Below are 115,343 nucleotides of genomic sequence, written 5' to 3'. Positions count from 1 at the left end.
GCAGGTACAACAACAAATTTAATTTTTACTTTCAGATGCGATGCTGCCAACCCAAAAGGATACGGAGCCATAGATGATGTATCATTAACATACACTCCTCTAGTTTCAAGTCCACCAACCATAACAAGCTTAGGTACAACTAGCGGTTGTGTAGGAAACTCAATCGCAATTAATGGTACAAATCTAACAGGAGCTACGGCAGCCAGCGTAACGATAGGAGGTACAGCCGTGAGTTCAATCACCTCAAATTCAGGAACGGTTATAGTTGCTGTTGTTGGATCAGGAACAACTGGAACTGTTTCGGTAACTACCCCAGGAGGAACTGCAACAAGTGGAACTTCCTTTACAGTAAATCCTTTACCAACTGCCAATGCAGGAGGTGCTCTTACAGCTATATGTCAAGGTGGAACTACAGCAGCTTTAGGCGGGACTTACGCAGGTGCAGCTACAAGCGCAATCTGGTCAACAACTTCTGGAGGAACTTTTACAAATAATGGAGGAACTACCCCAAATACAACTACTTGGACTCCACCAGCGGGTTTCTCAGGAACAGCAACTTTAATCTTAACAACATCTGGAGGTTCTTGTACAGCGGCAACAGCTTCTAAAACTCAAGTCGTAAATGGCACTCCTGCAGTTAGTGTAGGAAGTGCTCTTACAGCAATTTGTCAAGGAGAAACAACTGTAGCCTTAGGTGGGTCTTATACTGGTTCACCAACAAGTGCAATTTGGTCAACAACTTCAGGAGGCTCATTTACAAACAACACAGGAACTACACCAAGTACAACTACTTGGATTCCTCCAGGAGGTTATACAGGAACAGCTTCGTTAGTTTTAACATCGGCTGGCGGGTCTTGTGGAACCGCTATTTCCTCTAAAAATCAAGTTGTAAATGCAAGACCAACAGTTGGAGCCGGCAATGCTCTAACCACGATTTGTATAGGAGGAACAACAGTTGCTTTAGGCGGTTCTTACGGAGGCAGTGCTACAAGTGCAATATGGTCAACAACTTCTGGAGGAACATTTACCAACAATGGGGGAACTACTCCAAATACTACTACTTGGACTCCTCCTGCAGCTTTTTCTGGAACAGCAACTCTAATTTTAACAGCAACTGGAGGTCCTTGTACAGCAGCAACATCAAAAACACAACTAGTTAGCGGACCAACAGCCAGTGCCGGAGCAGCTTTAACAACTATTTGCCAAGGAGCAACTTCAGTGGCCTTAGGAGGCTCATATGGCGGCTCAGCAACAAGTGCAATATGGACTGATGGTGGTGTTGGAGGAACATTTAATAATAATCTTGGAACTACCCCAAATACAACAACTTGGACTCCGCCTGCAATATACACAGGAACAGCTACTTTAACTCTTACTACTTCGGGAGGCTCGTGTGGCACAACAAATACTTCTAAAACTCAAGTAGTAAGTTCAGGATCGTTTGCAACAGTAGGAAGTGCAATGACTATAACTGGATCACTTATTTCAACTTCATTAGGAGGTAATACCCCTAGCACAGGTTCAGGCGCTTGGACTAAAATTTCTGGACCTTCAGGAACCGTAACTTTTAGCAATAGCACAAGTGGAACTTCTACAGCGACAGTAACTACGGTAGGAAATTATGTTTTTAGATGGACTATAACGAGCACTTGTGGCTCCAGCTTTGCAGACATAACTGTAACTTATGTCGAAGCAACAGCTTCGAGAAAATATACACTTTTTTATGAGGATTTTGATGAAACAAATGGTTCTTGGACAAACAGTACTACTACAAATGGTTCTTGGCTGTGGACATCTTCATTTCCGGCAACAGTAGCAGAGATAGGCGAAAATTCTTTTTGGAGACTTGATAATTACGATGATTACGGCAATAATTCAGTTATAGAAATTGATAGTCCGGTTTATAACTTTACAGGGTATCAAAATTTATTATTCAATATTGACATACGCTACGATACTGAAACAGACAGAGACGGTATGCGAATTTTATATTCTATCAATGGAGGTGCATTTATGCAATTAGGAGCCAGCGGAAGCGGGATCAATTGGTACAACTCTACTTCGGTAAACGCATTAGGAAGTAATGGGTGGAGTAATAATAGTGCTACTGCAACACTAGCTTTTACCCCAGTAGGCATTGGTCCAAATCGCTTTATTAGGGCTACCACGACATTAGATGATGTCACTTTCAAAAATCAATCTAACGTCAGATTTAGGGTGCAATTTAAGTCCGAAAGCAATAATACCGACAATGGTGTTGCTTTTGATAATGTTTCCTTAGAAGGAGATGCTATGACAGCATTAGCCCTATCTCCAATCGCTCCTGCAAAAATTAATCAAAATTTAAGTCTTTGGTTTAAAGGAAATGCAGGTATATCAGTTCCAGATGGAACTTCTCTAACAACTTGGGAAGATCAAGCTTATGATACCACTAGAGCCGATCTAGTAAATAAAGAAAATGTAAAAGCATTAGTAACTGATGCACCAACCTTTCGCGATAACGCTCTAAGAAATATAAATTTTAATCCAGTTATTGATTTTAATGCAAGCAATAAAGATTATATGAATGGAAAAGGCGGTTTGTACTCGCAAGACTATTTTGTAGTGGTTTATAGCGATGATGTTGTACAAAATACAACTGGAACTACTGGAAGGCAAATTCCTTTGGGAGCAAAAAGTGACGAAAGAACGTTTCATGAAGACCCTACTGGATTAGGATTAGGAAACACTACAGCACGATACTCGCCTGCCGAAGTTATTGCACACAATGTAGGAGCATATGCTCCAGGATCTGGTGCACCTGCGCCAGGAGTTGACTCCTATGGTAGAGCATTTACATCAACTACAGTTACATATAATGAACCCCTCATTATAAATGTAAAAACCAATGCAAGCGGTACTCAAACAGAAATATATAAAAATGGAATAAAAGTTGACAACACAACAGGTAGAACTGGGGATACAGGAACTGGTAACGAATTGAACTTTTATGAATACAACAATCTGCCTTTCTATTTAGGAACAGGTCGAAGCGGAATTAGCGGCAGAGCTTACTCAGCTTTAAACGGTAGGCTTTCGGAAATTGTTGCTTATACTGCTCCAAACAGTGCTTTAAACCAACAAAAGATACAAAGCTATTTAGGTCTTAAATACGGAATAACTCTGCACGATATAGCTAGCACCAATAACTCTGGTGTTAGTTTATCAACAAGACTTAATGATGTAAACTATATAGATTCAGCGGCAAACATCATTTGGAATACGACTATAAATACGGGTTATAATTATGATATTACTGGTATTGGTAGAGACGATGATTCGCAATTGAATCAAAAACAATCCAAAACTGTGAACACCCTAGATGACATTACTATTGGATTATCAGATATAGCCGCTACAAATAAATTAAATACCAACACCTTTGACACCGACAAAAAATTCCTCGTTTGGGGAAATAATCAAGGTACATTAGCAGCACAACCCGAAGTAAAAGTCAATATGAGTGCTGGAATAACTCCGGCATTAATAAGTGAAGTCACTTTTATTTCTGTGGGCAGAACTTGGAAAGTGGTAGAAACTGGCGGAAACGTGCCAACAGCAAAAGTATCCATTCCTACATCTATGCTTTCAGCGACGCTAACTCCTCCTGGAGATTATTTAATGTTTATTTCAAGCACGCCTAATTTTGACCCAACAGCGGAATATAGAATTATGAGAGCAAACGGAGCTAATTTAGAAACTGATTATGATTTTGATGGTATCAAATACATCACTTTTGGTTTTGCACCAGAAAAAACTTTTGTACGGTCCATTTCTTTTGATGGTATAAATGATTATCTAGATTCGGGCAAAGTATTAGACCTTAACAATTCATTTACTGTTTCAGCTTGGATAAAAAGAAACAGCACTAACCAAACTATCCTTTCCAAAAGAGACAATGCTTTTACTACAGGATATGACTTAAGCATCAATAGTGCTGGAAAAACAGAGATGAGTTGGATGAATGGAACCAAACAAACTATTACCTCATCAGTTGTAATTCCTTCAGGAATATGGCATAATGTTGCAGTAACCTTTAATGGAACCCAAGCTAAATTGTATATTGACGGTGTTCTTGATGTTACTAAAGCGATGAGCACTGTTCCAGCAAACACAAAATCTTTCCTTATTGCCGCCGCCGACAGTGTAACTCCAACTTCATTCTTCAACGGAGGAATTGACGAAGTTCGCGTTTGGAAAGTTGCCCTTACAGAAAAACAACTGCGTTATGTAATGAATCAAGAAATTAGTAGAGACGCCACATTAACTGGTGGAAATATTATACCAAATACAATAACGTTAAATGATATTAAAATTATTCCGTGGGCTAATTTAAGTGCCTATTACCCAATGTCAACCTACACTTTTACCAATGCTAAAGATATTTCTAATAACAATTATACTGCAGCACTGAAAAATTTAACCACCGTTGACAGTCAAACAGCACCGCTTCCTTATGAATCAAATTCAAATGGAGCATGGCAAACTGCAGCAACATGGTTGAACCATACGGTACAAGATTTACCCAATAGTGTATCGCTTATTGAAGGGACAATCGATTGGAATATCGTAAAAACATCACACAATGTATCCTCAACTGGTAATAAAACAGTTTTAGGTTTAATGGTTAATAGCAATACAATAACAGCTTCTAATGATACTAAAATCGAGGTTACCAATTACTTAAAATTAGATGGCAAAATAGATCTAGTTGGAATGTCCCAATTGGTTCAAACACTCGATTGCGATTTAGATGTAACCAGTAGTGGTTCGATTGAAAGAGACCAACAAGGCCAAGCCAATAAATACAATTACAACTATTGGATTTCGCCAGTGAGTCCTATTAACAATACTGCGAACAACACCCCTTATACTGTTGCTGGAATGATGAAGGATGGCTTCAATGCTACTCCAAGAAATATCAGCTGGATTGGTGGCTATGATGGTATTGCAGGTAACACATCAACAGCTATGAGTATCGCTCGCTATTGGCTATACACTTTTGACAATAAAGCCAATGCGTATGCCAATTGGAACAAAATATTAGAAACAACTCCCATTAGAGTTGGACTAGGCTTCACAATGAAAGGAAGCGGAACTGTGGGAACAAACTACACTTTTGTAGGGAAACCTAACAACGGTTTAATTAACTCGAATAGTGTATTACCTGACCAATTATTATTAACCGGTAATCCATATCCATCTGCTTTAGATGCTGACGCTTTCATAAACGACAATGTAGGTTCATTAGACGCAACCGACGGAACTTTGTATTTCTGGGAACACTATTCAACCAATACTACTCACGTATTAAAAGAATATCAAGGAGGCTACGGTGTGAAAAACCTAGTAGGTGGTGTGGCTCCAGTATCAGCCGCAGTAGAATTTATTAGCCAATCTGGAACCAGCATAAAAGGGATTCCAAAACGATATATTCCTGTGGGACAAGGATTTTTTGTAAATGGCAAACTTGGTTCTGGAGGCACAATAATCTTCAACAATAACCAAAGAGCTTTCTTCAAAGAAGACGATGTTGTCAACTCAAACAGCATTTACAAAACTCGTCCTAAAACATCCAAAACAACCGAAATTGATCATTGGAACAACAATTCAAATGATACTATTCAAAAAGACATTTATAAAAAAGTGCGATTAGGTTTCAATTCAAACAATAATTACCACCGTCAAGTATTATTAGGTTTTATGAACGAAAAAGCTACTAGCGGAATGGATTATGGTTATGATGGAATAAGCTTAGACGAATTTTCAAACGATATGTATTTCCTCAATGGCGATAAACAATTGGTAATTCAAGGAGAAGGTTATTTCAAAGAAGACTCCTCCTACCCTCTTGGTGTGAAAACAGATGTGGAAGGAAAAGTTACATTCACTATCGATGCACTCGAAAACTTTGATGGGCAACAAAAGGTTTACATTTATGATGATGAAACTAAAACATACAACGAGATTCAAAAAAATGCTTTTGAAATCACTTTGCTTGCTGGAGTATATGACACCCGTTTTTCACTACGTTTTAAAGACAAATCATCAAATACAGATAAAACTTTGAGTGTTGAGGAAAATAAAAGTAATACTAACGAAATAAAGATTGCTCATATACAAGACAGCAACACAATCGTAATTAAAAATTCTATTGCGGATGTCTCAGTTTTAAAAGTTACATTATTCAATATAAACGGGCAATCAATCGCCAATTGGAAAATTGAAAATCAAGACCAACAAAATATTCAAATTCCAATTAATACGATTAGCAGAGGAGTTTATATAGTAAAACTAAAAACCTCAACGGGTGAATTAAGTAAAAAATTAATCGTTAAATAAAACTATTATTTTGGAAAAACCTGCAAGATTAAAAGCTAGATTTATTAAGGAAACATTAACTTGTTTAGTGCTTTTGTATGCCCTTTTCTTAATATATTTGTTATCGATTTTTGATGTCATTTCGATCTTATAACAATAAACCAATAAAAATGAAAAAATTATTTACCTTTTTAGCAATTGCTCTTTTCACAATTAGTGTTAGTGCACAAGAAACAAAACCAGCCGCAAAAGCTCCTGTAAAAAAAGAGGCTAATGCAAAAAAATGTACTGCAGAAGAAAAAGCAACTTGTACTGCAGAAGAAAAAGCAAAAAGTGCAAAGACTAGTAAAAGTTGTTGTGCTAAAAAAGCATAACTTACTTTATAAATCAAAATGCCTCGAAAAATTTTCGAGGCATTTTTTTATTTAAAAAACTAGCCCTTTTATACCAAAGCCGCTTTCAAACCTTCAAAATCAAGCAAAACTTGTTCGCCAGAAACTAAATTCTTTAAAGCAAATTTCTCCTCATTCATTTCTGATTCACCAACGATTACCGCAAACGGAATGCCGCGTTTATCGGCGTGCTGAAACTGCTTCCCTACCTTCGCATTATCCGGGTAAAGCTCTACTTTTATTCCGAAACTACGTAATTTCGTGATGGCTTTCATCGAATAAAACGCTTCATTTTGACCATAATTAATGAACAAAGCTTTTGATGTGGAAGTCACCGTTTCTGGAAATAAATTCAATTCCTCGAGAACCAAATAAATTCGGTCTAAACCAAAAGAAATCCCTACTCCACTCATATCCTTCAATCCAAAAATTCCGGTCAAATCATCGTATCTTCCGCCACCACCAATAGAACCCATCGAAACCGTTTTTGGTGCAGCAACTTCAAAAATAGCTCCTGTGTAATAATTCAATCCGCGAGCTAAGGTTACGTCTAAATCTAAAATGGCTTTATTCAAACTAAGATTTGTTACGTTGTCACAAATAAAACGCAACTCTTCAACACCTTTCATTCCTTCTTCCGAATCAGCTAGTAAAGCAGAAAGTTTTTCTAATTTCTCTGAAATGGTTCCTGTGAAATTGAATAAAGGTTGTACTTTTTCTATCGCCGCTTCTGCAATTCCTTTTTCAATCATTTCCTTTTTTACACCGTCCTCGCCTATTTTGTCGAGTTTGTCCAAAGCCACCGTAAAATCGATTAATTTGTCTTTAGCACCAATAACCTCAGCAATTCCCGAAAGGATTTTTCGGTTATTGATTTTTATCGTCACACCCTCTAAACCTAATTGCGTAAAAACCGAATCGTACAATTGTACCAATTCTACTTCTTGCCACAACGATTTTGAACCTACAACATCAGCATCACATTGAAAAAACTCTCTGAAACGCCCTTTCTGCGGACGATCAGCACGCCAAACAGGTTGGATTTGATAACGTTTAAAAGGAAACTCAATTTCGCTCTGGTGTTGAACTACGTAACGTGCAAAAGGAACTGTTAGGTCATAACGCAAAGCTTTCTCGGAAATACTTGAAGTCAACTTATTACTTTCTTTATTTTGCAATAAAGTTGAATCGGCTTTCGCCAAATAATCCCCAGAATTCAAAATTTTAAAAATCAATCGATCACCTTCTTCTCCGTATTTTCCCATCAGGGTTTCAGAGTTTTCGAACGAAGGGGTTTCTATGGGTTGGAAACCAAATTTCTCGAAATTACTTTTTATGGTTGCTATTATATATTGACGTTTTGCCACCTCAGCAGGTGAAAAATCTCTTGTTCCTTTTGGAATGCTTGGTTTCTGAGCCATTTTTTAAAGTTAGAAGTTTAGGAGTTGGAAGCTGGGAGCAGGGAGATGGAAGCGGGAAGCAATATTACTTCTAACTTCTGACTTCTAACTTCCTTTTCGCTCTGCAAATATCTTGTTTTTAAAATAAATATCACATCTTCTAAAGCAAACTTGTAACAAAAATTGTAATTTCGTGTCAAATAAGCACTATGTTTAAATTATTTAGAGAAAACGTCCGAATTGCATTTGGTTCCATCAGAACCCAATTGTTGCGCACCATACTAACCGTGTTGATTATTGCCATTGGAATTATGGCCTTAGTTGTTATTTTGACGGTAATTGCTGCTTTAGAAAATAAATTGACATCCAATTTTGCTTCAATGGGAGCCAATACTTTCAACATCACTCAATACGAAAACACATCAAGAAGACGGGGTGGCGACGAAAGAGAAATAATAAATCCTATTATATCCTATCCCGAAGCAGTAGCTTTCAAAAACAAATACAGCTATCCTCTAACCGAAACATCCATTTCATTTACAGCAACTTCTATTGCCGAAATAAAATACGAATCTACCAAAACTGACCCAGAAAATAAAATTGTTGGAGTGGATGAATTTTTTATGGTCAACTCAGGTCTAGAAACCAGTTCGGGAAGAAATTTTACGGGTTTCGACATCCAAAACAATACTTATACCTGCATCGTAGGTTCCGATTTTGAAAAAGGATTGCTAAAAAATGTAAACCCAATAGACAAAATCATTTCAATTCGAGGAGCCAAATTTAAAGTGATTGGAGTGTTAAAAGAGAAAGGTTCTACCTTTGGTAACAGCCAAGATTTAAGAGTTTTAATTCCTATTCAAGTGGCTCGTTCCTTGTTTACTGCACCAAATATTAATTACACCGTGAGTGCGATGGTAAGTAAAAACCAATTATTAGAGCAAGCAGTTGATAATGCAATAATTACAATGCGAAGAGTTCGAAAATTAAGTCCAGTAAAAGACAATAATTTTGCTATTTCAAGAAGTGACGATTTGATTCATAGAATTGAAGATATGACAGGTTATTTAAAAATTGCCGCCTTTGTAATTGGACTAATTACAATTTTAGGCTCATCTATTGCCTTGATGAATATCATGATTGTTTCGGTTACCGAACGCACACGAGAAATTGGTGTTCGTAAAGCATTGGGAGCCAAAAAAAGCACAATTGCCTTCCAGTTTTTCATAGAGACTTTACTTATTGGGCAATTAGGTGGGCTTGTTGGAGTTTTATTAGGTATTTCAATAGGAAACCTTATAGCATTAGCAATGGAATTTGATTTTGTAATTCCTTGGGACGCCATAATTGTAGCCTTTGGCATTAGTTTTATTGTCGCTGTCGTTTCAGGTTCATATCCTGCCATTAAAGCGTCTAAACTAGATCCTATTGAGGCGTTGCGATACGAATAATGGAAAAGTACGAGATACGAATGTAGCGGTAAGAGGTGAAAAATATTCGGTAAAATCGTAATTCTCACTTTTTACCTCTAACTTCTTATTTCGTACCTCAAACCTTTCACCTCGTGCCTCGAATCATTCTATCATTACCATAAATATCTTTTCGCAATTCAACGTTTTTGAAACCCATTTCTTCGAGCAAATCAATCATTTCTTTTCCTAAATATTGATTGATTTCGAAAAATAATTGTCCTTTTGGAGATAAGTTTTTCTGGGCTAATTCGGCTATTTTTCTATAAAAAATCAACGCATCATCATCTTCTACAAAAAGTGCCAAATGCGGTTCATTGTCCAAAACATTTTTCTTAATTTCCTCTTTTTCCAATTCTCGAACATAAGGCGGATTCGAAACAATAATGTCAAAATAAATGGGAAGGGGGAAGTGGGAAGGGGGAAGTTTTTCTAAATTGTTAATTTTCAAAATGTCGGTTATTATAAAACTTACTTCAACTTGAATCATTGTAGCATTTTTCTGAGCTGTTGCCAATGCTTTTTCCGAAATATCTATGGCAAAAACCTCTGCATTCGGAATGTTTTTGGCTAGTGAAATCGCGATACAACCACTTCCTGTTCCAATATCGAGAATTTTAATATCTTGACTTCCAATACCAAACTTCCCACTTCCCACTTCCCACTTCCTACTTTCAATAATCCAATCGACCAATTCTTCGGTTTCAGGTCTTGGAATTAAAACAGATGAATTGACTTCAAATTCTAAACCGTAAAAACTCGATTTCCCTAAAAGATATTGAATCGGAATTTCCTTTTTGAGTTGTACTAAAATCGAATTCCAAAGCGCAATTTCTTCATCAGAAAAAGTCAAATCAGGATTTAAGGCCAAATCAATTCTTTTGAGTTTTTGCTTTTCTTCCAAAATCAAATAGAAAAAACTTTCAGCTTCGCCAATGTCATAAATTGCCGAAAGTTGTTGAATGAAATGCGTTCTATAATTTTTAATATTCATAATTCAATTACCGTTGGTTTTAACCAACTGGATATAAGATGTTACACAATTATTGGCTTTAGCCAAAATTTAGTAAAATTTTGGCTAAAGCCAACAAAATTCTATTTCAAAATCCGTTGGTTAAAACCAACGGCAATTCATTAGTATCAAAATTGATTATTCAACATTCAAAACAATCAATATTTAAATTTTCATAATTCCTTTAACATCCACACCGGACAAGAAACATGTCCCGTACTTCCCATAGGAGAACAAATATATTCAAACCCCACTTTTTTATACAGTTTTTGGGCATCCTGCATAAATGGCATTGTTTCCAGGTAACATTTTTCGAAACCAAAATCTTTGGCTGTTTGCAAACAAATTGCCATCATTTGGCTTCCAATTCCTAGACCACGTGCTTCTGGCAAGAAATACATTTTTTGCAATTCACAAATAGTTTCTGCTTCGTTTTCCAATGGCGCAACTCCGGCAGAACCAATGATTTTGCCATCGTGCTCCACCACAAAATAAACTGATTTTGGTTTACTGTATTCCTCAAACATTAAATCCAAATAGGGATCAGCATAAGCGGTTCCCACTTTGGGAATGTTTAGTTCGTCAAAAACCATCCGTATTAAATGAGCAACCGCTACATTGTCTCTCTTTTCAATTTTTCTGATGATCCAATTATTCATAATATTACAATACTGATTTTAATTGCACAAAAATAAGTATTGTTTATTGGATTAATCCAAAGATTCAAAACTAAATCTAAGGAAGTATATGAGTTTTCAAAATAGCCACAGATACAAAGATTTTTATCTTATAAATTTCAATTTTATGATTTTAAAAGAAAATTCAGCAAAACAACTAAAATCATTCATTTTTAGATTAAATACATTTAAAATCAGTGAATCAGTGGCGAAATAATACACACGTTTATCTTGAAACTAAATCCTAAACACAAAAACACTACTTTTGCATTTGTGAAAACCAATGAAAAATACATTCGTCGTTGTCTCGAATTAGCCAACAATGGTTTGGGAACAACACACCCAAACCCGATGGTGGGAAGCGTTATTGTCTGTGATGGCAAAATCATTGGCGAAGGCTGGCACAAAAAATCAGGAGAACCGCACGCCGAAGTCAATGCCGTGAATTCTGTAAAAGACAAATCGTTGTTGAAAAAATCGACTATTTATGTGAGTTTGGAACCTTGTAGTCATTTCGGAAAAACACCACCTTGTTGTGATTTTATTATCGAAAATGAGATTCCAAATGTGGTTATCGGAACGGTTGATCCGAATGTGAAAGTAGCTGGAAACGGCATCAAAAAATTAATCGAAGCCGGAAAAAATGTAATTGTTGGCGTTCTCGAAGCGGAATGTAACGAACTAAACAAACGTTTTTTTACATTTCACCAAAAAAAAAGACCTTATGTGATTTTGAAATGGGCGGAAACTAAGGATGGCTTTGTTGCACCCTTGGAGATTTGTCGCAAAATCCTGAATGACAACAAACAAAAACCCGTCTGGATTACCAATGAATTTTCGCGTCAACTAGTTCACAAATGGAGGAGTGAAGAACAGGCGATTCTTGTGGGAACCAACACAGTTATTGATGACAATCCAAAATTGGATGTAAGAGATTGGACAGGAAAAAATCCTACTAGAATTGTTTTGGACCAGAACAATCGAATCCCAAAAGAAAATTATATATTTGACAATCAAGTGAAAACCATCGTTTTTTCGAATTCATCAACCAGAATTAATGAAGAAAACACTACCTTTGAAATAATCGATTTTAAACAAAATCTGGCGGAACAAATACTAAATGTATTGTATAAAAACCAAATTCAATCCGTAATTATTGAAGGCGGAGCTCAAACTTTGCAAACTTTTATTAACGAAAATCTTTGGGATGAAGCCAGAGTGTTTATTGGGAATCAAAGCTTTTCAACTGGAATTAAAGCTCCGATTTTAGCTTTGAAAAACTCCGAGAAACATTCCATAGAAAACGACATACTTATAATTTCTAGAAATTATGATTGACACAATTATTTTTGATTTTGGAGATGTTTTTATCAATTTAGATAAAGAAGGGTCTATCAATGCACTTAAAAAATTGGGATTATCTCAATGGAATGAAGATTTGAACCAATTAAATTTACAATTTGAAAAAGGACAAATCTCAGAAGAAGACTTCCTTCAAGGTATTCAAAAGCATGTTCCAAATGCTTCTATCGACGAAATTTCAGCGGCTTGGAACGCTGTCCTTCTCGATTTTCCGTTGCGCCGATTGGAATTTCTTCAAAAACTTACTAAAAAATACCGCTTATTTTTATTGAGTAATACCGATGCCATTCATATTGAAACTTTCGAAAGAGAAAGCGGAGTTTCATTTTACAGTGATTTTTATCAATGTTTTGAAAAAGTATATTATTCATTTGAAATGGGAATGCGAAAACCCGATGCCGAAATTTTTAATTATTTATTAAACAAATACGATTTAGCTCCCAATCACACTTTATTCGTTGACGACAAAAAAGAAAATACTGATGCGGCACTTTCGCTAGGTATTCAAGTTTGGAATTTGCAAGTAGGACAGGAAGATGTAGTCGATTTATTTAAGAAAAAAGAATTTGAGCTGTGAAAAGTAAAATTTCAATAACTCTTTCAAAGATAACTTTAATTCCAAATTTTATTGAATTTGGAAGACGTTTATAAAACCATAGCTTTTCCATCGGATGAAATTCTATTTAAAGAAAAAAACAGCAAATTTTTTGGTTACGCCTTTCCAATCCAAATTGAAGCAGAAGTAAAACCCATAATTGACGGTTTACGAAAACATCATCCCCACGCAGTACATTATTGTTATGCATATCAAATTGGCACCGACACCTTATTATACAGAGCAAATGATGATGGAGAACCCAGCAATACAGCGGGAATACCTATTTACGGTCAAATTCAATCTTTTGGCGTTACAAATGTTTTAATAGTAATCGTTCGGATTTTCGGAGGTGTCAAATTGGGTGTTGGCGGGTTGATTTCAGCTTATAGAACTGCGGCACAAATGACATTGGAATCTGCCGAAATAATCGAAAAAACAATTAACATCCATTTTCAAATTGCATTCGATTATAAAAACATCAACAAAGTGATGCGAGTAATCAAAGAAAAAAACACAGAAATAGTCTCGCAAAAAATGGAAATGAGTTGTGAAATCGAAATTATTACCCGAAAAAAAAATGCCGAAATAATTTTCGACATTTTTAATACTATGTTTGAAGTGAAAATAAAACGGCTCTGAAAAATCTAAAAATAAAGTTGTTTTTGCCAAATTAACAAAAAATTTATCCAATCGTTAAACTCTTTTCAAAATGTCTATAATATATTGAGGTGGACTTATCGGTTTGCCTGTTTTCATGTCGACAAAAACTAAAATTGAGTTGCCCGTTGTTAATAACTCCTCATTTTCATTATACAGTTCATAGTCAAATTCAATCTTAACAGTTGTTCTATTTTTAAGAATAGTTTTTAATGTTAAAAGTTCATCATACCGTGCCGGTTTCTTGTAATTCATCGTCAAGGAAACCACCGGAAGCATAATTCCGTTTTCCTCCATCCATTTATACGAAATCCCTTTGTTTCTGAGCCATTCGACCCTCCCTATTTCAAAATATTGAGCATAATTCCCGTGATAAACTACTCGCATTTGATCAGTTTCTGAATAGCGAACACGGATTTGAGTTTGGTGATATTCCATTGAATTAAATATTAAAAAATTAAAATTAAAAAAGCCCCATACGATAATATTTTGTAAAAATTACATCTAAAATATTTTTTTTTAGCTAAATTTATTCACATATTTGTTATCCCGAAAAAAAAGATAAGTTCAAACTTATTTTTCATTAAAAATCATTACCAAAACGAAATAATTTAACCAAATTTATGAACAAGACTGCACAATCAGTATGGGAAAACTGCCTATCTTTTATAAAAGACAATATCGCAGACCAAGCTTATAAAACATGGTTTGAACCTATTAAGTCAGTTGAGCTTACCGATAATGCATTATACATTCAAGTCCCTAGTAAATTTTTCTATGAATGGCTAGAAGAACATTATGTTAAATTATTAAAAGTCGCACTAACCAAAGAACTCGGTAAAAATGCAAAGTTACTCTATAAAATCAAAATGGAAAATACTTATGGCAATAAACAACCGTTTACTGAACAATTGCCTAGTGCAAATCGTGTGCCTATGAAACCGCAAGATGTTGATGCTCCATATAAAAACCTTAACCCAGAATTAAAAAATCCATTTGTAATTCCAGGGATTCGAAATTTAAAAATCGAATCACAACTGAATGCAAATTATAGTTTTGATAATTTTCTTGAAGGAGATTCTAACAGATTGGCACGTTCAGCAGGTATGGCTGTAGCCAATAAACCAGGTGGAACTTCATTCAATCCGTTATTAATTTTTGGCGGTGTTGGTTTAGGCAAAACGCATTTAGCGCACGCAATTGGCGTTGAAATTAAAGATAAATATCCAGAAAAAACGGTTTTATACATCTCAGCCGAAATTTTCACACAACAATATATTGACTCGGTAAAGAAAAATAATAGAAATGATTTTATTCATTTCTATCAATTGATTGATGTTTTAATCATTGATGATGTTCAATTCCTTTCAGGAAAATCAGGAACTCAAGATGTGTTTTTCCATATTTTCAATTATTTGCATCAAAACGGCAAACAGGTAATTTTGACTTCGGACAAAGCTCCTGTTGACATGCAAGATATAGAACAACGATTGTTATCCCGTTTCAAATGGGGATTATCAGCTGAATTGCACCAACCAGATTATGAAACTAGAATTTCTATCCTCAAGAATATTTTATACCGTGATGGTGTTGAAATTCCTGATGAAATCATAGAATATGTTGCCCGAAACATTAAATCGAATGTAAGAGAATTAGAAGGTGCCATCATTTCCTTAATTGCACAATCGTCTTTCAACAAAAAAGAGGTGACCTTAGAACTCGCCAAAAGTGTTGTTGAGAAATTTGTAAAAAATGTAAAACGGGAAATTTCTATCGATTATATTCAAAAAATAGTTTCCGATTATTTTCAATTAGATTTAGAAACACTTCAGTCTAAAACCAGAAAAAGACATATCGTTCAAGCCCGCCAATTGGCCATGTTTTTTGCTAAAAAATTCACCAAAGCTTCTTTGGCAAACATTGGCTCACAAATAGGTGATCGCGATCACGCAACCGTTTTGCACGCTTGTAAAACCGTTGACAATTTAGTTGCCACCGATAAACAATTCAAAAAATTTGTCGAAGACATCAATAAAAAACTAACGCTATAAACGTTTTATGCCCATCAAAATTTTAATGGTTTGTTTGGGCAATATTTGTCGGTCTCCATTAGCCGAAGGAATATTAGCCTCAAAACTCCCGAAAGAAAAGTTTATAGTAGATTCTGCTGGAACAGGACCATGGCATATTGGCCGCCAACCTGACGAACGCTCTATTGCTATTGCAAAAAAAAACAAACTTGATATTTCAGGACAAAAAGGAAGACAATTTTCAACAACTGATTTTGAAGTATTTGACTATATTTATGTAATGGACTCTTCCAATTATAAAGATGTTGTTCGTCTTACCAATAATAAGGAACATAAGACGAAAGTGCAACTCATTTTGAATGAATTATTTCCCAATGAAAATGTAGATGTTCCTGATCCTTATTATGGAGTGGAAAACGGATTTGAAACAGTATATCAAATGCTAGACGAAACTTGTGATATAATTGCAAAAAAACTCATTGAGAAACATCCCTGATTATTTTTAATAGAATTAAAAGCCTACCCGATACCTAAATTAGTATACAATGAAACCAAACCTTTCTTTAGGAAAACTCTATTTAATTCCAACTACATTAGGAGAAGAAGGTGACCCCAATGATGTTTTGCCTCAAACTATAAAAAGAAGCATTGATTTCATTGACGATTACATTGTAGAAAACGAAAAAACCGCTCGGAAATTCATAAAAAGTATTCAACCACAAAAAGTTCAAGCCTCCTTGCGATTAAGTTCGCTCAACAAACACACCGAAATTTCTGAACACGCTAAAATGTTACAGCCTTGTTTAGAAGGCAAAAACGTAGGTTTAATGAGTGAAGCCGGATGCCCTGGCGTTGCCGATCCTGGTGCTGTGATTGTAAAATTAGCTCACGAAAAAGGAATTCAAGTTATTCCGCTAGTAGGTCCATCTTCCATTTTATTGGCGATTATGGCTTCTGGAATGAACGGTCAAAGTTTTGCTTTTAATGGATATATTCCTATTGACAAAGCCGAGAAAAAAACAGCTCTGAAAAATTTAGAGAAATTATCTCAGGATAAAAATCAATCTCAAATATTTATTGAAACACCTTATAGAAATAATAAAATGTTGGAGGATATTATTCAAGCCTTGAATCCATCGACCTATATTTGTGTGGCCACAGACATTACTATGCCAACAGAATTTATCAAAACAATGCGAGCTTCAGAATGGAAAAAAACACAAGTAGATTTGCACAATCGACCTACTATTTTTATTATTCATAAAATGTAAATATTAAAATTTTGGTTAAAAGCCAAAGGAGATTGAAAGGATTTCAAAAGATTAAACGACATAAAAAAAACCACCTCAATTGAAGTGGTTATAAATTTTATAGAACCAAAAACTTTATATCTTCACTTTTGCATTACAATCAGCTACAATTCCAGAAGTTTCATACCCTCCAAAATCTCGCATATAACTTCGTATCGAGGTTCCATAAGCATCTTTGAAATACCGTTTCCCCTTGTGCCTAAAAAACCTTTTTACCGAACCTACACCACCAAGATGCGCCGCAGCCAATATTCCAGACTCCGTAACAAGGACACCTGTAATTATTTGACCTTCGTGTTTTTGGATAATATCTTTTAATTCCGATTTATTTTTTGAAATTAGAGCCACAAATGCTTTTTCTTGCATTTTTGGACTATTCAAAAACCGACTACTATCGTGAATACCAACTGTTTTTAGAGTTTCCTTTCCAAACTGGTATTTCCCCATATATCCTAGAGAATTAATTTTTCTGTACTTTCCTTGTGATTCTTTGAAGGCGATTGCTTCTTTGTAACCTATGAAGAATTTTCCTGTATAAGGAACATTCAAATTAGAACATTCTTCTTGTTTTAGAGAGGGAAATAAGTAATGCGCCCCCTCTGTTTCATCAGTAAGAAACCATTGATTGGAATCTTGTTTGAAAGGTTTAAAACCTGAGCTTAAAAAAGCAATAATTATAGTCAAACTTGTATAAAAAGACCATTTGTTTATCATAAATTGTTTTTCTTCAAAACGCTGTCCCGTTGTGATATTTCTACGGTGCAAATATACAATAAAAAATAAAAGTCTGATTATAAGCTATTTAAAAAATACTAAAAATAGATGGTATGAAATTTAAATCCCCGCTGAGGCGAGTATTCAAGGGTAGGGGCAGGGATTTTGACCGAATTTAAAACCGAAAAAACGGTCTTCAAAAAGTGTGATTTTGTGTTGATTTTTGTCAAATCTAAATCCAAACTTAGGTAAAATTGTCTGTCTTTTTCCGGTTTTATAGGAAAAATAAGCTGATTTTTATTGTCGTTTTCACCAATTAATCCTTCTCCTCCATAACCCAATGCAAGATTCAACCACTTTGGAATTTTTGATTTTTTGGAAAAAGAATGCAAATTCGCCGAAAACCAATAGGTTTGTCCGTTATAATCTTTTAGTATATTTTCTTGTATTGTTTTTCCCAATAAATCCGGTCTGAAATTGGCATATTCAGTCGTGTGAAAAGAGAATTTTGGTGTGATGCGTTGTTCGTTCCAAATTAATTCTTGAGAAACATACAAAGCAGTCCCCGAAGCATTAGCAATTACGTCGCCCATCGAAGCTCCCCATTCAGCAGAAAAGCCATCCATAACCTCAACGGCTGTCAGGAATACAAATCCTAAACTAGCTCCATAAATCAATTGATTTTTCTGGCTCGCTCCGCTCCAATTCAATGCTTCAGCACTAAATCGCCCAATGTGATACGAAGAATAAAGATGTCCCAATTTATCTATTTGCACCCACTCTGAATTGTCATTAATAAAATGAAAATCAGATTTGGGATAATCGGCATACCAAAGTTGGCTCAATCCCAACAAAGCTCCAGAAGCCAAAACTGCTTCGGTAATGAATACCGAATTTTGCCTTTTCAGGTTTAAAGAATCGGAAGGTTTTAGAAAAGTATCGAATGAATTTTGTGCCAAAACACTTTGGAACACCAACAAAAACAAAAAATAAAATTGTTTTTTGCCGTTCAAAATTATCTTTTTACCCCTTGACCGTTAATCCAATCGGAATATTTTTTGGCATTCAAATTGTGTTCTGGCAAAGTCGCGGCAAATTCGTGGTAACCAAATCGCTCTACGCTGGCACAGAAATAAATAAAGTCATTCTTTTCTGGATTCAAAACCGCATCCAAAGCCGTAATATCAGGCATAGCAATTGGCCCAGGAGGAAGTCCAATAACTTTATAAGTGTTGTATGGGGAATTTAGAAATAAATCGTTGTAAAAAACCCTTTTGATTACTTGGTCAAAATCATTGTCTTTCTTCTTTTTGGCAAAAATCACTGTAGGATCAGCTTGAAGAGGCATTTCTAGCTTCATTCTATTCAGATATACGCCTGCAATCCTTGGTCTTTCATCTTTTTTAACCGATTCTTTATGTACAATTGATGCCAAAATTGTCGCTTCAACAGGAGTTAAACCTTGCTTTTCGGCCTTTTCAATGCGTTCCTTGTTCCAGAAATTACGGTATTCCTTAATCATTTTATCGCGAAATTTCTCGGCTGTAATGTTCCAATATACTTCATATGTATTAGGAATAAAAACCACTAAAACATTTTCATCGGTAAAACCATTTTCTTTTAAGAAAATAGAATCTTTGAAGGTGTTCAATAAAGTCAAACTATCCGGTTCGATTTGTGACCCCACTCTTCCTGCAAAATTCTCTAGTCTTTCTTGATTATTGAATGCCAGTTTTACAGGAACATTACTCCTCATCGCTTTGACCAAATCATAGCTATTCATTCCTTTGGTCAATAAAAATCGTCCTGGTTTAATATTTTCAGGATAGCTTCTTTTATTGGCTACCATTTCAAAACGATTCATATTTTCGACAAAAGGGGCAATTATTTTCTTTACATCTTCATAAGTTGAACCTGTTGGCACATAAACATAAAGTTCGCTTTCTGAAAACTTGGTGTTTTTAGAAAAGACTTGATTTGCCAAGATAAATCCGTAAATCAGTAATCCTGACATTAAAACAACAGATGCGATGGTTAAGATTTTTTTTAAATTCAAAATTGAAATTTTTAAAATTTAGTATTAATTAATTGAAAAATAGCTTCGTCTTTATACATACCATTGACTAAAGTCCAATCTTTTTTTGTTCCTATTTTTTCGAATCCAAATTTAGTAAAAAGAGCTATACTAGCTTCATTTTCGGCACTAATATTTGCATACAATTGATGCAGATTCAAATGATAAAAAGAATAACGAATTAACAACTCCAAAGCTTCAGAACCAATATTCTGTTTTCTGTTTTCAGTTCCTTGAATCACGATGCCAATTCCTGCCCTATTATTCTTTGGATCAAACTCAAACAAATCGATTAATCCAATTGCTGGAAAATCTTCATCCTGACAAATCGCCAATCGCAATTGTTTGGCTTCATAAATATCTTGTTGTGCATTTTCGAGGTATTGCTTGACCAAAAACCGACTATAAGGTGTTTGTGTATTGCTTACTTCCCAAATACTTTGGTCGTTTTCCATCGCATACACAAACTCCAAATCATTGGGTTCGAGTGCTCGGAGATAGATGTTTTCGCCTTTTAGTGTGATCATTGGAAAGTTAGAGGTTAGAAATTAGAGGTTAGAAGAAAATTTATATCTCAATCACTCCTTTAAACACAAATTCTGCCGGACCAATCAAGAAAACATTGGTAAACAAATCACCCATTTTATCAAAAGAAACGGCTAATTTTCCGCCTTCCACATTTAGTTTAATCGAAGAAGCGTTGGTTTGTCCTGTAGCATTCATTGCAATGGCAACTGCTGTAGCTCCAGTTCCACAAGCTAAAGTTTCATCCTCAACACCTCTTTCGTATGTTCGAAGCGAAAAAGTATCCTCATTGATTTTTTTTACGAAATTGATATTGCTTCCTGCTGCACCGTATAACGAACCGTAGCGAAGAGCCGCCCCGTTTTCTTTTACATTATAATGTTCCAAATCTTCCACCAATTGCACGTGATGTGGCGAACCGGTATTCATAAAGGTATAATCGGTTTCTATTTTGATATTGGTCACATCAATCATTTGCAAAGAAACAATTCCGTCATTGGCAACGCTGGCGTGATGCAAACCATCGGTAGCGATAAAAGTACAACTATCTCTGATCACGTTCAAATCTTTGGCGAAAGCCACCAAACAGCGACCGCCATTGCCACACATCGAACTTGTATTTCCATCGGAATTGTAATAAACCATTTTGAAATCGGTGACTTCATCATTTTCTAATAAAATAAGTCCATCGGCTCCAATACCAAAACGCCTGTCACAAAAACGTGCCACGAGTTGTACATTTTCTTTAGGAAAAAATCCTGAACGATTGTCAATCATTACAAAATCGTTTCCTGTTCCTTGGTATTTATAAAATTCTAATTGCATTGTATTATTGTATTAAGAGTTACAAAAGTACAAATATTAATGATACGTTAAAGAGTGTTAAACGAGCGTTAAACTGTTTTTTTGAAATATCAAAATGTATAACTTTACGTTGTAAATAAATATATTTAAAACTATGAAACGATTTTCAAGCCTTTTTTTAGTATCACTGTTAAGTGGAGCCGTGACTTTAGGTTCTTATAAATTGTTATTTGACGAGAACGGTTATTTTTCAAAAAATTCAATCGTAACCCAAGCCTCAAATTCGTATGAACGAAATGTTGGCTTATCCGCTGAAGCTGTAGATTTTATTGAAGCTGCCGATAAAACCATTCACACCGTAGTTCACGTAAAAAATGTATCTCGAAAAAGTATTTCCAATCCTATTTTGGAATATTTCTACGGTTACAGAGGCGATCAATTGCAGGAACAAGTTGGTACAGGTTCTGGTGTAATTATTTCGGAAGATGGCTATATCGTGACTAACAATCATGTAATAAAAGACGCATCGGAAATTGAAATCACCCTAAACAACAAGAAATCTTATCCTGCAAAACTGATTGGAACCGATTCGAAAATGGATATAGCTTTATTAAAAATTACTACCGACGAAAAATTACCTTACACGACTTTCGCCAATTCGGATGAGGTAAAGGTTGGCGAATGGGTTTTGGCTGTTGGAAACCCTTATAATTTAACTTCTACCGTAACTGCAGGAATTATTTCGGCTAAAGCCAGAAATCTAGACACCAGTGGAATCCAATCATTTATCCAAACCGATGCGGCTGTAAACCCCGGAAATAGCGGTGGTGCATTGGTAAATACTCGTGGCGAATTAATTGGAATCAACACAATGATTTCCTCTCCAACGGGGAGTTATACAGGTTATTCTTTCGCAATCCCATCCAATAATGCCCGAAAAATAATTGAGGATTTAATGGAATTTGGAAACGTACAAAGAGGCGTTCTTGGTGTTGAAGGTGGCGAATTGAATGCTATGGCTTCAAAAGAATTGGGTGTTCCTGAAACCCAAGGTTTTTACATCAATAAAGTACAAAAAAAATCAGGTGCCGAAAAAGCAGGTTTGCAAAAAGGCGATATTATTATCAAATTAGACAACCAAAAAGTAGCCTCTTTTGCCGATCTTTCGGGTTATATTAATACCAAAAGGCCTAATGACAAAGTGGATGTTACCTTTATTAGAGAAGGAAAAAATAAAGTGCTGCCTGTCATTTTAAGTAAAAACGAGTTTTTCAACACGGAATTCAAAGGGATAGAATTAGAAAACATTACTGCTGCAGAAAAAACAAGGTTTCATTTGGATGGTGGCGTAAAAATTAAATCGATTACCAACGAAAATCTGAAACAATACGAAGAAGAACTCAGAGGAAATATTATCCTGAGTATTGATAATGTTAAAATTAAAGACATAGAATCGGCTTCTAAAATTTTGAATAATAAAGCCGAAAACCAAAGCGTTCAAATGGAAATGATTAATAAAAGAGGAGAAATAATCCGAATAATCTTTTAAATCAACTCCTAAAATTGGATAAAAAAAGACCGCATATTCGCAGATTATTTAAAAAATCTACGAATATGCTGTTAACTTTTTTAAATCGGCAAAACCGTTGTGGACTTCACTTCCGAAATAATAAAAAAACTATTAATCAACGAAACTTCGGGTAAAACTGATAGTTTTTTTTGATGAAAGTTGTGGTAACTTTCCATATCAGACAAGATGATTTTGAGCATATAATCAAAACTTCCTGAAATAAAATTACATTCGACCACTTCAGGCATATTCATAATCGACTGATTGAATCCTTCCGAAACATCGTAGGTTTGTTTGACCAACGTGACTTGGCAATACACCATTAGATTATTGCCCAATTTCTTTTTATTCAAAATCGAAACGTATTTTTCGATAATCCCTTCCTTTTCCAAACGCTTTACTCGATCGTGTACAGGCGTAAGCGAAAGATTTATTTTATTGGCAATATCCTTTAAAGTCAAATGCGCATCTACTTGGAGGAGACGCAGGATTTTTTTGTCGGTTTCGTCTAAAATCATAGTGCAAAATGATTAAATGAGTAGTATTTCAAATTTATAAATCAGATATTTTTTCGTTTTATAAACGCAAAACCCATTCGATTCAGAAATATTTTATTCAAAAATACCAAATAAAAATAATATTTTCTTAATTTAATACCAATAAACACAATAATTTCTTTCTACAGTATCTTTGTTAAGTATTAATGTTCTAACTATATACACAAAATATTATGATTATTGGAGTGCCTAAGGAAATCAAAAACAACGAAAATCGTGTTGCACTAACCCCAGCAGGTGTAGCCGAATTCAAAAAACACGGACATCTTGTCTATGTGCAAAAAAGCGCAGGAGAGAACAGTGGTTTTAGTGACAAAGCTTACGAAGAAGCCGGAGCCAAACTTTTACCAACCATTGAAGCTATTTATGAAATTGCCGAAATGATTATCAAGGTAAAAGAGCCTATTGCTTCTGAATATCCGCTTATCAAAAAAGACCAATTGCTATTTACTTATTTCCACTTTGCTTCCTCTGAACCTTTAACTTATGCTATGATGGAACGTAAAGCGGTTTGCTTGGCTTATGAAACAGTTGAAAAATCAGATCGTAGTTTGCCATTATTAGTACCTATGTCAGAAGTGGCGGGTCGTATGGCAATTCAAGAAGGGGCTAAATATTTAGAGAAACCGATGAAAGGAAAAGGAATCCTTCTTGGAGGTGTTCCCGGAGTTCCTCCTGCAAAAGTTGTTGTTTTAGGTGGTGGAATTGTAGGAACCCAAGCTGCAAAAATGGCTGCTGGGTTTGGTGCTCAAGTCACCATTCTGGATGTAAGTTTACCACGTTTACGGTATTTGTCTGACGTGATGCCTGCCAATGTAACTACAGTTATGTCGAATCATTATAATGTTCGCGACGCGATTTCTCAAGCGGATTTGGTTATCGGAGCGGTTTTAATTCCAGGTGCAAAAGCGCCACATTTGATTACCCGTGATATGCTAAAATTAATGGCTCCCGGAACCGTAGTAGTTGACGTTGCCGTTGACCAAGGAGGTTGTATCGAAACTTGTACCCCAACAACACACGAAAATCCAACTTTCATTATCGACGACATTGTTCATTATTGCGTGGCGAATATGCCTGGTGCTGTTCCTTATACTTCTACTTTAGCGTTGACCAATGCTACTTTGCCTTACGCATTACAATTAGCCAACAAAGGATGGAAAAAAGCTTGTGCCGAAAACGAAGAATTGAAAAAAGGACTCAACGTTGCCAATGGTAAAATTCTTTACAAAGGTGTTGCCGATGCTTGGAATTTGCCTTTTGAAGATGTAGAAACTGCCTTGAAAGATCTGGTTTACTCCTAATTTCATTAGTATTAAGACTTAATTCTCCCTAAAAATTAAAATCCGTCTCGTTATTAAATAACGAGACGGATTTTTTATTACCGATAACTGAACACTAAGAACTGAATACTGAACACTACTCTTTCTGTTTTGTCAAATAATAAATCGGTATTCCTATCAACATTATTAAAACGCCCCAACCACAAGTATCTGGTTTTGTGTATAACAAAGCAATTCCAATCGCGCTGGCAATAGCAATATAAAGTCCCGGCAAAAAAGGATAACCAAAAGCTTTATAAGGTCTTTCGGCATCGGGCATTTTTCTGCGAAGGATAAAAATTCCGTAAATGGTCAGGATGTAAAACACCAAAACAATGATAACAACAAAGTCCAATAAATCGCCATATTTCCCGGTCAAACACAAAGCCGAAGCCCAAAAACATTGTACCCACAATGCCCAAGCCGGAACACTCGCTTTATTCAAAAGAGACGCTTTTTTGAAAAACAAACCGTCTTGCGCCATCGTATAATACACTCTTGCACCCGCCATAATCAATCCATTATTACAAGCAAAAGTCGAAATCATAATCATCAAAGCGATAATTAAGGTTCCAATATTCCCGAAAATATTTTGTGAAGCCACAACCGCTACTCTATCCGATTCAGCTGTAGCAATGTCTTGCAACGGAACCACTGCCAAATACATCACATTGGTCAAAATATAAATACAACTTACAATCAAAGTTCCTAGAAACAAACTCAATCCTACATTTCGTTTAGGATTTTTGATTTCACCAGCGATAAAAGTCACACCTTCCCAAGCCACACTCGAAAACAACGAACCCACCAATGCCGCCGACATAGCCGAAATCAAAGCCACGCCACTAATAGGAAGCCAAGAACCCGTATCGACATTCATAGATTGAGAAGTCCAAGCATTGGCCCAATTGGCATCCCAAACTTCGGCTTTGGCTGACACAAATCCGAAAATTATCAATCCAAAAATAGAGGCAACTTTAATAACCGTCAAGACTGTTTGCAAAATCTTGCTGTTTTTCACTCCACGACTGTTAATATAACTCAATAAAATAATGGTGATTATCGAAACTATTTGAGCCGCGTGCAATTGGAAATCGTCCAATTCAAAAATTATATTTTTTTCGCTCACTGGTGGATATATATAAGCTGCAAATTTAGAAAAAGCCACACCCACAGCGGCAATGGTACCGGTTTGAATCACCGCAAAAAAGCTCCAACCGTACAAAAACCCAATCAGTTTTCCGTACGCTTCCTTGATATAAACATATTGTCCGCCCGCTTTAGGAAACATCGAACTCAACTCGCCATAACTAACAGCAGCAATCACGGTAATAAATCCTGTGAGCACCCACATCGCAATGAGCCAGCCCGCAGAACCCAATTGGCGCACCATATCCGAGCTTACAATGAATATTCCCGAACCAATCATCGAGCCCACAACGAGCATTGTTCCGTCTAGTAATCCGAGTTCTCTTTTAAAATGTTCTTCGTTGTTGTCTTGCATATTGATTTGGTTTTTTTGGTTGGCTAAAGATATACTTTTTTTGGAAATTTCAGAAAATAGATGAAAAAGTAGTTTCATTTGGGCGTGCCCCTACGGGTCGGGCTTTTCGTTCCCGCTTTTTTTCTTTTCAATTGCCACGGGTTTAAACCCGTGGCAATTGAAAAGAAAAAAGAGCTCCACTACAATCCCTCACGCGAATCTGGATTTCAATGATAATCGCAATAAAAGATGACAATTTCAAAAACAACACTTTACCTATATCTTAATTTTTATGACGATAAAAAATATAAACCGAGCCAATGGCTCTCCATTTCTGCTTAATTTATTTTTATAATTGGAAAAAATCCCAACTCTACAATATGACACGAACCTACGGTTCTCTGCCGCAAAGTTCCGTAGGAACGACTTCTTTTGTAGCAACGGATTTCAATCCGTTGAAAAAATAAAATCCGTTATGAATGAGTTCCATAGGAACGGTGCATTCCATTTTAAACGACAATTATATATTTAAAATATAAGAAAAAATTTATACATTTGAGAGAAATATAAAACGAAACAGACATACGTCAATTTACCCAAATCTAGTTTTATATTCACTATAAAGTAGCGATTAAAGACAAATTGGCAAAAAGTATAAAAAATAGTAGATAATGAAAATCAAAATTTTAACAGTATTTACACTTATCTCTTTCCAAAATTACGGACAAGGAAATTTGTGTAGAAAAGATATAATTGAAGAAAATTATATTTTCAAAAAAAACGAAATTGAAAAATACCCCGACGTCCTATATATACAATAAATCTTCTTTTTGACGTTAGCGCAGTTTTGCAAACTGTGCCCACGAGCGAGAGCAAACAATAAACATCGAAGAAGCAACAAGATTATAAATATGTGAATTGTCAATTGGAATAGGCACAGTTTGCAAAACTGCGCTAACTATTGCGGATTCTGGCAACAACAAATGTGATTGCTTCGTTCCTCGCAATGACACAAAAAAACTCCCAAGTCGCCTTGAGAGTTTTTTGGTTATAATAGAACAAAGAATCACACCAAATCGAAACGATCTAAATTCATTACTTTGTTCCAAGCTTTCACAAAGTCTTTTACGAATTGCTCTTGAGAATCGGCACATCCATAAACTTCTGCCAAAGCTCTAAGTTCTGAGTTCGAACCAAAGATAAGATCGACACGAGTCCCTTTCCATTTCAATTCTCCAGTTTTGCGATTGCGACCTTCAAAAACATCTTGAGATTCTGAAGAAGCTTTCCAAGTTGTACCAAAATCCAGCAAATTAAAGAAGAAATCATTCGTCAAAGTTTCAGGACGATTGGTAAATACGCCATTTACAGCATAATCAAAATTGGTATTCAGTACACGCAAACCACCAACCAAAACCGTCATTTCAGGAGCAGTCAAAGTTAGTAATTGTGCTTTGTCGATCAACATTTCCTCAGCTGAAACAGTGTATTTTGTTTTCATATAATTGCGGAAACCATCTGCTTCTGGTTCAAGCACTGCAAAAGATTTTACATCGGTTTGCTCTTGTGAAGCATCGCCTCTTCCGGGTGTAAAAGGAACTGTAACCGCTTGACCAGCATTTTTGGCAGCTTTCTCAATTCCTGCACATCCAGCCAAAACAATTAAATCGGCAATTGACACTTGCTTTCCGTTAGATTGAGCAGCATTAAATGTTGACTGAATTCCTTCAAGTATTCCTAAAACTTTCGACAATTGAGATGGATTATTCACTTCCCAATCTTTTTGCGGAGCCAAACGAATGCGAGCTCCATTTGCTCCACCACGTTTATCCGAACCTCGAAAAGTCGATGCCGATGCCCAAGCAGTAGAAACTAATTCAGAAACTGACAATCCTGAACCTACTATTTTCTCCTTTAAGGCAATAATATCATTAATATCTATTAGTGAATGCGTTACAGCAGGAACTGGATCTTGCCAAATTAGTTCTTCTTTCGGAACATCTGAACCTAAATAACGTACAATAGGTCCCATATCACGATGCGTTAACTTAAACCACGCACGAGCAAACACATCTTCAAACTCAGCAGGATTTTCGAGAAAGTGTCTTGAAATTTTCTCGTAAACAGGATCAACTCTCAAGGCAAGATCAGAAGTAAGCATTGTTGGCGCGTGACTTTTCGATGGATTATGCGCATCTGGAACTGTCCCTGCTCCTGCTCCACCTTTTGGTTTCCATTGATGTGCTCCAGCTGGACTTTTCGACAATTCCCATTCGAAACCGAAAAGGTTCTCTAAATAATTGTGACTCCATTTAGCAGGTGTCGTAGTCCAAGCACCTTCGAGACCGCTACTAATGGTGTGTTCTCCAAATCCACTTTCAAAGGAGTTTTTCCAACCACAGCCTTGCTCTTCAATACCAGCAGCGGCAGGTTCTGGCCCAACATATTGATTTGGATCTGCAGCACCGTGTGTTTTCCCAAAAGCATGTCCGCCAGCAATAAGAGCAACCGTTTCTTCATCGTTCATTGCCATACGAGCAAAAGTCTCCCGAATATCGCGGGCAGATGCTAGTGGGTCAGGATTTCCGTTAGGTCCTTCTGGATTTACATAAATCAACCCCATTTGAACAGCGGCCAAAGGATTTTCTAATTCACGGTCACCTGTATAACGTTTATCATCCAACCACTTTCCTTCGGAACCCCAATAAATATCTTCGGCAGGTTCCCAAACATCTTCGCGTCCGCCAGCGAAACCAAAAGTTTTGAAACCCATCGATTCCAGCGCACAATTTCCTGTAAGAATCATCAAGTCAGCCCAAGAAATTTTCTTGCCGTATTTTTGTTTAATAGGCCATAGTAATAAACGAGCTTTATCTAAATTCACGTTGTCAGGCCAACTGTTCAGTGGCGCAAATCGTTGCGTACCAAAACCTGCTCCACCTCGACCATCAGCTATTCGATACGTTCCCGCACTATGCCACGCCATTCGAATAAAAAACGGGCCATAGTGACCATAATCGGCCGGCCACCAATCTTGGGAATCGGTCATCAGCTTAAAAATATCTTGCTTAATAGCATTCAAATCTAAACTTTTGAAAGCGGTTGCATAATCAAAATCTTCGCCCATCGGATTGGACAAAGAAGAGTGTTGCCTAAGAATGCTCAAGTTCAATTGATTTGGCCACCAATCATTGTTTCGTGTGCCTGTACTTTGTTTTACAGCACCACCTGAAAAAGGACATTTCCCTCCTCCTTCCACATTAGTATTACTTTCCATAATTATATGATTTTAAAAATATTAAACAAATTTATAAAAAATAAACTATCGAAAATGTTTTTACGATAGATAAAAACTATATCAATAATTAAAAATTATTCTAATTTCAACCAAATGTTTAAAATAAAAAACTCCCAAGCCGCCTTGAGAGTTTAAAAAAATATAATTAAAAAGTGCTTATAAGACTCGATTCACCTGAACCAAATTCTTCTCGTAATAGGATTCTTTGGTAGAAGAAATAATCACGCCACCGTGAGTTGCAGAATGGATGAATTTAATTTCGCCATCTAGCACTTCGACCACCATTCCTACGTGATTTATCCGGCTTCTTCCATTGGTTTTAAAGAAAATTAAATCGCCTTTCTGAGCATTTTCAGCATCAATTTTAGAACCATAAGAAGCCATTTCTATAGACGACCTAGGTAACTTAATATCGTAACTACTAAAAGTATAACAGATCAATCCGGAACAATCAAAACCGTCTGTCGTTGTTCCGCCAGATCGATACCGAGTCCCAATATTTTCGGAAGCCTTTGAAATTAGTTGATCTACAAAAGTGGCATCGCGCACTATATTTGACTCTTTATTTTCAAATTTTTCTGTGACATTCTCAGCTTCAAGAGCTATTGCATTTTCGATTGCAATCTCTTTCTGTATTAATTTTGAGGTACGAATTTTAAGCAGATAACCCACCAATAATTTTTTTGAAATATTCGGATTTTGTTTTTCTAATTCGGCAACCTTAAGACCATATTGTTTGGCAATTCCGTATTTAGTTTCTTTCGGCAAAACTTCGTGAGAAATTTCGGTTTCTGATTTCTTGTCTTCTATATTTTGTGGAACAACTGCAATTTCTTTTGGAGATTTCACTTCTTTATTCTCGGCAACAAGACTTGAATTAGTATCCGATTTTACTAGAACACTAATTTTTTGACCCACTTTCAAGGATTTTTTCCCTAATTCAGGATTGGCTTTTTTCAAGTCAGAAAGTGAAATTCCGTATTGTTTAGAAATGGAATATAACGATTCTTTAGGTAAGACTTCGTGAGTGATAACGGTTGATGATTTTTTAGTATCGTCTGTAGTTTGTGCTAGAACTGGAATTGTTTTTGCAACTTCTGATTCCTTTTTCACAACTATGGTCTGTGGTGCAACAGCAGCTTCTTTTTTAGAAATCATTTCTTTGTTCTCGGCGACAAGTCTTAAATTAGTATCTACTTTTACTGGAACATTAAGTTTTTGACCAACTTGTATGGATTTATTGGCTAATTCTGGGTTGGCTTTTTGTAGATCGGCAAGCTTGATTCCGTATTTTTTGGCAATAGAATACAAAGATTCTTTCGGCAAAATTTCATATTCAATTCCTTGAGTTGGAAATTCTGTTTTTTCTTCTGCTTTTGGGGCAATTACTATTTCTTCTTTTGGATTATTTTTTTTGGAAACGGTTTGCTTTTTATCTTCACTTGTTTTTTTAGTTTCTTTTGCTACTGCAAAATCTTCTAAAGCCGTTTGAAGAATCTTGATGGTTTGTCCAATTTTCAACCCTTCTTTTTCCAGATTAGGATTGATTTTATACAAATCTTCAATAATTATATGGTGTTGTTTTGCAATTCCGTAAAGCGTTTCTTTGGGAAGCACTTCGTGTGTTTTTTCAGGAAGGTTGCTTGCAGTTGCAGGTGATGAAACCGATCTATTCTTTTTAGTATTGGTTGGAATCAACAAAACCGTTTTCCAATTAATTCCGTTTACAGCGTCAGGATTGAGTTCATAAATAGCCGATGGTTTTACATTATATTTCTGTGCAATTTCACTGATGGTTTCACCCTTAGAAACAGTATGCTTCTTGTACTTTTCCTGCGAAAAAAGACTCATACTACTAAAGAAAACTATCAAAAAAAGGCAACTATAATACTTCATAAACATCATTTAAATTTCAAATCTTTATTGTACTGTTTCTGGAATTCTGAATGTGAAACAACAACCACAATTATTCTGTAAAAAAATGAATAATTATTTTACTTTAACGGCAAAACTTAATAATTAAGTACAACCTAAAAACAAATTTAATCTTAAAATATGAATTTCGCAATTTTTAAAAGACTCTTTATAGTCAATTTAACAAATTATCGAATAAAGAATGCCCAAGTTTCCTTGGGCATTTTTGATATAATTATTGTTTTTTAAATTATGATTTTCCCGCAGCAGCAATTAAATTTAATGCTGAACCAGCAACAAACCAGCCAATTTGGCTATCGTTATAAGTATGGTTTGCCAAAATCAAATCTTTAGAACCATCAGCATGAACGAATTCTAATGTCAATGGTTTTTCTGGAGCAAAATCAACTAAGTCAACAAAGTTAATGGTGTCGTCTTCTTGAATTTTATCGTAATCAGCTTCGTTAGCAAAAGTAAGCCCCAACATTCCTTGTTTTTTCAAATTGGTTTCGTGAATACGGGCGAATGATTTTACCAAAACTGCTTTCACACCCAAGAAACGAGGTTCCATTGCAGCGTGTTCGCGAGAAGAGCCTTCGCCATAATTATGATCTCCCACAACAATTGAAGGGATTCCAGCTACTTTATAAGCGCGCGCTACAGCAGGAACTGCATCGAAATTACCAGTTAATTGGTTTTTAACTTTATTAGTTGCTTGACCAAAAGCATTCACTGCACCTATCAACATATTGTTTGAAATATTATCCAAATGCCCACGAAAACGCAACCAAGGCCCAGCCATAGAAATATGGTCGGTGGTACATTTTCCGAAAGCTTTAATTAATAATTTGGCTCCCAAAATATTTTTTCCATCCCAAGCTTCGAATGGCGCTAAAAGTTGCAATCTGTCTGATGTTTCGCTTACCAAAATTTGAACACTAGAACCATCAGCAGCTGGTGCTTGGAATCCGTTATCTTCCACTGCGAAACCTCTTTTTGGTAATTCATCACCAAAAGGCGCAGTCAATTTCACTTCTTCACCATTGTCGTTAATCAAAGTATCCGTCAACGGATTGAAATCTAATCTTCCTGAAATAGCCAATGCAGCAACCATTTCTGGAGACGTTACAAAAGCGTGCGTGTTTGGATTACCATCGGCACGCTTGGAGAAATTACGGTTGAAAGAGTGAACGATTGTGTTTTTCTCTTGCTTGTCAGCTCCTGCTCTATCCCATTGCCCGATACAAGGTCCGCAAGCATTGGTAAAAACTTTGGTTCCCATTTTTTCGAAAGTGGCTATGATTCCATCTCTTTCGATCGTATATCTAATTTGTTCCGATCCTGGATTGATTCCGAATTCCGCTTTTGGAGTAATTCCGTGTTCTACAGCTTGGTTTACGATTGATGCGGCACGAGCCATATCTTCGTAAGAAGAGTTGGTACAAGAACCTATTAATCCCCATTCTACTTTTATTGGCCATCCGTTTGAAGCAGCTTCTTCTTTCATTTTAGAAACTGGCGTTCCTCTGTCTGGAGTAAAAGGACCATTAATATGTGGCTCTAATTCCGAAAGGTTGATTTCGATTAGTTGGTCGAAATAAGTTTCTGGATCGGCATACACTTCTGGATCGGCAGTCAAGTATGAAGCCACTTTATCGGCAGCATCAACCACATCTTGACGACCTGTTGCAGAAAGGTATCTTCTCATTGACTCATCATAACCAAATGTAGAAGTAGTCGCTCCTATTTCGGCTCCCATATTACAAATAGTTCCTTTTCCGGTACAAGACATTGAAGTTGCTCCTTCTCCAAAATATTCAACAATAGCACCCGTTCCGCCTTTCACGGTAAGAATATCGGCTACTTTTAGGATTACATCTTTTGGCGCAGTCCAACCCGATAATTTTCCAGTCAATTTTACACCAATTAATTTTGGAAATTTCAATTCCCAAGACATTCCTGACATAACATCAACAGCATCAGCTCCACCAACACCGATAGCCAACATTCCCAATCCACCTGCATTTACAGTATGTGAATCGGTTCCAATCATCAAACCTCCAGGGAACGCATAGTTCTCCAAAACGATTTGGTGAATAATTCCTGAACCAGGTTTCCAAAAACCAATTCCGTATTTATTAGAAACTGAAGAAAGGAAGTCGAAAACTTCTTTGGATTGCGAATTGGCTGCAGCTAAATCAAATTCGGCTCCATTTTTAGCCAAAATTAAATGATCACAGTGCACGGTTGTAGGAACAGCAACTGTTTTCTTACCAGCGTGCATAAATTGCAATAATGCCATTTGAGCCGTTGCATCTTGGCAAGCTACTCTGTCTGGAGCAAAATCTACATAATCAACCCCTCTTTTAAAAGTTGCAGCAGGTTGTCCTTCCCAAAGGTGGCTGTATAAAATTTTCTCTGTCAATGTTAGTGGGCGTCCAACTAGCTCCCGTGCTTTGTCTACACGAGAAGTCATATTTGCGTACACTTTTTCGATCATTCCTATATCAAATGCCATAATTTATATATTTATTTTGTTATCTATTTTTAATTATCACAAGTTACAAAAAAATAGAGTACAAAAAAAAACCTGAATCATTGGACTCAGGCTTTTAAACTATAATTAACAAATTATGTGAATTATTTAACTAATAACTTATGAGAAGGCGCAAACTTTGTCAGATCGATACCCACTACTGCCGTTTTATATTCCTCAATTGTAGGAGTTCTACCAAGAACTGTAGAAAGAACCACAACCGGAGTAGAGGAAAGCAAAGACTCTCCTTTTTTACCTTCTGTATCCTCAACAACTCGTCCTTGGAAAAGACGCGTAGATGTTGCCATAACCGTATCTCCTTTGGCCGCTTTTTCCTGATTACCCATACAAAGGTTACAACCTGGACGCTCTAGATATAACATATTTTTGTATTCTGTACGTGCTGCAGCTTTAGGAATAGTATCGTCGAATTCGAAACCAGAATATTTTTGTAAAACTGCCCAATCTCCTTCAGCTTTAAGTTCATCTACAATATTATAGGTAGGCGGTGCAACTACAAGCGGCGCTAAAAATTCCACTTTCCCTTTTTGAATTTCAATATTTTTAAGCATTTGAGCTAGGATTTTCATATCTCCCTTGTGAACCATACAAGAACCGATAAATCCAAGATCTACTTTTTTCACTCCTCCGTAGAAAGATAATGGTCTGATGGTGTCGTGCGTATATCGTTTAGAAACATCGGGATTATTCACATCAGGATCAGCAATCATTGGTTCAGCAATCAGATCCAAATCGACCACAACTTCAGCATAATACTTAGCATTTGCATCTGGAGTTAAAGCTGGTTTCACTCCTGATTTAATTTCAGCAATTCTATTCTCAGCGATAGTAATCAACCCTTTAAGCACTTGTATATGATTGTCCATACCTTTATCGATCATAATCTGGATTCTACTCTTCGCAATCGCCAGTGATTCAATCAAAGTAGCATCTTCGGAAATACAGATAGAAGCTTTAGCCTTCATTTCTGCAGTCCAGTCAGTAAACGTAAAAGCCTGGTCAGCAGTAAGAGTTCCAAGGTGAACCTCAATAATTTTACCTTGAAATACATTTTCTCCACCAAATTGCTTAAGCATTTGAGATTGTGTCGCGTGAACCACATCACGGAAATCCATATAACTTTTCATCTCTCCTTTGAAAGTCACTTTTACTGATTCAGGAATTGGCATTGAAGCTTCACCGGTAGCCAGTGCAAGCGCAACTGTTCCTGAGTCAGCACCAAAAGCAACACCTTTAGACATTCTTGTATGAGAGTCACCACCGATGATGATAGCCCATTCATTTACAGTAATATCATTCAATACTTTGTGAATTACGTCGGTCATTGCGTGATAAACCCCTTTCGGATCACGAGCTGTAATTAATCCGAAGTCGTTCATGAATTTCATCAATCTAGGAATATTTGCTTTAGATTTATTATCCCAAACTGAAGCCGTGTGACAACCTGATTGGTAAGCACCGTCAACAATTGGCGAAATCACTGTAGCAGCCATAGACTCCAATTCTTGAGAAGTCATAAGCCCTGTTGTATCTTGTGAACCAACAATATTTACGGTAACACGAACATCCGAACCAGCATGTAAAACTTTACCCGGAGTTGTTCCAACAGCGTTTTTATTAAATATTTTTTCTACTGCCGTAAGACCTTGTCCTTCAATAGAAACTTCTTTTGACGGAGCATATACAGGCACAATATCAATACCTAGAGTCTTTGATGCAAATGTTTGTAATTTTTTTCCAAACACGATAGCATAAGAACCTCCCGCTTTTATAAATTCAATTTTCTGAGGCGTAAATGCCTTAGAAATATCTATTAATTCTTTATCGCCGTTATACAATTTCTTTGATTTTGTGTTGATTGTAAGAACCGTACCAGTGGCAACAGAGTAAACTTCCTCTATAATAGGATCACCACTTTCATTACGAACAGGGTTTCCATTTTCATCAAGTTTTTTAACCCAGTTTTTAAGATCCAAACCAATACCACCTGTAACATCTACAGTAGTTAAAAAAATTGGAGAAATACCGTTTGTCCCTGCAACAATTGGAGCAAAATTAACAAATGGGACATAAGGACTTGCTTGTTTACCTGTCCAAAGTGCCACGTTGTTTACACCAGACATTCTTGATGAACCCACGCCCATAGTACCTTTTTCGGCGATTAACATCACGCTCTTATCAGGATTCGCTTCTGATAAAGCTTTGATTTGAACTTGAGCTTCTGGAGAAATTAAGCATTTACCGTGCAATTCACGATCTGAACGAGAGTGTGCTTGGTTTCCTGGAGAAAGTAAGTCAGTTGAAATATCTCCTTCACCAGCAATAAAGGTAATCACCCTAATTTCTTCTGCTATTTCGGGTAATTTAGTAAAGAACTCCGCCTTAGCATAGCTCTCTAAAATAGCTGAAGCTATTCCGTTTCCGCTTTTGAAAGCAGCCTCTAAACGATCTGTATCTGCTTCATAAAGAAATACTTGTGTTTTTAAAACTTCCGCGGCGTCTTTTGCAATGGCAACACCATCACCTAGAGCTAAATCAAGTAAAACGGATATAGAAGTTCCTCCTTTCATATGCGACAATAACTCTAAAGCAAAAACAGGCGTAATTTCAGCAACTACGGATTGACCAAGAACGATTTCCTTTAAAAAATTAGCTTTCAAATTGGCAGCAGGAGTAGTTCCTGGAACAATATTATAAATGAAGAATTTAAGAGAATCTTCTCTATGTTCATTATCTAAATCTTTAATTTGCGCAATGATTTCGCTTAATAATTCGGCACCATCAATTGGTTTTGGGTGTAACCCTTGGCTTTTTCTTTCTTCAATCTCTTGGATGTAATCCTTATAAATGCTCATAATAGTTTGATTGTTATAGACATCATTTCTTGATTAATTCAAAATCAAATGCCCAAGTGTTTTTGGTATATTAAGTATTCTTTAAGCTTGGTTTTTTACATTAAAATAATCGATTAATCATATAAATTAAACGATTATTTTTTAGCGTTACAAATTTAAGAATTTATGATGAGTTTTAAAAAATATTAGCACAATAAGCTGTTTCATGCCTGATAATTACACATTAAATAAATTATATGTATTTTATTGAAAAATTCTAAAAATCAGATTGATTAATTAAATAATCAACATTAAAGAGGGTGATAAATTTTGTTAGTTTTTAATTTTAATGCCAATATTTAGTGTTAAAACACAAAATAGTTGGTTTTGGACTCCAATGAAAAAGGAATACTACATTAACTTATCAATAATCATTTCTTCGGTAATGCCTTCGGCATCGGCTTTGTAGTTTTTGATGATTCTGTGGCGAAGAATTCCCGTAGCAACGGCTTTTACATCTTCAATGTCTGGAGAAAATTTTCCGTTAAATGCTGCATTGGCTTTGGCCGCCAAAATTAAATTTTGCGATGCTCTTGGCCCTGCTCCCCAATCGAGATAATTTTTCACAAATTCGTTAGACAAAGCATTATCAGGACGGGTTTTACTAACCAAGGTGACAGCGTATTCTATTACATTATCAGCAACTGGAATTCTGCGAATCAAGTGTTGAAAATCTATAATTTCTTGAGCAGTAAACAATGGATTTATAGTAGCATTTGAATCGGAAGTTGTTCGTTTTACAACCTGAACTTCTTCTTCAAAAGAAGGATAATCCAGTTTGATGGCAAACATAAAACGGTCTAATTGTGCTTCTGGCAAGGGATAAGTCCCTTCTTGTTCAATTGGGTTTTGAGTTGCCAAAACAAAATAGGGCAAATCTAATTTATAGTTGTGTCCAGAAATTGTAACGGCTCTTTCTTGCATTGCTTCGAGTAAAGCAGCCTGAGTTTTTGGCGGCGTCCTGTTGATTTCGTCCGCTAGAATAATATTCGAAAAAATAGGCCCTTTTATGAATTTGAACTGCCGATTTTCGTCTAATATTTCGCTTCCTAAAATATCCGAAGGCATTAAATCTGGAGTGAATTGAATTCTCTTGAAATCTAATCCAAGCGCTTGCGCTAGTGTGTTAACCATCAAAGTTTTTGCCAATCCGGGAACTCCTACCAAAAGTGCGTGTCCTCCAGAGAAAATACAAAGCAAAATTTGATCAACGACAGCATCCTGACCCACAATAATCTTTGCGATTTCGGCTTTTAGTTCGTTTCTTTTTTGAACTAAATTATGTATTGCTGCTACGTCTGACATAGTTGAAGTTGGAGGTTAGAAGTTAGAGATTAGAAGTTAGAAATAGTCTTACTACTTAATACTCAAATCTTAATACTACTTTTTTAGCCAATTGTTTGTAAAAGTACACTCTCTGTATTCACCATTTACTTTTATATAGGTGTCTTTGATTTTATCGTCAAACCAAGTTCCGATTGCTTTAAATTGTTTTTCTTTTAAAGCTAAGTCTTTAATTTTGATGTAATCCGTGGCGTAATCAGAAGTGTGAGAATCAATTCTGTTCGTAACTGTAATTATCTTGAATTTTTTCTTGCCCGATTGATCTTCATCTAATAATGGTAAAGAAATTTCATTGTCTTTCAAATTGGAAATCTGGCTATACAAACTAGGCTCCATTTTGGTCAATTCAAAACGAGTATCTTGAGTTTTTGGATTGATTAAAGCACCTCCATTAGTTCTAGTTTCTTTTTCGTCGGACATTGTTTTTGCAGCTTGAGCAAAAGTAATTTCCTTATCAACGATTCTTTTTCTAATTAAAGTAATCTTTTCTTTTGCTTCTTTCAAATCATCAGGAGTTACTGCTGGTATCAATAGTATATGACGCAATTCAATATCTTGTCCTTTAATCTTTTCGACATAAATAATGTGATACCCAAAGTCAGTCTCAAAAGGTGCTGATATTTCTCCTTCTTGTAGACTAAAGGCCACTTCTTTAAATTCTTTTACAAATTGAGTTTTTTTGTTCATTTTATAATAACCACCTGTAGCTCTTGACCCTGGATCTTGTGAATACAAAACGGCTTTAGTTGCAAAACTAGACCCTCCTTCCTGTACCTCTTTTTTGAATTCATTCAGCTTATTAATCACTTTCTGTTTTTCGGCATCGGATACTTTTGGAGTTACAACAATTTGAGCTACTTCCATTTCAGCTCCAAAAACGGGTAAATCAGTTGTTGGAATTTTTTTGAAAAAATTACGAACTTCCTCAGGGGTGATTTCTACTTCATCAATGATTTTTTTTTGCATTTCAGAAGTTAGTTTTTGCTCTTTCAAAATATCAAAGAAATAGGTTCTAAATTCTTCCTCAGTATTTTTCTTGTAGTATTTAACCACTTTATCCATAGAACCAATTTGTTCTACCATATAACTTAGCCTTTCATCCATCATCGATTTCACTTCTGAATCCGTAACTTTAACACTATCTTGAACGGCTTGATGTGCATACAATTTGTCTTCCATTATTTTTCCTAATATCTGACATCTGGTAATATCTTTAATAGAATTACCCTGACTAGAAATTTCTAAGTAAGATTTGTCGATATCTGAATCTAAAATGATGTAATCACCCACTTTTGCAATTACACCATCAATTTTTAGTTTTTGGGTTGAATTTACATTTTTTATAGTATCAACGGCTTTTTCTTTGATAATTTCTTGCGCCATTGCCATTCCGCTTGAAAATAGTAAAACAAAAAAAGTAAGGGCTATTTTATTATTTATGGATTTCATTTGTATTAATTTTGAAAGCATTTTTTTTTAAATATATTTAATTTTAAATTATCATGAACTGTATTAATTCAGTGCACTATAGACCTGATTTATTTTGACCAAATATACACTTTATGAATCAAGAAACAGAATTGTTTTAACCTAAAACAAAAATAACAATTCAATCATACAATACAAGTTTCATTTCTAGTATTAACAAAACTTTATAGACAACTTTTGAATTCTTTGGCAATAATTTGAATAGTTTTACAAATAACTTATTCCAAGAAATGAAAGCAAAACTACTAATTTTAATTCTGTTATTTACTTTCCCTTTTTGTTATTCACAAACCGACAAACCTTTAAAGGGAATCGTTTTATGCGATGATGTCCCAGTTCAGGGCATAGAAGTTGTTAATTTAGTATCAGGAAAAACTTCAATAACAAACACCAATGGAGAATTTTCAATTGTAGCGAAAGCTGAAGATATGCTAGTATTTGTTTCTAAAAACCACTATTACAAAAGGTTGTTTTTAGAAAAAGAGGATGTCAAAAAAAACAATATCGAAATTAAAATAACTCAAAAACCAGTGGACCTTGAAGAAGTTGTTATTACAAAAATAGCTTTTAACACCAAGGGACTTTTCAGTCAAGAAGTGGCCGATGAAATAAAATTAGAAAAAGGAAAATATAGGAATAGACAAATTAATGACGGAACAATTGAAAACGGAGCAGATTTGATGAGAATCGGCAGAATGATTTTAGATTTATTTATAAAGAAAGAAGAAATGAAAAGAGAACCTGATTCAAAAATTGAATTTAAGGAATTGGCCAAAACAAATTACGAAGAAATCTTTTTTATAAATACATTAAAATTAAAACCGGAAGAAGTCTCTCTATTTCTAGAATTTTGTGATGCCGATCCAAAATCCAAAACTATTTTGAACAACAACCCCTTGAGTTTAATGGATTTTATATTGACCAAAAACGAGGAATTCAAAAAACTACCGACTTCAGAAAATAAGTAAAAACAAAAAAGCTGTCAAAATTGACAGCTTTTTTGATATATAAAATTCAAATTAAGAATTTAATTTTTTAGATTTTCCACAAATTGATCAAACAAATAAGAGGAATCGTGCGGTCCAGGACTTGCTTCTGGATGGTATTGTACTGAGAAACAGTTTTTGTTTTTCATTCGCATACCAGCAACCGTTCCGTCATTAAGATGAAGGTGCGTGATTTCCATATCTGGATGATTGTCTAGTTCTTCTTTATTCACAGCAAAACCGTGGTTTTGTGAAGTGATTTCGCCTTTACCAGTAATCATATTTTTCACAGGATGATTGATTCCTCTATGTCCGTTGAACATTTTATATGTAGAAATTCCGTTGGCCAAAGCGATAATTTGGTGTCCTAAACAAATTCCAAATAATGGTTTATCGTTTGCCAAAATTTCTTTTGCTACTTCAATTGCACCAAAAAGTGGGTCTGGATCACCAGGCCCATTAGACAAGAAATAACCGTCTGGTTGGAATGCCGCTAATTCTGAATATTTTGAATCGTATGGAAAAACTTTGATGTAACAATCTCTTTTGGCAAGATTACGAAGGATATTGGTTTTAATTCCTAAATCTAGAGCTGCAATTTTATAGGTTGCATTTTCGTCTCCAAAAAAGTAAGATTCCTTGGTAGAAACTTTAGAAGCTAATTCCAATCCTTTCATATCTGGAACTTTTGCCAAAGCCGCTTTTAGTTCTTCGATTGGTGTGTCATCGGTACAAATTACTGAGTTCATAGCTCCGTGGTCGCGAATATAACTCACCAACCCACGGGTATCCACATCAGAAATACAGATTAGGTTTTGTTTTTTAAAATAATCTTCCAAACTTCCTGTGGCATCTTCACGAGAATAATTGAAGCTGAAATTTTTACAAACCAATCCAGCAATTTTAATGCTATCTGATTCGATTTCTTTATCGTTTACCCCGTAATTTCCAATATGTGCATTGGTAGCCACCATTATTTGTCCGAAGTAAGATGGATCGGTGAATATTTCTTGGTAACCCGTCATTCCAGTATTAAAACAAACTTCACCAAAAGTAGTTCCCGAAATTCCGATAGATTTTCCGTGGAAAATGGTTCCGTCACTTAATAGAAGAATGGCGCTTTTTCGTGTTGTGTATTTCATTCGTCGTAGTTATTGTTATTTCCTCAACCCCAACCCCTCTCCAAAGGAGAGGGGAGACGAGATTGAATATTTTTGTTTGCAAATTTAATTTTTTAAAACAGTGAATGCAAAGTTTTTTGAAAATTTATGTTTTTTTGAAGAGTTTCTTATGAAAATAAAAAGTTCTAAATAGCCCCGATTGAAGTGGAAATCCTTTTTCTTTTTCCTTTAAAAAGAAAAAGATTACTTCACTTAACGCTTATTTCAATGGAGTTCAGTGAACTTCGTTTGCAACGGAAAGCGGGAGAAATGGTTGTTAAAAAACTATAAATGTTTTGCTCCAAAAAATCAAAAAAAAAGGACAAACTAATAAAAGTTTATCCTTGATTTTTATTGAAATATTATTTTCATAATTATTCAGCAGATTCTGATGGAGTTTCAGTAGCCGGAGCTTCTGCTTCTGCAACTGGAGCTGCTTCAACAACTTCATCCGCTTTTTTAGCTTTTCCACCACGACGGCTTTTTGCTTTTCTAACATCTTTTTTACCACCGTTGTAAAGTTCATTGAAATCTACCAATTCGATCATTGCCATATCAGCATTATCTCCTAAACGATTTCCAACTTTAATGATACGTGTGTATCCACCTGGACGGTCACCTACTTTAGCAGCTACGTCTCTGAACAAGTCAGTTACGGCATATTTGCTACGTAAGTAAGCAAAAACGATACGACGGTTGTGAGTCGTGTCAGCTTTAGATTTTGTTATTAATGGCTCAACAAATTGTTTAAGCGCTTTTGCTTTTGCAACAGTAGTGTTAATACGTTTGTGCTCGATAAGAGAACAAGCCATATTAGCTAACATAGAACTTCTATGTGCAGTCTGTCTGCTTAAGTGATTGAATTTTTTTCCGTGTCTCATTGCTATGTAAATTTAAACCTTTGAAGGTTTAGATTATTCTTTATCTAATTTGTATTTTGCTAAATCCATTCCGAAGTTCAAATTTTTAATAGCTACTAGTTCATCTAGTTCAGTTAAAGATTTTTTACCGAAATTACGGAATTTCATTAGGTCATTTTTATTGAAAGATACTAAATCTCCAAGTGTATCAACTTCTGCCGCTTTCAAACAATTTAATGCTCTTACAGAAAGATCCATATCAACAAGCTTAGTTTTAAGCAATTGTCTCATATGCAATGACTCTTCGTCATACGATTCTGTTTGTGCGATTTCGTCAGCTTCAAGAGTAATTCTTTCGTCAGAAAACAACATGAAATGGTGAATTAAAACTTTGGCAGCTTCAGTAAGGGCATCTTTTGGATTGATTGAACCATCAGTCTTGATTTCAAAAACTAATTTTTCATAATCTGTTTTTTGCTCTACACGGAAGTTTTCAATAGCATACTTAACATTTTTTACCGGAGTAAAAATAGAATCAGTAAATATAGTTCCAATTGCGGCATTTTGTTTTTTGTTCTCTTCAGCAGGAACATATCCTCTACCTTTTTCGATAGTTAAATCGAAATGTAGTTTGATTTTAGGATCTAAATTACAGATTACAAGTTCTGGATTCAGAACTTGGAAACCTGAAATAAATTTCTGGAAATCACCAGCTGTTAATTGATCTTTACCAGTAACTGAAATAGTAACTGATTCATTATCTATATCTTCGATTTGACGTTTGAAACGTACTTGTTTAAGATTTAGAATAATTTCGGTAACGTCTTCAACAACTCCTGAGATAGTAGAAAACTCATGATCTACACCTTCGATACGAACCGACGTGATTGCATAACCTTCTAATGCTGAAAGCAAAACTCTTCTAAGTGCGTTACCAACTGTCAATCCGTAACCAGGTTCTAAAGGTCTAAATTCGAATTTACCTTCAAAATCGGTTGAATCGATCATGATAACTTTATCGGGCTTCTGAAAATTAAATATTGCCATAAATTTCGACTAAGTCAATTATTATTTGTTGTACAACTCTACGATTAATTGTTCTTTAATGTTTTCTGGAATTTGAAGTCTAGCAGGTACAGAAACGAAAGTACCTTCTTTTAAATCGTTGTTCCAAGTAATCCATTCATAAACATGACTTGAATTAGATAAAGAACGTTCGATTGCTTCTATTGATTTAGATTTTTCACGAACGGCAACTTTATCACCAGGTTTAAGGTGGTAAGAAGGGATGTTTACATTTTCACCGTTAACAGTGATATGACGGTGAGATACGATTTGACGGGCACCTCTTCTAGAAGGAGCAATTCCCATTCTAAAAACTACGTTGTCTAATCTTGCTTCACACAATTGTAATAAAACTTCACCAGTAACCCCTTTAGTAGCTGATGCTTTTTTGAACAAACCTCTGAATTGTTTTTCTAAAATTCCATAAGAATATTTAGCTTTTTGTTTTTCCATTAACTGGATAGCAAATTCAGATTTTTTTCCTCTTTTTTTAGCCATCCCGTGTTGTCCAGGTGGGTAATTTCTTTTTTCGAAAGCTTTATCGTCTCCGAAAATTGCTTCGCCAAATTTACGAGCGATTCTTGTACTAGGACCAGTATATCTTGCCATTTTAAATTGTTTAAGATTGAGATTATGAATTCAGGTCTTATCCTTCAATAATCGAAATTCAATCTAGGTTATACTATAATTATTTTTGAGTATTAAACTCTACGTCTTTTAGGAGGACGACATCCATTGTGAGGCATTGGTGTTACGTCGATAATCTCAGTAACTTCAATTCCACCATTATGCAAAGAACGAATAGCAGACTCACGTCCGTTTCCTGGTCCTTTTACATAAACTTTCACTTTTTTAAGTCCAGCTTCTAACGCTACTTTACTACAATCTTCTGCTGCCATTTGGGCTGCATACGGAGTGTTCTTTTTAGAACCTCTGAAACCCATTTTACCAGCTGATGACCAAGAAATAACTTCACCTTTTTTGTTTGTCAAAGAAATGATGATGTTATTGAAGGTAGCAGAAATATGAGCTTCTCCCGTTGATTCAACGATAACTTTACGTTTTTTTGCAGTTGCTTTAGCCATATTACTTATTATTTAGTTGCTTTTTTCTTGTTGGCAACAGTTTTTCTTTTTCCTTTTCTTGTTCTAGAGTTGTTTTTAGTTCTTTGTCCTCTTAATGGAAGACCAGATCTATGACGTATACCTCTATAACATCCAATATCCATTAAACGTTTGATGTTTAAAGAAACTTCTGAACGTAGTTCACCTTCAATTTTGAAAAATGATACAGCATCCCGAATTCCTCCGATTTGATCATCATTCCAATCTTGCACTTTTGTATCTTGGCTAACTTGAGCTTTTTCTAAAATCTCAACTGCTCTACTTTTACCAATTCCGAAGATGTAGGTTAAAGCGATAACTCCTCTTTTGTTTTTTGGGATGTCTACCCCTGCTATTCTTGCCATAATTATCCTTGTCTTTGTTTAAATCTAGGATTCTTTTTGTTGATTACGTATAATCTGCCTTTTCTTCGTACAATTTTGCACTCGGCACTTCTTTTTTTAACTGATGCTCTTACTTTCATTTTGAATATCTTTAATATCTATAAGTAATTCTTGCTTTTGACAAATCGTAAGGACTCATTTCTAGTTTCACTTTATCACCAGGTAATAATTTGATGTAATGCATACGCATTTTTCCAGATATATGAGCAATTACTATATGTCCATTTTCTAACTCAACACGGAACATTGCATTTGACAATGCTTCGATAATTGATCCGTCTTGTTCTATTGCTGATTGTTTTGCCATAAGATTAAGCTACTGCTTTTCTATTTTTGCCACTTTTCATTAAACCATCATAATGTTTGTTTAACAAGTATGAATTGATTTGTTGAATCGTATCGATTGCAACACCAACCATAATTATCAATGATGTTCCTCCAAAAAACATTGCCCAAGATTGTTGTACATCCATAAGACTAACTACAATAGCTGGGAACACAGCGATTAAAGCAAGAAACAATGAACCAGGGAAAGTTATTAAAGACATCACCTTGTCAAGAAAGTCAGAAGTTTCAACTCCTGGTCTAACACCTGGAATAAAACCACCACTTCTTTTCAAATCGTCAGACATTTTATTAGTAGGAACTGTAATTGCGGTATAAAAAAATGTAAATACAACTATCAAAGTCACAAAAACAAAATTATACCAAAAACCGAACATATCACTAAAAGTACTAACGATAGATTGTGAAGCATCTGATTTTGACAATCCTGCTACAGCAGCAGGAATAAACATAATTGCCTGAGCAAAAATGATTGGCATAACACCAGCTGCATTTAATTTTAATGGAATCCATTGTCTGTTACCACCCATCATATCTTTTTCAAAATCTCCTGATGTAGTACGACGAGCATATTGTACAGGAATTTTTCTAATTGCCATTACTAACAATATACAAGCAATGATAACTAATAACCAAACAATAATTTCAACAACCAATAACATTGGACCACCGTTATTATTTGTAACTCTGGCAGCAAATTCTTGAATAAAAGCTTGTGGTAATCTTGCCAAAATACCTACCATAATCAATAGTGATATTCCGTTTCCAATTCCTTTATCAGTGATTTTTTCACCTAACCACATTGCAAATATTGTACCTGTTGTCAAAATAATTACTGAAGAAAAGACAAATTCAATAGAACTATATCCTAATAAAAATGCAGTTTTAGGCAATTGATTGTACAGATTATAAATGTAACTAGGCCCTTGAACCAAAGATATACCAATTGTTAACCAACGTGTAATTTGATTAATTTTCTTTCTACCACTTTCGCCATCGCTTTGAAGTTTTTGCAAATACGGAATCGCAATTCCCATTAACTGAACTACAATTGAAGCAGAAATATAAGGCATAATACCTAAAGCAAAGACTGAAGCTTTTGAAAAAGCACCACCAGAGAACATGTCAATGATAGAACCAATACCGCTTTTTGTTTGCCCAGCTAAACCTGTCAATTGTGTAGCATCAATACCTGGAAGAGTAACATGAGCTCCAAAACGATACACTAAAAGAATCAACAATGTAACGCCGATTCTGTTTTTCAGTTCCTCGATTTTCCAAATATTAACTAATGATTCAATAAATTTCTTCATCTTTATCGAAAAATTAAAGGATTACAGCTTCTCCACCAGCAGCTTCGATAGCAGCTTTTGCAGTAGCAGTAAATTTGTGAGCAGTTACTGTTAATTTTGCTTTCAATTCTCCTCTTCCTAAAATCTTAACGATTTCATTTTTAGTAGCCAAACGGTTAGCAACATATACAGTCATATCGACTGCATTAGTTACAATACCATTATCCACTAATAATTGAAGTGTATCAAGATTTACACCTTCGTAATCTTTACGATTGATGTTTGTGAAACCAAACTTAGGTACACGTCTTTGAAGTGGCATTTGACCACCTTCAAAACCAATCTTTTTAGAATATCCAGAACGAGATTTTGCTCCTTTGTGTCCACGTGATGCAGTACCACCTTTTCCAGAACCTTCTCCTCTACCCAATCTTTTATTTTGATTGTGTGTTGACCCTTCAGCCGGTTGTAAGTTACTTAAATTCATAACGTATTTGTTATATAGCTTCTTCTACAGAAACTAAGTGTTTAACTTTATTTATCATTCCAAGGATAGTTGGATTTGAATCGTGTTCTACAACTTGACCCATTTTACGAAGACCTAAAGCCTCTAATCCTCTTTTTTGAGTAAGAGGACAGTTGATTTTGCTTCTAACTTGTTTTACTAATAATTTAGCCATAATTTCCTTGAATTAACCTTTAAAAACTTTTTCTAAAGAAACGCCTCTTTGTTTTGCAACAGTATAAGCACTTCTCATTTGTAATAAAGCATCAAAAGTTGCTTTTACCACGTTGTGAGGATTTGATGATCCTTGAGATTTTGACAATACATCATGTATTCCAACTGACTCAAGTACTGAACGAACAGCTCCACCTGCAATAACTCCAGTACCATGAGAGGCTGGAATTAAGAATACACGTGCTCCACCAAATTTACCTTTTTGTTCGTGAGGAACAGATTGTCCATTCAAAGGAATTTTAACTAGATTTTTCTTAGCATCTTCTACTGCTTTCGCAATTGCTTCAGAAACATCTTTAGATTTTCCTAATCCGTGACCCACTACTCCGTTTTCATCACCTACAACTACAATAGCAGAAAAACCGAAAGCTCTACCACCTTTTGTAACTTTAGTAACACGATTTACACTTACCAAACGATCTTTCAATTCAAGACCACTTGGTTTTACTAGCTCTACATTCTTGTATTTACTATTAGACATACTATCTTAGAATTTAAGTCCAGCCGCTCTCGCGCCTTCCGCTAATGATTTAATACGACCGTGATATAAATAACCTCCTCTATCGAAAGTTACTACTTCAATCCCAGCTTTTAACGCTTTCTCTGCAACAAGTTTTCCAACTGCAATTGCAACTTCAACGTTTGTACCTTTTTCTATTTCTTTTTCTCTTGAAGAAGCAGCTAATAAAGTAACTCCGTTTACGTCATCAATAAGTTGAGCATAAATTTCTTTGTTACTTCTAAATACAGATAGTCTTGGATTAGCAGCAGTACCACTAATTGTTTTTCTAATTCTGAATCTGATTCTCTGTCTTCTTTCAGGTTTTGTTAATGACATAATGTTATTTTTTACGCTGATTTACCTGCTTTTCTTCTTAATACTTCACCTACAAATTTAACGCCTTTTCCTTTGTACGGCTCTGGTTTGCGGAAACCTCTGATTTTCGCAGCAACCTGACCTAAAAGTTGTTTGTCAAATGATGTTAACTTCACAATTGGGTTTTTACCTTTTTCAGATATAGTTTCCAAAGTTACTTCTGGAGCTATTTCTAAAACAATATTGTGAGAAAATCCAAGAGCTAAATCTAATTTTTGACCTTGATTTGAAGCTCTATAACCTACACCAACTAATTCCAAAGATTTTGTAAAACCTTCTGTTACACCTATAATCATGTTATTGATTAAAGATCTGTACAAACCGTGTTTTGCTCTTTGGTCTTTGTGATCAGATGATCTGTCCACTTGAACTTGATCTCCTTCAACTGTTACAGTTACATCTGAGTATTCCTGTGTAAGTTGACCATTTTTTCCTTTTACTGTAATGATACCATTTGCAACTTCAACAGTTACTCCGGCAGGGACTACAACGGGATTTTTACCTATTCTTGACATCTCTTATAAGTCTTTTAATTAGTATACGTAACAAATTACTTCACCACCTACATTCAATTGTTTTGCTTTTTTTCCAGTCATAAGACCTTTTGAAGTTGAAACAATTGCAATTCCTAATCCGTTAAGGATTCTTGGGATGTTTGAAGAACCTGAATACTTACGTAAACCTGGTTTACTAATTCTTTGGATATCTTTAATTACTGACTCTTTAGTATCTTTATCATACTTCAAAGCGATTTTGATTGAACCCTGAACAGAGTTGTCTTCAAATTTGTAACTTAAGATATATCCTTGATCAAATAAGATCTTAGTTATTTCTTTTTTTAGATTAGATGCTGGAATTTCGACAACTTTGTGGTTTGCAGCCACAGCGTTTCTAACTCTCGTCAAATAATCTGCAATAGGATCTGTATACATATTGTATTGATTTGCGGTAACGGTTTTCGACAGAACTATTCTATTGAACCTGAAACCAATTTATAAATGTTTGATTACCAAGAAGCTTTCTTAACTCCTGGAATTAATCCGTTGTTTGCCATTTCACGAAATGTTACACGTGAAATACCAAATTGACGAATATATCCTCTTGGTCTACCTGTCAATTTGCAACGATTGTGCAAACGTACTGGTGAAGCATTTTTTGGTAATTTTTGCAAACCTACAGAATCTCCAGCTTCTTTCAAAGCTTTTCTTTTCTCAGCATACTTCGCTACCGTTTTTTCTCTCTTCACCTCGCGGGCTTTCATTGATTCTTTAGCCATGTCTTAATTCTTTTTAAAAGGTAAACCTAATTCAGCCAATAACGATTTTGCTTCTTTGTCAGTAGCTGCAGAAGTTACAAAAGTAATGTCCATTCCAGATATTTTATTTACTTTATCAATATCAATTTCAGGGAAAATGATTTGTTCTAAAACACCAAGATTGTAGTTTCCTCTTCCGTCAAAACCAGTGGCTTTAATTCCACCGAAATCTCTAACACGTGGCAAAGCAGAAGTAACAAGTCTATCTAAAAACTCATACATTCTTTCTCCACGCAAAGTAACTTTTGCTCCAATAGGCATCCCTTTTCTCAATTTGAATGACGCAACGTCTTTCTTTGAAATTGTAGATACTGCTTTCTGCCCAGTGATCTTTGTTAACTCATCAACTGCATAGTCGATTAGTTTTTTGTCAGATACAGCTGCACCAACTCCTTTACTCAAAACGATTTTTTCCAATTTTGGAACTTGCATTACGTTTGTGTATCCGAATTCCTCTTTAAGAGCAGATATTACTCTGTTCTTATACTCTTCTTTTAGTCTAGGTATATATGCCATTACTATAGTACTTGATTAGATTTTTTTGAAAATCTCACTTTCTTATCTCCTTCAACTCTAATACCAACTCTAGTTGTTTCCTTAGTTTTAGGATCAATTAGAGATATGTTAGAAATTTGTATAGAAGCTTCCTTTTTTACAATACCACCTTGAGGGCTTTTTGCACTTGGTTTCGTGTGTTTTGAAACCATGTTTACACCTTCAACAATTGCTTTATTTTTCTCACGGTAAACACGTAGCACTTTACCTTCAGCACCTTTATGGTCTCCAGCAATTACTCTTACGATGTCTCCTGATTTTATTTTTAGCTTTATCATCTTAAAATAATTAAAGCACTTCTGGTGCTAATGATACAATTTTCATGAATTGTTTTTCACGAAGTTCTCTTGCTACTGGACCAAAAACACGAGTTCCTCTCATTTCTCCTGCAGCGTTCAAAAGGACACATGCATTGTCATCGAAACGGATATAAGAACCATCGGCTCTTCTCACTTCTTTTTTGGTACGTACAACAACTGCAGTTGAAACAGCTCCTTTTTTTACGTTTCCGTTTGGAGCAGCATCTTTGATAGAAACTACAATCTTGTCACCAACAGAGGCATACCTTCTTTTGGTACCTCCTAAAACACGGATAGTTAAAACTTCTTTTGCTCCCGTATTATCTGCTACTTTTAGTCTTGATTCTTGTTGTACCATAATTATTTAGCTCTTTCAATGATTTCAACTAACCTCCAACATTTGGTTTTACTTAAAGGACGCGTTTCGCTAATTCTTACAGTATCTCCAATGTTACAGTCGTTATTTTCGTCGTGTGCATGAAACTTTTTAGTTTTCAACACGAACTTACCGTATAGTGGGTGTTTTACTTTTGTTACTTGTGCAACAACAATGGATTTATCCATTTTGTCTGAAGTAACAACCCCAACTCTTTCTTTTCTTAAATTTCTTTTTTCTTCCATCTTTAGAATTATTGTAATTCTCTTTTAGTAAGTTCTGTAGCTAATCTTGCAACTGTTCTTCTAACGCTTCTAATTTGAAGCGGATTCTCAATTGGAGATATAGCGTGAGCCATTTTTAAGTCAGCATATGCTTTCTTAGTTTGGTTCAATTTTTCTTGCAACTCTGCTGCAGAAAGATCTTTTATTTCTGATTGTTTCATAATATATAATTAATTATGCTTCGAAATCTCTAGCAACGACGAATTTTGTTTTACAAGGAAGTTTTTGCGCTGCAAGACGTAATGCCTCTTTTGCAACTGACAAAGGTACTCCTCCAACTTCAAACATAATTCTTCCGGGTCTAACAACGGCCGCCCAATATTCGACTGCACCTTTACCTTTACCCATACGTACCTCAAGAGGTTTCTTTGTGATAGGTTTGTCTGGAAATATTTTGATCCATAATTGTCCTTCTCTTTTCATAAAACGAGTTGCAGCGATACGCGCAGCTTCGATTTGACGTGAGGTTAAGAACATTCCATCTTCATGAACAGATTTAATACCAAACATTCCATTAGAAAGTTCGTGCCCTCTTTGAGAGTTTCCTTTCATTTTACCCTTTTGTACCTTGCGGTATTTTGTTCTTTTAGGCTGTAACATTTTTCTTTAATTTAAAAATTTACTTTCTCTTACGAGCGTCTGGTTTTCCACCTTTATTAAAAGGCTTTCTGTCTCCTCTCGGAGAATCGCCACCTTTACCACCACCAGTTCCGGATTGTTTTTTATCCATTCCTGCAAGCGGAGAAAGATCTCTCTTTCCATAAACTTCACCTTTCATGATCCATACTTTGATACCCATTCTACCATAAGTAGTGTGAGCTTCAGCAAGAGCATAATCGATGTCGGCTCTGAAAGTTGATAGAGGAATTCTACCTTCTTTGAAACCTTCTGAACGTGCCATCTCAGCACCATTCAAACGACCAGAAATCAAAACTTTGATGCCTTCTGCATTCATACGCATTGTAGCAGCAATAGCCATTTTGATCGCACGTCTATAAGAAATACGGCTTTCGATTTGACGACAGATGCTTGTAGCAACTAGATACGCGTCAAGTTCAGGTCTTTTGATTTCAAAGATGTTGATTTGAACCTCTTTGTCAGTAACTTTCTTAAGTTCTTCTTTCAACTTGTCTACCTCTTGGCCACCTTTTCCGATAATGATACCAGGTCTAGCAGTAGTGATAGTAACGGTTACAAGTTTCAAAGTTCTCTCGATGATTACTTTTGATACACTAGCTTTTGATAAACGAGCATGGATGTACTTTCTGATTTTGAAATCTTCGGCAAGTTTATCACCGTAGTCATTTCCACCATACCAGTTAGAGTCCCATCCTCTGATGATACCAAGTCTATTTCCAATTGGATTTGTCTTTTGTCCCATCTTTATTAAATTGCTTGTGTGTTATTATTAATTGATCCTAACACGATTGTTACGTGGTTTGAACGTTTTCTAATTCTGTGTGCTCTTCCTTGTGGAGCTGGACGAAGTCTTTTCAACATCATTCCACCATCTACAGTGATAGTTTTTACGAATAAGCCTGCTTCTTCCATATTAGCGTCAGGATTTTTTGCTTGCCAGTTGGCTATAACAGATAAAACCAATTTTTCTAATTTTCTTGAAGCTTCTTTAGAACTAAATCTTAAAATATTTAGTGCTCTTTCTACCTTCTGACCTCTTACTAGATCTGCTACTAAGCGCATTTTTCTAGGTGAAGTAGGGCAGTTATTCAATTTTGCAAAAGCCAATGACTTGTTAGCCTCTTTTCTTGCATCTGCTGTTTCTCTTTTACGAACTCCCATTGCTTCTTATTTTTTACCTTTATTTTTTGCTCCAGCATGACCTCTAAAAGATCGAGTTGGTGAAAACTCTCCTAATTTGTGACCTACCATGTTTTCTGTTACGTAAACTGGTACAAATTGACGACCGTTATGAACTGCGATTGTTTGTCCAACAAAGTCTGGAGTAATCGTAGAAGCTCTAGACCAAGTCTTTACTACTCCTTTACTACCAGCGGCAATGTTTTCTTCAACTTTCTTTTCTAACTTATAATGAACGAAAGGTCCTTTTTTTAATGAACGTGCCATATCTTATTATTTCTTTCTACGTTCTACAATATACTTGTTACTCGGGTTTTTCTTAGAACGTGTTCTATAACCTTTAGCAGGTATACCGTTTCTAGATCTTGGATGTCCTCCAGAAGAACGTCCTTCACCACCACCCATTGGGTGATCGACAGGGTTCATTGCTACTGGTCTTGTTCTAGGTCTTCTTCCTAACCATCTTGTTCTACCTGCTTTACCAGATACAACTAATTGGTGGTCTGAATTAGAAACCGCTCCAATTGTAGCCGAACAAGTCAACAAGATTAATCTTGTTTCACCAGAAGGCATTTTAATTGTTGCATATTTTCCGTCTCTTGCCATTAATTGCGCGAATGTCCCAGCAGAACGAGCGATTACAGCTCCTTGTCCTGGTCTCAATTCGATACAAGATATTACAGTTCCTAAAGGAATTCTGCTTAATGGTAAAGTATTACCTATTTCAGGTTGAGATTCCGGACCAGAAACTAATTTCTGACCTACTTTCAATCCGTTTTGAGCAATAATATATGTTTTCTCACCATCAGCATATGCTAATAATGCGATAAACGCAGTACGATTTGGATCATATTCTATTGATTTCACTGTAGCTGGAATTCCTTCTTTTGTACGTTTGAAATCAATGATACGATATCTCTGCTTGTGACCACCACCCGTATAACGCATGGTCATCTTTCCTTGACTATTTCTACCTCCAGAGTTTTTTATCGGCGCTATCAAAGAGCGTTCCGGCTTATCAGTTGTAATGGCGTCATAACCATTCACAACTCTAAATCGCTGACCTGGGGTAATAGGTTTTAATTTTCTTACTGACATTTTTCTATCTTAGATATTGTTGTAAAAATCAATTGTTTCTCCTTCTTGTACTTGTACAATTGCTTTTTTGATTGCATTTGTCTTTCCACTGATAAGACCACTTTTAGTGTATTTTGTAGTTCTATCCGGTCTTACGTTCATCGTGTTAACACTCAAAATAGTTACTCCATAAGCAGCTTCAACAGCTTTCTTAATTTGTACTTTGTTTGCTTTTTTGTCAACAACGAATCCGAAGCGGTTTAAAACTTCACTTTCTTTGGTTACTTTTTCTGTTACTATAGGTTTAATTATGATGCTCATATCCTATTATTTGCTTAAATTTTCTTCAATTAACTCTAAAGAACCTTCTAAAAGCACTAAACTATTTGTGTTAAGAATGTCGTAAGTACTTAATTCTGAACTAGTTATCACCTTAGACGCCTTTAAATTGCGTGACGACAAATATACATTTTTATTCGAATCGCCCAACACAAATAAAGATTTTTTATTATCCAACTCTAAAGCTTTCAAAACGTTGATGAAATTTTTAGTGTTTGGCGTTTCAAAATTGAAGTCTTCAAGAACGATAATGTTCGATTCTTTTGCTTTAATTGAGAAAGCAGATTTTCTTGCCAATCTTTTCAAGCTTTTATTCAATTTAAATGAATAACTTCTTGGTCTTGGTCCGAAAACTGTTCCACCACCTTTAAACAATGGATTCTTTGCACTACCCGCACGAGCAGTTCCAGTTCCTTTTTGTTTTTTAATTTTACGAGTACTTCCCGCTACTTCAGCTCTTTCTTTAGCTTTGTGCGTTCCTTGACGTTGGTTAGCAAGATATTGCTTTACATCAAGATATACTGCGTGATTGTTTGGTTCTATACCGAATACTGAATCAGAAAGTTGCACTTTTCTTCCAGTATCTTTTCCGTTGAAATCTAATACTTTTGCTTCCATTACTTCTGAATGATTACATAAGAGTTGTTACATCCAGGAATACATCCTTTAATAACAAGTAGGTTCTTATCAGCCACTACTTTTAAAACTCTAAGGTTTTGAACTTTTACATTGTCTCCTCCCATTCTTCCAGCCATACGCATTCCTTTGAATACTCTAGATGGATAAGAAGAAGCTCCTACAGAACCTGGCGCTCTTAAACGGTTGTGTTGACCGTGAGTTGCTTGTCCAACACCACCAAAACCGTGACGTTTAACAACCCCTTGAAAACCTTTACCTTTAGATACACCCTGTACATCTACAAATTCTCCTTCTTCAAAAATTGAAACGTCTATAACGTCACCTAATTTTTGTTCTGTTGCAAAATCTTGGAATTCAACGACTTTTTTCTTAGCTACAGTTCCTGCTTTCGCAAAGTGACCAACGGCCGCTTTTGTGGAATGTTTCTCGTTTTTGTCATCGAAACCAAGTTGCAACGCTTCATACCCGTCAACACCTTTGGTTCTGACTTGGGTAACTACACATGGTCCAGCTTCAATAACAGTACAAGGAATGTTTTTCCCGTTCTCGTCAAAGATGCTTGTCATGCCAATTTTTCTTCCGATTAACCCAGACATAAATATTAATTATTAATTATTAAATATAAATATAGAACGCAGCTTTTAAGCGAGCCCTATTTTTTTAGTGGTGCAAAAGTAAACATTATTTACACACAAACCAAAAAAATATTTATCACTCAAAAACAGCGTCCTTTTCTTACTAGTAAGCTATTTAAACTTTGATCTCTACTTCAACTCCGCTAGGCAACTCAAGTTTCATCAAGGCATCAATTGTTTTTGATGAAGAGGAATAAATGTCGATCAATCTCTTGTATGACATTACTTCAAATTGCTCTCTCGCTTTTTTGTTAACGTGTGGAGAACGTAGCACCGTAAAAAGTTTTTTGTGAGTTGGCAACGGAATTGGTCCTGTTACTACTGCTCCAGTACTTTTTACTGTTTTTACAATTTTCTCGGCAGACTTATCTACCAACATATAATCGTAAGATTTTAATTTTATTCTGATTTTTTGACTCATTTTCTTAAAGATTAAGCGTTTCCTTTTGCTTTTTTGATAACTGCTTCCGAAATATTGGAAGGTGTTTCTGCGTAGTGTGAAAATTCCATTGTAGATGTTGCTCTACCAGATGAAAGCGTTCTTAATGTTGTAACATAACCGAACATTTCTGATAATGGCACATCTGCTTTGATGGTTTTTGCACCAGCTCTGTCACCCATGTCATTCACTTGACCTCTACGACGGTTAATATCACCTACGATATCTCCCATGTTTTCTTCAGGTGTTATCACTTCCATTTTCATAATTGGCTCAAGAACAATTGCACCAGCAGCTTTTGCCACTTCTCTGTAACCCATTCTTGCAGCTAACTCAAAAGATAGTGCATCTGAATCGACAGGGTGAAAAGATCCATCCAATAAAGTAACTTTCAAACTATCTACTTGGTATCCTGCTAAAGGACCTTGCTTCATAGCTTCACGGAAACCTTTTTCTACAGATGGAATATATTCTTTAGGGACGTTACCACCTTTTACTGCATTTACAAATTGCAATCCAGCTACCTGCTTACCGTCAACTTCATCTGCTGGCTCAAGAATAAATACGATATCACCGAATTTACCACGACCACCTGATTGTTTTTTGTAAGTTTCTCTGTGTTGTGCTTTTTTAGTAAATGCTTCTTTGTATTCAACTTGAGGTTCACCTTGATTTACTTCAACTTTAAATTCACGACGCATTCTATCTACAAGGATATCCAAGTGTAACTCTCCCATTCCTGAGATAATTGTTTGCCCTGAAGCTTCATCAGTTCTAACTGTAAATGTTGGATCTTCTTCGGCTAATTTAGCCAAAGCCATACCCATTTTATCTACGTCAGCTTTTGTTTTAGGTTCAATTGCAATACCAATTACTGGCGCAGGGAATTTCATAGACTCAAGAATAATTGGGTGTTTTTCATCACACAATGTATCTCCAGTTTTAATATCTTTAAATCCAACTGCCGCCCCAATGTCACCTGCTTCGATATAATCGATTGGGTTTTGTTTATTAGCGTGCATTTGGTAGATACGAGAAATTCTTTCTTTATTACCAGAACGAGTATTCAAAACGTAAGAACCTGCATCAAGTCTTCCTGAATAAGCACGAAAGAAAGCCAAACGACCTACGAATGGGTCAGTAGCAATCTTAAATGCTAAAGCAGCGAAAGGCTCTTTTACATCTGGCTTACGTAAAATTTTAGTTTGATCTTCTTCTAAAAGTTCAGCATCATCAGGATGAATTCCTTCTATACCTGCTTTATCCATTGGTGATGGCAAATATTTACATACAGCATCTAACATGAATTGAACTCCTTTATTTTTGAACGAAGAACCAGCAATCATAGGAATGATAGCCATATCCATAACAGCTGCTCTTAATGCAATGTTGATTTCCTCCTCTGTAATAGAGTTTTCATCTTCCATGAATTTTTCAAGCAGTTTCTCATCATAATCGGCTACTGCCTCAATAAGAATCGATCTGTATTCTTTCACTTCTTCAAGCATATCTTCTGGAATAGGCACAATATCGTAAGTAGCCCCTAAACCTTCTTCATGCCAAACAATTGCTTGATTTTTAACCAAATCAACAACTCCTTTGAAATCATTTTCTTCACCAATTGGCAAAGTAATAGCAACTGCATTTGATTTCAACATATCTCTTACCTGTTGACAAACCATCAAAAAGTTAGATCCTTGTCTGTCCATTTTATTAACAAAACCAATACGCGGTACGTGGTACTGATCTGCTAGTCTCCAGTTCGTTTCTGACTGTGGCTCAACACCATCAACAGCACTAAACAAGAAAACTAATCCATCAAGCACACGTAAAGAACGATTTACTTCAACAGTAAAATCAACGTGTCCTGGGGTATCAATAATATTAAAGTGATAAGGTAATGTTTCAGGTAATAATTTACCTTGTGTAGTTGGAAAATTCCATTCACAAGTTGTAGCTGCAGAAGTAATTGTGATACCTCTTTCTTGCTCTTGCGCCATCCAGTCCATTGTTGCAGCACCATCATGCACTTCACCAATTTTGTGTGATTTTCCTGTATAGAATAAAATACGCTCCGTTGTTGTTGTTTTACCAGCATCAATGTGAGCAGCAATTCCTATATTTCTTGTATATTTTAAGTCTCTAGCCATTTTTCTTAAGAATTAAAATCTAAAGTGAGAGAAAGCTTTGTTAGCTTCTGCCATTTTGTGAGTATCCATTCTTTTCTTAACAGCTGCTCCTTCTTCTTTAGCCGCAGCTAAACATTCTGAAGCCAATCTCTGAGCCATTGATTTTTCGTTTCTTCTTCTTGAATAAAGAATTAACCATTTCATAGCCATAGAAATTTTTCTATCTGGTCTAATTTGCATTGGAATTTGGAATGTAGCTCCACCTACTCTACGACTACGTACTTCTACGTGAGGCATAACATTGGTTAAAGCATCTTTCCAGATTTCTAGTGATGGTTTTTCTGCATCTTGCTTTTTTGTTTCGATGATGTCAATTGCATCATAAAATACTTTAAAGGCTGTTGATTTCTTACCGTCCCACATTAAGTTGTTTACAAAACGTGTTACCAATTGGTCGTTAAACCTTGGATCTGGTAAAAGTGGTCTTTTCTTTGCCGCTCTTTTTCTCATGTCTTTTTGTTTTAGAAAGTTATCAGTTATGAGTTATGAGTTATGATGCGAGCACCTAACAAACAACACCTAACCTCTAACGTTTCAAATTACTTTTTTGCTTCTTTTGGGCGTTTAGCACCATACTTAGATCTTCTTTGCGTTCTTCCCGCTACACCTGATGTATCAAGCGCACCACGAACGATGTGATATCTAACTCCTGGTAAATCTTTTACCCTTCCACCCCTAACTAATACTATCGAGTGCTCTTGTAGATTGTGTCCTTCTCCAGGGATATAGGCATTTACCTCATTACCATTTGTCAAACGTACACGCGCTACTTTACGCATTGCAGAGTTTGGTTTTTTTGGTGTAGTAGTGTAAACACGCGTACAAACCCCTCTTCTTTGAGGACAAGAATCTAAAGCAACCGATTTACTCTTCTTAGTTATCTGAGTTCTTCCTGTTCTTACTAATTGTTGAATTGTTGGCATAATTAATACTAAAAATTTCTAATATATTAAACTTCCCGCTTTTTACGGGGTTGCAAATGTAGTAATTATTTTTTTCTAAACAAACCATAATTAATTAAATTTTACAAGAAGTAAATATTTGTTTATTAATGAAATACAGAAACACTAACAAACATTCTTAATGCGAAATAAAACAATACTTTTAGAACTATTTCAATTAGACAATTTAACATTATGATTTTTATCACAAACAATAGATATTTGCGTTACATTTATTAAAACATTTGACAAATTTGAAACTCTTAACTTTCATTATACTGTTTTTTACCTTTGGGACGAATTGTTTTTCCCAAAATTTTCAATTACAAATAACTGGAAACTCTCCCTCTGAAAATAAAATTATTGATTCTATAAAATACAATTCAATTCATACTAATACGAAAGCCATTAATGACGAGGTTACTTCCATGTCCGAAAGACTATCTAAAAATGGTTACCTAGAAAACCAATTGCTTGAAAACACAAGGAAAAATGATTCAATTTTTGTTGCAAAATTTAGTTTAGGCGAAAAGATAAAATTTATATATATATATATAGGTAGAAATCGCGAAATAATCGACTTAGTTTCATTTGACAAAAAAAAAGATACTTTGATTCTTCCTTACAGCGAAACAGAATCTTTTTTGAATAGCATTTTACAAAAATTAGAGCAAAATGGATATGCCTTTGCAAAACTAAAATTGGCCAACATCAAAAGGAAAAATAATTCTTTATACGCAGAATTACAATTTGAATCTGGACAACAAAGACAATTAAATGCAATTGTAGTGAAATTCAGCGAAAACAATAAAAAAAATAGTTTCCCCAAAGGACACTTAAAACAACTGAATCGAAAATACCACAACAGTACTTTCAATCAAGATGTGGTTAGAAAAATTCAAGATGATTTTGGGAAAATTGGATTTGTGAGTCAAATTAAAACTCCAGAAATTTTATTTACAAAAGACTCCACCAACGTATATGTGTATCTAGAAAAAAGGAAATCCAACATTTTTGATGGATTTATCGGCTTTGCCAACAATGATAACGATAAATTAACCTTCAACGGCTATCTGGATTTAATTTTAGAAAACACAATCAAGGCCGGAGAGCAGTTTTCGCTCTATTGGAAAAGTGACGGGAACAATCAAAAAACTTTTAAAGCGAGTATCGATTTGCCATATATTTTTAAAACTCCAATTGGATTAAAAGCGCAAATTCACATTTTTAAACAAGATAGTATTTTTCAAAACACCAAAACAAATATCGATTTGGGATATTTTATAGATTATAAAACCAGAATCTATTTGGGTTATCAAGCGACAGAATCTAGCGACATTCAAAACACCAACAACACCATTAGCGATTACACCAATTCGTTTTTTACTGCAAATCTAGAATACTCCAGACTAGATTACAACAATTCAACCTTTCCTAATAAAACAACTATTTCAATTGTAATGGGACTTGGAAATAGAGAAACAACAGCCTTAGCAGAAACTGCTAGCAAAAGCAGCCAAACTTATATTAACATAAACGCAATGCATAATTTATATTTGAACCCGAAAAATTGTATTAACATAAATTATCAAAATTATTTCTTAAACAGCGAAACCTATATAATTAACGAACTATACCGTTTTGGCGGAACAAAATCAATACGTGGCTTTGCTGAAAATAGTTTACAAGCAAATTTCATGACAGCTATAATTAGTGAATACCGATATATTATTTCTCCCGAATTGTATCTCCATACTATTTTAGATTATGGATACTATAAAGACAATTCCTCTAATTACGAAACTAACCTAATTGGTATTGGACTCGGAATAGGTTTGCGAACAAAAAACGGAAATCTTAAATTAAATTTATCAAATGGCAGAAACAAAAGCGAAAAGTTCCTGTTTTCAAACACGATTATTAATATAAATTACAATATTAAATTTTAAGTTGTAAAAAAACATTTAATATAACAAAAGACCGTTTATCTGTTAAAATGTTAAAATTCGTATGCAAGCATAAAAAATCAATGTAAATGTTAGGAAAGTTAACAAATTATTAAGATTTTTGTCCAACTAATTCAAAATATTTAAAAATGAAACTAAAGTTCAATGGATTCTTAGTACTACTATTAGTACTTGTAGCGCAAGTCACTTTTGCGCAAGACAGAGTTGTTTCAGGAGTTGTTTCTGATAATACAAGCATGCCGTTACCAGGCGTGAGTGTATTAGTTAAAGGAACTAAATCTGGAACACAAACAGATTTTGATGGAAAATTTTCTATCAAAGCAACATCAAGCCAAGTCTTGATATTTAGCTTTATTGGGATGAAGACTCAAGAAGTTTCAGCCAGTTCGTCGTCAATCAATGTCAAAATGGCAAGTGATGCATTTGAACTTGAAGGCGTTGTAGTAACAGCTTTTGGGATAAAAAAATCAGAGAAAGCTATTGGTTATGCTGCTCAAAGTGTTAAAGGCTCAAGCCTAACTGAAGCACGAGAAACTAACTTGGTAAATGCTTTAAGCGGTAAAATCGCTGGGGTTCAAGTTACAAATAGTTCTGGTGCAGTAGGTGCTTCATCAAGAATTGTATTGAGAGGAAACTCTACTATTACAGGAAACAACCAAGCATTATTTGTGGTTGATGGTATTCCTTTTGACAACACATCTTATGGTAATGCTGATGACGGTGGTGGACGTGATTTGCCAAACGGTGTAGCAAGTATCAATCCAGATGATGTAGAAAGCATTACAGTTTTAAAAGGACCTAATGCAGCAGCTTTATACGGTCTTCGAGCAAGTAATGGTGTAATTATTATTACAACCAAGTCTGGTAAAAAAGGAAAAGGGCTGAGTGTAGTCTCTTTTAATACAAATACAACTTTCACAAACCCTTTACTATTGCCTAAGTATCAAAATTCTTATGGCCAAGGATCAACATCAGATTATTTTGAATTTGTTGATGGTGCTGGCGGAGGATATAACGATGGTGTAGATGAAAGTTGGGGCCCCGCTTTGGACAAAGGATTATCTTTTGTTCAATGGGATTCTTATAAAGTAGGAGGCGCCCCTCTTCCTTGGATTTCACACAAAGATAACGTTAAAGATTTCTATGAAACTGGTCTTTCTCAATCGAATAACATATCCTTATCTGCAGGATCAGATGAGGCTAATTTTAGAATGTCAATTGGTAATTCTGATGAGAGAGGAATGCTTCATAATACAGACTTCAAAAAATTTAATGTAAGCTTAAATGGCAATGTTAAACTTGGAGAGAAACTAACTGGGGGTGTTACATTGAATTATTTTAATGATAAAAGTAATAATTTGCCAACAGGAGGTTATGATAATGAGAATGCTGCTCAACAATTTATTTGGTCCGCAAGAAATGTTAAGTATACAGACTTGAAAAATTGGAGAAATCTTCCACTTGCACCAGAGGGAACACCTGCAGAAGGAACTCCGTTAAACTGGAATACCAATTTTCAAAATAATCCATATTGGATTTTAGATACCAATACTAATACTTATGACAGAGACAGGTTGACTGGTGCTGCATTTATGGGATATCAAGTTTCAAATAGTATTTCTGCCACTGGTAAAGTTTCATTAGACCATTATTCTCAATTAACAACAAATAGACAAGCAATTGGCTCAAACAGTGCTGCCGATGGTACTTATGCTGAAAATGCTTTAAGGTTTTCTGAGATTAATACTGAAGCTATTATAGGATACAAAAAACAGCTTACTGATGATATTAATTTCTCCATTAATTTTGGTGGAAATAAAATGAAAAGAGTAAGAACACAAAACTTTGGTTCAATTACTGGTTTAGAATTACCAAACTTTTATAATTTATCAAATATAAAATCAGGTACAACTGCGGTTTCAGGAAATGATTACAATGAAATAAGAATTGGCTCCGTTTTTGGTTTTGGGGAGATTTCATACAAAGATTATGTATACATCAATTTTTCTGGAAGAAACGATTGGGCTAGTGTATTACCTACAGCAAACAATTCTTTCTTTTATCCTGCAATTTCTGGATCATTAGTTTTGTCAGAAATTTTAGATATGAAAGAATATACAGTAAATTACCTTAAATTAAGAGGAGGTTGGTCTAAGGTTGGGGGTACTGGCGCGTTAGGTGCTTATAACTTGAACCAAACGTTTGATCTTTCTACCAATGGATTTGGTAATCAAGCTTCTTCACCAGCAACTCAGTTTAATCCTAACTTAAAACCAGAATCGGTTATAGGAATAGAAGTAGGTGTAGATTTTAATGCCTTTAATAATAGATTGCGTTTTTCTGGAACATACTACACTAAGGAAAGTTCTGACTTGTTAGTTCCAATTCAAGTTTCTTCTGCAACAGGATTTACTAGTGTTTGGGATAACATTGCTGAAATGGAAAACAAAGGTTTTGAATTACAATTAGGCGTAACTGCTATCAAAAGTAAAGATTTTACTTTTGATATTGATTTAAACTTTGCCAAAAATGATAATAAAGTTGTTTCTTTAGGAGCTTTAGACACCTACATTCTAGGTGGCCAATGGGGAATTAATTTAGAGGCTAGAGCTGGTCAACCTTATGGTTCCTTAGTAGGAAGAGGGTTTGAAAAAGATGCTAGCGGAAATGTAATTTATGAAAATGGAATACCTAAAATTGAATCTGCTACAAAAATATTAGGTAACATTACCCCAGATTGGACAGGTGGAGCAAATTTTACATTCAAATACAAAGATTTCGATTTGAGCACATTAATTGATGCTAAAATTGGCGGAGATGTTCACTCTATGACTTATGCTTGGGGTAGGTATGCTGGTACTCTAGAAGAATCCTTGATTGGTCGTGAAACTGGCGTAGTTGGTAATGGTGTTATGTCTGATGGTGCTGGTGGATACATTCCAAATAATGTTGTTGTTAGTGCTAAATCCTTTAATCAATCAGCATATGGTAATACCATTGAAGAAAGTGCAATTTTTGATGCTAGTTATGTTAAACTAAGACAATTATCTTTAGGATATTCAATCCCAAAGAAACTGTTGCAAAACACACCAATTCAAGATTTCAAGTTTTCAATAGTAGCGAGAAATTTAGCAATATTATACAAGAAAGCTCCACATATAGATCCAGAAACAGGATTTAGTAGTACCAATGGAAATCAAGGTCAGGAGTTTGGACAAATTCCATCAGCAAGATCTATCGGATTTAATATAAACGTTCAATTTTAAATCTAAAACTAAACTATTATGAAAAAAATATCAATTTTATTTATAGCGCTTCTTGGTCTATTTAATGCAAGTTGCGATAAAGACTTCGAAGAAGTAAACACAACTCCAAATGATCCTGTTGCAGTTCCTGCTCATTTATTATTGGGTAATATTATAAGAGTTAACCAAAACACAGTGTATCATATGCAACGTGGAGGTGATATGGGTATGTGTTGGGCTCAACACGTATCTAAGGTACAATACAATGACGAAGAAAGATACATTCCGAGAAGAGGAGTAATTAATGACATCTGGGATGTACTCTATACTGGTGTTATAGCTGATGCAAAATCTATGTACACTTTAGCAGAATCAGAGGAAAATACAAACATTCAAGGGATTTCTCTAGTTTTACAAGCGAACACTTTTCAAATCTTAACCGATCTTTATGGCCCTGTTCCTTATACAGAAGCTTGTAATCCTTCAATATTAAAGCCTGCTTATGATAGCCAAGAAGTTGTTTATAAAGGGATTTTAGATCTTTTAACAAAAGCTGACGCATTATTAGCAAACGGAACTGGAAGTATTCCTGCTTCTTCTGATTTAATATATGGTGGTGATGCATCAAAATGGAGAAAATTAGCAAATTCATTAAAATTAAAAGTCTTAATGAGAATTTCTAAAGCTCCGGGTATGAATGTTGGAAGTCAGATTCAAGCATTAGCGACTTCTGGTAATTTAATGTCATCTAACAGTGATAGTGCACAAATAAAGTATATCGCGGCACAACCTGATGCTAATCCAATTTACGAGCAAGTTGTTTTTGGTACGAGATCTGAATATAAAATGAGTTCTGTTTTAGTTGCAAAATTACAAGGCCTTGCTGATCCTAGATTGCCTGTTTTCGCAGGAAAAAATAATGCTGGCCTTTATGTAGGAAATATTCCAGGAGTTGAAAATCCTGGTAACTATAATGGTTTTTCACCTTTGGGTACTTTCTATTTAAGTGCTACATTACCAGGAGTACTTTTATCATATGCGCAATCAGAATTATTACTAGCTGAAGCAATTAATGAAGGATACGTTTCTGGTGGAAATGCAGCAGCACTAACTCATTATAAAAATGGAATTACGGCTAACTTTGCATTTAACGGAATTACAGCAAGTGCAGCAGCTTATGTTGCTCTACCAAACATTGAATTTACAAATCAAGCTGATGCAAGACTTAAAATTGGAGATCAAAAATGGATTGCTCTTTTTGGCCAAGGTTTTGAAGCTTGGACTGAATGGAGAAGAACTGGTTTACCTGCTTTATCACCAGTGTTCGATGCAGCTCCTGGCGTACCTACTATTCCATCAAGATTATTTTATAACGATACCGAAAATTCCTTAAACAAAGTAAATTATGATGCTGCTGTAGGAACTTTAACAGGTGGTGACAAATTAACATCACGTCTTTGGTGGATGAACTAATTAATTTTTAAAAATGAAAAAAATGAAAAAATTTAAATTATATTCTTTAGCCCTTTTAGTTTTGGCTGGTCTTTTTTCATGTGAAGAAGACAGTGACACACTAACAGGAGGAGCTGCTACAGGTGGCTTATTAACTGTAAATTCGGGTTTAGTAGGCTATGTCGTAGGAAATGGTAATGACTATAAATATCCCGTAAAAGTTACTGGGTTTCAAGGTGATATAACAACGACAAAAATTGAAATATACAAATCTTTTACAAACGTTGCTGGTAAAAAAAGCAACGAATTGTTGTATAAAACAATAGATGTTGCTGAATCACCAAAAAATCAAGTTATAGATTTTAATGTGACCTATAACGAGTTGAGATCAGGTATTACTGTTAATGGTGCTGCTTTGCCAAGTGATGATAGCTTGTTAATTATTGGGGATGCTTGGACATTAAGATATGTAACAACAACCTCTAATGGCGATGTTCATTCAAATGCAAAAACCACCAAAGTAGCTGTAGGAACACGTTTTGCGGGTACATACAAAGTTATCGATAGTAACTATTGGAGACTTGGTGTTAGCAATGGTGGTTGGAACGGCGATATTCGTGTGATTGAATCAGTAGATGCAACTACATACAGATATGTTGGTTATGCAGGATTATTTGCTAGTGATGCAAATACACATTATTTCACAATTAATGGTGCTGGTGTAGTGTCTTCACCACAGACGTATAATGGTAAAGTTCAGTTACTAAACGGCTGGCCGCTAATTACTTGTGCGTCCAACCCTACTGACATGGTAAAATCTTGTGGATATGCAGGACCTCAAAACACAGTAACCAAAGATGATGTTAATAGTAAAGACAGAATCTATAGAACATACGGTTATTATACTGGTTCTGGTGCTACTGGACCTCGTGAATTTTATGAAGCTTTAGAAAGAGTAGTTAACTAATAAATAAATAAAAATGAAAAATATAAATAAACAATTTTTGTTTACAGCAGTTTTATTAACTTCTCTACTTTTTGTAAGTTGTTATGAGGAAGATTTAACAGGTCAAAGTACCATCGAGGTTGCCCAAAACGTGGTGGGTACTGTTCAATTTGTTGCTCCTTTAGCAGCAACACAAACAGTTAATGAAAAAAACCAAGGTAAATATCAATATAAAGTTAATATATCTAATGCTCAACCAGTAGATATTTATCTAGATGTAAAGGTAAAATCTGGAACAGCAACAAGAGGTGCGGATTTTGATTTTGATGAGCATCTTATAATTAAGGCTTATACTAAATCTGTAACAGGAAATATTAATATCATAAATGATGCGGTATTTGAAACAACTGAAACTTTCGTTTTAGAAATAGGTGGTGATGTAGATATTTCTAATGCGTCAATTCCTGCAAGTACTATATCATTCTCTATTGTTAATGGTTTAGCCGATAATTTGGATTTGAAATTTAATTTTCAAAAGGGATTCGTAGATGGTACAACTGCAAAAACTTTATGCGGTATAGGATATGACATGGATTTCTATGTATTGGATGCCAATTATAATGATATAGGAAATTATCAAGCTGCCGCTAGCGGTTGTCCAGAACTATTAACAGTTTCCCCTGCTAAATTCAAAAATGGCACTTATCATATTTTTTATGATTTGTATGACAATCATGGTCTTCCAGCTATGAACACACCTGAATTTACAATTCCAATATCTGTGGATTACAGTAGAGGTGGTGGAGTATCCGGAACGTTCAATCAAGAAGCTGAGTTTGCATTCACTTCAAAAGCATTAGGATATGTTCAAAGTGCTAACAATGAGCCTTACGATTATGTAGTTACTATCGTAGTTAACAACGGAGTTTATACTTTGAAAAATAGTAAAGGTGCAACTGTTGCAAATGCAAGAACATCTAACAAGATAGCAGCAGCAATTCAACACGCTAGATTAAACAATAAAAAATAAAGTACTTTATTTTTTATCAAACTTAAAACCATCCCAATCGGGATGGTTTTTTTATGTTAATAATTTCCACATTGTTCTAAATTATTATATAAAAAAAACTCATAGAAACATTGACGTTTTCAAGTAGTCATTGATCAAAAATTGCTGATAACAATAAATTTTATTAAATAAAATTGATTCGTAAGATGGATATATATTCTTAATCATCAATGCAAATCGTATCCATAAATTTAAATATATCGTTAATTCAAAAAGAAGGTTTGACATTAAACGGCTTAAAGAATACCATCTTGTACAGATAAGTTAATTATCAAATTAATTTTTAGATAAATACTTCTTAAAAACGCACAAACGAACGAGTTAATAATTGAATATATACGTTTTAATCAGAAAAATGAAGCGATTGAACAATAAAATGCATAATAGTAAGATAGAGCATACAACACTTTTAAATCATACAAACAAAGTAAGTTATTTTCTGAACGAAGTGTACTCAGTATGAAAAAAGCATTTTATCTATCAAATTACATATCATAAAAACATAAAGACAAATCAAGATAAATATCAATAAAAATCCCCGACGCAGAGTATCGAGGATTTATAATGTACCTGTGAAAAATTTTATTTGATAATTATTTTTTCAGTGTAGTTTATTGTTTCATTAGTAACCTTAAGAATGTATATTCCCTTTTGTAACGAATTTAAGTTGATAGCTTTTTCAATATTAAAATTAGAATCATTTAATCTATAGACAATTCTACCATTTAAATCAGCTACTTGAATATTGATCTTACCAACAAAATCATTGATATGGATATTAAGCTGCCCTCTAGGCGCAGGATTTGGATAAACACTAATTTTATCATTATTAATAAATTGATTTACTGACAATAATGTACAATTAGCACCTGCACTAGGCTCCGTAAAATCTTCAACTTGATCATTAATTGCTGCAATATTCGTTCTGTCCCCACTATTATCGCCAGATGAAGCATTTACACCCAGACCTCTTCTAGCAAAAACTTTCCATATCATACAATAATCCTGACCTCCTGTAGTGGCTTGATCAGCTGCAATTATAGCATCTCTTGCTTGTATAAAGGAAGGATTGCAAGGTTGTAATTTCATCGCATCAATAACCAATTGCATTGCTTTATTATTACCACCTGTTCCAGTATAAATATTGGAACTAAACCCATATTTACCAATATACGCCCAGGTTAAATCCCAAAGTGTAGCAGCCCAAATTTCACCAACAGCGTGCACCCATACTTTTTCAATACTATCTTCTGGATCTATAAAGGATTTCCCGTTTGTATCTGCAAAAGTTAAAGGATTAATAGTCATATTGGTAGAATAAGGATGATTTCTAATCCCTCCGCCTGTTGTAGCTTCATTAATTGCATAAGTCGCTATACCTTTTGCTGTTTCACCAGAATCACCCGTTTTTAATTGCATCATCAAGGCAAACCAGTCTGACCATCCTTCTCCCATTTGTTCTGGAGTAGTTAAACAACTTGTATTTGAAGGCCCTCCAGTTAATCTATTCGAAATGCCATGGGCAAATTCATGGGCTATTATTCCATTGTCAAAACTTGAATCTGCATACAAATACAAGCCCGGAGGAACTTCTAGTTTTATATTAACAGAGCCATTTACCATTTCTGCAATAAAGGCATCCCCAATTTCTTTGGTTACAAAAACTGCAGGAATCGTTATGCCTACGACACCCGTTGAACTCATAGATAGTCTGGTTGGATTATTGGGAATTGTATCCATAACAATAACAGCTCTGGCACCAGCATCTTGAGCGTTTTTTACTTTTAAATTAAAGAAACATCCGCCTCTTTTTATTAATGCTATTTTTCCATTTAATTCAGCAGCATTTAAAGGAACTTGACAAGCAGAATTGTATCCAGGAGGAGTAGGATTATTTTTATATAAAACTAAATCAGAGGTTATACCGTTCGGAGAAACCGGAACAGGGATGCGATCGGTACCTTCAAAAACATTTGACGTTGCTATTTTTGGCCCTGCTATTGAGGCTGGAGAATTTACAGTAATAAAATTCGTAGGTGGCGCACCATCATTCCACAAATACATTTGCATTCTTGGTCTGCTTCCATCATTCGGTGTAGAAAAATTAGCGTTATTCAAGGTAGCAGTTGCTTGTGAGTAACCATCTTGAGAATCAGCCAAAACATCATCTCCAATAAAAGATGTTATCCCGCCTCTTCCAAGATTGTCTTTTTGAAAATTTCCGCTTGCTTCATTAAAACCGTATTGATACCAAACATCGTGCATTATATTTGACATATAAAACAAATTTGTAGTTGATGCAGATGAATAATCAGTAGGTTGTGAAGTCTGACCTCCATATGCAAAATCAAAATTTAATGCAGCTCCCCCATTTGGACTTATTCCGGTTCCATTATTTCCATTGGCATCTTCTTGCGCGAAAACATTGTTACCTCTTGTATAACTATAAATAAGTGCCGAATTTGTACCCGATAATGAATTTGAATTATGCCAGCCATTCGGTGACGCAATAGTATTACTTGGCGAGGTAATTAATTGAAACGGGCTATGATTGGGACTCTCATAATTATAAGGAATCACTCGATAAGAACCCGCATTTACACCTACTGGGGAAGTAACCGTTTTTGAAACAGTACTTTCATTAAAATTAAATGGATAATTGGCTGGATATCTAGTTTGTTTTACATATCCAAAATTACAATTAATAGTCAAATCATTCTTTTCTAACAACACTCCATTGAGCGCATCAATTCTTAAATCCCATAAGTGTTTTCCGTCTGGTGAATAAAACTGAAATGCCCATGCTAATTTTAGTTTTTCATCCTTTGTAGATTGGTAAACTAATTTAGCGCTAATCAAATCTTCCTGAATTCCGTCACTCAATTTGAAGGATTTGTCATTTATAGTTTCTACTATGGAAAATGAAGTTGAGTTATTTATTCCTAATCGAGAATATGCATTCTCAATAGCTTCTAAAGCAGATAAAGCGGGGGTTGTTTCATTCACTTTCTGGGCAACATTCTTTTTAAAATTATTGCTTATGTTTATTATTTTACCATTTTTCATTGAGACATTGGATTGCGCATTAAAAATCTCAATTCCTTGATATCTTTGAACAATGTAATAATTATTGATTTTAGTGGTTTCAGATGTAACTTCACTTTCCACAACCCAATCAGCAATGTCTTTGGTTGTTAATCCAAATTTTTTCATTTCAGTATTCAATTGTGACTGAATCTTTTGCTTATTTGATTGAGAAAACCCCGACATACAAATCAGCATAACAAATAATAATAAAATTCTTTTCATATTTATAAAAATTTTGTCTACAAACATAATTTAATTTTTTATAATAATTATTCAATATCAATACATTTAACAGAAAACAATCACTTTACGAAAGAAAAAATTCAAATTATTCCTGATTTAATGATAATATCTAAAACAACAAGAATTTTTATTATCATTACTTAAATTCTGAAACATAAACTATCTTTGTACCATGGAAAAAGAACATTTAATATTTGGAATTAGAGCCATTGTTGAGGCAATTCAAGCAGGAAAAGAAGTCGATAAAGTATTTATACAAAAAGAAATTTCAGGCGAATTGATGAAAGATTTGATGAAAGTTATGAAACGAGCCAACGTGAATTTCTCTTATGTTCCAGTTGAAAAATTAAATCGTTTAACACCCAATAATCATCAAGGTGCTGTGGCATCAATTTCTCCTATAGGCTTTATTGACTTAGAGCACTTAGTAGAAGCTACTGTTGAATCAGGAAAAGTACCTTTGTTTTTAATTTTAGATCAAATATCAGATGCTCGTAATTTTGGCGCCATTATCAGAACTGCCGAATGCACAGGTGTAAACGGAATCATTGTTCAAAAAGCAGGATCAGCTCCCGTAAATGGTGACACCGTAAAAACTTCGGCAGGTGCTGTGTTCAATGTGCCCATTTGCAAAGTAGAACACATCAAAGATGCTATTTTTTACTTGCAAGGTTCAGGAATTAAAACTGTTGCCGCCACTGAAAAAACGGACCAAAATATTTATGACATCGATTTAAAAGAAGGCGTTGCTATCATTATGGGCTCTGAAGATAGAGGGATCAATCCATCAGTTCTTAAAATTGTAGACGAAAAAGCTAAATTACCAATGTTCGGAACAATAGGTTCGCTGAATGTCTCCGTAGCTTGTGGTGCTTTTTTATATGAAGCCGTTAGACAGAGAAGTTAGAGAATACAGATCTCAGATTGCAGGTTGCAGATTTTACAAATATTAGAAAATGAATCAAGGCTCCGGTTTTGATTCATTTTTTTCGTTTTCAACAATTGTGTAATCAACAGACAAATTTGAAGAATAATAAGATGGAAATTCTTCTTCTGGCTCAATGATTGGAAGATTAACAAAATTGCCGTTTTCATCAAATCGTTGCATAAACTTATCCTCCATCGGATCAAAATCAGGATGCTCCCAATTGTATTTAATAATCTTTTTATATTCTGGCGTTTTGTAAAATAACGAAAGTGCAAAACCTGTTATCAATCCCGCCAAATGACCTTCCCAAGAAATTTGCTCGTCCACTTTTGGAAAAATATACCAAACCAAGCCTCCATAAACCATAACCACTGTCAAAGACAAAGCAACCAAACGATAATACTTGGTTTGAATTCCTTTAAAAAAAATAAAACTGACAAAAACATAAATCAAACTGCTGGCGCCAATGTGATAATTATCTCTGCCAATTATCCAAGTAATAATTCCAGAAAATACAATCCCAAATCCAACAACAGCATAAGTTTGTTTTGAATAAAAATATTTCAAAGCGGCCAACAAAATCAATAATGGAATTGAATTATTGTATAAATGTTGCAAATCAGAATGAATAAAAGAACTAAAAAAAACTCCCTGCAATCCTGATACTGTTCTAGGATAAATTCCATATTCGAAAAAATCAAAATCAAATTTGATTTGCAGCCAATACACAAACCACAAGAACCACACAAAAAAAAGTGGTAATGCAATAACGGAATTGGAATATTTGAATTGATTGTCGTTCATCGAAAATTTTAGAGTTTAGAGTTCTGATTTTAGATTTACTCAAAAATGTATCCAAAAGCAATTTAGTGCTATTTTGTCATATTCTAAAAAGAGAATAGAAAACAGACAAAATAAGTTTATCAGAATATCTAAGATTTCTAATTGCAAAATCATAAATTTGAAGGTTCAAAATTTCGATTAAACAACTAACCGATTAAACGAATAACCAAGAAATGGAAGCACCTCTGGCAGAACGTATACGTCCACAAAAATTAGAAGATTACATAAGTCAATTGCATTTGGTTGGCCCAAATGGTTCATTGACACAACAAATCGCGAAAGGAATAATTCCTTCGCTCATTTTTTGGGGACCTCCAGGAACCGGAAAAACAACATTAGCACAAATCATTGCCCAAGAATCGAAACGTCCTTTTTATATTTTGAGTGCTATCAATTCGGGAGTAAAAGACATTCGTGACGTTATCGAAAAAGCCAAACAAAGTGGCGGGCTTTTCACTACCAAAAACCCAATTCTATTTATAGACGAGATTCATCGTTTCAGTAAATCGCAACAAGATTCCCTATTGGCTGCGGTCGAAAAAGGCTGGATAACCCTAATTGGTGCGACTACTGAAAACCCGAGTTTTGAGGTAATTCCCGCTTTATTATCTCGTTGTCAAGTATATATTTTAAATGCGTTTACCAAAGACGATTTAGAAACTTTATTGCACCGCGCTTTGAAAACGGACAAATTTTTGGCAACAAAAAACATAAAACTAACCGAAACAGAAGCGCTATTGCGACTTTCCGGCGGCGATGGACGCAAACTATTGAATATTTTCGAATTGGTCGTAAACGCTTCGGATGAAGACGAAATTGAAATCACAAACGACCGAGTTTTTGAATTAGTGCAACAAAATACGGTTTTGTATGACAAAAGTGGAGAACAGCATTACGATATTGTATCGGCTTTTATAAAATCGATTCGAGGTAGTGATCCCAACGGTGCGGTGTATTGGCTGGCTCGAATGATTGAAGGTGGCGAAGATGTAAAATTTATCGCCAGGCGAATGTTGATTTTATCCAGTGAAGACATAGGAAATGCCAATCCAACGGCTTTTATTATGGCCAATAATACTTTTCAGGCTGTTGCCATAATTGGTTATCCCGAAAGCAGAATTATTTTGAGCCAATGTGCTGTTTACTTGGCGACTTCACCCAAAAGTAATGCTTCCTATTTAGCAATTGGAACGGCACAACAATTGGTCAAACAAACGGGCGATTTGCCTGTTCCTATTCATTTGCGAAACGCTCCAACCAAGTTGATGAAAGAATTGGGTTATGGCCAAGAGTATAAATATTCACACGATTATGCCAATAATTTTGCTGAACAGGAATTTCTGCCTGATGCTGTAAAAGAAACAGTTCTTTATAATCCCGGAAACAATTCGAGAGAAAATTCAACCAGAGAATTTTTAAAAAACCGTTGGAAAGATAAATATGGGTATTAAATCAGGTAGCAGGTAGCACAATGTCATTAAGTTAAGCTTTATTTGTCATTCTGACGAAGGAAGAATCTCAACAAACGTGAGCAACTAACACGAGATTCCTCCTTCGTCAGAATGACAAAATCATCGACAAAACCCCTTAACTTAATGACATTGAGCAGGTAGCAGGTAGCAGGTAGCAGGCAGCAGGTAGCAGGTAGCAGGTAGCAGGTAGCAGGTAGCAGGTAGCAGGTAGCAAAAAAAAACGAAAACGTCTTAAGAAATCAAGACGTTTTCGTTTTTTCTACATAGATGTTTAACAATCTTAATCTGAAATCTGAAATCTGAACTAAAACTTAACGTCTATTTTTTCGGAAACTAATTTATCATTTTGATAATATTCAAAAAACCACTGATTATCTTTAGAAACTAAAGCACCTTGAATATCCCCTTTTTTAGCCATAAAACTGGCTGGATTTGAAGTTTTATAAACTTTCATAACTACTTTCGGTTCGCTGTCAATCAGTTGATAACCGTAAGAAGTGGGTTGTGCATATAGTAAATCTGAACTATTAATTTCGGAAGATTTAGTTTCACTTTTAGATGTTGATGCTGCTATAACTGGAACAGCTACTGATGATGATGCTGCTGGAATTACGGCTACTGCTGGAACTGAAGGGGCAGGAACTACAACTGAAGGTGCTGTTACAACAGGAAGAGATTGAGCAGTAATACGAGCTTTTGGGGCAAAGTTAGTATTTCCGTTATAGGTATAATTCAAGGCATAAACATTATTAAATGCATTGTTTAAAGCTTCAGAATAGGCAGCTTCAAACTCTTTCTCTCTGCTTTTTCCTGTGGCAGATTGAAAAACTATTGTACCATAACAGTCTTTAAATGTTACATAAAGTTTCGTAACCAAGAAACCACTATCTTTTACTAAATCAAGATACAAAAGACTACAACGATCTGTAATTTCTGCCGGAATGGTTTCTGTAGCATAAAAAGCTTGAAAACCAGCTTTTTGCAAATTAATTTTAGTAAGTGTTTGAAGTCGATACTGATTTTCTGTTTTTTGAAGTTCATATCGCATTGGAATAACTACCGCTATATAATCATTGACCGTTTGCGAAAAACCGTAGCTCGCCATAAATAACATCAGGAATAGGATTCTTGTTTTCATATTTGTAAATTTTAATTTTTCAGTGGTCAAATATGGTATCGCCTTTTAATTATTGGTGTTTGCTTTGACAAACTTGCGTTTAGGGGCGATTTCATAATTTTATAAATATTTTTTTAATTCTAATAAATGGTTCACTTGCTTTATATTTTCTTTTACGAATGTATTATTTTCATTGAACAAAATAGCATCCAATCCAGCATCCAAAGCTCCTTGAACATCGGCTTCAATACAATCTCCAATCATAATACTGTTTTCTTTTGTAGTTTTTGCTAAATTTAAAGCATAGTCAAAAATAAGGGAATTTGGCTTTTTAACTCCCGCCATTTCTGAATTGGTGATACTTTTAAAATAATGTGTAATATACGAATTGTTCAATTTGTTTTCTTGAATTTCAGCAAAACCATTCGTGATTATATGCAAATTATAATTTGGCTTCAAATAATCCAATATTTCAATCGTCCCTTCGAATAAGTGGTTGAATTTTGGTAAAAAATGAATGTATTCAACCGACAATAATTCAACTAAATCATCTGAAACTGCGTATTCTACCAAGTCAAAAGTATCTTTCAATCTGCCATAACGCAATTCTTTTTGGGAAATTTCATCTTTACGGTATCTTTCCCAATATTCTCGGTTTATGGGTACATAAAAATGGAGGAATTTACTCATATCCAATTCTAATTTCTGCATTTTAAAAACGGTTTCAAAGGCCAATGCCGAGTTTTTTTCGAAATCCCAAAGTGTGTGATCCAAATCAAAAAAGACGTCTGTAATATTGTTGTTCATTGTGTTTATTTCTTAAAAAATTCCTTCGTCATTAAAACTGTAAAATCCATTTTCGGTAATAATAAGATGATCCAAAACCTGAATGTCCATATTTTGTCCAGCAGCTTTTAGTTTTCGTGTGATTTGCTTGTCGGCATCGCTAGGAGTCAAAGTTCCCGAAGGATGGTTGTGACACAAAATTAATGCAGTTGCACTCAATTCGAGTGCGGTTTTAAAAACCAATCGAACGTCGACCATCGTTCCGGTGATTCCGCCCTTGCCCTGCTGCGATTTCGAAAGCACTTTGTTCGAATTGTTCAAATACAAAACCCAAAATTCTTCGTGCGGGAGTTCGCCAATGATGGGTTGCATCAACTCAAAAATCATTTTGCTGGAGGTAATTTTCTTCAATTCGACCGCATCTTCTGCCCTTCTTCGTCTTCCCAATTCCATTGCAGCCATAATCGAAATGGCTTTGGCCTCCCCAATTCCCTTGAAATTCATCAATTGCGAAAGCGTTAATTTTCCCAACGCATTCAAATTGTTATCGACACTTGCCAAAATCCTTTTACTCAATCCCACCGCCGATTCGTTCCGGCTTCCAGAACCTATCAAAATGGCAATCAACTCCGCATCGCTCAAAGCACTTTTGCCTTTCAGCATCAGTTTTTCGCGTGGTTTATCGTCTTCGGACCAATTCGTTATGGGGAAATTAGTTTGTTCCATATTTTAGTTTGCAGTTTGCAAATTTCAGGTAGTTGCTAAACTGCCATCTGAAACCTGCTATTTGATTACTAATTCTTTTACCTCATCAAAATTCAATCCGCCATAATTTCCGGAACTCATCAATAACAAAGCGGAGTTATCGAAATTGAGACTGAAAAGATAGTCTTTAAAATCTTTTGGATTCGTATAAATAATCAAATCTTCTCTGTTGAAGGCTTTGGCTATTTGCTCATAAGTCACTTCTTCCAATTGCTTAATTTTTACTGCATCTGGCGAATAAAAAACTACAGCAACATCGGCATGTTCCAATGCACCTTCGTATTCTTTTAGGAATTCGGCATTCAAACTGCTGTAAGTGTGCAATTCCAAACAAGCTACTAAAGTTCTATTTGGATATTGTTCTTTTACGGCTTTTGTGGTTGCTGCTACTTTGCTTGGCGAATGGGCGAAATCTTTGTAAGCAACTTTCCCTTTTCCTTCTGCAATTTTCTCCAAACGTTTGGATGCTCCTTTGAAACTGGCAATCGCTTCATAAAAATCGGCTTCGTCAACGCCCATATTCTGGCAAATCCATTTGGCTCCAGCCAAATTATTCAAGTTATGCTCTCCAAAAACCTCGATTGGCATTGCTCCTTCTGGGGTTTCTAACAGTGTAACACCGTCTTTCACTTCGTATTTTGGAGTGGAGTAAGGCATTTTTCGAATTGGATTCAAAGCTGCTTCGGCAACACGTTTTACTTCTGAATCTTCTTCGTTATACACCAAGATTCCGCCATTGGTGATTTTGGCGATAAAAGTTTCAAACTGTTCTACATAGAAATCATAGGTTGGAAAAACATTAATATGATCCCAAGCGATTCCGGAAATCAAGGCAATATTGGGCTGATACAAATGAAATTTAGGTCTTCGGTCTATTGGCGAAGACAAATATTCGTCGCCTTCGAGAACGATAAAATCATTATCTTCGGTAAGATGAACCATCGTTTCAAAACCTTCCAATTGTGCTCCCACCATATAATCCACTTCGATATTATGATAATGCATTACGTGCAAAATCATCGAAGTTATGGTCGTTTTTCCGTGAGAACCACCAATAACCACGCGGGTTTTGTTTTTGGATTGTTCGTATAAAAATTCTGGATAGGAATAAATTTTCAATCCCAATTCCTGAGCTTTTAGCAATTCGGGATTATCGGCTTTGGCGTGCATTCCAAGAATTATAGCTTCAATATTTGTTGTAATTTTTTCAGGAAACCAACCCATTTCAGCAGGTAAAATTCCTTTTTTGGTCAAACGCGTTTTCGATGGTTCAAAAATAGCATCGTCACTTCCCGTAACTTGATATCCTTTGTTGTGTAAAGCTAAAGCCAAGTTGTGCATTGCACTTCCACCAATGGCAATAAAATGAGTTCTCATATTTCTAATTCTTTTTTACAGATTTTTTCATCTTGTTTTTATACAAATTGTCCAACATTTGTCCGCCAACTTTTGTACTTCCTGAAGCAATTGCTTTTTTATATTGTTGTTCTGCAGCAGTGAATCTTTTAAAATGTTCGTCGATTTGACCTCTTGATAAATAACCATCAACTGGTGACAATTTAAGCAATTCATTCGAATATTTAATCGCTTTTGTTTCACTACCACCAACAATTCCAGGCAATTGAATGTATATCATAACCAAAGCCCAACGCGCTTCGATATGTTTTGGATTCAGTTCAATCGCTTTTTCGAAGGATTCTTTCACTTCACCAATCATCCCAAGAGCTTTGAATTTATTGGATTCTTTAGCTTTCATTCCAAGTACACCACCGTATTTGAAATAATAATTGGCTTCGGATGGTTTCAATTGTTTCAGCTTTTGGTAGTAAACAATGGCTTTATCCCAAGATTTTTGATGACCCGCAATGTCTCCTAAATATTCTAAGGTTTTTAAATGCGAAGGATTCTCTTTTAAAAAACTTTCAAAAATAGGTTGCGCTTGATCGTATTTTCTGGCTTCAAATAATTTTTCGGCTTTGCTATAATCGGATTGTGACCAAATTAGGAGTGGAAATAACAAAAGGAAAGTTAAAAATTTTTTCATCGTTCAAAAATAAGGAAATTTACAAAAGGACCGTGAAATATTTTTGGATAATAAACAAACTCAACCTTAATACTAAAGAAACATTCACCTAACATTGTCCACTTACTTTCGTAAAAACTTTTTATGAAATGAGCACTACCTTAAATTGTTCGCCAACACCTATAATAATGCGTGACTCGAGCTTCTGCGAACAGGCAAAGCAATTACATATGACCGATAAAAAAGCCATAAATATCATCATATGAAACAAAAGCGAAAAATACCCTTAGTGGTTTTAAGTGATGTTCACCTTGGAACTTATGGTTGTCACGCCAAAGAATTACTACACTATTTAAAATCCATTAACCCAAAAACCTTAGTTTTAAACGGTGACATTATTGATATGTGGAGTTTCAGCAAACGTTATTTTCCAGCATCACATATGGAGGTGTTGCGCTATATCATTAAAATGTCAAATTCAGGAACTCGTGTGGTTTACATAACTGGAAATCACGACGAAGCATTAAGAAAATACTCGGATTTTATTTTAGGAAATCTAGAGTTGGTTGATAAATTAATCTTGGATTTAGACGGAAAGAAAACCTGGATTTTTCACGGAGATGTCTTCGATTCGTCTACAAAAGGGTATGCAAAAATTCTAGCCAAATTGGGTGGAAAAGGATATGATTTATTGATTTTGATTAACAGTCTTGTCAATTGGATTTTAGTTTCATTGGGAAGAGAAAAGAGAAGTTTTTCGAAAGCCATAAAAAACAGTGTAAAAAAAGCAGTTGCCTTTGTATCCAATTTTGAAACTACTGCAGCCGAAATTGCTATCGAAAAAAACTACAGTTATGTCGTTTGTGGTCACATTCATATGCCTCAAAAGAAAATAGTTAAAACAAAACAAGGAAAAGTGATGTATCTAAACAGTGGCGATTGGGTCGAAAACCTTACCGCATTGGAATACAAAAAAGAGAAGTGGAAAATTTATTACTATAAAAAATCAGACTATGTACTGCAAGAAATTAAAGAAGACATAGAAATCAATGATATTGTTGCCAAAATTTTATCTAATTAATCAAATCTTTTTTTAGTATATCACTTCTGAAATAATCTAAATCAATGAAAATATTTTACGCTATACAAGCCACAGGTAACGGCCACATCAGCAGAGCGACTCAATTGTATCCTTATTTGCAAAAATTTGGGGAAGTAGATTTCTTTTTGAGTGGAAATAATGCCAGTTTGAATGTTGACTTGCCTATAAAATTCAAAAGTGAAGGTTGTAGTTTGCATTATAGCAAATGTGGCGGTTTGAACTATTGGGATATTGCCAAGAATATTCAACCCCTTACAATGTATAAAGACGCAAAATCATTGCCTTTAAAAAACTATGATGTGGTCATCAACGATTTTGATTCTATTACATCACTTGCTTGCAAAATGCAAAAAGCTCAATCAGTGCAGTTTGGTCATCAAGCCAGTTTTGTTTCAGAAAACACACCAAGACCAGAAAAAAGAAGCATTATGGGCGAAATGATTCTCAAACATTATGCATCTTCACCCAAACATATTGGGCTTCATTTTGAAAAATACGATTCCTTTATTCATTCTCCAATTATCAAGGATGAAATTGTACAAGCTGAACCCAAAGATCTAAAACACATCACGGTTTATTTACCTTCCTTTCAAAAAGATTGTTTGGAAAAAGCGTTTAATAAACTTTCGGATGTTGAATTTCATTGGTTTTTGAATGATATTCAATCAGAACAAACCGTTGGAAACATCACTTATTTCCCTGTCAATCAAAAACTATTTAACGAAAGTTTGATTCATTGCCACGGGATTATTACCGGTGGTGGATTTGAAACTCCAGCCGAAGCACTATTTCTTGAAAAAAAAATATTAAGCATCCCAATTCGGAATCATTACGAACAAGAATGTAATGCTGCAGCTTTAAAAAAAATGGGCGTTCCTGTAGTATATGAAGTGGGTGACAACTTTGATGAAATCATAGAAAATTGGCTAAACTCAATTGTAATTTATCCAAAAATACAAGCCAATAACATCCCAGAAACCTTGCAGTTTTTGTTTGATACTTATAACAAATAAAACAAAAAGGCGCTCTATTTCTAGAACACCTATTTATATAGAATATCGATTTTTTAATCGTTCAACATTTTCCAAAGTTTATCTTTTAACTCTGATAAACCTTGTTGGGCTATAGAGGAAATAAACATATAAGGAATGCCTTTAAATTCTTTGTCTAATTGAATTTTTAATTCCGCTTTGAGTTCATCGTCCAGCATATCGCATTTTGAGATGACCAACAAACGCTCTTTGTCGAGCATTTCGGGATTGTATTTTGTCAATTCGTTGACTAGAATATCATATTCGGCTTTGATGTTTTGTGTATCAACAGGAACTAAAAACAGTAAAGTAGAGTTTCTTTCAATATGACGTAAGAAATAATGTCCAAGACCTTTTCCTTCGGCGGCACCTTCAATAATTCCAGGAATATCGGCAATAACAAAAGATTGAAAATCTCTGTAAGCTACGATTCCAAGATTGGGTTTCAAAGTTGTAAACGGATAATCGGCAATTTTTGGTTTCGCCGAAGTCAAAACAGACAGTAAAGTCGATTTTCCAGCATTAGGAAAACCTACTAAACCTACATCGGCCAACACTTTAAGTTCTAAAATAACGTCCATTTCTATTCCTGGTAAACCGGGCTGAGAATATCTTGGTGTTTGATTTGTAGAGCTTCTAAAGTGCCAGTTTCCTAAACCACCTTTACCACCACGACACAGCACTTGCTTTTCGCCATCTTCGGTAATTTCAAACAAAGTTTCGCCTGTTTCTTTGTCTTTTACCACAGTTCCCAGTGGGACTTCAATGTATTTATCGTCACCATCAGCACCTGTACTTCTATCTCCACTTCCGTCTCCCCCATATCCTGCTTTGATATGACGGGCAAATTTCAAATGGAATAATGTCCAAAGTCCTTTGTTTCCAACAAGAAACACGTGTCCTCCACGACCTCCATCACCTCCATCTGGGCCTCCTTTTTCGATAAATTTTTCTCTATGCAAATGCGTAGATCCTTTTCCCCCTTTTCCGGAAGAAACAAATATTTTTACGTAATCTACAAAATTGCCTTCTGTCATTTTTTTTTGTTTAAAAGTTTAAAAGTTTAAAAGTTTAAAGTTTTGAAGAATATCAACAAACCTTAAACACTTAAACACTTAAACCAAATTTTAACCCTTTAAGGCTTTCACCATCACTTTATCAATCTTCACGCCATCCATATCAATGACTTCCAATTCAAATTTTTGCCAAACCAACTTTTCTCCTTCTTTTGGAATATGAGAAAGTTCAGTCATTATTAATCCGCTAACTGTAGTTACTTCATAATCATTTATTAATTCATCCAACTCAAAATAGGTCAAGAAATCGTGTAACGAATAATGTCCATCAACTAACCACGTTCCGTCTTCTCTCTCAATTAATTGAAAATCATCTTTATTAAAATCAGATGCATCACCAACCAAAGCTTCTAAAATATCATTTAAAGTAATAATACCCTGAAAAACTCCATATTCATCCGAAACCAAAGCATAATGAATTCCTGAGTCTTTAAACTCTTCCAAGGCTTTGTAAGCAGTAGTTTGCTCCATCATAAAAGGCGCATCAGTCATAATTTCTGATAAATTGAAATTATCATTGTCAAAATTTGAAAAAATATTTTTTAAATTGACAATACCCAAAATGTCATCGTGATTTTCTCCACAAACAGGATAAATACTATGCAATTCTTTGAGCATAAAATCCTTTACCTGATTTTTATTGGAGTGTAACGGCAACATCACAACTGATTTTCGATGTGTCATCAAAGAGTTTATTTTTCTATCTCCAATATGAAAAACACGCTCCAAAATATCTTGTTCTATTTCCTGAACCTCGCCACCTTCGGTTCCTTCTTTGATGATAGCCTTAATTTCTTCTTCCGTTACTTTACCGTCGGCTGTAGGTTTAATTTGTAAAACCTTCAATAAAAACTCTGTCGAATGAGTCAATAACCAAATAAATGGGGCTGTTATTATTGAAATAATTTTCATTGGAAAAGCCACTGCTTTAGCAATAGATTCAGGATGATTTAACCCTATTCTTTTAGGCAATAGTTCTCCTAAAACTAAAGAAAAAAAAGTTAAAATCACCACAACGATACCCACACCGATTGTCGTAGCAAATGGTTTTAAAATTTCGAAACTAGCCACAAATTGCTGAACGTCGTGTGTAATTTTATCGCCAGAATAAATACCAGTAAGGATTCCAATAAGTGTTATTCCTATTTGAACCGTCGATAAAAACTTATTGGGCGAATTGGCTAAATCTAGCGCAATTTGTGCATTTTTACTTCCCTTTTTTGCAGCTGTTTCCAAACGGTTTTTTCGTGCCGATATCAACGCAATTTCAGACATTGAGAATACTCCGTTAAGGATAATTAAAAAAAGAATAATTAGAATTTCCATTTATTGTTTAATGCTTGTTGTTGATAGTTATGTTATCGATTTAGAATCGATCAACTATGAACCATAATCTTTTATAAATTATCAATCACTTTGCTTAAACGCTCTGTAATTTCGGTAATTGAACCAATCCCGTTTATAGGATAAAATTTATTTTGTTTTTTGTAATACTCTATCAAAGGAGCCGTTTTTTCGTTGTATTCTTGATAACGATGTTTGATTTTTTCTTCATCTTGATCGTCAGTTCTTCCACTAGTTTTTCCTCTTTCTAGTATGCGATTTATTAGGATTTCGTCATTTGCCTCGAGTGCTATTGTGGCTGTGACTTTCCAATCTTTTTTACTTAAAAAATCATCTAATTCTAATGCTTGAGCCAAGGTTCTTGGAAAACCGTCAAACAAAAATCCTGCTGAATTTAGATTTTTGTTTACAATATCTTCTAACATTTTAATTGTAACGGCATCAGGAACTAAATCTCCTTTGTCCATATACTTTTTGGCCAATTGTCCTAATTCAGTATCATTTTGGATATTATATCGAAAAATATCTCCCGTTGAAAGATGCATCAAATTATATTTTTGTTTTAAAAACTCTGCTTGAGTACCTTTTCCAGCACCTGGTTTTCCAAATAAAACTATGTTAATCATTTTATGTAATTGTGTTGTGGTTATAGAATTTAATTAATTATCTTTCAATTGATAAACTTCAGGCAAATTTCTACCTAAACCATCGTAGTCTAATCCGAATCCAACGATGAATTTGTTAGGAATTCTGATTCCAACATAGTCTATTTTGATGTCGTTTACTAAGGCTTCTGGTTTAAAAAAAAGCGTTGCAACCTTGAAATGCTTCACATTTTGTTGCTTTAATAATTCTTTCAAGGCAACCAAAGTATTTCCAGTATCCACAATATCTTCGATAACTATAACTGTTCGCCCTGTTAAATCTCTATCTAATCCTATCAATTGTTTAACTTCATTTGTTGAAGCGATTCCTTCATAAGAGGCCAATTTAATAAAACTTAGTTCGCAAGGTGATTTATAATGCTTCATAAAATCAGAAACGACCATAAAAGCACCATTCAAAACACCAATAAAAACAGGTGTTTCTTCGGCAAAATCATCCTCAACTAGTGCAGCTATTTTAGCAATAGCAAAGTCTATTTCTTGAGCAGAAATAAACGGAACAAATTGTTTATCGTGGAGTTGTATCACTTTTTTTCTTTTTAAAAATAATTTGCAAAGATAGGGATTTCGAAATTGACAATTGACAATTGATTTGTACTTTTAAATCAAAATTAAAAATAATGAGCACCGATTTCCAAAAAAAAATTGATTCTGTGACTGGATACAAGTCAAATAGACATAAATATGCGAATGAATTGCTTGAAAACCCAGAGCTTTTTCCTGAATTAATTCAACTTTGTTTTCTGACTTCTAACAACAACGCGGCAAAAGCCTGCTGGATTCTGGAACTAATATGTTATGACAAACTGGAATGGCTTCAAGAACATTTGGATTGTTTCTGTACCAACATCAAAAATGCAACCGACAAAAGTGCGATTCGTGCCTTGTCTAAAATCTGTATGTTACTGGCAATTTCTCATTTTAAGAAAAAGGAAATTCAGCTTACCGAAAATCAGTTGCGACAAATTACAGAAAGTTGTTTCGACTGGTTGATAGGCGATGCTAAAGTGGCTTCGAAATGCTATTCTATTCGGACTTTACACTTATTAGGCCATCATTTTGATTGGATTCATCCTGAATTGAAAGTCATTTTAGACAAAGATTACACCAACCATTCTGCTGCCTATAAAGCTGTTGGAAGAGAGATTTTGAAAAAAATTAACAAACAGAAATAATTAATTTACGTACTTTTGTAAAAACTTTACGTATATGAATACTAAACTCACTTTATCGTTAGAAAAAACGGTTATTGAAAATGCCAAATCGTATGCCAAAAAAACCGGTAGAAGTTTGTCTGAATTGGTAGAAAGCTACTTTAAAAATCTTACCGAAAAATCAGAAATTGCAGATGATATTCATCCGAAAGTAAAAAAACTGATCGGTAGGATTACGCTTCCCCCCGATTTTGATGAAGAAAAAGTAAAAGAAGAACATTACAGAGAAAAATATGGATTTTAAACATATTTTCCTTGATACCAATATTTTGGTTGACATCGTTGCTAATAGATTTCCGTTTTCAAAAAACGCAATTTCAATTTTCGACTATTGCCAGCGACATAAAATCACAATGTATTCTTCTTCGCATTCGATAGCCACAATGCATTATATAGCAAAAAGGGTGGTTGATGAAAAAGAATTACGCTCTATCATAGAAGATTTATTAGATACTATTTCGATAATTGCCGTTACGGAGTCTATTTTGAAAAAAAGCCTCAAATCCAGTCACAAAGATTTCGAAGATGCTATTCAAATTACTGCTGCACAATCAATAAACACTATGGATTGCATCATAACTAGAGATTTGAAAGATTTTAAATTTTCAGAAATCAAAGTTTTTACTCCAGATGAATTTTTAACCAAATTAAAAATACAATAAACAATATAGATAAGATGAATTATTTCTCTTCCAATTTTAAATTAGGCATTCTTGGTGGTGGACAACTCGGCAAAATGCTGTTGTTTGATACCCGAAAATTCGATATTCAAACTTATGTTTTGGATCCAAGCGACGAAGCACCTTGCAAAATCGCCTGTAATAAATTCTTTCAAGGTGATTTAATGGATTTTGAAACCGTTTATAATTTTGGTAAACAAGTAGATGTTTTGACTTTTGAAATTGAATTGGTCAATCTTGAAGCATTGGAAAAACTGGAAAACGAAGGCAAAAAAGTATATCCTTCGCCAAAAACCTTGAAATTAATCCAAAACAAAGGAATTCAGAAACAGTTTTATTACGAAAATAACATTCCAACAGCTCCATTTGAAAAATTTTCCAATTTAGACAATCTGAAATCAGAAATCGTTAATCAACAATCTGCAATCCAATTGCCTTTCGTATGGAAATGCACGGAATTTGGTTATGACGGAAATGGAGTGAAAATTGTTCGAAGCATCGAAGATTTAGATAATTTGCCCAACGTAGAATGTATTGCCGAGCAAATGGTGCCGTTCAAAAATGAATTGGCAGTTATTGTTTGTCGCAATCCTTCGGGCGAAATCAAAACCTATCCTGTTGTTGAAATGGAATTTCATCCCGAAGCCAATCAAGTAGAATATGTAATTTGTCCAGCTAGAATTGACAAAAAAGTAGCCGAAAAAGCCCGAGCCATTGCGCTTAATGTTTCCGAACAATTCAACCACGTGGGACTTTTGGCAGTTGAAATGTTCCAAACCGAGGATGATGAAATCTTGGTAAACGAAGTGGCTCCTCGCCCACACAATTCAGGTCATTACAGTATAGAAGCCAGTTATACCTCGCAATTCGAAAATCATTTGCGAGCCATTCTCGATTTACCTTTAGGAAATACCGACAGTAAAGCAGCCGGAATCATGGTCAATCTTACCGGAGCCGAAGGTTTTTCGGGAGATGTAATTTACGAAAACATCGAAACCATTTTAGGTTGGAATGGAGTAACTCCACATATTTACGGAAAAAAACAAACCCGTCCTTTTAGAAAAATGGGTCACGTTACGATTGTAAATGAAGACATTAATGAAGCGAGACGAATTGCAGAGGATGTGAAGAATACGATAAGAGTTATCAGTCGTCAGTAATCAGTTTTCAGTCGCAGTTAGCAGCTTGAAACCTTAAACTTGAAACAAAAAAATAAAAAACAATGAGCAAAGTAGCCGTAATAATGGGAAGCATATCCGATATGCCCGTAATGCAAGAAGCCATCGACATACTAAAAGGATTTGATATAGAAACTGAAGTCGATATTGTTTCGGCACACAGAACTCCCGAAAAACTATTTGACTTCAGCAAAAACGCACATACACGCGGTATTTCGGTAATTATTGCCGGTGCTGGTGGAGCGGCACATTTACCGGGAATGGTAGCTTCGATGTCGCCACTTCCTGTAATTGGAGTTCCTGTAAAATCTAGCAATTCTATCGATGGTTGGGATTCTGTTTTGTCGATTTTGCAAATGCCGGGTGGTGTTCCTGTAGCAACCGTTGCCTTAAATGGAGCGAAAAACGCTGGTATTCTTGCGGCACAAATCATTGGAAGCTCGGACAAAAAGGTGTTGGACAAAATCATAGCCTACAAAACCGGATTGAAAGAAGCCGTAATCATCGCTTCTGAAAGCTTAAAAAAATAAACAAATAAACAAATACGGTACGGACAGGTCGCGACCTGTCCCTTCAAAAACAAAATGAAAATACTTACTCAACATTTCGACACCAAACACAATACAGCTCCATTTTCTCAAATAAAAATGGAAGATTACCAACCCGCTTTTATCGAAAACATTGCTGCTGCCAAAGCAGAAATTGATGTGATCGTCAACAATCCAGCAGCTGCAACATTTGAAAATACAATAGTTGCTTTGGATTTTTCGGGAAATGAATTAGACAGATTATCCTCTATATTCTTTAATTTGAATTCAGCCGAAACCAGTGACGAAATGCAAAAAATTGCACAGGACGTTTCCCCTTTATTAACCGAATTCAGCAACGATATTACGCTAAACGAAGATTTATTTAAAAGAGTAAAGGCAGTTTACGACCAAAAAGATAGTTTAACACTAACTACGGAACAAGTGACATTATTAGACAAAAAATTCAAAGGTTTTTCTAGAAATGGCGCTTTACTTTCTGAAGAAAAAAAATTAAAACTTCGTGAAATCGATACACAATTAGCCAAACTAAAACTGACTTTTGGCGAAAATGTTTTGGCTGAAACCAACAATTACCAATTGCATATTACCAATGAAGCAGATCTAAAAGGACTTCCAGAAGGAACCATTGAAGCTGCAAAATCATTGGCCAAAAGCAAAGAGTTGGAAGGCTGGATTTTCACTTTGGATTTCCCAAGTTATATTCCGTTTGTGACGTATGCCGACAACCGCGAATTGCGAAAAGAAATGGCGATTGCTGCGGGTAAAAAAGCATTTCAGAACAACGAATTTGACAATCAGGAAATCACGTTGAAGATTGCCAAATTGCGTTTTGAAAGAGCCAATTTATTAGGATACACAACCCATTCTCATTTTGTTTTAGAAGAAAGAATGGCGCAAAATCCTGATAAAGTAAAATCGTTTTTGAATGATTTATTAGCCAAAGCCAAACCTGCTTCTCAAAGAGAATTTGCAGAGTTAACTGCTTTCGCCAACGATTTGGACGGAATTGATCATTTAGAAAAATGGGATGGCGCCTATTATTCCGAAAAATTGAAACAAAAATTATTCAATTTGGATGACGAAAAACTAAAACCTTATTTTCAATTAGAAAACGTCTTGAACGGCGCTTTTACTGTTGCCAATAAATTATTCGGATTGACTTTTACCGAAATTTTCGACATCGATAAATACCACGAAGAAGTAACAACCTATGAAGTCAAAGATGAATTTGGCGAATTCGTGGCAATTTTCTACGCGGATTTCTTCCCAAGAAAAGGCAAACGAAATGGTGCTTGGATGACAAGTTTCAAATCGCAATATATTAAAGACGGCAAAAACGAAAGACCACATATTTCAAATGTTTGCAATTTTACCAAACCAACAGAAACCAAACCATCACTGTTAACTTTCAACGAAGTAACGACTTTATTCCACGAATTTGGTCACGGATTACACGGAATGTTGGCCAATACAACTTACCCAAGTTTATCTGGAACATCGGTGTATTGGGATTTTGTAGAATTGCCAAGTCAAGTAATGGAAAACTGGTGCTACGAACCGGAAGCTTTGGCATTGTTTGCCAAACATTATGAAACTGGTGAAATCATTCCGCAAGAATATGTAGAAAAAATCAAAGAGAGCGCGAGTTTTCAGGAAGGAATGGCCACTTTGCGTCAAATTAGTTTCGGATTATTGGATATGGCTTTCCATAGCAACAATCCAACCGAAATCACCAACATAAAAGCTTTTGAAAAAACAGCTTTTGAAGGAACGACTTTGTATCCTGATGTAGCCGAAAATTGTATGTCGGTTTCGTTTTCACATATTTTTGCTGGTGGCTATTCCTCTGGATATTACAGTTACAAATGGGCTGAAGTTCTCGATGCTGATGCTTTTGCATATTTCCAAGAAAAAGGAATTTTCAATAAAGAAGTGGCTAAAAAATTCAAAGACAACGTACTTTCTAAAGGAGGTACCGAATTGCCAATGGAATTGTATAAACGTTTTAGAGGTCAGGAACCAAAACCAGATGCTTTGTTGAAAAGAGCGGGGTTGATTTAAAAAGATTGTAGAATATAGATTGAAACCGAAGTAGTAATGCTTCGGTTTTTTATTGGAATAAAACTAATAGCAGCCACCAAAAAATCGGAACACTTTCGATCCAAAAAGAAGTATAGTATTTGTTCCTTTTCAACTCTGTAAAATTTATCAGAGTGACCGTACTAATTCCTATTGGCAGCACTAAATAGCTGGGATGCAATTTTAGAAACTCTAAAACAATAAAAGGGATTACCACTAAAATTCCAAAGAGTTTAGTACTATCAATACCAAATTGTTGTGGCAAAGTATTCAAGGATTTATCATCGGTTTTAATGTCCATTATTTCGAATGGAATAAGCAAACTAATTAGTATAAAAAAACGTTGAAATATACTTGTATAGAATTCTAATGGCAACCACTTTGAATTTTGAAACGGAATATAAACCGTGATAAAAGTAACCACAAAACTGACCAAGAAAAGTTTTAGCCAACCCAGTTTTCTCAAAAAAGGGTAAATCAAAACTAATAATCCTGAGATCAAGATTAGTTTTTGAACAGAAAAATTTAGATAATAAAAAGAGTATAAAAATCCAATCACAGCCAAAAAAGTTACAGCAAGAATTGAATAATATTTGTTTGAACGATAATTTCTACTTTTAAATACTGCATAATATTTCAAGAAATTGTACCCTATAACAGTTCCAAAAAAAACACAAATCGAAAAATTGCTTATTGAATTCAGGCGATTTGAAATAATAGTAATTTCAAGGAGACAAAATACGGCAAAAGCCACGTGAATACTGCTGTTAATATAAAAATCGAAAAATTTTATTAAAACTTTCATTCAACAAAAATAACAAAACTGTTAATAACAGAACGTTTTAGTTGAAAAATAGACAAAAATGAATCGCCTAATGACCCCTTTTTTTGATAATAATCCATAAATTTGCGTCTCAAAAAACAACACTATTATCACTACATGAAAACAGATGCTTTTGCTTTAAGACATATTGGACCAAGAGAAAGTGAAATTCAACAAATGTTGAAAACCATTGGAGCCGAAACGATAGACCAACTAATAAATGAGACACTTCCTGATAATATTCGCCTAAAAAAACCACTAGATTTAGACCCAGCAATGACAGAATATGAGTATTCAAATCATATTCAACAATTGGGAAATAAAAATAAAATGTTTCAATCCTACATCGGTTTGGGATACAATCAAGCGATTATTCCTGCTGTGATTCAAAGAAATATTTTCGAAAATCCGGGTTGGTACACCGCTTATACTCCATATCAAGCTGAAATTGCTCAAGGTCGTCTCGAAGCAATTTTAAATTTTCAAACTATGGTTATCGAACTCACAGGAATGGAAATAGCAAACGCTTCCCTACTTGACGAAGGAACTGCAGCCGCCGAAGCAATGGCTTTATTGTTTGACGTTCGTTCTCGTGACCAAAAGAAAAACAACATCAATAAATTCTTTATTTCCGAGGAAATATTACCCCAAACTTTATCGGTTTTACAAACACGTTCTGCGCCAATTGGAGTTGAATTAGTAATTGGGAACCACGAAAATTTTGATTTTTCAACCGAGTTTTTTGGAGCGATTCTTCAATATCCAGGAAAATTTGGACAAGTTTATGATTATTCTGATTTTATTGCCAAAGCAAAAAATAATGAAATAAAAGTAGCCGTTGCTGCCGATATTTTGAGTTTGGCAAAACTTACCCCTCCGGGAGAAATGGGAGCTGCTGTCGTTCTTGGAACTACGCAACGTTTCGGGATTCCGTTAGGTTATGGCGGGCCACACGCTGCTTATTTTGCTACAAAAGATGAATACAAACGTAGCATGCCTGGAAGAATTATTGGCGTAACAATTGATACTGACGGAAATCGTGCGCTTCGAATGGCTTTACAAACTCGCGAGCAACATATTAAGCGTGACAAAGCGACTTCTAATATTTGTACAGCACAAGTTCTACTTTCGGTAATGGCTGGAATGTATGCGGTGTATCATGGCCCAAAAGGGTTGCGATATATTGCCAATAAACTTCACGCCTTAACTGCGACTTTGGCAAACGAATTGCAAAAAATAGGATTGCAACAAACCAATACTGCTTTTTTTGACACCATTGTTGTAAAAACCGATGTCAAAAAAGTAAAAGAAATTGCCGAGAATAACGAAATCAATTTCTATTATATCAACGAAAATACCGTTTCCATTTCCTTGAATGAAACTACAAGTATTGCCGATGTAAATAAAATAGTTTCTATTTTCGCTTCCGCAAATAATACTCAGGCAACTGCAATAGAAACTATATCTGAAACGAATCATTTCCCTTCTAATTTAGCGAGAACCTCAGGGTTTTTGGAACACGATATTTTCAACAAACATCATTCAGAAACGGATTTGATGCGTTACATCAAAAAATTAGAACGTAAAGATTTATCTCTAAATCATTCGATGATTTCTCTAGGTTCTTGCACGATGAAATTGAATGCAGCCTCAGAAATGCTTCCATTAAGTTATGCGAATTGGAACAACATACACCCTTTTGCACCACTAGATCAAGCGCAAGGTTATCAAGAAATGCTGTCCAAACTAGAACAACAATTAAACGTAATCACTGGTTTTGCAGGAACAACTTTGCAACCCAACTCGGGTGCTCAAGGAGAATATGCAGGACTAATGGTAATTCGTGCGTATCATCAATCTTGTGGTGACCACCATAGAAATGTAGCGCTTATTCCTTCTTCGGCACACGGAACCAATCCTGCTTCAGCGGCAATGGCTGGTATGAAAGTTATTGTTACCAAAACATTGGAAAACGGAAATATAGACGTAGAAGATTTACGTGAAAAAGCCATTCAGCACAAAGATGATTTGTCTTGCTTGATGATAACGTATCCTTCTACTCACGGTGTTTTTGAAAGTGCCATTTGTGAAATCACACAAATCATCCACGAAAATGGCGGACAAGTTTATATGGATGGTGCCAATATGAATGCACAAGTAGGATTGACAAATCCTGCAACCATTGGCGCTGACGTTTGCCATTTGAATTTACATAAAACGTTTTCTATTCCACACGGAGGTGGCGGACCCGGTGTTGGACCCATCTGTGTGGCGAAACATTTAGTTCCCTTTTTACCAACAAATCCAGTAATTGCAACTGGTGGAGAGCATGCTATTTCTGCAATTTCAGCAGCGCCTTGGGGTTCTGCATTGGTTTGTTTGATCTCTTACGGCTATATTTCGATGTTGGGTGCAGAAGGTGTAACAAAATCAACTGAAATAGCCATTTTGAATGCCAATTATATCAAGGAAAAACTAAATGGGCATTACGATACTTTATATTCAGGCGAAATGGGTCGTGCAGCTCACGAAATGATTTTGGAATGTCGTCCTTTCAAACAAAAAGGAATCGAAGTTACAGATATTGCCAAACGTTTGATGGATTATGGCTTTCATGCACCAACCGTTTCTTTCCCAGTGGCAGGAACTTTGATGATTGAACCAACAGAAAGCGAAAACTTAGAAGAGTTAGACCGTTTTTGTGATGCAATGATTTCGATTCGTAAAGAAATTGAAGCTTCGACATTGGAAGACAAAAATAATGTTTTGAAAAATTCTCCACATACTTTAGCGATGCTGACTGCCGATGTTTGGAATTTTCCATACACAAGAGAACAAGCCGCTTTCCCATTGGAATATATCGCAGAAAACAAATTCTGGCCTACTGTTCGTAGAGCTGACGATGCTTATGGCGATCGAAATTTAGTTTGCAGTTGCGCACCAATTGAAGCGTATATGGAAAACTAATAAAAATCTAAAATGTCTCGAGAAATCGGGACATTTTTATTGATAATACTATGAGAGACATTCTAACCCGAGAAGATTTGCATTTATTGATGAGTGAATTCTATTTGAAATTACTCGCCGACAGCAAAATCAGTTATATTTTTATCAAAGTAGCCAAAATAGATTTAGCTTCCCATTTATTAGAGTTGGTCGATTTTTGGGAACAAATCCTCTTTGACAGAGGAAGCTTTCGAAAAAATGTGCTCCAAATTCATACCGACTTAAACCAACAATCCAAACTTTCGGATGAACATTTTGCCATTTGGCTCAATTATTTCAACACAACTATAGATGAAAATTTTGCAGGACAAACAGCCGAAAACATGAAAACCAGAGCACTCTCGATTGCAACAGTAATGAAAATAAAAATGTAATATTTTTAATGTTTTTCATAACAAATTATCAGTATTTCATTTAAAAGCAAGCTATTTAATAATTATATGCACGCATAGTGAATTTTATCTAAAAATATCATTTTTTATCTCTAAATTAGCCTAATATTATTTATTTCCAATGAAAATTAAAATAACCGGAGTAGGAAGTTACATTCCCGAAGTAAAAGTTGCCAATATTGATTTTGACAAAAACGTATTTTTAAATGAAGATGGCAGCCCTTTTGCCTATCCAAATGAAGTCGTAATAGGAAAATTTAAAAACATAACAGGAATCGAACAAAGGCGTTACGCTGCACCAAACCAATGTTCCTCTGATTTGGCTTTTTTAGCTTCACAAAAAGCGATTGAAAACGCTGGAATTGACTCTGAAACCTTAGATTATATTATTTTTGCACACAATTTTGGTGATGTAAAACCTGGCACAAATCAATCGGATATTATTCCAAGTTTGGCCACCCGTGTCAAACATAAATTACAAATAAAAAATCCAAAATGTGTGGCTTACGACATTCTTTTTGGCTGTCCAGGATGGATAGAAGGCGTACTCCAAGCCAATGCTTTTATACTTTCGGGAATGGCAAAACGTTGTTTGGTAATTGGAGCCGAAACCCTTTCGAGAGTAGTTGACGATCACGACAGAGATTCTATGATTTATTCTGACGGAGCTGGAGCAACAATTATAGAAGCTTCTGACGATGAAACAGGAATGTTATCCTACGAAAGTGCCACATTTGCAAATGATGAAGCTGGCTATTTGTTTTTTGGAAAATCATACAATCCAGAGGTAAACCCAGATATTAAGTACATAAAAATGTTTGGTCGAAAAATTTACGAATTTGCATTAAGTAATGTTCCTGCAGCGATGAAAAGCTGTTTAGACAATAGCGGATTAGGTATTGATGATGTAAAAAAAATCCTGATTCATCAAGCCAACGAAAAAATGGACGAAGCTATAATTCACCGTTTTTACAAATTATACGGCAAATCAGTCCCAAAAGACATCATGCCAATGAGTATTCACGAACTAGGAAACAGCAGTGTAGCAACCGTTCCTACTCTATTCGATTTGCTAATTAGAGGAAAAATCGAAAATCAGGAAATACACAAAGGAGATGTTATTATCTTTGCATCCGTTGGCGCAGGAATGAATGTCAACGCATTTGTTTATAGATATTAGACCTCAAGGTAAAAACTAATCAAAATTAAGAACGTGAGATTGCTTCGTTCCTCGCAATGACTATGTACGAAAAAACATTTCCGAATAAGAGATTCAAACATACTTTAGAATTTATACAAAAATACATTTCCACATCTGAAACTATTTTTGATTTAGGCGTTCCAAACCCTTTTTCAAAAATAATGGTAAAAAACGGATACACCGTAAAAAACACCACAGGCGAAGACATCGACAACAATCAAACAGCATTGCAAAACGAAGATTACACTGTTTTTACCGCTTTTGAAATTTTTGAACATTTGTTGAATCCTTACACAGTATTAGAAAATGTAAAATGTGACAAATTGTTAATTTCTATTCCATTACGCTTGTGGTTTTCATCAGCTTATCGTAGCAAAACCGATATGTGGGACAGGCATTACCACGAATTTGAAGATTGGCAATTGGACTGGCTTTTAGAAAAAACAGGTTGGAAAATTATTGACAGGGAAAAATTTACACATCCTGTAAAGAAAATTGGGTTCCGACCATTATTGCGATTTTTTACGCCAAGATATTATATCGTTTATGCTGAAAGAGCTTAAACAAATCCCAAAAACAAATCCTCTAATTCCCATAATAGTGTATCGAGATTATTTGTATTTGGAATTCAAATAATTGGAATTTTTAAACTTATGAGATACTATATCGTCATTCCGTCTTACAACGAAGAAGCTTTTGTCGCTTTGACTTTGCAATCGTTGATTTCGCAAACTTTTTTGCCTTCAAAAATTGTGGTGGTTAACGATAATTCTACTGATAAAACTGCCGAAATTGTTTTGGAATTCGCCAAAGAAAATCCGTATATCAGTTTGGTAAACAAAACTTCTGAAGCGATACATTTGCCAGGAAGCAAGGTCATTCAAGCTTTTCAGAAAGGACTAGAAACCTTGGATAATGATTACGATATCATTGTAAAACTCGATGCCGATTTGATTTTTCCTCCGAATTATTTCGAAACTATCATTAATCATTTTCAAACGGATTCCAAAATTGGAATGGCAGGCGGCTTTTGTTACATCGAAAAAAATGGCGACTGGGTTCTGGAAAACCTAACCGACAAAGACCACATTCGAGGGGCATTGAAAGCCTATAGAAAAGAAACTTTTAAACAAATAGGTGGATTAAAACCCGCAATGGGTTGGGACACCGTAGACGAATTACTTTGCAAATTCTACAATTGGAAAGTCGTCACCGACAAAAGTCTGCACGTAAAACACCTAAAACCAACTGGGGCAAATTACAACAAAACGGCCCGATACAAACAAGGCGAAGCCTTTTACAGCTTGGGTTACGGTTTTTGGATTACTGCAATTGCTTCGGCGAAATTGGCAATGATGAAGAAAAAACCATTGCTATTTATTGATTATATCCAAGGTTTTTGGAAAGCTAAATCGGCAAAAAAACCAATGTTAGTCAATCCCGAACAAGCAAAATTTATCCGAAAATATCGTTTGCAGAAAATGAAGGAGAAATTGTTTTAATATTTCGTCCTTTCGAAATTAAAAACAAAATCTGAAATTCCAACAAAATACAGTATTTTTGCGTAGATATATTCCTGATCGAATACCGCTACTAGTAAACTGAAAACTCAACAAATGATGCTCCTCCGTTATTTATCCCAAATTGGAAAATATTTCTTAATGTGGAAAGAAATTTTCAGAAAACAGACGAAATGGTCTGTGATGAAAAACCTAATCTTCAAAGAAATTGATGAATTAATTATAGACTCATTGGGCATTGTAGCTTTTATCTCCGTATTTGTTGGAGGTGTTGTGGCAATACAAACGGCATTAAATTTAGACAACCCTTTGATTCCAAAAAATCTAATTGGTTATGCCACCCGAGAATCTGTAATTTTAGAATTTTCACCAACATTCATCTCGATTGTTATGGCTGGAAAAATGGGTTCTTTTATCACATCAAGTATTGGTTCTATGAGAGTTACAGAGCAAATAGACGCCTTAGAAGTTATGGGAATAAACTCCTTAAACTACCTTGTTTTTCCAAAATTAATTGCCATAATACTTTATCCATTTGTGATAGGAATCAGTATGTTTTTAGGAGTTTTTGGAGGTTATATCGCCACAGTTTATGGAGGATTCGGAACGAGTATAGATTTTATAAATGGTGTTCAAAGTGATTTTATGCCCTTTCACGTAACCTACGCTTTTATTAAAACTTTTATTTTCGGAATACTTTTGGCATCTGTACCTTCATTTCATGGTTATTATATGAAAGGCGGTGCTCTTGAAGTAGGGAAAGCGAGCACCGTCGCATTTGTTTGGACATCGGTTTTGATTATTTTTGTGAATTATCTTTTAACGCAATTACTTTTAACCTAATGATAGAAATAAAAAACATAGAAAAATCATTTGGTGATACCAAGATTCTTAAAGGAGTTTCTACGGTTTTCGAAACTGGAAAAACAAATTTGATTATTGGTCAAAGTGGTTCAGGAAAAACAGTTTTACTTAAATCATTACTCGGAATTCACACTCCTGAAGTTGGCACAATTTCGTTTGACGGCAGAATCTATTCTGATCTTAAATCCAATGAAAAACGAGAACTGAGAACCGAAATCGGGATGCTTTTCCAAGGAGGTGCATTGTTTGATTCGATGACTGTATCAGAAAATGTTGGTTTTCCGCTAAAAATGTTTACCAATGACGACAAACATAAAATTCAGGATCGTGTTGATTTCGTTTTAAAAAGAGTAGCACTTGTTGATGCTCATCATAAATTACCCTCTGAAATTTCAGGTGGAATGCAAAAACGTGTCGCTATTGCTCGAGCCATCGTAAACAATCCTAAATATTTGTTTTGCGACGAACCCAATTCAGGCTTAGACCCCAACACAGCTACTCTGATTGATAATCTTATTCGTGAAATTACCGAAGAATACAACATCACAACAGTAATCAACACCCACGATATGAATTCAGTGATGGAAATTGGTGAGAATATCCTGTTTTTAAAAAATGGAGTTAAAACTTGGGAAGGCACAAAAGAAGAGATTTTCAGAACAGATAATAAAGCCGTTGTTGACTTTGTATATTCTTCAAATTTATTCAAAAAAGTTAGAGAAGCTTATTTAAAGGAATAAAAAAAGTTCTATCTAAAATGTTTTCAGATAGAACCCGTTTTGAAATTTGCGTAATCTTTTATACCAACTGAGTAATACTCATAAATGAATATCTAAATTAAAGCTTATTTGCCAAAGCTGTTATTCGTTTTATATCTTGCTCTTTACTTTTAGGGTAAATGAGTAGAACTCCCTCTTTGTCCACAATAATGTAATCGTGCAAACCATCAACAACGATGATCTTATCGGCATCAGACCTGATGATATTACCTGAGGCATTTTCTAAAACAACTTTTGCATTAATAACCCCGTTTTTATTTTCATCTTTATCTAGTTTTTCGTGAAGCTGTCCCCAGGTTCCTAAGTCATTCCAGTCAAAAGTAGCCGGAAGAACGTACACATTATTGGCACTTTCCATTACGGCATAATCGATAGAAACATTTTCGGATAAGGCATAATTTTCTTCGATAAATGATTTTTCGGCAGGTGTGTTGTAACTTTCCAAACCTTTTAGAAATAAAGTGTTCATTTGAGGTTGAAACTTTTCGAAAGCTTCGGTGATTGACTTGGCACTCCAAATAAAAATTCCACCATTCCACAAGAAATTACCACTTTTCAAAAATGATTTTGCAGTTTCATAATCGGGTTTTTCACGAAATTGAGACACTTTTTTTATTGGATTAGTATCAGTTTTATCAAATTCAATATAACCAAAACCTGTATTTGGGTAGGTGGGTTGAATTCCAAGTGTCATCAACGCATTTTCTTTGGAACAAAAATCGAAACATTGCTGCAAATTTTCTGCAAAAGTTGTTTCGTCTTCTATCCAATGATCACTAGGAGCTACCACCATAACGGCATCAGGATTTTGTTTTTGAATTTTAAGAGAAGCATATAAAATACAAGGGGCTGTATTTCGCATCGCTGGTTCTAGTAAAACTTGCTCTTGTTTTACCATTGGCAATTGCTCTAAAACTATCGAATTGTATCGCTCATTCGTTAAAATCAAAATATTTTCTACTGGAATCAATTTCGATAATCTACTGAAAGTTTTCTGGATTAAAGTATCACCAGCACCCAACATATCGTGAAATTGTTTTGGAAATTCAGCTGTACTCACTGGCCAAAAACGAGATCCAACTCCACCGGCCATCAATATTGCGTAATAATTTTTGTTCATAGTGTTGTGGGATTTAAGAAATCTCATTTTTTATTAATGCTACAAATATAATCAACTCGGTAATAATTCCACCTCAGCATTTGGATTAAAAAGATAAGTTCTCCCTGAACTTACCTCAACACATTCGTATCGTTTGGTTCGTAAAGCTCCTTTTTTGAAAATCTTTCCGTTGTGAATTCTAAAAATACTGCTGTAAGGAATTTCAAAAATATAATTTTTATCGTTTTGCAAATCAAATTGTTTCAAAGCCAATGACAATGTAGCATCTGTATCGCTGCTTGCGGTCGGATTTTTGAAATGCCGCGCCAATAATGGCAACAAATGATTGGGGAAAATCTCGGGACGAATAAAGGGAATCATCAATCGCTGAAAAGAATATTTCCACTCATTCCCGTGAGGTTTGATGTTTCTTCCAAATTTTTCGAACGCTACCAAATGTGAAATTTCGTGAACCAACGTAATCAAAAATTTGTATTTATTTAGGCTGGCATTGACCGTGATTTCGTGTTTTCCGCTTAACCCTTTTCGATAATCTCCGTGACGAGTTACCCGTTCATTCACAATTTTGAGATGCACTTGATTGGCTACAATCAGTTCAAAAACTGGTTTTACGGCGTGTTCAGGGATATATTTTGAAAGGGTTTCGCTCAAAGTTAGAAGTTAGAAGTTAGAAGTTAGAAGTGGGAAGTTAGAAGTAAACATATTCATGAGACTACCAACGTCTAACAAATAACGCATAACTCATACTTGACTGGCTATGGATTAGTGGATGAAACTTGAAGCACTTTTCCGTTGTAATATTTATTTCCGGTCAAGGCAAAGTCAAAAATATAATTGGCCATATCCTTTGCCGAAATTGGGGCTTCGTAACCCGGAAATGCTTCTTGTAACATTTCGGTTTGAACCGCACCGAGTGCCAAAACATTAAACGAAATCCCCTTCTCTTTATATTCTTCTGCCAATAATTCCGACAAAGTAATCACGGCGCCTTTGCTGGAACTATAAGCTGCTAGACCAGCAAATTTTAAACTTCCTTGTATTCCACCCATTGAACTAATGGTTACAACGTGACTTCCTTTTTGCAAATAGGGCAGACACGCACGTGTTAAATTGGCAACGCCAAAAACATTGACTTTATATATATTCTCGAAATCTTCTTGAGATGTTTCCGAAAAAGGTTTCAGTAACAAACTTCCAGCATTATGGATTATTATATCTACGTTCTTCCACGAATCGGAAAGAAAACTTTGTACTTTCTGCATTTCGTTTTCATCAGACAAATCGATGGAAAGACACGTGATGTTTTGGTTTTCAATAAGAGCTTGTGGTGTTTTTCTGGAGATCGCTAAGACATTATGACCTGCAGTGGCAAATTGTATAGCCAATTCATAACCAATTCCTCTGGAAGTTCCACTAATGATAATGTTTTTCAAAATATATTTTTTGGCTAAATTAAAAAAATTCCATCAAGTATAAAACAAGATGGAATTTTAAAATAGATTTTGTGTTTTCGACAATCCTTTAAACTAAAAAATTAATTCTGATTGAAATGAGATTTAAAACAATAATCTAAGTGAACAAAAGAAATTTCTTAAAATTTAATTTTTAGTGTATTCTGTTATATATTTATTGATACAACTGCCACATGTTGGATTTAAAGTTGTTGCAGGTTTACCGTCCCCACTTTCTACAGTATATTTAATTACAGGATAAGTTACCTTAAAACCAAACTGAAAATTCCACCAGCCAGACTCGTTATAATAATAAGGACCGTTCCCTGAAATATTCCAACGCATCGGGTACTTAACATAACCTAAAGTTACATTAGGATCTGGATTTTTAACAATTCCTGTTCCATCTTCAAATAACTCCAAATCCCAAAACCTTTCTATGCCGTTAACTCCGTCAAAATACCTTACCTTCCATTTCCCTTTAAATGCCTGTTTATAAATTGAAATTGAGTCTATTATTTTCAAATTAACATATTCAGAAGATAATCCAGAATTTTTAAATGCTGGTTTGATTTCAAATTTTGTTTCTTGTGTGCCCATAACAAAAGTTGCAGCTAACTTCCCTTCAATACTAGTAGGAATAATTTTGTTTCCTTTTAGTGTTGAATCGCCAGAATTGATTTTGTTAACCTCAAATGGTAAACCAATAGCATATTCCTTACTGGCTGGATCTAGTGTTATAGTTGATTGTCCTATAAGACTCGTATTTATTGAATATTTAAATGTTGTTTCATTCACACTTGCAGTATAAGTATGCTCACTTTTTGCCTGCCCTGAAAATTCAGTTCCAGTAGGAGTAATAAACTGCATCCCAGTTGTATTTGTTAATTGTAATTCTCCAAATGAAATGCCGTCGTAATAATTTCTAGTTTCCTTTCCTTTTATGTCTGAAAAAGCATAATCTCTGAGCAAAAGATATAGAGTTGAAGCTTCTTCAAGCTTATTTAAATAGGTACTGGTAATGTTTTCAATGAAATCCAAATATTTTTTTTCAAAACTTGGAATACATTTGACGGAAACAGCATAAGCATCCTTTGCTAGATTATAAACAAACTTATCCCTAGCTAATTCATCTGTAATCACAAATGTTGAAGCAGATAGTTTCATGTTTTTAAAGATATCGATTGTAGCATCTCTACAATCATTTTTAACCAACAACTTTTTAATCCCGACAGGCATTGCAAATGAAAGAATATTTACCCCAATATTATAACGGTTAATTAAGTCGACTTTCTCTTCTAAAGCTTTAGTTCCAAAGTTATCTATACCATTTGTAAATCTAAGTTCATATTTACCTTCTTTTGGAAATTTAAACGCCCTGATGTTTTCACTATTTTCTGTTGTAAAATAATCATATATCCACTCCGCCGCTGAACTTATAGAAAAAACAAGGCCTTGGTTATCAAAAATTTGAGGTCCGGAAACAGAAACTCCTGTTGCTGCATCAACCACTTCCATCCCTACAGTTGCATATAACGGAAATTTTTTATTCCATTCAACAGTCCCATTTCTTGTATAGCTGAATTTAAAAGTATCTGCAAGTGTCTTGCTGATTTTGCTTTGTTTGGCTTGTCTTTTTGCAATACCTATCTCTAAACCAGTTTTATTTAACAAACTGACAAAAGATGTATTTTTAAATGGCGAAGTATTTGCATTTAAAGAAGTTTTAATAAGACTCTTTAACTCATCATATTTTGGATGCTGTTCTATTTTTGTTAACAACTCGGTATTTTGAAAACCTTGTAGCGCAATTTCTGGATGGAGTGTGAAATAAAACAATAATATATCATTTGTAGATATCGAATTATTCAATCCAGTTTTCGAATAATAACCAAACATAATTTCATTATCCTTTATAAATAATAAAGGAAGATTTTCAGCAACTGTATTGGTTGTGTTTGTGCTAAAATTGCCCCCGGCATCAACTTTAGCTTCTCCTTCGATGGTTACAGCTGTTAAGTCCGCAAAATTGATTTTTAAGTCGTCTTCAATCTTAATAGTTTCAGTGGGCAAATCAGAACTTTCATCTTCTTTACTACAAGAAAACAATACTACGGATAATATTACTAGAATAATTGAATTTAATTTTTTCATAATTTTTGTTGTTTTTGATTTTCTTTATCGATAGGAATTGTAAAGTTTATACGTTTCTAACTCTCTTTTACTCTTTCACAAACTTGGTTTGAAACTTATCTTTACCTGAATAAGCCTTTACAATATAAATTCCTGTGGTTAAGTTTTGAACATCTACTTGGTTAGTATTTTGGGTTTGCTCCAAGATTTTTTTGCCTGATAAATCGGTGATGATGATTTTATCGATTTGATTGTTGCCGAGATATTTCAGATTCAATGTAGTTGATGCAGGGTTTGGATAAATTAGAAAAGGGTCGTGAACTAATTTTAAATCGCTACTTAATGTTCTAGTTCCTAGCTTGTACAATGCGCTGCCGTCGGTGGTAAATTTTGCATTAAAAAAAAGGATTCCGAAATTTTTGTACAGCTTATTACTTATTGTTCCCTCACCAAGAGGGGAAGAGGTGTTGGTAGCGTCCAGAGGCGTAATAACTTTTGTACCATCTGTTGTAGCGTCCGTCTCGATTAATTGGAAGTTGTTTAGCCCCGTTTTTGAAATTAAATATGCCTTATTGCCTACTGTAAAAATTGAATCATAATTGCGGCTGCTTCGATTACCCGGGTAAAGGTCTTTTAAAAGTGTTGTACCAAGCGTGGTCCCGTCACTAACCCATAATTCATTACCGTTTGTGCTTTCAAATGCATTAAAAATTATCTTGTTGTTAACTACTGTAATTTTATCAATTGAGGAATTTTGTGGTCCTGTATTTATATCTTTAACTAATTTAGTCCCAGATTCTGTTCCGTCAGTTACCCATAACTCCTCTCCAGAATCATCAGTCACAGCTTTAAAATATAGTAAGTTATTATACAATGTCCATTCAGTTGATGCTGTCGCAATATTCCAAAGTTTTTTAATTGCGATTGTATTGGCAGCGTTGCCATCCGATGACCAAAGGTACTTTCTGCCAGAATTATCATTTGGATTGTATGCGAAGAACAATAACTTATTGTTGATTATCACAAAAGAACTTGGCCAACCTGACAATCCTAAATTAAAGGAATCTCTTCCTGGATTACAATCTTTAAATAATTTAGTACCTGATGCTGTCCCATCAGATTCCCAAAGTTCTATACCTAATGCCCGATTATGAAAGGTAAAATAGATTTTATCTTTATAAATTATTAAATCATAGTCCAATAGAATAGTTCCAAGATAATCCGATTCGGCTAGGATGTAAGTGCCTAGATCAGTCCCATCTGTAACCCAAAAATCTCTTCCTCCGCTTTCACTATATCCAAAAAAGTAAAGTTTATTCCGATAAACCATATAATTTGTGGGTGAATCTTGACCAAAATCTCCAGGATTGATGTCTTTTATCATTTTAGTACCTAGTGCAGTACCATCGGTAACCCACCATTCGATATTTGTTGCATTAGTATTTGTAACAGATTTTATGGCCGCTTTAAAAAACAATAAGTTATCAACTTTAACAAAATCATTATAAATGTCTTTGAATCCCGTTTTTAAAACTTTAGTACCAGTTGTTGTGCCATCAGAAATCCAAAGTTCTCCTGCAGATGTTTCAATAAACATTTTTCCTAGATGCACACTTTTTATGTATGAAAAACCTGTGGTTAGTGTTGCAATAAATTCAGTATTGGCTGTACTCCCGTTGGTAACCCATAAATCCTTATCGTTGGAAATAAAATAACTTTTGTTATTATATTCGGTAAAATCGCTAAAAGTATACCTGAAACATTTTTTACAAATTCTGGAACTTGAGATTGAATTGAAAAAATTCCAAAAAAGAAGAAAATCAATAATAATGATTTTTTTCTATTTACAAGTTTTAAAAATAGCAATTTCTTTATTAATTTCATAATTTACGTTGTTTTTAATTTTCTTACTTACGAGGCTTTTCAGAGTGCTCCTCGTTTTTAGTTGTTCCTGAGCTTACCGTTTGTTTTACTAAATTTTGATGTTAAAATAAATGGACTTACCAAATAATAATAGTTTTTATCTGACCTTCAAAATCAATAAATGATTCGCCAATTTGAGAACAACTAGATGGCCATTGAGATGCATCTGGGAAGAATTCCCAGTTTAATTTGCTTTGGCCACTTAAAGATAAATAAGTCCAACTAGTTTCAGGATTTATAAATAATGGACCAGGCCCCTGATTAATTACCCTGATGGAACCAGATTGAATTCCATCTGAGTTGAAACTACTAGTTACAACAGTTCCAGCCGCCCACGCTGAACGGTATAAATTAGTATTTGAGCTGCTACAGTTCCCTGTAGGCTTATTGATAATTATTTTGAATTGTCCTTTAGGACGCACGCCACCAGTAATTCCTCCAGTAACACAAGGGTAATTTGACGATGCAACATATTGGGTTGGGTTATTTGTGGTCACAGCTTGGTTTGGAACTCCTACAATTAACTTTCCATTTATAAATAACAACGGAAATTCAATGACATCTGTCCCGATAGTAAAAGTCATAGAAGGTTTAGAAGAATTAAAAGTTCCAATTGTTTCTTTACCCCCGGAGCAAGCTTTAGCAGTAGAGCCCGACAATGACAGATATGCTATTCCAGCACCATCATTTCTACTCCAATAGTTGCCAGTAGGCTTACTACCATTATATATACCACCGCTTGATCCAGTTCCAGTTGTTCCAGTTCCTGCCCCTGTCCCGCTGCCACTTTCTGTTTGGTAATCCCCTAAGTCTTCTCCCATATTGTCACAGGAATTTACAGTGATTGCTAAAAACATAAAAACTATCAATTTAATTTTTTTCATAATACTGAGTGTTTCATTAATTAATCTTTTTTTATTTTATTACAACAGACTTAAAATTCATTTCACAAATCCTTCCCTTACAGCCAGCTATTTGTTGTGTATTATTAAAACCTGTCTTCCGTAACATATTGCGGCGATGTGTTTGAACTGTGCTCTTTGTTATTTCTAATTTTAGTCCAATTACTTCGCTAGTTAAGCCTGCACAGATTAACGACAAAACCCTCAGTTCGGATTTACTCAATACATTAATTTCTTTGTCCATCGAATTTAAAATCTTTAGAAAATTAACATAACCATTTAAAAACCAAACTTAAACAGAATGAGTCTAAAAAAAAATACCTACTATTAGGTATTTTTATATTTTGAGTTTTAAGATCTTAGAAGAAAATAATTATATTTTGGGCTTTTTAAAATAAGCCTATATCAAAAACTTACACAATACCAATAAGTTGGTATTTAAATCAGGATTTAAAACTCTAAATTTGTATATGCTTAAAAAGATAATTTTATGTAGCGCCCTTTTTTTCATAGGCATAGCAAATGCTACCCCTCTGAATCCTTATGTTTTTAATAATGACTACAATCATCTTGCTGCCTACTATCAATATATAGAAGATTGCGATAACCTATCTCAAGAAGAAGTTGTGCAGAAATTTAATGCTGGAAAATTCAGATCGCAAACACCAAATACAGCGTTTAGTTCTGGAATTTCAACCTGTAGCTATTGGCTGGTGGTAAATGTGGTCAACAAATCAAGCCAATACAACAAATTTTTGTGGAGCTTTTATAATAACGGACTTGAGTTTGAACTCTACGAATTGGTGGGTAATAAACTTGCCTATAAAAGCAAATCTTCTATGCATTTGTCTATCTCGGAGAGAATGTTCCCTGTTCGAGCAGTTTCTTTTCCGTTTTACTTGGAGAAAAATAAAAGCAGGACACTTTTTGTAAAAGTCTCGCCTACAATTTCTAAAAACACCTATTTCCCAACAGATATTACCACGCCAGAGGACTTCCTTTTATACGAGGTCGATTTTAGCTATTTAATGGGTAAATACATCGGCCTGTTGCTTTTTGCACTTTTTGTCAATTTATGTATGTATTTAATCATCAAAGAACGACAGTACATATACAGTATTTTTTATATTCTTTGCATCATTTTGTTTCAAATTTCTGATTTTCATTTTGATTTTTTTGAAATTCCGAAAGCTTTTTTTAATTTTTGGAGTTATGTAAATAAGGATTTCTACATGGGATTGTCGATTTTTTTCTATGCCAAAATTTTTGCACTTTATGTAAATTTAGAAACTCATTTTCCAAAATTTAATACTTATTTTAGAGTATTAAATTATGTTTTAGTGCTTTTTATAGTTTTAATTTTAGTTCCCGTATTTTTACCCAATACAAATCTATACCCTATTCAAACCATTAATTTATTGCTTAATTTTTGGATTTATGCAATAATAACCAGCATCTTTTTTATTGTTTTGATTGGTATCTTCCAGCAGAAGAGATATTTTCTACTTTTTGGAATTTCGTTTATTTTCCTTTTTTATGGATTTGTTTCTTATTTGCTCAATGTTTTGAACTCCTATCATTTGCCCATTTTTAGACCAGGTAATATAATCAATGGATTGCTTATTGAAGTGTCTCTATTAACAATTTTCTTTGTTTATAAATTCAAAATCGAGAAAGAAGAAACTGCTCTAAAAATTATTGCCACTACTAATAAAAACTATATTTTAACCAAAAAAATACTTACAATTGAGTCAGATGAACAAGAACGTTTATCCAGAAACATACACGACGAAATAGGAAGTGACATCACCGGGCTTAGACTGCAGCTCGAAAATCATTTATACAAAAGCAATATCGAGCAGCAACAACAAAAAGAAATATTAGAAAATGTAGTGATGCTATATGAAAAAGTTCGTAATCTAAGTCACTTTATGAAAACAGATGGATTTGGAGACAATCTGATGCATATTATTGAAAATCTAATTGCTTTTTACAAAAAAAATATCTCTAATATTGAATTTGAACTTTATACTAACATTGAAAAAGAGATTAACTTTGAGAAAGATATCCAAATACAAATATTTAGAATCATCAAAGAAGCATACACCAATGCGCTCAAACACGCCGCTGCTTCAAAAATAGTAATGCAACTTATCTTTGAAAAACAAATTTTGATGATAATTATTGAGGACAACGGAATTGGTTTTGACATCAATTACAAAAAACACAATGGTGGTCTTGAAAATATAAAATCAAGAGTCAGTTTTTTATCCGGAAAAATAAATATCGATAGCAATAGTACAGGAACGTCTTTAATAATTGAAATCCCTTTAGAATGATTGCAAACCAAAACTACAATATAGCCATTGCCGATGACCACAAACTTATTCTTGCGGGTATCAGAAACATTGTTTTAGACAATCAACTAGGAACCGTTGTTGGCGACGCCTCAAATGGTTTTCAATTGTTGCAACTTCTACAACACAAAAAAGTTCATCTCGCTATCATTGACGTTAATATGCCGGAAATGAATGGTGTTCAAACTGCAAAAAAAATAGTAGAACTTTACCCTGATGTAGCGATTTTGATATTGAGCCAATATGAGAATATTGAGCTAATTAAAGAACTTAAAATAATTGGAGTCAAAGGATATTTATCTAAAAGCTTTGAATCTGATCAGTTGATTGAAGGTATCAAAACTATCAAGGAAAATTGCAATTATTTTCCGCTCCTTGACCGCGAACACATAACTTTCAAAAAAGACAAGACACAATTGACTACAAGAGAACTAGAAATATTATCGCTAATTGCCAAAGGAAAAACCTCTAAAGAAATTTCTTGTCAACTTTTTCTCAGCCAATATACTGTTGAAACTCACAGAAAAAATTGTATGCGAAAACTAGAAGTAAACTCAACAATTCAGCTAATAAACGTTGCAAAAGACAAAGGATATATTTTATATGAGTAGCCTACTACACTGCATTATTTAGTTAAGATACATAATACGTAAATTTAATATGTAATAAGAAATATCACTTGGAGACTACTTGTAGATCTTCTAATCATTAGAATAATTTAACCCTTATCCACATAAAAAAAAGCATTAAAATCAAAATTTTCAAAAACTATATCTTGTTTCAAATTTAACAGATGAGGAAAAGAAATCCGGCTTTTTACAGCACTTTATTCTGTCTAATAACTAACTTATGTTATCAAAAAAGAGGCTTTGTCTATTGCCAAAGACAACAACAAAACTATCGGCTACATCTTTGCCGAAAGCTGAGATTTCTATAGTTAATATCCCATTTTCGAATATAAGAATAGTTTGTTTCCAAAGCTAATTTTTTTGGATTTTGAAATAAATTCAGCAAGCAATTTTCAGTATGGATCCATTTGCATTGACAAAAAATACAGAGGGAAAGGATTGGTTAATTTGCTGTTTAAATTTATGCGAATTCACGATGTAAAAAATATCCGTTGCGTTTGACTTTTATTATCAAAGACAACGTTCCTTCCTATAAAGAACATACCTAAAAACTCAAATGGACTGTTATTGGCGATTTTCAATTCAACGACAACAATTATTTTATTTTGGGGTATGATATAAATATGCCCGTTTAGTAAAAGAGATTAAAATTTACGATAATATTTTTTATAAACTTTAAATCCTTGAAAAACTGCCAAGGCAACAAAAAACAAAGGAATCACTATTGGAATAATCCATTTTGAATAATCGAGTATTTTTTGAGACAATGAATCCAATAAAATAATAACAGAAAGCATCCCGAAAAAAGTCCCAACCAAAGTCCCTAAAATATAATAAAATTTAAGTTTTCGTTCTAAATAAATAGATTTAGTATTCAATAAATACAAATTCCAACCCATCCAAAATGGGATTTGAAGAAAATTCAATCCACACAAAACCATTCCGATAAAAAAGGGAGAGAAATGAATATATTCTTCTAAATAATTAGATTCTTCGGTCGATTGATTGGAATGGGCATAAAATAAATAAGCGATCAATAAAAGAAAAAAGACCGCAAAAAAATCAACTGACCTCATTAATTTTTTGTTTTCTGCCAATTGGTTTGCAAAAATAACGGTGCAATAAATAACAATAGCTTCTACTAGAATCACTCCTAATAAATAAAAAACTAATGAATTAATTCCCAATTTAGAAAAAACCTCAACCCCAATAATATTCAAATAGCCAAGAGGTAATGAACCCAGAAAGCTTACAATAAAACCAAAAAATATGTTTTTGAGTGTTGTCATAATTATATTACCACGAATTCACGAATTAATTTGTATGAATTCGTGAATTCGTGGCCAAACTTTAAAAATTAACTATCTTTTTACTTTGTTCCAAATGTAGCTTGTACTCTTTCATTCCCACTTTATGAGCTAAATAAGGGATTCCTTTTTTATGATTTTCAGCACTTATTTCAAACATATAAGTAATGTGCCGTGCTAATTCCTTCCAAGCAAAAAAAAGAGAATGTCTTGGGTCATAAATATGAGTTGGTTCACTGGCAGCTCCATTCAACTCTACTACTGAAAAATTTTCACCTCGCTCTAATTCCTCCCAACTGTTGTACATAATGTCTAATCTTCCAAAATAAAAACCCGGAATTTGCAAACACATTTCATTAATGGTTTCTGTCAATTTTGGTTTAATCCAATGACTACAATCAATGAATTTTGCACCACGAGCATGATTACCATAGGGAACTAAATTTAGCTTTTCGCCCTTTGGTAAAATATCCAGCATTTTCTTTCCATATTCTTTTTTTAAAACTTTCAATTGCAATTCGTAGCGTGGATTTATTTTAATTAACTCTTCGGTTGTAGAAAAGCCATCGCCAGTAATAATTAAAAATTCTTTAGATACTATTCCAGTAATTCTTCCCGTTTTTTCTCCCGACGCATCGGGAGGATAACGCACATAAAAAATACCCACTTCCTTTTCGAAAGGAATTAAATCTTGCACCAAGAAATCAAAATTAGCTTTTTGATTATAGCACTCTAATTCTTGTGAATTGTGAATTTTTTTGACGGCAGAACCTCTCAATCCTATATCTGGCTTCGCCATCAATGGATATTTTATACCCGAATCTTCGATGGTTTTCAGAATTTCATCCAAGCTAGTTCCTTCTAGTATCAATTCAGTTTTAGGGTAATATTGTTGTGGAATAAGGTTGTAAATTGCTTTTTTGGACTCCATTATAAACCCTCCATTTTTTATCGTTGGATTAGAAGCATTAAAGAAAAATAGAGATTTCGCTCTAATTGAATAATATATCCAAAGAAAATAAATAGGAATATAGACCACCAGGAAAGGCCAGTATTCCCAATGAGTAAGTTTGTGAAAAAAAAGTTTGAAGTTTAAAGTTTGAAGTTTCAAATTGGAATAACTTAAATTGTTATGAAAGAGGTTTCGAAATCTTTATTCGCAATTAAATCATAATGCAAAATAGTTGCTTTATTTTCTTCTAAAACTGCTTGTGTAATACTCAAAGTTCGCAATATCTCATTGCGATTCACAACCAAACCATTCTCTTGATTCTCTTCTTCGGTATAGCGATGAAAATAAAGCATTTCATCTTCGGAAGCATTGGGATTCGATTCTAAAAAAGCATAAAACCATTCCGAACGAATTTTTCTAATGTCTTTTTGATATAAAGTTGTTGACGACCAAACGTGATTCTTTTTCACATCCAATGGTGTAGTTTCTTTGTCACCTCCATCCCATCGCAATTGAAAAAGTTTGTTATTTTCGAATAAAACTATGGTAAATGGCTCGATGTCGGCCAAATCTATTTCTTTCCAAAACACTATTGGAGACAAGCTACTAATCATATCCAAAACAATCAATCCACGGCTTTTTCTGTAAGGTGGTCGATGATGGTGTTTTTCATTAGCTCCGTTCAATAAAACTAAAACAGTCCCAGATTCATCAACGGCGAACCAAGTTCCACCTGCTTTTGAATCCTTTGGAAAAATGATGTTTTTGTTGTTTATTAAATAATTTTTGGGTTCAATGGCACTGGGTCTAATTACTTTTTCATCTCGATTTGAGGTGATGATAGTTTTGCCATTCGAAGCAACGAAACTTACTGTACACATTGATTTCTGTATTCGATAGTGGAACGAGCAACTCCAAAATTTTTATCGATTGTAATAGTTGAATGTTGTAAAATAGCCACTTTTATCAAGGCCTGATGGTGAATACAATGCTCAAAGTTATAGAGTAATTCTCTGTAATAATTACTTTCGGTTGTGATTTCGTGGCTTTCAATCTTTTGTTTTAAAACAATATTTTTGTTCTCCTTGTCTAAATTATTTTGGATTTGCACTATTTGTTGAATAGCAAAATCAGTGTCGGTCTGGATTAAAACATTTCGTCGCCGGTCATCATAATTAATCACTCCCGATTCATATTGATTTTCGAGACATTGGAACAACTCTATTATATGTCTTATGTGCTCGCCAATACTGGAATTACTCAATTGCGCGCAAGGACTCGAATACTCGTCATTCGACAATTGCTTGAGTAGGTCAATCAATTCATCAAGATTATTATTTATGTACGATAATATCATATTTAAAATTTATACTTTAATAAATCTGAAATCTTATTTTTATTTTGAAAAACCAAAAATGAACAACAAAGAAAGGTAATTATTGCTAAAATAAAAAGCGTTCCTCCATCATTTTGCACTTCGATACCTAAAACAAATAGGTGAGAAAAAATGGCTACTGATAGTACTCCCAAACCCAATAAAGCACCTAAGAGAGTAGTTCTAGGGACTAAAATTAAAATAGCAGCAATCAATTCGGCTATTCCAGAACCAATTCGGCCATAAGGCTCAATTCCTAATTTTGTGAAAATAAAGACACTTTCATCAGCTCCAGAAAATTTAAAATATAAGGTTTGCAATAAAATTACTGCTGCAACAATACGGACAATCCAAGTAAGTGTTTTCATGTTTATCAGTTTATTGTTTTTTTCCAATTAGTTTCTGCTTTTTTCTTCAAATTCACTTCGTCTTTATTCCAATTTTTCAAGGTGTTGTTAAAGAAGGCATTGTAAAACAAATACAATTTACCCTCAATAATTTTAAAAGTTTCTGGATTAATTGTGACTTTATCGCCTGAACTTCCCATTGCATAAGCACACCAACCCCCAAATTGGGGTTCGTAACTCATAGGTTTTTTTAGAAAAGTATCTCTATTTGAAACCGATGAAAAATTATAAATTACTCCTTCAAAGGTTGCTGAAATTTCTTTATTCCCTTTTGATGGTTTTCCTTTAAAATAAGCTACAGGATCATAACCTTGAATTGCAATTTTGTTTTCAAGATTGAACGCTGTTGCTCTTTTGGTGGAAGTTTGAGCAGCAATTGTCATTGTTAAAAATGACAGAAACAGAATAAAAATTGGTTTGTTCATTGTGATAAGATTTAAAATGTTGATTTATAAATTCTTTAGCAAAGATATTTAGAATCAAAAACAACATTTGTCGGCTAGTTTACAATGGCGGTAAAATAGTTGGAATTATAATTTGGTAATATCATCAATCAAAATTTCTTTTCTAGTATAAAAAATTAATTGATTTTCTTCCATTTCGTTTAGTAATTGCGTTGCGGTTTGGCGAGAAGTACCAATAATTTGAGCAATATCGGCTTGGGTTAAGTAGTTTTCGATAGTGACTTTATTTCCGTCTTTCTTGCCTTCTTTTTCTGCCCATTCTTTTATGAATGTAAACAAACGGGTTTTGGCATCTTTAGACATTAAATTGGAATAATTGTTTTTGATGCGTTTCATTTTAAGTCCTACAAACTTGGTATACGTCAAAGCCAAATTGGGATTTTGCAACATCAAGTTCTCAAAGTCCGACATCAAGAAACTACAAATAGCGACTTCATCAGTAAGTGCTTTGGCGTATTCGTTGGAATTTTTATCATTTTCTAAAGTTAATTCGCCAAACAAATCCCCTTTTTGAATAATGTCCTTGATGGTTTCGTTTCCGTCTTCATCAATCTCCACAATTTTGATATTTCCTTTTTTGAGTAAAAATATACGAGGCACATCAGAGGAAGAGAAATAAATAATATCGCCTTTTTTTGCTTTTTTGTAGCCAACAATAATGCACAATTGTTTAATTTGTGACATACTCAATGTCCAAAACAACTTGTGATCACGCAAATACCAATATTTTAGTTCTTCGGACATAAAAAATATTTAAGTAAATGTAGCTATTTTTAAATATAAAAACCATTAAGAAATAAGTTTCGTTAAGCTTAACAATGCTTAATTTCCTTAACATCTTAATGGTTTAATTTGTTTGATTAAATCGTCAGTTTGAATGTTTTTTTGTTAAATCTTAACGATACTTTTCAAAATTTACAATTTTAAAAAAACTCGAAGTGACATAGAAAAAAAACAGTATCTAAAACTATTCTACGAAACCAATCCTCTTGATATCACAATTCTTTGAATCTCTGAAGTTCCTTCATAAATTTGAGTAATTTTCGAATCGCGCATCATTCGTTCTACGTGGTATTCCGCCACATATCCATTTCCTCCGTGAATTTGGACTGCTTCGTTAGCCACTTCTAATGCAATTTCAGAAGCATATAATTTTGCCATCGCACCCGAATGTGCAATATCTTTGCCTTCCTCTTTTTCGCAGGCGGCTTTCATAATTAATAGTTTGGCTGCGGTAATTTTTACATACATATCGGCCAATTTAAAGGCTATTGCTTGATGTTTGAATATTTCTTTGCCAAAAGCTTTACGCACATGCGAATAGTTT

At 34.7% G+C, this 115,343-nt stretch carries 114 protein-coding genes (2 of these 114 cut by a window edge); 36 read left to right on the top strand and 78 right to left on the bottom strand.

Going from position 1 to position 115,343, the window contains the following annotated elements:
• A protein-coding gene (locus FNW17_RS04215; protein WP_144070941.1) for a LamG-like jellyroll fold domain-containing protein crosses the window boundary here: on the top strand, positions 1-6,381 show its 3' portion. 636 nt of this gene lie to the left of the window's left edge; 6,381 of the gene's 7,017 nt are visible here — the last part of the coding sequence; the start codon falls outside the window, past its left edge; the stop codon is at positions 6,379-6,381.
• Between the two features lie 149 nt (positions 6,382-6,530).
• Positions 6,531-6,734 carry a hypothetical protein gene (locus FNW17_RS04210; protein WP_144070940.1) on the top strand — a complete coding sequence of 68 codons (204 nt, stop codon included), beginning with the start codon at positions 6,531-6,533 and terminating at the stop codon, positions 6,732-6,734.
• A gap of 68 nt (positions 6,735-6,802) precedes the next feature.
• Here FNW17_RS04210 and hisS read toward each other — a convergent pair whose 3' ends face one another.
• A complete protein-coding gene (gene hisS / locus FNW17_RS04205; RefSeq protein ID WP_144070939.1) occupies positions 6,803-8,173 on the bottom strand; it encodes a histidine--tRNA ligase in 1,371 nt (456 codons plus the stop codon).
• Between the two features lie 188 nt (positions 8,174-8,361).
• Here hisS and FNW17_RS04200 point away from each other — a divergent pair, with 188 nt between their 5' ends.
• Entirely contained in the window at positions 8,362-9,603 is a 1,242-nt protein-coding gene (locus tag FNW17_RS04200) for an ABC transporter permease (RefSeq protein WP_143391908.1), read from the top strand.
• Between the two features lie 106 nt (positions 9,604-9,709).
• Here FNW17_RS04200 and prmC read toward each other — a convergent pair whose 3' ends face one another.
• Complete coding sequence (gene prmC / locus FNW17_RS04195) at positions 9,710-10,615, bottom strand: peptide chain release factor N(5)-glutamine methyltransferase (RefSeq protein ID WP_144070938.1); 906 nt, start codon at positions 10,613-10,615, stop codon at positions 9,710-9,712.
• Between the two features lie 191 nt (positions 10,616-10,806).
• The gene (locus tag FNW17_RS04190) at positions 10,807-11,292 is read right to left on the bottom strand and encodes a GNAT family N-acetyltransferase (RefSeq protein ID WP_143391910.1); all 486 of its coding nucleotides are present in this window, start codon (positions 11,290-11,292) and stop codon (positions 10,807-10,809) included.
• A 291-nt stretch (positions 11,293-11,583) separates the two neighbouring features.
• Between FNW17_RS04190 and ribD the strand changes: the two genes are divergently transcribed.
• From ribD to FNW17_RS04175, 3 genes are read left to right on the top strand one after another with little or no spacing between them, the layout of a single operon-like run.
• Positions 11,584-12,648 (top strand): bifunctional diaminohydroxyphosphoribosylaminopyrimidine deaminase/5-amino-6-(5-phosphoribosylamino)uracil reductase RibD, encoded by a 1,065-nt coding sequence (gene ribD, locus FNW17_RS04185; RefSeq protein WP_143391928.1) that lies wholly within the window; start codon positions 11,584-11,586, stop codon positions 12,646-12,648.
• Positions 12,641-13,249 carry an HAD family hydrolase gene (locus FNW17_RS04180; protein WP_144070937.1) on the top strand — a complete coding sequence of 203 codons (609 nt, stop codon included), beginning with the start codon at positions 12,641-12,643 and terminating at the stop codon, positions 13,247-13,249. The genes ribD and FNW17_RS04180 overlap by 8 nt, the downstream gene beginning before the upstream one ends.
• Before the next feature lie 51 nt (positions 13,250-13,300).
• Positions 13,301-13,909, top strand: a complete 609-nt coding sequence (locus FNW17_RS04175) for an IMPACT family protein (RefSeq protein WP_144070936.1) — start codon at positions 13,301-13,303, stop codon at positions 13,907-13,909.
• 54 nt (positions 13,910-13,963) lie between these two features.
• On the opposite strand, the gene FNW17_RS04170 is transcribed toward FNW17_RS04175, so the two are convergent.
• Positions 13,964-14,365, bottom strand: coding sequence for an acyl-CoA thioesterase (locus tag FNW17_RS04170; RefSeq protein WP_143391913.1), 402 nt, complete (start codon positions 14,363-14,365; stop codon positions 13,964-13,966).
• 185 nt (positions 14,366-14,550) lie between these two features.
• Here FNW17_RS04170 and dnaA point away from each other — a divergent pair, with 185 nt between their 5' ends.
• Genes dnaA through FNW17_RS04155 form a run of 3 tightly spaced genes read left to right on the top strand, consistent with a single transcriptional unit; the run spans position 14,551 to position 17,228 of the window.
• A complete protein-coding gene (gene dnaA / locus FNW17_RS04165) occupies positions 14,551-15,978 on the top strand; it encodes a chromosomal replication initiator protein DnaA (protein WP_143391914.1) in 1,428 nt (475 codons plus the stop codon).
• Between the two features lie 7 nt (positions 15,979-15,985).
• Positions 15,986-16,453 (top strand): low molecular weight protein-tyrosine-phosphatase, encoded by a 468-nt coding sequence (locus FNW17_RS04160; protein WP_144070935.1) that lies wholly within the window; start codon positions 15,986-15,988, stop codon positions 16,451-16,453.
• A gap of 49 nt (positions 16,454-16,502) precedes the next feature.
• Entirely contained in the window at positions 16,503-17,228 is a 726-nt protein-coding gene (locus tag FNW17_RS04155) for an SAM-dependent methyltransferase (RefSeq protein WP_143391916.1), read from the top strand.
• A 114-nt stretch (positions 17,229-17,342) separates the two neighbouring features.
• On the opposite strand, the gene FNW17_RS04150 is transcribed toward FNW17_RS04155, so the two are convergent.
• The 5 genes from FNW17_RS04150 to dapF form a co-directional block, all read right to left on the bottom strand.
• The gene (locus FNW17_RS04150; RefSeq protein WP_144070934.1) at positions 17,343-17,981 is read right to left on the bottom strand and encodes a peptidoglycan-binding protein LysM; all 639 of its coding nucleotides are present in this window, start codon (positions 17,979-17,981) and stop codon (positions 17,343-17,345) included.
• A gap of 98 nt (positions 17,982-18,079) precedes the next feature.
• Entirely contained in the window at positions 18,080-18,997 is a 918-nt protein-coding gene (locus tag FNW17_RS04145) for a DUF2279 domain-containing protein (RefSeq protein ID WP_144070933.1), read from the bottom strand.
• A complete protein-coding gene (gene mltG, locus FNW17_RS04140) occupies positions 18,997-20,037 on the bottom strand; it encodes an endolytic transglycosylase MltG (RefSeq protein ID WP_144070932.1) in 1,041 nt (346 codons plus the stop codon). The genes FNW17_RS04145 and mltG overlap by 1 nt, the downstream gene beginning before the upstream one ends.
• Positions 20,038-20,048: 11 nt before the next feature.
• On the bottom strand, positions 20,049-20,582 hold the full coding sequence (locus tag FNW17_RS04135; protein WP_143391920.1) for a GNAT family N-acetyltransferase: 534 nt from the start codon (positions 20,580-20,582) through the stop codon (positions 20,049-20,051).
• A 40-nt stretch (positions 20,583-20,622) separates the two neighbouring features.
• Positions 20,623-21,405, bottom strand: coding sequence for a diaminopimelate epimerase (gene dapF / locus FNW17_RS04130; protein ID WP_144070931.1), 783 nt, complete (start codon positions 21,403-21,405; stop codon positions 20,623-20,625).
• A gap of 133 nt (positions 21,406-21,538) precedes the next feature.
• Here dapF and FNW17_RS04125 point away from each other — a divergent pair, with 133 nt between their 5' ends.
• Entirely contained in the window at positions 21,539-22,933 is a 1,395-nt protein-coding gene (locus FNW17_RS04125; RefSeq protein ID WP_144070930.1) for a trypsin-like peptidase domain-containing protein, read from the top strand.
• Between the two features lie 80 nt (positions 22,934-23,013).
• Here the strand turns inward: FNW17_RS04125 and FNW17_RS04120 are convergent, their stop codons facing one another.
• Entirely contained in the window at positions 23,014-23,472 is a 459-nt protein-coding gene (locus FNW17_RS04120; protein WP_143391923.1) for an Lrp/AsnC family transcriptional regulator, read from the bottom strand.
• Positions 23,473-23,684: 212 nt separating this feature from the next.
• On the opposite strand from FNW17_RS04120, the gene ald reads away from it, so the two are divergent.
• Positions 23,685-24,815: an alanine dehydrogenase gene (ald, locus tag FNW17_RS04115; protein ID WP_143391924.1), complete on the top strand. Its 1,131-nt coding sequence runs from the start codon at positions 23,685-23,687 to the stop codon at positions 24,813-24,815.
• Between the two features lie 115 nt (positions 24,816-24,930).
• On the opposite strand, the gene FNW17_RS04110 is transcribed toward ald, so the two are convergent.
• The 7 genes from FNW17_RS04110 to FNW17_RS04080 form a co-directional block, all read right to left on the bottom strand.
• On the bottom strand, positions 24,931-26,337 hold the full coding sequence (locus FNW17_RS04110) for an APC family permease (protein WP_143391925.1): 1,407 nt from the start codon (positions 26,335-26,337) through the stop codon (positions 24,931-24,933).
• A gap of 1,045 nt (positions 26,338-27,382) precedes the next feature.
• Positions 27,383-29,593, bottom strand: a complete 2,211-nt coding sequence (gene katG, locus FNW17_RS04105) for a catalase/peroxidase HPI (protein ID WP_144070929.1) — start codon at positions 29,591-29,593, stop codon at positions 27,383-27,385.
• A 177-nt stretch (positions 29,594-29,770) separates the two neighbouring features.
• Positions 29,771-31,510, bottom strand: a complete 1,740-nt coding sequence (locus FNW17_RS04100) for a LysM peptidoglycan-binding domain-containing protein (protein ID WP_185965261.1) — start codon at positions 31,508-31,510, stop codon at positions 29,771-29,773.
• A gap of 268 nt (positions 31,511-31,778) precedes the next feature.
• Positions 31,779-34,046 carry an aconitate hydratase gene (locus tag FNW17_RS04095; RefSeq protein WP_144070927.1) on the bottom strand — a complete coding sequence of 756 codons (2,268 nt, stop codon included), beginning with the start codon at positions 34,044-34,046 and terminating at the stop codon, positions 31,779-31,781.
• A gap of 122 nt (positions 34,047-34,168) precedes the next feature.
• A complete protein-coding gene (locus FNW17_RS04090) occupies positions 34,169-36,940 on the bottom strand; it encodes a bifunctional aconitate hydratase 2/2-methylisocitrate dehydratase (protein ID WP_144070926.1) in 2,772 nt (923 codons plus the stop codon).
• A 390-nt stretch (positions 36,941-37,330) separates the two neighbouring features.
• Positions 37,331-38,284, bottom strand: a complete 954-nt coding sequence (locus FNW17_RS04085) for an AAA family ATPase (protein WP_144070925.1) — start codon at positions 38,282-38,284, stop codon at positions 37,331-37,333.
• Positions 38,285-38,359: 75 nt separating this feature from the next.
• Positions 38,360-39,793: a peptidylprolyl isomerase gene (locus FNW17_RS04080; RefSeq protein WP_143391033.1), complete on the bottom strand. Its 1,434-nt coding sequence runs from the start codon at positions 39,791-39,793 to the stop codon at positions 38,360-38,362.
• A gap of 248 nt (positions 39,794-40,041) precedes the next feature.
• On the opposite strand from FNW17_RS04080, the gene FNW17_RS04075 reads away from it, so the two are divergent.
• Positions 40,042-40,779, top strand: a complete 738-nt coding sequence (locus FNW17_RS04075; RefSeq protein WP_143391034.1) for a hypothetical protein — start codon at positions 40,042-40,044, stop codon at positions 40,777-40,779.
• A 59-nt stretch (positions 40,780-40,838) separates the two neighbouring features.
• Here FNW17_RS04075 and carA read toward each other — a convergent pair whose 3' ends face one another.
• The 33 genes from carA to rpsL all read right to left on the bottom strand — a co-directional run bounded on the left by carA (position 40,839) and on the right by rpsL (position 59,530).
• Positions 40,839-41,939, bottom strand: coding sequence for a glutamine-hydrolyzing carbamoyl-phosphate synthase small subunit (gene carA, locus FNW17_RS04070; protein ID WP_144070924.1), 1,101 nt, complete (start codon positions 41,937-41,939; stop codon positions 40,839-40,841).
• 392 nt (positions 41,940-42,331) lie between these two features.
• Positions 42,332-42,838 carry a 50S ribosomal protein L17 gene (rplQ, locus tag FNW17_RS04065; protein WP_144070923.1) on the bottom strand — a complete coding sequence of 169 codons (507 nt, stop codon included), beginning with the start codon at positions 42,836-42,838 and terminating at the stop codon, positions 42,332-42,334.
• Positions 42,839-42,871: 33 nt separating this feature from the next.
• Positions 42,872-43,864, bottom strand: a complete 993-nt coding sequence (locus tag FNW17_RS04060) for a DNA-directed RNA polymerase subunit alpha (RefSeq protein WP_132006235.1) — start codon at positions 43,862-43,864, stop codon at positions 42,872-42,874.
• 21 nt (positions 43,865-43,885) lie between these two features.
• Positions 43,886-44,491 (bottom strand): 30S ribosomal protein S4, encoded by a 606-nt coding sequence (rpsD, locus tag FNW17_RS04055; RefSeq protein ID WP_143391037.1) that lies wholly within the window; start codon positions 44,489-44,491, stop codon positions 43,886-43,888.
• A 92-nt stretch (positions 44,492-44,583) separates the two neighbouring features.
• Positions 44,584-44,967 (bottom strand): 30S ribosomal protein S11, encoded by a 384-nt coding sequence (gene rpsK, locus FNW17_RS04050; RefSeq protein WP_024981527.1) that lies wholly within the window; start codon positions 44,965-44,967, stop codon positions 44,584-44,586.
• 8 nt (positions 44,968-44,975) lie between these two features.
• Positions 44,976-45,350, bottom strand: coding sequence for a 30S ribosomal protein S13 (gene rpsM, locus FNW17_RS04045; protein ID WP_143391038.1), 375 nt, complete (start codon positions 45,348-45,350; stop codon positions 44,976-44,978).
• A gap of 2 nt (positions 45,351-45,352) precedes the next feature.
• Positions 45,353-45,469: a type B 50S ribosomal protein L36 gene (ykgO, locus tag FNW17_RS04040; RefSeq protein ID WP_073370549.1), complete on the bottom strand. Its 117-nt coding sequence runs from the start codon at positions 45,467-45,469 to the stop codon at positions 45,353-45,355.
• A gap of 11 nt (positions 45,470-45,480) precedes the next feature.
• On the bottom strand, positions 45,481-45,696 hold the full coding sequence (gene infA / locus FNW17_RS04035; RefSeq protein ID WP_007136545.1) for a translation initiation factor IF-1: 216 nt from the start codon (positions 45,694-45,696) through the stop codon (positions 45,481-45,483).
• A 4-nt stretch (positions 45,697-45,700) separates the two neighbouring features.
• A complete protein-coding gene (secY, locus tag FNW17_RS04030; RefSeq protein WP_143391039.1) occupies positions 45,701-47,047 on the bottom strand; it encodes a preprotein translocase subunit SecY in 1,347 nt (448 codons plus the stop codon).
• A gap of 13 nt (positions 47,048-47,060) precedes the next feature.
• Positions 47,061-47,513: a 50S ribosomal protein L15 gene (gene rplO, locus FNW17_RS04025; protein ID WP_143391040.1), complete on the bottom strand. Its 453-nt coding sequence runs from the start codon at positions 47,511-47,513 to the stop codon at positions 47,061-47,063.
• A 10-nt stretch (positions 47,514-47,523) separates the two neighbouring features.
• On the bottom strand, positions 47,524-47,706 hold the full coding sequence (rpmD, locus tag FNW17_RS04020) for a 50S ribosomal protein L30 (RefSeq protein ID WP_143391041.1): 183 nt from the start codon (positions 47,704-47,706) through the stop codon (positions 47,524-47,526).
• A gap of 12 nt (positions 47,707-47,718) precedes the next feature.
• Positions 47,719-48,246, bottom strand: coding sequence for a 30S ribosomal protein S5 (gene rpsE / locus FNW17_RS04015; protein ID WP_035668102.1), 528 nt, complete (start codon positions 48,244-48,246; stop codon positions 47,719-47,721).
• Between the two features lie 6 nt (positions 48,247-48,252).
• The gene (gene rplR / locus FNW17_RS04010; RefSeq protein ID WP_143391042.1) at positions 48,253-48,603 is read right to left on the bottom strand and encodes a 50S ribosomal protein L18; all 351 of its coding nucleotides are present in this window, start codon (positions 48,601-48,603) and stop codon (positions 48,253-48,255) included.
• Positions 48,604-48,614: 11 nt separating this feature from the next.
• Positions 48,615-49,157 (bottom strand): 50S ribosomal protein L6, encoded by a 543-nt coding sequence (gene rplF / locus FNW17_RS04005; protein ID WP_143391043.1) that lies wholly within the window; start codon positions 49,155-49,157, stop codon positions 48,615-48,617.
• 18 nt (positions 49,158-49,175) lie between these two features.
• A complete protein-coding gene (rpsH, locus tag FNW17_RS04000) occupies positions 49,176-49,574 on the bottom strand; it encodes a 30S ribosomal protein S8 (protein ID WP_143391044.1) in 399 nt (132 codons plus the stop codon).
• A gap of 74 nt (positions 49,575-49,648) precedes the next feature.
• Positions 49,649-49,918, bottom strand: coding sequence for a 30S ribosomal protein S14 (gene rpsN / locus FNW17_RS03995; protein WP_073370557.1), 270 nt, complete (start codon positions 49,916-49,918; stop codon positions 49,649-49,651).
• A 3-nt stretch (positions 49,919-49,921) separates the two neighbouring features.
• Positions 49,922-50,473, bottom strand: a complete 552-nt coding sequence (gene rplE, locus FNW17_RS03990) for a 50S ribosomal protein L5 (RefSeq protein ID WP_143391045.1) — start codon at positions 50,471-50,473, stop codon at positions 49,922-49,924.
• A gap of 2 nt (positions 50,474-50,475) precedes the next feature.
• Entirely contained in the window at positions 50,476-50,790 is a 315-nt protein-coding gene (gene rplX, locus FNW17_RS03985) for a 50S ribosomal protein L24 (RefSeq protein WP_035668111.1), read from the bottom strand.
• A 10-nt stretch (positions 50,791-50,800) separates the two neighbouring features.
• Positions 50,801-51,169 (bottom strand): 50S ribosomal protein L14, encoded by a 369-nt coding sequence (gene rplN, locus FNW17_RS03980; protein WP_100843387.1) that lies wholly within the window; start codon positions 51,167-51,169, stop codon positions 50,801-50,803.
• A gap of 2 nt (positions 51,170-51,171) precedes the next feature.
• Positions 51,172-51,432, bottom strand: a complete 261-nt coding sequence (rpsQ, locus tag FNW17_RS03975) for a 30S ribosomal protein S17 (RefSeq protein WP_143391046.1) — start codon at positions 51,430-51,432, stop codon at positions 51,172-51,174.
• Positions 51,433-51,440: 8 nt separating this feature from the next.
• Positions 51,441-51,632, bottom strand: coding sequence for a 50S ribosomal protein L29 (rpmC, locus tag FNW17_RS03970; RefSeq protein WP_073370563.1), 192 nt, complete (start codon positions 51,630-51,632; stop codon positions 51,441-51,443).
• Between the two features lie 13 nt (positions 51,633-51,645).
• Positions 51,646-52,071, bottom strand: a complete 426-nt coding sequence (gene rplP / locus FNW17_RS03965) for a 50S ribosomal protein L16 (protein ID WP_073370564.1) — start codon at positions 52,069-52,071, stop codon at positions 51,646-51,648.
• 19 nt (positions 52,072-52,090) lie between these two features.
• Entirely contained in the window at positions 52,091-52,852 is a 762-nt protein-coding gene (gene rpsC, locus FNW17_RS03960) for a 30S ribosomal protein S3 (RefSeq protein ID WP_143391048.1), read from the bottom strand.
• 5 nt (positions 52,853-52,857) lie between these two features.
• Complete coding sequence (gene rplV / locus FNW17_RS03955; RefSeq protein ID WP_143391049.1) at positions 52,858-53,271, bottom strand: 50S ribosomal protein L22; 414 nt, start codon at positions 53,269-53,271, stop codon at positions 52,858-52,860.
• A 6-nt stretch (positions 53,272-53,277) separates the two neighbouring features.
• Positions 53,278-53,556 (bottom strand): 30S ribosomal protein S19, encoded by a 279-nt coding sequence (gene rpsS, locus FNW17_RS03950; RefSeq protein ID WP_143391050.1) that lies wholly within the window; start codon positions 53,554-53,556, stop codon positions 53,278-53,280.
• A gap of 6 nt (positions 53,557-53,562) precedes the next feature.
• Positions 53,563-54,387, bottom strand: coding sequence for a 50S ribosomal protein L2 (gene rplB, locus FNW17_RS03945; RefSeq protein ID WP_143391051.1), 825 nt, complete (start codon positions 54,385-54,387; stop codon positions 53,563-53,565).
• Positions 54,388-54,396: 9 nt separating this feature from the next.
• Positions 54,397-54,687: a 50S ribosomal protein L23 gene (rplW, locus tag FNW17_RS03940; protein WP_035668124.1), complete on the bottom strand. Its 291-nt coding sequence runs from the start codon at positions 54,685-54,687 to the stop codon at positions 54,397-54,399.
• A gap of 6 nt (positions 54,688-54,693) precedes the next feature.
• Complete coding sequence (rplD, locus tag FNW17_RS03935; RefSeq protein WP_143391052.1) at positions 54,694-55,323, bottom strand: 50S ribosomal protein L4; 630 nt, start codon at positions 55,321-55,323, stop codon at positions 54,694-54,696.
• Positions 55,323-55,940 carry a 50S ribosomal protein L3 gene (rplC, locus tag FNW17_RS03930; protein ID WP_143391053.1) on the bottom strand — a complete coding sequence of 206 codons (618 nt, stop codon included), beginning with the start codon at positions 55,938-55,940 and terminating at the stop codon, positions 55,323-55,325. The genes rplD and rplC overlap by 1 nt, the downstream gene beginning before the upstream one ends.
• A 154-nt stretch (positions 55,941-56,094) precedes the next feature.
• A complete protein-coding gene (rpsJ, locus tag FNW17_RS03925) occupies positions 56,095-56,400 on the bottom strand; it encodes a 30S ribosomal protein S10 (RefSeq protein WP_040473603.1) in 306 nt (101 codons plus the stop codon).
• 11 nt (positions 56,401-56,411) lie between these two features.
• Positions 56,412-58,568, bottom strand: a complete 2,157-nt coding sequence (gene fusA, locus FNW17_RS03920; RefSeq protein ID WP_143391054.1) for an elongation factor G — start codon at positions 58,566-58,568, stop codon at positions 56,412-56,414.
• A 12-nt stretch (positions 58,569-58,580) separates the two neighbouring features.
• Entirely contained in the window at positions 58,581-59,057 is a 477-nt protein-coding gene (rpsG, locus tag FNW17_RS03915; protein WP_143391055.1) for a 30S ribosomal protein S7, read from the bottom strand.
• An 89-nt stretch (positions 59,058-59,146) separates the two neighbouring features.
• Complete coding sequence (gene rpsL / locus FNW17_RS03910) at positions 59,147-59,530, bottom strand: 30S ribosomal protein S12 (protein ID WP_007136570.1); 384 nt, start codon at positions 59,528-59,530, stop codon at positions 59,147-59,149.
• Positions 59,531-59,802: 272 nt separating this feature from the next.
• Here rpsL and FNW17_RS03905 point away from each other — a divergent pair, with 272 nt between their 5' ends.
• The 5 genes from FNW17_RS03905 (at position 59,803) to FNW17_RS03885 (ending at position 68,188) form a co-directional block, all read left to right on the top strand.
• Positions 59,803-61,497 (top strand): ShlB/FhaC/HecB family hemolysin secretion/activation protein, encoded by a 1,695-nt coding sequence (locus FNW17_RS03905; RefSeq protein ID WP_144070922.1) that lies wholly within the window; start codon positions 59,803-59,805, stop codon positions 61,495-61,497.
• 146 nt (positions 61,498-61,643) lie between these two features.
• Complete coding sequence (locus FNW17_RS03900) at positions 61,644-64,781, top strand: SusC/RagA family TonB-linked outer membrane protein (protein ID WP_144070921.1); 3,138 nt, start codon at positions 61,644-61,646, stop codon at positions 64,779-64,781.
• 18 nt (positions 64,782-64,799) lie between these two features.
• A complete protein-coding gene (locus FNW17_RS03895; RefSeq protein ID WP_143391057.1) occupies positions 64,800-66,233 on the top strand; it encodes a SusD/RagB family nutrient-binding outer membrane lipoprotein in 1,434 nt (477 codons plus the stop codon).
• A gap of 22 nt (positions 66,234-66,255) precedes the next feature.
• Entirely contained in the window at positions 66,256-67,179 is a 924-nt protein-coding gene (locus FNW17_RS03890) for a hypothetical protein (RefSeq protein WP_143391058.1), read from the top strand.
• Between the two features lie 13 nt (positions 67,180-67,192).
• Entirely contained in the window at positions 67,193-68,188 is a 996-nt protein-coding gene (locus FNW17_RS03885; protein ID WP_143391059.1) for a Calx-beta domain-containing protein, read from the top strand.
• Positions 68,189-68,809: 621 nt separating this feature from the next.
• On the opposite strand, the gene FNW17_RS03880 is transcribed toward FNW17_RS03885, so the two are convergent.
• Positions 68,810-71,536, bottom strand: a complete 2,727-nt coding sequence (locus FNW17_RS03880; RefSeq protein WP_144070920.1) for a T9SS-dependent M36 family metallopeptidase — start codon at positions 71,534-71,536, stop codon at positions 68,810-68,812.
• Between the two features lie 193 nt (positions 71,537-71,729).
• Here FNW17_RS03880 and rlmB point away from each other — a divergent pair, with 193 nt between their 5' ends.
• On the top strand, positions 71,730-72,464 hold the full coding sequence (gene rlmB, locus FNW17_RS03875) for a 23S rRNA (guanosine(2251)-2'-O)-methyltransferase RlmB (protein WP_143391061.1): 735 nt from the start codon (positions 71,730-71,732) through the stop codon (positions 72,462-72,464).
• A 54-nt stretch (positions 72,465-72,518) separates the two neighbouring features.
• Here the strand turns inward: rlmB and FNW17_RS03870 are convergent, their stop codons facing one another.
• Positions 72,519-73,289 carry a rhomboid family intramembrane serine protease gene (locus FNW17_RS03870; protein ID WP_144070919.1) on the bottom strand — a complete coding sequence of 257 codons (771 nt, stop codon included), beginning with the start codon at positions 73,287-73,289 and terminating at the stop codon, positions 72,519-72,521.
• A 212-nt stretch (positions 73,290-73,501) separates the two neighbouring features.
• On the opposite strand from FNW17_RS03870, the gene FNW17_RS03865 reads away from it, so the two are divergent.
• Positions 73,502-74,779 (top strand): replication-associated recombination protein A, encoded by a 1,278-nt coding sequence (locus FNW17_RS03865; protein ID WP_143391063.1) that lies wholly within the window; start codon positions 73,502-73,504, stop codon positions 74,777-74,779.
• A gap of 325 nt (positions 74,780-75,104) precedes the next feature.
• Here FNW17_RS03865 and FNW17_RS03860 read toward each other — a convergent pair whose 3' ends face one another.
• From FNW17_RS03860 to FNW17_RS03840, 5 genes are all read right to left on the bottom strand, one after another.
• Positions 75,105-75,938: a hypothetical protein gene (locus FNW17_RS03860; protein WP_143391064.1), complete on the bottom strand. Its 834-nt coding sequence runs from the start codon at positions 75,936-75,938 to the stop codon at positions 75,105-75,107.
• Between the two features lie 99 nt (positions 75,939-76,037).
• On the bottom strand, positions 76,038-76,724 hold the full coding sequence (locus FNW17_RS03855) for a YjjG family noncanonical pyrimidine nucleotidase (RefSeq protein ID WP_144070918.1): 687 nt from the start codon (positions 76,722-76,724) through the stop codon (positions 76,038-76,040).
• A gap of 12 nt (positions 76,725-76,736) precedes the next feature.
• The gene (gene radC / locus FNW17_RS03850) at positions 76,737-77,429 is read right to left on the bottom strand and encodes a RadC family protein (protein ID WP_143391066.1); all 693 of its coding nucleotides are present in this window, start codon (positions 77,427-77,429) and stop codon (positions 76,737-76,739) included.
• A gap of 57 nt (positions 77,430-77,486) precedes the next feature.
• Positions 77,487-78,845: a UDP-N-acetylmuramate--L-alanine ligase gene (locus FNW17_RS03845; RefSeq protein ID WP_144070917.1), complete on the bottom strand. Its 1,359-nt coding sequence runs from the start codon at positions 78,843-78,845 to the stop codon at positions 77,487-77,489.
• A gap of 4 nt (positions 78,846-78,849) precedes the next feature.
• Positions 78,850-79,512, bottom strand: coding sequence for a tetratricopeptide repeat protein (locus tag FNW17_RS03840; protein ID WP_144070916.1), 663 nt, complete (start codon positions 79,510-79,512; stop codon positions 78,850-78,852).
• A 241-nt stretch (positions 79,513-79,753) separates the two neighbouring features.
• On the opposite strand from FNW17_RS03840, the gene FNW17_RS03835 reads away from it, so the two are divergent.
• Entirely contained in the window at positions 79,754-80,572 is an 819-nt protein-coding gene (locus FNW17_RS03835; RefSeq protein ID WP_144070915.1) for a UDP-2,3-diacylglucosamine diphosphatase, read from the top strand.
• A 44-nt stretch (positions 80,573-80,616) separates the two neighbouring features.
• Positions 80,617-81,606, top strand: coding sequence for a glycosyltransferase family protein (locus tag FNW17_RS03830; protein WP_144070914.1), 990 nt, complete (start codon positions 80,617-80,619; stop codon positions 81,604-81,606).
• 53 nt (positions 81,607-81,659) lie between these two features.
• Here FNW17_RS03830 and obgE read toward each other — a convergent pair whose 3' ends face one another.
• The 4 genes from obgE to hpt all read right to left on the bottom strand — a co-directional run bounded on the left by obgE (position 81,660) and on the right by hpt (position 85,237).
• Positions 81,660-82,661, bottom strand: coding sequence for a GTPase ObgE (gene obgE, locus FNW17_RS03825; protein ID WP_144070913.1), 1,002 nt, complete (start codon positions 82,659-82,661; stop codon positions 81,660-81,662).
• 90 nt (positions 82,662-82,751) lie between these two features.
• The gene (locus FNW17_RS03820) at positions 82,752-84,026 is read right to left on the bottom strand and encodes a hemolysin family protein (RefSeq protein ID WP_144070912.1); all 1,275 of its coding nucleotides are present in this window, start codon (positions 84,024-84,026) and stop codon (positions 82,752-82,754) included.
• 71 nt (positions 84,027-84,097) lie between these two features.
• Positions 84,098-84,670, bottom strand: coding sequence for an adenylate kinase (locus tag FNW17_RS03815; protein ID WP_144070911.1), 573 nt, complete (start codon positions 84,668-84,670; stop codon positions 84,098-84,100).
• Between the two features lie 33 nt (positions 84,671-84,703).
• The gene (gene hpt / locus FNW17_RS03810; RefSeq protein WP_143391074.1) at positions 84,704-85,237 is read right to left on the bottom strand and encodes a hypoxanthine phosphoribosyltransferase; all 534 of its coding nucleotides are present in this window, start codon (positions 85,235-85,237) and stop codon (positions 84,704-84,706) included.
• Positions 85,238-85,329: 92 nt separating this feature from the next.
• Between hpt and FNW17_RS03805 the strand changes: the two genes are divergently transcribed.
• From FNW17_RS03805 to FNW17_RS03780, 6 genes are all read left to right on the top strand, one after another.
• The gene (locus FNW17_RS03805; protein ID WP_143391075.1) at positions 85,330-85,884 is read left to right on the top strand and encodes a hypothetical protein; all 555 of its coding nucleotides are present in this window, start codon (positions 85,330-85,332) and stop codon (positions 85,882-85,884) included.
• A gap of 34 nt (positions 85,885-85,918) precedes the next feature.
• Complete coding sequence (locus FNW17_RS03800) at positions 85,919-86,167, top strand: DUF6364 family protein (protein ID WP_143391076.1); 249 nt, start codon at positions 85,919-85,921, stop codon at positions 86,165-86,167.
• Positions 86,157-86,585, top strand: coding sequence for a type II toxin-antitoxin system VapC family toxin (locus FNW17_RS03795; RefSeq protein WP_144070910.1), 429 nt, complete (start codon positions 86,157-86,159; stop codon positions 86,583-86,585). The genes FNW17_RS03800 and FNW17_RS03795 overlap by 11 nt, the downstream gene beginning before the upstream one ends.
• A gap of 14 nt (positions 86,586-86,599) precedes the next feature.
• Positions 86,600-87,763 (top strand): 5-(carboxyamino)imidazole ribonucleotide synthase, encoded by a 1,164-nt coding sequence (locus tag FNW17_RS03790; protein ID WP_144070909.1) that lies wholly within the window; start codon positions 86,600-86,602, stop codon positions 87,761-87,763.
• A gap of 62 nt (positions 87,764-87,825) precedes the next feature.
• A complete protein-coding gene (gene purE / locus FNW17_RS03785; RefSeq protein ID WP_143391079.1) occupies positions 87,826-88,311 on the top strand; it encodes a 5-(carboxyamino)imidazole ribonucleotide mutase in 486 nt (161 codons plus the stop codon).
• Positions 88,312-88,365: 54 nt separating this feature from the next.
• Positions 88,366-90,393, top strand: a complete 2,028-nt coding sequence (locus FNW17_RS03780; RefSeq protein WP_144070908.1) for a M3 family metallopeptidase — start codon at positions 88,366-88,368, stop codon at positions 90,391-90,393.
• A gap of 49 nt (positions 90,394-90,442) precedes the next feature.
• Here FNW17_RS03780 and FNW17_RS03775 read toward each other — a convergent pair whose 3' ends face one another.
• Entirely contained in the window at positions 90,443-91,216 is a 774-nt protein-coding gene (locus tag FNW17_RS03775) for a hypothetical protein (protein ID WP_143391081.1), read from the bottom strand.
• 135 nt (positions 91,217-91,351) lie between these two features.
• Here FNW17_RS03775 and gcvP point away from each other — a divergent pair, with 135 nt between their 5' ends.
• The 7 genes from gcvP to FNW17_RS03740 all read left to right on the top strand — a co-directional run bounded on the left by gcvP (position 91,352) and on the right by FNW17_RS03740 (position 98,957).
• Positions 91,352-94,201 carry an aminomethyl-transferring glycine dehydrogenase gene (gene gcvP / locus FNW17_RS03770; RefSeq protein ID WP_144070907.1) on the top strand — a complete coding sequence of 950 codons (2,850 nt, stop codon included), beginning with the start codon at positions 91,352-91,354 and terminating at the stop codon, positions 94,199-94,201.
• Between the two features lie 50 nt (positions 94,202-94,251).
• Positions 94,252-94,614 (top strand): group III truncated hemoglobin, encoded by a 363-nt coding sequence (locus tag FNW17_RS03765; protein WP_144070906.1) that lies wholly within the window; start codon positions 94,252-94,254, stop codon positions 94,612-94,614.
• Between the two features lie 139 nt (positions 94,615-94,753).
• Positions 94,754-95,812 carry a 3-oxoacyl-ACP synthase III family protein gene (locus FNW17_RS03760; protein ID WP_144070905.1) on the top strand — a complete coding sequence of 353 codons (1,059 nt, stop codon included), beginning with the start codon at positions 94,754-94,756 and terminating at the stop codon, positions 95,810-95,812.
• Positions 95,813-95,874: 62 nt separating this feature from the next.
• Positions 95,875-96,396 carry a methyltransferase gene (locus tag FNW17_RS03755; protein WP_143391085.1) on the top strand — a complete coding sequence of 174 codons (522 nt, stop codon included), beginning with the start codon at positions 95,875-95,877 and terminating at the stop codon, positions 96,394-96,396.
• A 90-nt stretch (positions 96,397-96,486) separates the two neighbouring features.
• Positions 96,487-97,335, top strand: a complete 849-nt coding sequence (locus tag FNW17_RS03750; protein ID WP_144070904.1) for a glycosyltransferase family 2 protein — start codon at positions 96,487-96,489, stop codon at positions 97,333-97,335.
• 114 nt (positions 97,336-97,449) lie between these two features.
• A complete protein-coding gene (locus FNW17_RS03745) occupies positions 97,450-98,196 on the top strand; it encodes an MlaE family ABC transporter permease (RefSeq protein WP_143391087.1) in 747 nt (248 codons plus the stop codon).
• The gene (locus tag FNW17_RS03740; protein ID WP_143391088.1) at positions 98,196-98,957 is read left to right on the top strand and encodes an ABC transporter ATP-binding protein; all 762 of its coding nucleotides are present in this window, start codon (positions 98,196-98,198) and stop codon (positions 98,955-98,957) included. Before FNW17_RS03745 ends, FNW17_RS03740 begins: the two co-directional genes overlap by 1 nt.
• A 97-nt stretch (positions 98,958-99,054) precedes the next feature.
• Here FNW17_RS03740 and FNW17_RS03735 read toward each other — a convergent pair whose 3' ends face one another.
• From FNW17_RS03735 to FNW17_RS16770, 8 genes are all read right to left on the bottom strand, one after another.
• Positions 99,055-100,116, bottom strand: coding sequence for a mannose-1-phosphate guanylyltransferase (locus tag FNW17_RS03735; RefSeq protein WP_143391089.1), 1,062 nt, complete (start codon positions 100,114-100,116; stop codon positions 99,055-99,057).
• Between the two features lie 51 nt (positions 100,117-100,167).
• Positions 100,168-100,767 (bottom strand): SprT-like domain-containing protein, encoded by a 600-nt coding sequence (locus tag FNW17_RS03730; RefSeq protein WP_143391090.1) that lies wholly within the window; start codon positions 100,765-100,767, stop codon positions 100,168-100,170.
• 104 nt (positions 100,768-100,871) lie between these two features.
• On the bottom strand, positions 100,872-101,549 hold the full coding sequence (locus tag FNW17_RS03725; protein WP_143391091.1) for an SDR family NAD(P)-dependent oxidoreductase: 678 nt from the start codon (positions 101,547-101,549) through the stop codon (positions 100,872-100,874).
• Between the two features lie 165 nt (positions 101,550-101,714).
• Positions 101,715-103,721: a hypothetical protein gene (locus FNW17_RS03720; protein ID WP_144070903.1), complete on the bottom strand. Its 2,007-nt coding sequence runs from the start codon at positions 103,719-103,721 to the stop codon at positions 101,715-101,717.
• Between the two features lie 67 nt (positions 103,722-103,788).
• Positions 103,789-105,297 (bottom strand): ELWxxDGT repeat protein, encoded by a 1,509-nt coding sequence (locus tag FNW17_RS03715; protein ID WP_144070902.1) that lies wholly within the window; start codon positions 105,295-105,297, stop codon positions 103,789-103,791.
• Positions 105,298-105,338: 41 nt separating this feature from the next.
• Positions 105,339-105,584 carry a hypothetical protein gene (locus tag FNW17_RS03710; RefSeq protein WP_144070901.1) on the bottom strand — a complete coding sequence of 82 codons (246 nt, stop codon included), beginning with the start codon at positions 105,582-105,584 and terminating at the stop codon, positions 105,339-105,341.
• 116 nt (positions 105,585-105,700) lie between these two features.
• Complete coding sequence (locus FNW17_RS03705; protein ID WP_143391094.1) at positions 105,701-106,507, bottom strand: hypothetical protein; 807 nt, start codon at positions 106,505-106,507, stop codon at positions 105,701-105,703.
• Positions 106,508-106,538: 31 nt separating this feature from the next.
• Positions 106,539-106,769, bottom strand: coding sequence for a helix-turn-helix transcriptional regulator (locus FNW17_RS16770; RefSeq protein ID WP_143391095.1), 231 nt, complete (start codon positions 106,767-106,769; stop codon positions 106,539-106,541).
• A gap of 226 nt (positions 106,770-106,995) precedes the next feature.
• On the opposite strand from FNW17_RS16770, the gene FNW17_RS03695 reads away from it, so the two are divergent.
• Both FNW17_RS03695 and FNW17_RS03690 read left to right on the top strand, forming a co-directional pair.
• Positions 106,996-108,864: a sensor histidine kinase gene (locus tag FNW17_RS03695; RefSeq protein ID WP_143391096.1), complete on the top strand. Its 1,869-nt coding sequence runs from the start codon at positions 106,996-106,998 to the stop codon at positions 108,862-108,864.
• A complete protein-coding gene (locus FNW17_RS03690) occupies positions 108,861-109,493 on the top strand; it encodes a response regulator transcription factor (RefSeq protein ID WP_143391097.1) in 633 nt (210 codons plus the stop codon). Before FNW17_RS03695 ends, FNW17_RS03690 begins: the two co-directional genes overlap by 4 nt.
• Before the next feature lie 662 nt (positions 109,494-110,155).
• Here the strand turns inward: FNW17_RS03690 and FNW17_RS03685 are convergent.
• The 8 genes from FNW17_RS03685 to FNW17_RS03650 form a co-directional block, all read right to left on the bottom strand.
• A complete protein-coding gene (locus FNW17_RS03685; RefSeq protein ID WP_143391098.1) occupies positions 110,156-110,800 on the bottom strand; it encodes a hypothetical protein in 645 nt (214 codons plus the stop codon).
• 61 nt (positions 110,801-110,861) lie between these two features.
• Entirely contained in the window at positions 110,862-111,749 is an 888-nt protein-coding gene (locus FNW17_RS03680; protein ID WP_235893237.1) for an ATP-grasp domain-containing protein, read from the bottom strand.
• A gap of 191 nt (positions 111,750-111,940) precedes the next feature.
• Positions 111,941-112,651 (bottom strand): NRDE family protein, encoded by a 711-nt coding sequence (locus tag FNW17_RS03675; RefSeq protein WP_144070899.1) that lies wholly within the window; start codon positions 112,649-112,651, stop codon positions 111,941-111,943.
• The gene (locus FNW17_RS03670) at positions 112,639-113,127 is read right to left on the bottom strand and encodes a DinB family protein (RefSeq protein ID WP_143391101.1); all 489 of its coding nucleotides are present in this window, start codon (positions 113,125-113,127) and stop codon (positions 112,639-112,641) included. Before FNW17_RS03670 ends, FNW17_RS03675 begins: the two co-directional genes overlap by 13 nt.
• A gap of 2 nt (positions 113,128-113,129) precedes the next feature.
• Positions 113,130-113,540 (bottom strand): DoxX family protein, encoded by a 411-nt coding sequence (locus FNW17_RS03665; protein WP_235892988.1) that lies wholly within the window; start codon positions 113,538-113,540, stop codon positions 113,130-113,132.
• Positions 113,519-113,977 carry a YHS domain-containing (seleno)protein gene (locus FNW17_RS03660; RefSeq protein WP_144070898.1) on the bottom strand — a complete coding sequence of 153 codons (459 nt, stop codon included), beginning with the start codon at positions 113,975-113,977 and terminating at the stop codon, positions 113,519-113,521. Before FNW17_RS03660 ends, FNW17_RS03665 begins: the two co-directional genes overlap by 22 nt.
• Before the next feature lie 105 nt (positions 113,978-114,082).
• A complete protein-coding gene (locus FNW17_RS03655; protein WP_143391103.1) occupies positions 114,083-114,760 on the bottom strand; it encodes a Crp/Fnr family transcriptional regulator in 678 nt (225 codons plus the stop codon).
• Positions 114,761-114,988: 228 nt separating this feature from the next.
• Positions 114,989-115,343, bottom strand: the 3' end of a protein-coding gene (locus tag FNW17_RS03650) for an acyl-CoA dehydrogenase family protein (protein ID WP_144070897.1). Its footprint extends 785 nt past the window's final position; the window shows 355 of its 1,140 coding nt (coding positions 786-1,140); the start codon falls outside the window, past its right edge; it ends in the stop codon at positions 114,989-114,991.

Source organism: Flavobacterium franklandianum (assembly GCF_007097365.1).
Taxonomy (GTDB): Bacteria; Bacteroidota; Bacteroidia; order Flavobacteriales; family Flavobacteriaceae; genus Flavobacterium; species Flavobacterium franklandianum.
Note: the sequence above shows the minus strand (reverse complement) of the source record. Positions and strands in the feature narration are given on the sequence as shown.

Coding starts and splice junctions, on each gene's coding strand:
- FNW17_RS03705 (WP_143391094.1), bottom strand. CDS start 106,507: ATGAAAAAAATTAAATTGATAGTTTTTATGTTTTTAGCAATCACTGTA.
- FNW17_RS03745 (WP_143391087.1), top strand. CDS start 97,450: ATGATGCTCCTCCGTTATTTATCCCAAATTGGAAAATATTTCTTAATG.
- rpsJ (WP_040473603.1), bottom strand. CDS start 56,400: ATGAGTCAAAAAATCAGAATAAAATTAAAATCTTACGATTATATGTTG.
- FNW17_RS03755 (WP_143391085.1), top strand. CDS start 95,875: ATGTACGAAAAAACATTTCCGAATAAGAGATTCAAACATACTTTAGAA.
- FNW17_RS04085 (WP_144070925.1), bottom strand. CDS start 38,284: ATGTCAGACGTAGCAGCAATACATAATTTAGTTCAAAAAAGAAACGAA.
- rpsG (WP_143391055.1), bottom strand. CDS start 59,057: ATGAGAAAAAGAGCGGCAAAGAAAAGACCACTTTTACCAGATCCAAGG.
- rplV (WP_143391049.1), bottom strand. CDS start 53,271: ATGGGAGTTCGTAAAAGAGAAACAGCAGATGCAAGAAAAGAGGCTAAC.
- rpmD (WP_143391041.1), bottom strand. CDS start 47,706: ATGGCTAAATTATTAGTAAAACAAGTTAGAAGCAAAATCAACTGTCCT.
- FNW17_RS03660 (WP_144070898.1), bottom strand. CDS start 113,977: ATGAACAAACCAATTTTTATTCTGTTTCTGTCATTTTTAACAATGACA.
- rpsQ (WP_143391046.1), bottom strand. CDS start 51,432: ATGGAAGAAAAAAGAAATTTAAGAAAAGAAAGAGTTGGGGTTGTTACT.
- FNW17_RS16770 (WP_143391095.1), bottom strand. CDS start 106,769: ATGGACAAAGAAATTAATGTATTGAGTAAATCCGAACTGAGGGTTTTG.
- FNW17_RS03680 (WP_235893237.1), bottom strand. CDS start 111,749: ATGGAGTCCAAAAAAGCAATTTACAACCTTATTCCACAACAATATTAC.
- FNW17_RS04135 (WP_143391920.1), bottom strand. CDS start 20,582: ATGATCACACTAAAAGGCGAAAACATCTATCTCCGAGCACTCGAACCC.
- FNW17_RS03880 (WP_144070920.1), bottom strand. CDS start 71,536: ATGAAAAGAATTTTATTATTATTTGTTATGCTGATTTGTATGTCGGGG.
- FNW17_RS04200 (WP_143391908.1), top strand. CDS start 8,362: ATGTTTAAATTATTTAGAGAAAACGTCCGAATTGCATTTGGTTCCATC.
- FNW17_RS03715 (WP_144070902.1), bottom strand. CDS start 105,297: ATGTTTATTGAAACATCTGCAGGAGAACTTTGGATTTCTGATGGCACA.
- FNW17_RS04170 (WP_143391913.1), bottom strand. CDS start 14,365: ATGGAATATCACCAAACTCAAATCCGTGTTCGCTATTCAGAAACTGAT.
- FNW17_RS03695 (WP_143391096.1), top strand. CDS start 106,996: ATGCTTAAAAAGATAATTTTATGTAGCGCCCTTTTTTTCATAGGCATA.
- FNW17_RS03790 (WP_144070909.1), top strand. CDS start 86,600: ATGAATTATTTCTCTTCCAATTTTAAATTAGGCATTCTTGGTGGTGGA.
- prmC (WP_144070938.1), bottom strand. CDS start 10,615: ATGAATATTAAAAATTATAGAACGCATTTCATTCAACAACTTTCGGCA.
- rplB (WP_143391051.1), bottom strand. CDS start 54,387: ATGTCAGTAAGAAAATTAAAACCTATTACCCCAGGTCAGCGATTTAGA.
- rplF (WP_143391043.1), bottom strand. CDS start 49,157: ATGTCAAGAATAGGTAAAAATCCCGTTGTAGTCCCTGCCGGAGTAACT.
- FNW17_RS03890 (WP_143391058.1), top strand. CDS start 66,256: ATGAAAAAATTTAAATTATATTCTTTAGCCCTTTTAGTTTTGGCTGGT.
- carA (WP_144070924.1), bottom strand. CDS start 41,939: ATGAAATACACAACACGAAAAAGCGCCATTCTTCTATTAAGTGACGGA.
- FNW17_RS03860 (WP_143391064.1), bottom strand. CDS start 75,938: ATGAAAACAAGAATCCTATTCCTGATGTTATTTATGGCGAGCTACGGT.
- FNW17_RS04080 (WP_143391033.1), bottom strand. CDS start 39,793: ATGCTTTCAAAATTAATACAAATGAAATCCATAAATAATAAAATAGCC.
- FNW17_RS03855 (WP_144070918.1), bottom strand. CDS start 76,724: ATGAACAACAATATTACAGACGTCTTTTTTGATTTGGATCACACACTT.
- FNW17_RS03750 (WP_144070904.1), top strand. CDS start 96,487: ATGAGATACTATATCGTCATTCCGTCTTACAACGAAGAAGCTTTTGTC.
- FNW17_RS04210 (WP_144070940.1), top strand. CDS start 6,531: ATGAAAAAATTATTTACCTTTTTAGCAATTGCTCTTTTCACAATTAGT.
- FNW17_RS03735 (WP_143391089.1), bottom strand. CDS start 100,116: ATGAACAAAAATTATTACGCAATATTGATGGCCGGTGGAGTTGGATCT.
- katG (WP_144070929.1), bottom strand. CDS start 29,593: ATGGAAAGTAATACTAATGTGGAAGGAGGAGGGAAATGTCCTTTTTCA.
- rplO (WP_143391040.1), bottom strand. CDS start 47,513: ATGAATTTAAGTAACTTACAACCGGCTGAAGGGTCAACACACAATCAA.
- FNW17_RS03720 (WP_144070903.1), bottom strand. CDS start 103,721: ATGAAAAAATTAAATTCAATTATTCTAGTAATATTATCCGTAGTATTG.
- rplX (WP_035668111.1), bottom strand. CDS start 50,790: ATGATAAAGCTAAAAATAAAATCAGGAGACATCGTAAGAGTAATTGCT.
- ykgO (WP_073370549.1), bottom strand. CDS start 45,469: ATGAAAGTAAGAGCATCAGTTAAAAAAAGAAGTGCCGAGTGCAAAATT.
- rpsL (WP_007136570.1), bottom strand. CDS start 59,530: ATGCCAACAATTCAACAATTAGTAAGAACAGGAAGAACTCAGATAACT.
- rplW (WP_035668124.1), bottom strand. CDS start 54,687: ATGAGCATCATAATTAAACCTATAGTAACAGAAAAAGTAACCAAAGAA.
- FNW17_RS04095 (WP_144070927.1), bottom strand. CDS start 34,046: ATGGCATTTGATATAGGAATGATCGAAAAAGTGTACGCAAATATGACT.
- FNW17_RS04160 (WP_144070935.1), top strand. CDS start 15,986: ATGCCCATCAAAATTTTAATGGTTTGTTTGGGCAATATTTGTCGGTCT.
- rplE (WP_143391045.1), bottom strand. CDS start 50,473: ATGGCATATATACCTAGACTAAAAGAAGAGTATAAGAACAGAGTAATA.
- FNW17_RS03870 (WP_144070919.1), bottom strand. CDS start 73,289: ATGAACGACAATCAATTCAAATATTCCAATTCCGTTATTGCATTACCA.
- ald (WP_143391924.1), top strand. CDS start 23,685: ATGATTATTGGAGTGCCTAAGGAAATCAAAAACAACGAAAATCGTGTT.
- FNW17_RS03830 (WP_144070914.1), top strand. CDS start 80,617: ATGAAAATATTTTACGCTATACAAGCCACAGGTAACGGCCACATCAGC.
- hisS (WP_144070939.1), bottom strand. CDS start 8,173: ATGGCTCAGAAACCAAGCATTCCAAAAGGAACAAGAGATTTTTCACCT.
- FNW17_RS04155 (WP_143391916.1), top strand. CDS start 16,503: ATGAAACCAAACCTTTCTTTAGGAAAACTCTATTTAATTCCAACTACA.
- rpsN (WP_073370557.1), bottom strand. CDS start 49,918: ATGGCTAAAGAATCAATGAAAGCCCGCGAGGTGAAGAGAGAAAAAACG.
- FNW17_RS03775 (WP_143391081.1), bottom strand. CDS start 91,216: ATGAAAGTTTTAATAAAATTTTTCGATTTTTATATTAACAGCAGTATT.
- infA (WP_007136545.1), bottom strand. CDS start 45,696: ATGGCAAAACAATCAGCAATAGAACAAGACGGATCAATTATCGAAGCA.
- rplD (WP_143391052.1), bottom strand. CDS start 55,323: ATGGAAGCAAAAGTATTAGATTTCAACGGAAAAGATACTGGAAGAAAA.
- FNW17_RS03740 (WP_143391088.1), top strand. CDS start 98,196: ATGATAGAAATAAAAAACATAGAAAAATCATTTGGTGATACCAAGATT.
- rpsD (WP_143391037.1), bottom strand. CDS start 44,491: ATGGCAAGATATACTGGTCCTAGTACAAGAATCGCTCGTAAATTTGGC.
- FNW17_RS04125 (WP_144070930.1), top strand. CDS start 21,539: ATGAAACGATTTTCAAGCCTTTTTTTAGTATCACTGTTAAGTGGAGCC.
- FNW17_RS03835 (WP_144070915.1), top strand. CDS start 79,754: ATGAAACAAAAGCGAAAAATACCCTTAGTGGTTTTAAGTGATGTTCAC.
- FNW17_RS04190 (WP_143391910.1), bottom strand. CDS start 11,292: ATGAATAATTGGATCATCAGAAAAATTGAAAAGAGAGACAATGTAGCG.
- FNW17_RS03685 (WP_143391098.1), bottom strand. CDS start 110,800: ATGACAACACTCAAAAACATATTTTTTGGTTTTATTGTAAGCTTTCTG.
- FNW17_RS04100 (WP_185965261.1), bottom strand. CDS start 31,510: ATGAAGTATTATAGTTGCCTTTTTTTGATAGTTTTCTTTAGTAGTATG.
- FNW17_RS04110 (WP_143391925.1), bottom strand. CDS start 26,337: ATGCAAGACAACAACGAAGAACATTTTAAAAGAGAACTCGGATTACTA.
- rpsH (WP_143391044.1), bottom strand. CDS start 49,574: ATGTATACAGATCCTATTGCAGATTATTTGACGAGAGTTAGAAACGCT.
- FNW17_RS03710 (WP_144070901.1), bottom strand. CDS start 105,584: ATGAAATTAATAAAGAAATTGCTATTTTTAAAACTTGTAAATAGAAAA.
- FNW17_RS04060 (WP_132006235.1), bottom strand. CDS start 43,864: ATGGCAATATTTAATTTTCAGAAGCCCGATAAAGTTATCATGATCGAT.
- rplQ (WP_144070923.1), bottom strand. CDS start 42,838: ATGAGACACGGAAAAAAATTCAATCACTTAAGCAGACAGACTGCACAT.
- FNW17_RS04120 (WP_143391923.1), bottom strand. CDS start 23,472: ATGATTTTAGACGAAACCGACAAAAAAATCCTGCGTCTCCTCCAAGTA.
- FNW17_RS04075 (WP_143391034.1), top strand. CDS start 40,042: ATGAAAGCAAAACTACTAATTTTAATTCTGTTATTTACTTTCCCTTTT.
- fusA (WP_143391054.1), bottom strand. CDS start 58,568: ATGGCTAGAGACTTAAAATATACAAGAAATATAGGAATTGCTGCTCAC.
- rpmC (WP_073370563.1), bottom strand. CDS start 51,632: ATGAAACAATCAGAAATAAAAGATCTTTCTGCAGCAGAGTTGCAAGAA.
- FNW17_RS03780 (WP_144070908.1), top strand. CDS start 88,366: ATGAAAATACTTACTCAACATTTCGACACCAAACACAATACAGCTCCA.
- radC (WP_143391066.1), bottom strand. CDS start 77,429: ATGGAACAAACTAATTTCCCCATAACGAATTGGTCCGAAGACGATAAA.
- secY (WP_143391039.1), bottom strand. CDS start 47,047: ATGAAGAAATTTATTGAATCATTAGTTAATATTTGGAAAATCGAGGAA.
- rpsM (WP_143391038.1), bottom strand. CDS start 45,350: ATGGCAAGAATAGCAGGGGTAGACATCCCAAAAAACAAAAGAGGAGTT.
- FNW17_RS03815 (WP_144070911.1), bottom strand. CDS start 84,670: ATGATTAACATAGTTTTATTTGGAAAACCAGGTGCTGGAAAAGGTACT.
- dnaA (WP_143391914.1), top strand. CDS start 14,551: ATGAACAAGACTGCACAATCAGTATGGGAAAACTGCCTATCTTTTATA.
- gcvP (WP_144070907.1), top strand. CDS start 91,352: ATGAAAACAGATGCTTTTGCTTTAAGACATATTGGACCAAGAGAAAGT.
- FNW17_RS03820 (WP_144070912.1), bottom strand. CDS start 84,026: ATGGAAATTCTAATTATTCTTTTTTTAATTATCCTTAACGGAGTATTC.
- obgE (WP_144070913.1), bottom strand. CDS start 82,661: ATGACAGAAGGCAATTTTGTAGATTACGTAAAAATATTTGTTTCTTCC.
- FNW17_RS03895 (WP_143391057.1), top strand. CDS start 64,800: ATGAAAAAAATATCAATTTTATTTATAGCGCTTCTTGGTCTATTTAAT.
- rplC (WP_143391053.1), bottom strand. CDS start 55,940: ATGTCTGGGTTAATCGGAAGAAAAATTGGCATGACAAGCATCTTTGAC.
- rpsS (WP_143391050.1), bottom strand. CDS start 53,556: ATGGCACGTTCATTAAAAAAAGGACCTTTCGTTCATTATAAGTTAGAA.
- FNW17_RS03670 (WP_143391101.1), bottom strand. CDS start 113,127: ATGATATTATCGTACATAAATAATAATCTTGATGAATTGATTGACCTA.
- rplP (WP_073370564.1), bottom strand. CDS start 52,071: ATGTTACAGCCTAAAAGAACAAAATACCGCAAGGTACAAAAGGGTAAA.
- rpsK (WP_024981527.1), bottom strand. CDS start 44,967: ATGGCTAAAGCAACTGCAAAAAAACGTAAAGTTATCGTTGAATCAACG.
- dapF (WP_144070931.1), bottom strand. CDS start 21,405: ATGCAATTAGAATTTTATAAATACCAAGGAACAGGAAACGATTTTGTA.
- FNW17_RS03800 (WP_143391076.1), top strand. CDS start 85,919: ATGAATACTAAACTCACTTTATCGTTAGAAAAAACGGTTATTGAAAAT.
- FNW17_RS03675 (WP_144070899.1), bottom strand. CDS start 112,651: ATGTGTACAGTAAGTTTCGTTGCTTCGAATGGCAAAACTATCATCACC.
- FNW17_RS03900 (WP_144070921.1), top strand. CDS start 61,644: ATGAAACTAAAGTTCAATGGATTCTTAGTACTACTATTAGTACTTGTA.
- FNW17_RS03865 (WP_143391063.1), top strand. CDS start 73,502: ATGGAAGCACCTCTGGCAGAACGTATACGTCCACAAAAATTAGAAGAT.
- rplR (WP_143391042.1), bottom strand. CDS start 48,603: ATGTCATTAACAAAACCTGAAAGAAGACAGAGAATCAGATTCAGAATT.
- FNW17_RS04180 (WP_144070937.1), top strand. CDS start 12,641: ATGATTGACACAATTATTTTTGATTTTGGAGATGTTTTTATCAATTTA.
- FNW17_RS03690 (WP_143391097.1), top strand. CDS start 108,861: ATGATTGCAAACCAAAACTACAATATAGCCATTGCCGATGACCACAAA.
- FNW17_RS03805 (WP_143391075.1), top strand. CDS start 85,330: ATGAGCACCGATTTCCAAAAAAAAATTGATTCTGTGACTGGATACAAG.
- rplN (WP_100843387.1), bottom strand. CDS start 51,169: ATGGTACAACAAGAATCAAGACTAAAAGTAGCAGATAATACGGGAGCA.
- FNW17_RS03840 (WP_144070916.1), bottom strand. CDS start 79,512: ATGAAAAAATTTTTAACTTTCCTTTTGTTATTTCCACTCCTAATTTGG.
- rlmB (WP_143391061.1), top strand. CDS start 71,730: ATGGAAAAAGAACATTTAATATTTGGAATTAGAGCCATTGTTGAGGCA.
- FNW17_RS03795 (WP_144070910.1), top strand. CDS start 86,157: ATGGATTTTAAACATATTTTCCTTGATACCAATATTTTGGTTGACATC.
- FNW17_RS03765 (WP_144070906.1), top strand. CDS start 94,252: ATGAGAGACATTCTAACCCGAGAAGATTTGCATTTATTGATGAGTGAA.
- rpsE (WP_035668102.1), bottom strand. CDS start 48,246: ATGTCTAATAGTAAATACAAGAATGTAGAGCTAGTAAAACCAAGTGGT.
- FNW17_RS03655 (WP_143391103.1), bottom strand. CDS start 114,760: ATGTCCGAAGAACTAAAATATTGGTATTTGCGTGATCACAAGTTGTTT.
- FNW17_RS03845 (WP_144070917.1), bottom strand. CDS start 78,845: ATGAGAACTCATTTTATTGCCATTGGTGGAAGTGCAATGCACAACTTG.
- FNW17_RS03760 (WP_144070905.1), top strand. CDS start 94,754: ATGAAAATTAAAATAACCGGAGTAGGAAGTTACATTCCCGAAGTAAAA.
- FNW17_RS04150 (WP_144070934.1), bottom strand. CDS start 17,981: ATGATAAACAAATGGTCTTTTTATACAAGTTTGACTATAATTATTGCT.
- rpsC (WP_143391048.1), bottom strand. CDS start 52,852: ATGGGACAAAAGACAAATCCAATTGGAAATAGACTTGGTATCATCAGA.
- FNW17_RS03885 (WP_143391059.1), top strand. CDS start 67,193: ATGAAAAATATAAATAAACAATTTTTGTTTACAGCAGTTTTATTAACT.
- purE (WP_143391079.1), top strand. CDS start 87,826: ATGAGCAAAGTAGCCGTAATAATGGGAAGCATATCCGATATGCCCGTA.
- FNW17_RS04090 (WP_144070926.1), bottom strand. CDS start 36,940: ATGAGCATTTATAAGGATTACATCCAAGAGATTGAAGAAAGAAAAAGC.